This window comes from Gordonia sp. 852002-50395_SCH5434458, from assembly GCF_001665905.1.
GTDB lineage: Bacteria > Actinomycetota > Actinomycetes > Mycobacteriales > Mycobacteriaceae > Gordonia > Gordonia jacobaea.
The window spans coordinates 1-115343 of record NZ_LZTC01000011.1 but is presented as its reverse complement, the minus strand read 5'-3'; the positions used below and the strand labels follow the sequence as shown (position 1 = coordinate 115343).

Annotated in this window: 102 protein-coding genes and 1 tRNA gene (1 of these 103 running past the window's edge); 72 read left to right on the top strand and 31 right to left on the bottom strand. The window is 65.5% G+C overall.

Annotated elements, in window-relative coordinates; all coding sequences use genetic code 11:
• From A5785_RS01980 to A5785_RS01965, 4 genes are all read left to right on the top strand, one after another.
• Positions 1–423 carry the 3' end of a carbohydrate kinase family protein gene (locus tag A5785_RS01980; protein WP_049698071.1) on the top strand. Its footprint begins 522 nt before the window's first position, so 423 of the gene's 945 nt are visible here — the last part of the coding sequence; the start codon falls outside the window, past its left edge; the stop codon is at positions 421–423.
• 162 nt (positions 424–585) lie between these two features.
• Positions 586–1908 (top strand): citrate synthase, encoded by a 1323-nt coding sequence (locus tag A5785_RS01975; protein ID WP_082938088.1) that lies wholly within the window; start codon positions 586–588, stop codon positions 1906–1908.
• A 46-nt stretch (positions 1909–1954) separates the two neighbouring features.
• On the top strand, positions 1955–2323 hold the full coding sequence (locus A5785_RS01970; RefSeq protein ID WP_049697838.1) for an FKBP-type peptidyl-prolyl cis-trans isomerase: 369 nt from the start codon (positions 1955–1957) through the stop codon (positions 2321–2323).
• Between the two features lie 51 nt (positions 2324–2374).
• A complete protein-coding gene (locus A5785_RS01965; RefSeq protein ID WP_049697839.1) occupies positions 2375–3667 on the top strand; it encodes a cryptochrome/photolyase family protein in 1293 nt (430 codons plus the stop codon).
• Here the strand turns inward: A5785_RS01965 and A5785_RS01960 are convergent.
• A complete protein-coding gene (locus A5785_RS01960; RefSeq protein WP_064864347.1) occupies positions 3619–4719 on the bottom strand; it encodes an AsnC family transcriptional regulator in 1101 nt (366 codons plus the stop codon). The genes A5785_RS01965 and A5785_RS01960 overlap by 49 nt on opposite strands.
• A 127-nt stretch (positions 4720–4846) precedes the next feature.
• Between A5785_RS01960 and A5785_RS01955 the strand changes: the two genes are divergently transcribed.
• On the top strand, positions 4847–6307 hold the full coding sequence (locus A5785_RS01955; RefSeq protein WP_064864346.1) for an MFS transporter: 1461 nt from the start codon (positions 4847–4849) through the stop codon (positions 6305–6307).
• A 58-nt stretch (positions 6308–6365) separates the two neighbouring features.
• On the opposite strand, the gene A5785_RS01950 is transcribed toward A5785_RS01955, so the two are convergent.
• Genes A5785_RS01950 through A5785_RS01930 form a run of 5 tightly spaced genes read right to left on the bottom strand, consistent with a single transcriptional unit; the run spans position 6366 to position 10599 of the window.
• A complete protein-coding gene (locus tag A5785_RS01950; protein ID WP_049697842.1) occupies positions 6366–7595 on the bottom strand; it encodes an ABC transporter permease in 1230 nt (409 codons plus the stop codon).
• Positions 7592–8491 (bottom strand): ABC transporter ATP-binding protein, encoded by a 900-nt coding sequence (locus A5785_RS01945; protein ID WP_049697843.1) that lies wholly within the window; start codon positions 8489–8491, stop codon positions 7592–7594. Before A5785_RS01945 ends, A5785_RS01950 begins: the two co-directional genes overlap by 4 nt.
• Complete coding sequence (locus A5785_RS01940) at positions 8484–9071, bottom strand: hypothetical protein (RefSeq protein ID WP_049697844.1); 588 nt, start codon at positions 9069–9071, stop codon at positions 8484–8486. The genes A5785_RS01945 and A5785_RS01940 overlap by 8 nt, the downstream gene beginning before the upstream one ends.
• Positions 9068–9391: a helix-turn-helix transcriptional regulator gene (locus A5785_RS01935; RefSeq protein ID WP_049697845.1), complete on the bottom strand. Its 324-nt coding sequence runs from the start codon at positions 9389–9391 to the stop codon at positions 9068–9070. The genes A5785_RS01940 and A5785_RS01935 overlap by 4 nt, the downstream gene beginning before the upstream one ends.
• Positions 9392–9423: 32 nt before the next feature.
• Positions 9424–10599 (bottom strand): NAD(P)-binding domain-containing protein, encoded by a 1176-nt coding sequence (locus A5785_RS01930; protein WP_049697846.1) that lies wholly within the window; start codon positions 10597–10599, stop codon positions 9424–9426.
• 92 nt (positions 10600–10691) lie between these two features.
• Here A5785_RS01930 and A5785_RS01925 point away from each other — a divergent pair, with 92 nt between their 5' ends.
• Positions 10692–11423, top strand: coding sequence for an enoyl-CoA hydratase (locus tag A5785_RS01925; protein ID WP_049698073.1), 732 nt, complete (start codon positions 10692–10694; stop codon positions 11421–11423).
• A 164-nt stretch (positions 11424–11587) separates the two neighbouring features.
• Positions 11588–13414, top strand: a complete 1827-nt coding sequence (locus A5785_RS01920; RefSeq protein WP_049697847.1) for a purine-cytosine permease family protein — start codon at positions 11588–11590, stop codon at positions 13412–13414.
• Between the two features lie 52 nt (positions 13415–13466).
• On the opposite strand, the gene A5785_RS01915 is transcribed toward A5785_RS01920, so the two are convergent.
• Together A5785_RS01915 and A5785_RS01910 are read right to left on the bottom strand one after the other, a co-directional pair.
• On the bottom strand, positions 13467–14549 hold the full coding sequence (locus tag A5785_RS01915) for an XdhC family protein (RefSeq protein ID WP_049697848.1): 1083 nt from the start codon (positions 14547–14549) through the stop codon (positions 13467–13469).
• 50 nt (positions 14550–14599) lie between these two features.
• Complete coding sequence (locus tag A5785_RS01910) at positions 14600–15211, bottom strand: TetR/AcrR family transcriptional regulator (RefSeq protein WP_049698074.1); 612 nt, start codon at positions 15209–15211, stop codon at positions 14600–14602.
• 206 nt (positions 15212–15417) lie between these two features.
• Between A5785_RS01910 and A5785_RS01905 the strand changes: the two genes are divergently transcribed.
• From A5785_RS01905 to A5785_RS01895, 3 genes are all read left to right on the top strand, one after another.
• Positions 15418–16554, top strand: a complete 1137-nt coding sequence (locus A5785_RS01905; RefSeq protein ID WP_049698075.1) for an MBL fold metallo-hydrolase — start codon at positions 15418–15420, stop codon at positions 16552–16554.
• Positions 16551–19133: an HAD-IC family P-type ATPase gene (locus A5785_RS01900; RefSeq protein WP_049698076.1), complete on the top strand. Its 2583-nt coding sequence runs from the start codon at positions 16551–16553 to the stop codon at positions 19131–19133. Before A5785_RS01905 ends, A5785_RS01900 begins: the two co-directional genes overlap by 4 nt.
• A 118-nt stretch (positions 19134–19251) precedes the next feature.
• Positions 19252–19509: an antitoxin gene (locus tag A5785_RS01895; protein ID WP_049697849.1), complete on the top strand. Its 258-nt coding sequence runs from the start codon at positions 19252–19254 to the stop codon at positions 19507–19509.
• A 70-nt stretch (positions 19510–19579) separates the two neighbouring features.
• Here the strand turns inward: A5785_RS01895 and A5785_RS01890 are convergent, their stop codons facing one another.
• Complete coding sequence (locus A5785_RS01890; RefSeq protein WP_049697850.1) at positions 19580–20206, bottom strand: DNA-3-methyladenine glycosylase; 627 nt, start codon at positions 20204–20206, stop codon at positions 19580–19582.
• Here A5785_RS01890 and A5785_RS01885 point away from each other — a divergent pair.
• Together A5785_RS01885 and A5785_RS01875 are read left to right on the top strand one after the other, a co-directional pair.
• The gene (locus A5785_RS01885) at positions 20184–20621 is read left to right on the top strand and encodes a type II toxin-antitoxin system Rv0910 family toxin (protein ID WP_049698077.1); all 438 of its coding nucleotides are present in this window, start codon (positions 20184–20186) and stop codon (positions 20619–20621) included. The genes A5785_RS01890 and A5785_RS01885 overlap by 23 nt on opposite strands.
• A 481-nt stretch (positions 20622–21102) precedes the next feature.
• Positions 21103–22854, top strand: a complete 1752-nt coding sequence (locus A5785_RS01875) for a VWA domain-containing protein (RefSeq protein WP_420841300.1) — start codon at positions 21103–21105, stop codon at positions 22852–22854.
• Positions 22855–22860: 6 nt separating this feature from the next.
• Here A5785_RS01875 and A5785_RS01870 read toward each other — a convergent pair whose 3' ends face one another.
• Complete coding sequence (locus tag A5785_RS01870; RefSeq protein ID WP_049697852.1) at positions 22861–23766, bottom strand: LysR substrate-binding domain-containing protein; 906 nt, start codon at positions 23764–23766, stop codon at positions 22861–22863.
• A 92-nt stretch (positions 23767–23858) separates the two neighbouring features.
• Here A5785_RS01870 and A5785_RS01865 point away from each other — a divergent pair, with 92 nt between their 5' ends.
• The 10 genes from A5785_RS01865 to A5785_RS01820 all read left to right on the top strand — a co-directional run bounded on the left by A5785_RS01865 (position 23859) and on the right by A5785_RS01820 (position 33104).
• On the top strand, positions 23859–25082 hold the full coding sequence (locus tag A5785_RS01865) for an acetyl-CoA C-acetyltransferase (RefSeq protein WP_049697853.1): 1224 nt from the start codon (positions 23859–23861) through the stop codon (positions 25080–25082).
• Positions 25079–25855, top strand: coding sequence for a 3-oxoadipate enol-lactonase (gene pcaD / locus A5785_RS01860; RefSeq protein WP_049697854.1), 777 nt, complete (start codon positions 25079–25081; stop codon positions 25853–25855). Before A5785_RS01865 ends, pcaD begins: the two co-directional genes overlap by 4 nt.
• Positions 25852–26670: a CoA transferase subunit A gene (locus A5785_RS01855; protein ID WP_049697855.1), complete on the top strand. Its 819-nt coding sequence runs from the start codon at positions 25852–25854 to the stop codon at positions 26668–26670. The genes pcaD and A5785_RS01855 overlap by 4 nt, the downstream gene beginning before the upstream one ends.
• Positions 26667–27308: a 3-oxoacid CoA-transferase subunit B gene (locus A5785_RS01850; RefSeq protein ID WP_049697856.1), complete on the top strand. Its 642-nt coding sequence runs from the start codon at positions 26667–26669 to the stop codon at positions 27306–27308. The genes A5785_RS01855 and A5785_RS01850 overlap by 4 nt, the downstream gene beginning before the upstream one ends.
• A 258-nt stretch (positions 27309–27566) precedes the next feature.
• Positions 27567–28508 carry a LysR family transcriptional regulator gene (locus A5785_RS01845; protein ID WP_049697857.1) on the top strand — a complete coding sequence of 314 codons (942 nt, stop codon included), beginning with the start codon at positions 27567–27569 and terminating at the stop codon, positions 28506–28508.
• On the top strand, positions 28495–29598 hold the full coding sequence (locus tag A5785_RS01840) for a mandelate racemase/muconate lactonizing enzyme family protein (protein WP_049697858.1): 1104 nt from the start codon (positions 28495–28497) through the stop codon (positions 29596–29598). Before A5785_RS01845 ends, A5785_RS01840 begins: the two co-directional genes overlap by 14 nt.
• Positions 29599–29611: 13 nt before the next feature.
• Positions 29612–29896, top strand: coding sequence for a muconolactone Delta-isomerase (gene catC, locus A5785_RS01835; protein WP_049697859.1), 285 nt, complete (start codon positions 29612–29614; stop codon positions 29894–29896).
• An 85-nt stretch (positions 29897–29981) separates the two neighbouring features.
• Positions 29982–30860 (top strand): catechol 1,2-dioxygenase, encoded by an 879-nt coding sequence (gene catA / locus A5785_RS01830; RefSeq protein ID WP_049697860.1) that lies wholly within the window; start codon positions 29982–29984, stop codon positions 30858–30860.
• A 65-nt stretch (positions 30861–30925) separates the two neighbouring features.
• The gene (locus A5785_RS01825) at positions 30926–32521 is read left to right on the top strand and encodes an AAA family ATPase (protein ID WP_049697861.1); all 1596 of its coding nucleotides are present in this window, start codon (positions 30926–30928) and stop codon (positions 32519–32521) included.
• 31 nt (positions 32522–32552) lie between these two features.
• Positions 32553–33104, top strand: a complete 552-nt coding sequence (locus A5785_RS01820) for a molybdenum cofactor biosysynthesis protein (protein WP_049697862.1) — start codon at positions 32553–32555, stop codon at positions 33102–33104.
• A gap of 433 nt (positions 33105–33537) precedes the next feature.
• Here A5785_RS01820 and A5785_RS01815 read toward each other — a convergent pair whose 3' ends face one another.
• The 8 genes from A5785_RS01815 to A5785_RS01780 form a co-directional block, all read right to left on the bottom strand.
• Entirely contained in the window at positions 33538–34488 is a 951-nt protein-coding gene (locus A5785_RS01815; RefSeq protein ID WP_049697863.1) for a proline dehydrogenase family protein, read from the bottom strand.
• An 11-nt stretch (positions 34489–34499) separates the two neighbouring features.
• Entirely contained in the window at positions 34500–36149 is a 1650-nt protein-coding gene (gene pruA, locus A5785_RS01810) for an L-glutamate gamma-semialdehyde dehydrogenase (RefSeq protein ID WP_049697864.1), read from the bottom strand.
• Between the two features lie 141 nt (positions 36150–36290).
• On the bottom strand, positions 36291–37082 hold the full coding sequence (locus A5785_RS01805; protein ID WP_049697865.1) for an ABC transporter permease: 792 nt from the start codon (positions 37080–37082) through the stop codon (positions 36291–36293).
• Positions 37082–37963, bottom strand: a complete 882-nt coding sequence (locus A5785_RS01800) for a 2-aminoethylphosphonate ABC transporter permease subunit (RefSeq protein ID WP_049697866.1) — start codon at positions 37961–37963, stop codon at positions 37082–37084. Before A5785_RS01800 ends, A5785_RS01805 begins: the two co-directional genes overlap by 1 nt.
• Positions 37960–39138, bottom strand: a complete 1179-nt coding sequence (locus tag A5785_RS01795) for an ABC transporter ATP-binding protein (protein WP_049697867.1) — start codon at positions 39136–39138, stop codon at positions 37960–37962. Before A5785_RS01795 ends, A5785_RS01800 begins: the two co-directional genes overlap by 4 nt.
• Before the next feature lies 1 nt (position 39139).
• On the bottom strand, positions 39140–40189 hold the full coding sequence (locus A5785_RS01790) for a 2-aminoethylphosphonate ABC transporter substrate-binding protein (RefSeq protein ID WP_049697868.1): 1050 nt from the start codon (positions 40187–40189) through the stop codon (positions 39140–39142).
• A 114-nt stretch (positions 40190–40303) separates the two neighbouring features.
• Positions 40304–40987, bottom strand: coding sequence for a phosphonatase-like hydrolase (locus tag A5785_RS01785; protein ID WP_082946513.1), 684 nt, complete (start codon positions 40985–40987; stop codon positions 40304–40306).
• A gap of 28 nt (positions 40988–41015) precedes the next feature.
• Positions 41016–42170 carry a TIGR03364 family FAD-dependent oxidoreductase gene (locus tag A5785_RS01780; protein ID WP_049697869.1) on the bottom strand — a complete coding sequence of 385 codons (1155 nt, stop codon included), beginning with the start codon at positions 42168–42170 and terminating at the stop codon, positions 41016–41018.
• 98 nt (positions 42171–42268) lie between these two features.
• On the opposite strand from A5785_RS01780, the gene A5785_RS01775 reads away from it, so the two are divergent.
• Together A5785_RS01775 and A5785_RS01770 are read left to right on the top strand one after the other, a co-directional pair.
• The gene (locus A5785_RS01775; protein WP_049697870.1) at positions 42269–42802 is read left to right on the top strand and encodes an HD family phosphohydrolase; all 534 of its coding nucleotides are present in this window, start codon (positions 42269–42271) and stop codon (positions 42800–42802) included.
• Positions 42799–43506 carry a GntR family transcriptional regulator gene (locus A5785_RS01770; protein ID WP_442902831.1) on the top strand — a complete coding sequence of 236 codons (708 nt, stop codon included), beginning with the start codon at positions 42799–42801 and terminating at the stop codon, positions 43504–43506. The genes A5785_RS01775 and A5785_RS01770 overlap by 4 nt, the downstream gene beginning before the upstream one ends.
• Positions 43507–43659: 153 nt before the next feature.
• On the opposite strand, the gene A5785_RS01765 is transcribed toward A5785_RS01770, so the two are convergent.
• From A5785_RS01765 to A5785_RS01755, 3 genes are all read right to left on the bottom strand, one after another.
• Positions 43660–45285 carry a PucR family transcriptional regulator gene (locus A5785_RS01765; protein ID WP_049697872.1) on the bottom strand — a complete coding sequence of 542 codons (1626 nt, stop codon included), beginning with the start codon at positions 45283–45285 and terminating at the stop codon, positions 43660–43662.
• Between the two features lie 106 nt (positions 45286–45391).
• The gene (locus A5785_RS01760; RefSeq protein ID WP_049697873.1) at positions 45392–47563 is read right to left on the bottom strand and encodes a glutamine synthetase III family protein; all 2172 of its coding nucleotides are present in this window, start codon (positions 47561–47563) and stop codon (positions 45392–45394) included.
• Positions 47564–47748: 185 nt separating this feature from the next.
• Positions 47749–48978: an FUSC family protein gene (locus tag A5785_RS01755; protein ID WP_049697874.1), complete on the bottom strand. Its 1230-nt coding sequence runs from the start codon at positions 48976–48978 to the stop codon at positions 47749–47751.
• A 61-nt stretch (positions 48979–49039) separates the two neighbouring features.
• Here A5785_RS01755 and A5785_RS01750 point away from each other — a divergent pair, with 61 nt between their 5' ends.
• The 3 genes from A5785_RS01750 (at position 49040) to A5785_RS01740 (ending at position 51141) form a co-directional block, all read left to right on the top strand.
• Entirely contained in the window at positions 49040–49549 is a 510-nt protein-coding gene (locus tag A5785_RS01750; RefSeq protein ID WP_049697875.1) for a MarR family winged helix-turn-helix transcriptional regulator, read from the top strand.
• A gap of 95 nt (positions 49550–49644) precedes the next feature.
• Positions 49645–50076 (top strand): SRPBCC family protein, encoded by a 432-nt coding sequence (locus tag A5785_RS01745; RefSeq protein ID WP_049698080.1) that lies wholly within the window; start codon positions 49645–49647, stop codon positions 50074–50076.
• 120 nt (positions 50077–50196) lie between these two features.
• Positions 50197–51141 (top strand): type IV toxin-antitoxin system AbiEi family antitoxin domain-containing protein, encoded by a 945-nt coding sequence (locus A5785_RS01740; protein ID WP_049697876.1) that lies wholly within the window; start codon positions 50197–50199, stop codon positions 51139–51141.
• A gap of 142 nt (positions 51142–51283) precedes the next feature.
• Here A5785_RS01740 and A5785_RS01735 read toward each other — a convergent pair.
• Positions 51284–51356 (bottom strand) — tRNA-Arg (locus A5785_RS01735).
• A gap of 133 nt (positions 51357–51489) precedes the next feature.
• On the opposite strand from A5785_RS01735, the gene A5785_RS01730 reads away from it, so the two are divergent.
• Positions 51490–52305, top strand: coding sequence for an SDR family oxidoreductase (locus tag A5785_RS01730; protein ID WP_049697877.1), 816 nt, complete (start codon positions 51490–51492; stop codon positions 52303–52305).
• An 8-nt stretch (positions 52306–52313) separates the two neighbouring features.
• Complete coding sequence (cobF, locus tag A5785_RS01725) at positions 52314–53072, top strand: precorrin-6A synthase (deacetylating) (protein ID WP_049697878.1); 759 nt, start codon at positions 52314–52316, stop codon at positions 53070–53072.
• Between the two features lie 12 nt (positions 53073–53084).
• Here the strand turns inward: cobF and A5785_RS01720 are convergent, their stop codons facing one another.
• Complete coding sequence (locus tag A5785_RS01720) at positions 53085–53825, bottom strand: 3'(2'),5'-bisphosphate nucleotidase CysQ (protein WP_049697879.1); 741 nt, start codon at positions 53823–53825, stop codon at positions 53085–53087.
• A 25-nt stretch (positions 53826–53850) separates the two neighbouring features.
• Here A5785_RS01720 and A5785_RS01715 point away from each other — a divergent pair, with 25 nt between their 5' ends.
• From A5785_RS01715 to A5785_RS01705, 3 genes are read left to right on the top strand one after another with little or no spacing between them, the layout of a single operon-like run.
• Positions 53851–54741, top strand: coding sequence for a DNA-formamidopyrimidine glycosylase family protein (locus A5785_RS01715; RefSeq protein ID WP_049697880.1), 891 nt, complete (start codon positions 53851–53853; stop codon positions 54739–54741).
• Positions 54738–55598, top strand: coding sequence for a methyltransferase (locus A5785_RS01710; RefSeq protein ID WP_082946511.1), 861 nt, complete (start codon positions 54738–54740; stop codon positions 55596–55598). Before A5785_RS01715 ends, A5785_RS01710 begins: the two co-directional genes overlap by 4 nt.
• A gap of 10 nt (positions 55599–55608) precedes the next feature.
• Positions 55609–56352 (top strand): SDR family oxidoreductase, encoded by a 744-nt coding sequence (locus A5785_RS01705; RefSeq protein ID WP_049697881.1) that lies wholly within the window; start codon positions 55609–55611, stop codon positions 56350–56352.
• Here the strand turns inward: A5785_RS01705 and A5785_RS01700 are convergent.
• Together A5785_RS01700 and A5785_RS01695 are read right to left on the bottom strand one after the other, a co-directional pair.
• Entirely contained in the window at positions 56333–59038 is a 2706-nt protein-coding gene (locus A5785_RS01700; RefSeq protein ID WP_049697882.1) for an HAD-IC family P-type ATPase, read from the bottom strand. The genes A5785_RS01705 and A5785_RS01700 overlap by 20 nt on opposite strands.
• 82 nt (positions 59039–59120) lie before the next feature.
• Complete coding sequence (locus A5785_RS01695) at positions 59121–59786, bottom strand: hypothetical protein (protein WP_231895405.1); 666 nt, start codon at positions 59784–59786, stop codon at positions 59121–59123.
• An 18-nt stretch (positions 59787–59804) separates the two neighbouring features.
• On the opposite strand from A5785_RS01695, the gene A5785_RS01690 reads away from it, so the two are divergent.
• Positions 59805–60338, top strand: coding sequence for a hypothetical protein (locus tag A5785_RS01690; protein WP_049697884.1), 534 nt, complete (start codon positions 59805–59807; stop codon positions 60336–60338).
• A gap of 1 nt (position 60339) precedes the next feature.
• Here A5785_RS01690 and pgi read toward each other — a convergent pair whose 3' ends face one another.
• Together pgi and A5785_RS01680 are read right to left on the bottom strand one after the other, a co-directional pair.
• On the bottom strand, positions 60340–62016 hold the full coding sequence (pgi, locus tag A5785_RS01685; RefSeq protein WP_049697885.1) for a glucose-6-phosphate isomerase: 1677 nt from the start codon (positions 62014–62016) through the stop codon (positions 60340–60342).
• Positions 62017–62114: 98 nt separating this feature from the next.
• Positions 62115–62483: a chorismate mutase gene (locus A5785_RS01680; protein WP_049698082.1), complete on the bottom strand. Its 369-nt coding sequence runs from the start codon at positions 62481–62483 to the stop codon at positions 62115–62117.
• A gap of 47 nt (positions 62484–62530) precedes the next feature.
• On the opposite strand from A5785_RS01680, the gene A5785_RS01675 reads away from it, so the two are divergent.
• Complete coding sequence (locus A5785_RS01675; RefSeq protein ID WP_231895404.1) at positions 62531–64534, top strand: hypothetical protein; 2004 nt, start codon at positions 62531–62533, stop codon at positions 64532–64534.
• A gap of 36 nt (positions 64535–64570) precedes the next feature.
• Positions 64571–67087, top strand: a complete 2517-nt coding sequence (locus A5785_RS01670) for a UvrD-helicase domain-containing protein (protein WP_049697887.1) — start codon at positions 64571–64573, stop codon at positions 67085–67087.
• A gap of 82 nt (positions 67088–67169) precedes the next feature.
• On the opposite strand, the gene A5785_RS01665 is transcribed toward A5785_RS01670, so the two are convergent.
• Positions 67170–68342 (bottom strand): M23 family metallopeptidase, encoded by a 1173-nt coding sequence (locus A5785_RS01665; RefSeq protein WP_053117384.1) that lies wholly within the window; start codon positions 68340–68342, stop codon positions 67170–67172.
• Positions 68343–68801: 459 nt separating this feature from the next.
• Here A5785_RS01665 and sucC point away from each other — a divergent pair, with 459 nt between their 5' ends.
• From sucC to A5785_RS01610, 11 genes are all read left to right on the top strand, one after another.
• Entirely contained in the window at positions 68802–69965 is a 1164-nt protein-coding gene (gene sucC, locus A5785_RS01660; RefSeq protein WP_049697888.1) for an ADP-forming succinate--CoA ligase subunit beta, read from the top strand.
• A gap of 14 nt (positions 69966–69979) precedes the next feature.
• The gene (sucD, locus tag A5785_RS01655) at positions 69980–70882 is read left to right on the top strand and encodes a succinate--CoA ligase subunit alpha (RefSeq protein WP_005207310.1); all 903 of its coding nucleotides are present in this window, start codon (positions 69980–69982) and stop codon (positions 70880–70882) included.
• 95 nt (positions 70883–70977) lie between these two features.
• Positions 70978–71349, top strand: a complete 372-nt coding sequence (locus A5785_RS01650) for a PH domain-containing protein (protein ID WP_049697889.1) — start codon at positions 70978–70980, stop codon at positions 71347–71349.
• A 179-nt stretch (positions 71350–71528) separates the two neighbouring features.
• Positions 71529–72260 carry a hypothetical protein gene (locus A5785_RS01645; RefSeq protein ID WP_049697890.1) on the top strand — a complete coding sequence of 244 codons (732 nt, stop codon included), beginning with the start codon at positions 71529–71531 and terminating at the stop codon, positions 72258–72260.
• A gap of 136 nt (positions 72261–72396) precedes the next feature.
• Positions 72397–72822, top strand: a complete 426-nt coding sequence (locus A5785_RS01640) for an RDD family protein (RefSeq protein WP_414651984.1) — start codon at positions 72397–72399, stop codon at positions 72820–72822.
• Positions 72823–72896: 74 nt separating this feature from the next.
• Positions 72897–74819 (top strand): carboxyl transferase domain-containing protein, encoded by a 1923-nt coding sequence (locus A5785_RS01635; protein ID WP_064864351.1) that lies wholly within the window; start codon positions 72897–72899, stop codon positions 74817–74819.
• Positions 74820–74982: 163 nt separating this feature from the next.
• Entirely contained in the window at positions 74983–75855 is an 873-nt protein-coding gene (locus A5785_RS01630; RefSeq protein ID WP_049697892.1) for a MetQ/NlpA family ABC transporter substrate-binding protein, read from the top strand.
• A complete protein-coding gene (locus A5785_RS01625; RefSeq protein ID WP_152930004.1) occupies positions 75845–76939 on the top strand; it encodes a methionine ABC transporter ATP-binding protein in 1095 nt (364 codons plus the stop codon). The genes A5785_RS01630 and A5785_RS01625 overlap by 11 nt, the downstream gene beginning before the upstream one ends.
• A gap of 14 nt (positions 76940–76953) precedes the next feature.
• Positions 76954–77640: a methionine ABC transporter permease gene (locus A5785_RS01620; RefSeq protein ID WP_082946514.1), complete on the top strand. Its 687-nt coding sequence runs from the start codon at positions 76954–76956 to the stop codon at positions 77638–77640.
• Between the two features lie 13 nt (positions 77641–77653).
• Positions 77654–78274, top strand: a complete 621-nt coding sequence (locus A5785_RS01615) for a nitroreductase family protein (RefSeq protein ID WP_049697893.1) — start codon at positions 77654–77656, stop codon at positions 78272–78274.
• Between the two features lie 47 nt (positions 78275–78321).
• Positions 78322–78969, top strand: a complete 648-nt coding sequence (locus A5785_RS01610) for a TetR/AcrR family transcriptional regulator (protein WP_049697894.1) — start codon at positions 78322–78324, stop codon at positions 78967–78969.
• A gap of 209 nt (positions 78970–79178) precedes the next feature.
• On the opposite strand, the gene A5785_RS01605 is transcribed toward A5785_RS01610, so the two are convergent.
• Positions 79179–83009, bottom strand: coding sequence for an indolepyruvate ferredoxin oxidoreductase family protein (locus A5785_RS01605; protein ID WP_064864342.1), 3831 nt, complete (start codon positions 83007–83009; stop codon positions 79179–79181).
• A 402-nt stretch (positions 83010–83411) separates the two neighbouring features.
• Between A5785_RS01605 and A5785_RS01600 the strand changes: the two genes are divergently transcribed.
• The 23 genes from A5785_RS01600 to A5785_RS01490 all read left to right on the top strand — a co-directional run bounded on the left by A5785_RS01600 (position 83412) and on the right by A5785_RS01490 (position 110307).
• Positions 83412–84959, top strand: a complete 1548-nt coding sequence (locus A5785_RS01600) for a carboxyl transferase domain-containing protein (protein ID WP_231895407.1) — start codon at positions 83412–83414, stop codon at positions 84957–84959.
• Positions 84960–84993: 34 nt separating this feature from the next.
• On the top strand, positions 84994–87057 hold the full coding sequence (locus tag A5785_RS01595) for an acetyl/propionyl/methylcrotonyl-CoA carboxylase subunit alpha (RefSeq protein ID WP_049698088.1): 2064 nt from the start codon (positions 84994–84996) through the stop codon (positions 87055–87057).
• Positions 87057–88202, top strand: coding sequence for an acyl-CoA dehydrogenase family protein (locus tag A5785_RS01590; protein ID WP_049697896.1), 1146 nt, complete (start codon positions 87057–87059; stop codon positions 88200–88202). Before A5785_RS01595 ends, A5785_RS01590 begins: the two co-directional genes overlap by 1 nt.
• On the top strand, positions 88199–88708 hold the full coding sequence (locus tag A5785_RS01585) for a MaoC family dehydratase (RefSeq protein ID WP_049697897.1): 510 nt from the start codon (positions 88199–88201) through the stop codon (positions 88706–88708). The genes A5785_RS01590 and A5785_RS01585 overlap by 4 nt, the downstream gene beginning before the upstream one ends.
• 119 nt (positions 88709–88827) lie before the next feature.
• Positions 88828–89679, top strand: a complete 852-nt coding sequence (locus A5785_RS01580; RefSeq protein WP_049698089.1) for an HpcH/HpaI aldolase/citrate lyase family protein — start codon at positions 88828–88830, stop codon at positions 89677–89679.
• Between the two features lie 47 nt (positions 89680–89726).
• On the top strand, positions 89727–91370 hold the full coding sequence (locus tag A5785_RS01575; RefSeq protein ID WP_049697898.1) for an AMP-binding protein: 1644 nt from the start codon (positions 89727–89729) through the stop codon (positions 91368–91370).
• The gene (locus tag A5785_RS01570; protein ID WP_049697899.1) at positions 91370–93400 is read left to right on the top strand and encodes an acetoacetate--CoA ligase; all 2031 of its coding nucleotides are present in this window, start codon (positions 91370–91372) and stop codon (positions 93398–93400) included. The genes A5785_RS01575 and A5785_RS01570 overlap by 1 nt, the downstream gene beginning before the upstream one ends.
• A gap of 100 nt (positions 93401–93500) precedes the next feature.
• Positions 93501–94886 (top strand): hypothetical protein, encoded by a 1386-nt coding sequence (locus A5785_RS01565; RefSeq protein WP_049697900.1) that lies wholly within the window; start codon positions 93501–93503, stop codon positions 94884–94886.
• A 175-nt stretch (positions 94887–95061) separates the two neighbouring features.
• The gene (locus tag A5785_RS01560) at positions 95062–96672 is read left to right on the top strand and encodes a cell division protein PerM (protein WP_231895402.1); all 1611 of its coding nucleotides are present in this window, start codon (positions 95062–95064) and stop codon (positions 96670–96672) included.
• A 53-nt stretch (positions 96673–96725) separates the two neighbouring features.
• Positions 96726–97307, top strand: a complete 582-nt coding sequence (gene purN, locus A5785_RS01555) for a phosphoribosylglycinamide formyltransferase (RefSeq protein ID WP_049697901.1) — start codon at positions 96726–96728, stop codon at positions 97305–97307.
• A complete protein-coding gene (gene purH / locus A5785_RS01550; RefSeq protein WP_049697902.1) occupies positions 97304–98884 on the top strand; it encodes a bifunctional phosphoribosylaminoimidazolecarboxamide formyltransferase/IMP cyclohydrolase in 1581 nt (526 codons plus the stop codon). Before purN ends, purH begins: the two co-directional genes overlap by 4 nt.
• Positions 98885–99037: 153 nt before the next feature.
• The gene (locus A5785_RS01545) at positions 99038–99781 is read left to right on the top strand and encodes a sulfite exporter TauE/SafE family protein (RefSeq protein ID WP_049697903.1); all 744 of its coding nucleotides are present in this window, start codon (positions 99038–99040) and stop codon (positions 99779–99781) included.
• A gap of 163 nt (positions 99782–99944) precedes the next feature.
• Entirely contained in the window at positions 99945–100814 is an 870-nt protein-coding gene (locus A5785_RS01540) for an ABC transporter permease (RefSeq protein WP_049697904.1), read from the top strand.
• Between the two features lie 6 nt (positions 100815–100820).
• Complete coding sequence (locus tag A5785_RS01535; RefSeq protein WP_152930006.1) at positions 100821–101897, top strand: taurine ABC transporter substrate-binding protein; 1077 nt, start codon at positions 100821–100823, stop codon at positions 101895–101897.
• A gap of 37 nt (positions 101898–101934) precedes the next feature.
• On the top strand, positions 101935–102765 hold the full coding sequence (locus A5785_RS01530; protein WP_049698092.1) for an ABC transporter ATP-binding protein: 831 nt from the start codon (positions 101935–101937) through the stop codon (positions 102763–102765).
• Positions 102766–102833: 68 nt separating this feature from the next.
• The gene (locus A5785_RS23180) at positions 102834–103088 is read left to right on the top strand and encodes a hypothetical protein (protein ID WP_156527971.1); all 255 of its coding nucleotides are present in this window, start codon (positions 102834–102836) and stop codon (positions 103086–103088) included.
• Positions 103069–104007: a TauD/TfdA dioxygenase family protein gene (locus A5785_RS01525; RefSeq protein ID WP_049697905.1), complete on the top strand. Its 939-nt coding sequence runs from the start codon at positions 103069–103071 to the stop codon at positions 104005–104007. Before A5785_RS23180 ends, A5785_RS01525 begins: the two co-directional genes overlap by 20 nt.
• Before the next feature lie 408 nt (positions 104008–104415).
• Positions 104416–104796, top strand: a complete 381-nt coding sequence (locus tag A5785_RS01515; protein ID WP_049697907.1) for an ArsR/SmtB family transcription factor — start codon at positions 104416–104418, stop codon at positions 104794–104796.
• Entirely contained in the window at positions 104790–105278 is a 489-nt protein-coding gene (locus tag A5785_RS01510) for an SRPBCC domain-containing protein (protein ID WP_049698093.1), read from the top strand. The genes A5785_RS01515 and A5785_RS01510 overlap by 7 nt, the downstream gene beginning before the upstream one ends.
• Before the next feature lies 1 nt (position 105279).
• Positions 105280–105852 carry a maleylpyruvate isomerase family mycothiol-dependent enzyme gene (locus tag A5785_RS01505; RefSeq protein WP_049697908.1) on the top strand — a complete coding sequence of 191 codons (573 nt, stop codon included), beginning with the start codon at positions 105280–105282 and terminating at the stop codon, positions 105850–105852.
• 56 nt (positions 105853–105908) lie between these two features.
• Positions 105909–107354 (top strand): sigma 54-interacting transcriptional regulator, encoded by a 1446-nt coding sequence (locus A5785_RS01500; RefSeq protein ID WP_049697909.1) that lies wholly within the window; start codon positions 105909–105911, stop codon positions 107352–107354.
• Between the two features lie 35 nt (positions 107355–107389).
• Positions 107390–109390, top strand: coding sequence for a vWA domain-containing protein (locus A5785_RS01495; RefSeq protein ID WP_049697910.1), 2001 nt, complete (start codon positions 107390–107392; stop codon positions 109388–109390).
• A gap of 290 nt (positions 109391–109680) precedes the next feature.
• The gene (locus A5785_RS01490) at positions 109681–110307 is read left to right on the top strand and encodes a DUF1707 SHOCT-like domain-containing protein (protein ID WP_049698094.1); all 627 of its coding nucleotides are present in this window, start codon (positions 109681–109683) and stop codon (positions 110305–110307) included.
• A 42-nt stretch (positions 110308–110349) separates the two neighbouring features.
• On the opposite strand, the gene A5785_RS01485 is transcribed toward A5785_RS01490, so the two are convergent.
• Positions 110350–111036, bottom strand: a complete 687-nt coding sequence (locus tag A5785_RS01485; RefSeq protein WP_049698095.1) for a TetR/AcrR family transcriptional regulator — start codon at positions 111034–111036, stop codon at positions 110350–110352.
• A gap of 86 nt (positions 111037–111122) precedes the next feature.
• On the opposite strand from A5785_RS01485, the gene A5785_RS01480 reads away from it, so the two are divergent.
• A complete protein-coding gene (locus A5785_RS01480) occupies positions 111123–112643 on the top strand; it encodes an MFS transporter (RefSeq protein ID WP_049697911.1) in 1521 nt (506 codons plus the stop codon).
• 93 nt (positions 112644–112736) lie between these two features.
• Here A5785_RS01480 and A5785_RS01475 read toward each other — a convergent pair whose 3' ends face one another.
• A complete protein-coding gene (locus A5785_RS01475) occupies positions 112737–113675 on the bottom strand; it encodes an AEC family transporter (protein WP_049698096.1) in 939 nt (312 codons plus the stop codon).
• A 167-nt stretch (positions 113676–113842) separates the two neighbouring features.
• Between A5785_RS01475 and A5785_RS23870 the strand changes: the two genes are divergently transcribed.
• Together A5785_RS23870 and rpmF are read left to right on the top strand one after the other, a co-directional pair.
• Positions 113843–114766, top strand: coding sequence for a DUF4190 domain-containing protein (locus A5785_RS23870; protein WP_049697912.1), 924 nt, complete (start codon positions 113843–113845; stop codon positions 114764–114766).
• 274 nt (positions 114767–115040) lie between these two features.
• Positions 115041–115214 (top strand): 50S ribosomal protein L32, encoded by a 174-nt coding sequence (gene rpmF, locus A5785_RS01465; protein WP_005174583.1) that lies wholly within the window; start codon positions 115041–115043, stop codon positions 115212–115214.
• Positions 115215–115343 lie beyond the last annotated feature (129 nt).

Here is a 115343-nt window from a genome sequence, read left to right as displayed (position 1 = left end):
TACCGTCGACGATTCCTTGACTGGGTACCGATGGTCGACGTCCTCAAACTCTCCGACGAAGACGTGGACTGGCTCGGCGACGGAGCAGACGGCTCGTCGGTCGACGACTGGCTCCGGGAGGGCGCGGGGGCCGTCGTGATCACCCACGGAGCCGACGGAATCTCCGTTCGCACACGCGAATTCACCGTATTGGCACAGGCTCCCGAGACAACCGTCGTCGACACGATCGGGGCGGGCGACAGTGTGCTCGGAGGGTTGCTCCATTTCTTCGACGAGTCGGGCGATTTGTCCGCATCAGCACTGCGGTCGCGCGACGCCGACTATTGGCTACGTGCCGCGGACTACGCGGCACGAGTCGCCGCGGTGACCGTTTCGCGTCCCGGAGCCGACCCTCCGTGGGCGAGCGAGCTCGATGCCCCGTGATCGAGGCGCAGGTCAGACGGTATTCGGCTACGGTTGACCAACGTCAATGCACCCTCCGTGGGCGCGCATGTCGATAACCGACTACGTTTAGTAACGGAGAGTCCGACTCACAGTGCGTCACATGTACCTGTGGGTCTCATACCTGAGTAAAGGGGTTTTGGAGTGTCCGCTGAAACAGCTCCCGCCGACTCGGCATCGGATACCGCCTCGTCGACGTTCATCTACCCCGGTGGGCAGCTCGAGCTTCCCATTCTCAAGGCCACCGCGGGCAGTGATTCGGTTGCGCTGGGCAAGTTCCTCGCAGAAACGAATCTCACGACGTTCGACGGCGGCTTTGTCAACACCGCAGCCTGCAAATCCGCGATCACCTACATCGACGGAGAAGCAGGCATTCTGCGCTACCGGGGTATCCCGATCGACCAACTGGCAGAGAAGTCGACCTTCATCGAGGTCAGCTACCTGCTGATCTACGGCGAATTGCCGACTCCGAGCCAGCTCGAAGAGTTCAACAACAAGATCCAGCGGCACACCCTGCTGCATGAGGATCTCAAGCGATTCTTCGACGGCTTCCCGCGCAACGCACACCCGATGCCGGTGCTGTCTAGCGCAGTGAACGCACTGAGTGCTTACTACCAGGACTCGCTCGATCCCAAGGACCCCGAGCAGGTCGAACTGTCGACGATCCGTCTGCTTGCCAAGCTGCCGACGATCGCCGCCTACGCCTACAAGAAGTCGGCGGGCCAGCCGTTCCTCTACCCCGACAACTCGCTGTCGTTGGTCGAGAACTTCCTGCGCATGACCTTCGGCTTCCCGGCCGAGCCCTACGTGGTCAACCCCGAGGTCGCCAAGGCCCTCGACATGCTGTTCATCCTGCACGCCGACCACGAGCAGAACTGCTCGACGTCGACCGTGCGTTTGGTCGGATCGTCGCAGGCCAACCTCTTCACGTCCATCTCGGGTGGCATCAACGCTCTGTGGGGTCCGCTGCACGGTGGCGCCAACCAGGCCGTTCTCGAGATGCTCGAAGACATCAAGGCTTCCGGTGGCGACACCAAGGCGTTCATGACCAAGGTCAAGAACAAGGAAGACGGTGTGAAGCTCATGGGCTTCGGACACCGCGTCTACAAGAACTACGATCCGCGCGCAGCGATCGTGAAGAAGACCGCCGACACGATCCTCCAATCGCTCGGCGTCCAGGACGATCTGCTCGACATCGCCAAGGGACTCGAAGAAGTCGCCCTCAATGACGACTACTTCATCTCGCGCAAGCTCTACCCGAACGTCGACTTCTACACCGGCGTCATCTACCGGGCCATGGGCTTCCCGACCCGCATGTTCACGGTGCTCTTCGCACTCGGACGTCTGCCGGGCTGGATCGCGCACTGGCGTGAGATGAACACAGATCCCGCGACCAAGATCGGCCGACCGCGTCAGCTCTACACCGGCTACCCCGAGCGTGACTACGTCACGATGGGCGACCGCTGAGTTCGACGCTTCGACCTGTACACCCCACGACTCAAAGGAGAGTCCCGTGACCAGTACCGAGAAGCCAGAAGTCGAGTTCCAAGAAGGTCCCGCTCCCAGTGAGTTGGTGATCGCAGACATCATCGTCGGCGACGGCGACGAGGCAAAGCCGAGCGACGTCGTGGACGTGCATTACGTCGGCGTCGACTTCGAGTCGGGCGAAGAGTTCGATTCGTCGTGGGACCGTGGTCAGTCGGCCAACTTCCCGCTCGACCGGCTCATCCCCGGCTGGCAGCAGGGAATCCCGGGCATGAAGGTCGGCGGCCGCCGTCGCCTCACCGTGCCACCTGCGCTGGCGTACGGCCCCGAGGGTGCGGGCCACCGGTTGTCCGGACGGACACTGGTCTTCATCATCGACCTGCTGGGTGTGGGCTAGATCGCCTCGCAACGTAACAACGCCGGTGCATCGGATGTCGATGCACCGGCGTTGTGCTGGCTACGGCGTGATCTGCGACTAGGCGATCTCCCGGCGCTGGGTGAAGCGATCGGCGACGGCAATCGCGAGGTTCTGGTCTGCTTCGTGCTCGACCCGCGTCTCGAATCCTCTTCAGGCGAGCGACGACTCGCCTTTCTCTACGACTCGCTCCGCGAACTCGACGCCAAGCTCGACGGCAAGCTCCTCGTCGTGCGTGGACGTCCTGACGAGGAAATTCCGCGACTGGTCGACGCCGTCGGAGCGGGTTCGGTGCATGTGAGCGAGGACTTCTCGCCGTTCGGGCGACGTCGAGACGATGCCGTCGTCACTGCACTCGAAGAATCTGGCGCGACGTGGCAACCCGTCGGCTCGCCCTACCTTGTCTCGCCGGGCAGGGTGACGAAGTCCGACGGCACACCGTACAAGGTCTTCACGCCGTTCTTCCGTGCATGGCGCGACCACGGTTGGCGTGCGCCGGCGAAGACCGAAGCGCCGTCGAACATCCTGAATCCCAGCGACATTCACCCCTCTGGTCGTATCAGGATTCCGGCAGCACCCACGACGCTGGACCTGCCTGCCGGTGAAGACGCGGCACTCGAGCGATGGCGCACCTTTGTCGACGACGACCTGTCGGGCTACGAGTCCGACAGGGACAGGCCGGATCTCGACGCGTCGAGCAGGATGTCGGCGTATCTGAAGTTCGGCAATATCCACCCGCGCACGATGGCCGCCGACCTCGGCAGGTCGCAGTCGGCGCAGGCGTATCTGCGTGAGCTGGCGTTCCGTGACTTCTACGCCGACGTGCTCTACAACTGGCCAAAGAGCCTCTGGCACAACTGGAATGACCAGTTCGACGACATCGCACTCGACACCGGAAAGTCCGCCGAGAAGCACTTCGACGCGTGGCGTGAGGGGCGAACCGGCTTCCCACTCGTCGACGCGGGGATGCGTCAACTGAGCGAAACGGGATTCATGCACAACCGGGTGCGCATGATCGCCGCGTCGTTTCTGGTGAAAGACCTGCACCTGCCGTGGTGGTGGGGTGCGAAGTGGTTCCTCGACCAGCTCACCGACGGCGACATGGCGTCGAATCAGCACGGTTGGCAGTGGGCCGCGGGCACGGGAACCGATGCGGCACCGTACTTTCGGGTGTTCAACCCGGAGACGCAGGCCAAGAAGTTCGATCCAGACGGCGACTACATTCGACGCTGGATTCCCGAATTCGACACCGACGACTACCCGGAACCGATCGTCGATCACAAAGCCGAACGCGAAGAGGCACTTCGACGTTTCGGTGAGCTCTGAGACGGCGAGATCTGAGACGCCGAAACCCTCGGTGGCGCAAGGCGATCCCCACTCACGAGCGAACCCGCGTTCTTGACGCGCGAGAGTAGCGGGAGCAATTCGTACGAGGTGATCCCGTCGAGGGGTCCGAGGACATCGGTGACGAAGGAGTACAGCTCGTCGGTGTCGTGCACCATGACACTGGCCGTCATGTTGGCCGCCCCGGTGACGGCAACCGCGAACGGCACTGCGGGGTGGGCTGCGAGTGCCTCGCCGGTCGCTGCCAGATGTCGGGGGTGCACCGTCAGCCAGATCGCGATCGCGTCGCGTCCCAGCGCGGCAGTGGCGAGATCGACGTCGAAGTAGGCGATGCCCGACCACACGAGGTGCTCGACGCGTCGGGTCACCTTGCCCGGCGTCGAACCCACTGCGCGAGCGAGGTCGGTATACGACGTCCGACCGTCGCGGGTGAGGACATCGATGATCGCTCTGTCGGTGCGATCGATCGTCGTCGATGAGGGCCGACCGCCGTCGGGTCCGCTCGGAATGCGTGTTTTCGCAAGGGCATCCGCCTCCGTCTGGGTGAGCGCGTCATGCCAGCCCTCCCAATCCGTCGGTGCCCCGCCGACGAACGTGTGCAGCACCGCTGCCGGCCGGACGTCGAGGACCGGTGCCGCCTTGGGGAGTGTTCGGGTGAGGAGTTCCATTCCGCCGTGCGGATGGGCTGCGCGCAGGTTGAAGACGATCTCCCAGCCGGCCTCGTAGATGGATACCCACGAGACATCGTCTCGCGCTGCCAAGGCACCGGCGATACCGTCGGCTCCTTCCGGGCGACACCGCACCCGCACGACCCATGTCGAGTTTCCGAGCGCACGGGGGTCGGTGGCCATGGTGACGCGCAGGAGACCATCGCGTCGCAGGCGTCGATAGCGTCGGGCGATCGTCTGTTCGGCCACGCCGAGGACGTCGGCGATCTCATGAAACGACGCCCGTGGCGAGAGTTGGATGGCGCGAGCGATTCTCGTGTCCAGACCGTCGAGGATGGAGGATTCTGGCGAGGTTGTGGCTCCCATGTCCTGAAGTTAACGGAATCGGGGTCTCCTGGCGACGCCGAGCGATTGCGGGATCACACTTGGTTCATACCGCCTGAGGTGCGTTGACGCACCGGATTCGGGCGAAATCCTCGAAAGGTACACATTCATGGAACGCAAATGGTGGACGCTTGTCGTCGTCTGCGCAGCGACCTTCATGTTGCTGCTCGACGTCACGATCGTCGTCGTCGCACTTCCCGATATTCAACATGCACTCGGCGCCAGTTTCAGTCAGTTGCAGTGGGTCACCGACGCGTATGCGTTAGCGCTGGCGTCGTTGCTGCTGACATCCGGATCGATCGCCGACAAGTTCGGCAGACGTCGAATCTTCTCGATCGGCTTGGTGATCTTCACACTCGGCTCGCTGCTCTGCGGCGTCGCACAGGACCCGGTCATGCTGATCGTGTCCCGCGCACTGCAAGGCGTCGGCGGCGCGATGCTGTTCTCGACGTCGCTCGCGCTTCTCGCGTCGACGTTCCACGGCCGTGAACGCGGTGTCGCCTTCGGCGCCTGGGGTGCGGTCACCGGTATCTCGACGGCACTCGGCCCCATCCTCGGTGGCGTGCTGACGACCGGCGTGAGCTGGCGTGCGATCTTCCTCGTCAATCTGCCCATCGGTATCGCCGCCCTGTTCGTCACGTGGAAGATGGTCGACGAGTCGCGCTCGCCTCATGCTCGTCGAATCGACTGGCCCGGCGTCGTCACATTCACCGCGGGCCTCGTCGCTCTGGTCTACGGGCTCACCGAGGCCGGGCAGCGCTCGTGGGGTGACAGCCTCGTCGTCGGCTCGTTCATCGTCGCCGCGGTGTTGCTCGTGGCGTTCGTGATCATCGAACTGCGTGTCGACGAGCCGATGTTCGACCTCTCACTGCTGCGGATTCCCACCTTCACCGGCGGTCTGATCGCCGCCTTCGCGATGAACGGCTCGCTGTTCGCGATGCTGCTGTACGTGGTGCTCTACCTGCAGGAAGGGCTCGGCTACTCGGCGCTGCAAACCGGCGTCCGGCTGCTGGTGATGTCGGGCTGCACGATGGTGAGCGCCACGATCGCGGGCCGACTGTCGGAGAAGGTGCCGCTGCGCTGGCTCATCGGACCGGGCCTGCTCATCGTCGGCGTCGGACTGTTCTTGATGGCCGGTCTCGACGAGAACTCGTCGTGGACGCACCTCATCCCCGGCCTGATCATTGCGGGCATCGGCAGCGGCCTGGTCAACCCGCCGCTCGCCGCGACCGCCGTGGGCGTCGTCGACGTGCACCGCTCCGGCATGGCGTCGGGCATCAACACCACCTTCCGGCAGATCGGCATCGCCGTCGGCATCGCGGTCTACGGCACCGCCTTCAGCTCGAAGTTGAGTTCGTCGTTGCGCGAGAACCCCGCCGGTGGCAAACACGCCGCCTACGCCGAGGCCCTCAACGCGCTGTACTGGATCAGCGGCGCCGTGGCCGTCGTCGGCGGCCTCGCCGCCCTGCTGCTGATCCGCAGCCGCGACTTCGTGCCGCACGGGCCTGCCCCGACCACCGAGGGCGGCGACACGTCGAGCGAGGGCGCCGGGGTGCCTGCCACGGCCTGAGGTCGGGCGCCCGGGGCCCGGGGTGCACAGCCCCAGGCCCCGACCGCCCGCCCCGCCCCTAGCGCGCCATCGAGAGCACTTCGGACCACTTGACGCGGCTGCCGGTGCGCAGGATCGAGCGCTGGTAGATGCGCGCGGCGAACCAGGTGGCAGCGGCGCAGGCCAGGATCATCAGGATCAGCGAGATGACGATCTGCATGGCGTTGGTGTCGCCGGTGGCGATCCGAATCGGCATCAGCACGGCCGAGAACGGCGGAATCCACGTCAGCACTTCGATGAACGTCGACTGCAGCGACTGCACTCCGAAGATCCCCGCGTACATCACGGCCATCGACAGCACGGTGAGCGGCATGATCGTCGAGCCGAGCTCTTCCTGGCGCGAAACCAGTGCTCCCGCAGCGGCATACAGCGTCGCGAAGAACAGGTACCCGAGCAGGAACCACACCAGAACCGCGAAGAACATCCAGATGGCAGTACCGGCGATCGTCAACATCCCGGTGGCGATCCCGGCGATCAGAGCAGTCAGGCCGAGCACCACCACCTGCCCGAGTGCAACCGCTCCGATCCCGAGGATCTTGCCCCACATCAGGTGCAGCGGCTTGACCGTCGCCAACAGCAGTTCGACGATCCGCGACGTCTTCTCTTCGACAACTCCGACGGCAATCATGTTGCCGCCCAGCATGATTGCTGTGATGAGCAGAATCGCGCCGACGAGCGCGATCACGATCCGCTGCGCCTTGTCGGGCTTGTCCGGGGTGGTCTGAACAGTGGTGATCGTCGGTGTCGGCAGCGACGCCGCGTCGACACCGCGGGCAGTGAGACCCTGGGCCAACTCGTGCTGCTGGATCGAGCCGCGCAGCACACCCGACAGCGAGTCGGACAGCTCCGTCTTGCTGACGATCGCATACGACTCACCGGAACCCCGCACCACCGCGGCATCGAGATCACCGGATTCGACGCTGCTGCGTGCCTGCGACAACGCATCCGGACCAGAAGCGATTGATACGACGGTGATCGGCGTGCCGCTGGCCTCGCCCACCTGGCCGATCGTCGTCGACAGGGAACTGTCGCCCGCAACGCCGACACGCTCTGGGTCGGTTCCACCACCGGAGATCGCCTTCCAGACGATCAGGCCGACGACGATCACGAGCATCAACACCACGGTGCTGACGACGAACGATCGGGTCTTGGCACGTGTGGCGATCTCACGTTGTGCCACAAGGCGAATCGTCTGCAGCGCACTCGCGCCCTGTGAGGCTGTGTTGTCAGTGGAATTGTGGGAGGTCATGCCGTCACCACCTCTCGGAAGAGTTCGGTCAGGTCGGGTGTTGTCCGCGCGAAGCGATGTACCGGTCCTTGTGTCAATGCGCGATTGAGTACTGCCTGGTCGTCGAGCGTCGTCGGGTCGACGCGCAGCCGAGCACCGCCCGGTTGGTATTCGGCTTCCAGCACTCCGGGAAAGCCATCGGCCCAGCGGGTCGTCGAGTCAGGACCGTCGACCTCGAGGATCACGCCAGCACGTGTGCGGAGATCGTCGACGGTGCCGAGCGCACGCATTCTGCCCTTGACGACGATGCCGACTCGATCACACAGTCGCTGCACCAGATCGAGCTGATGCGACGAGAAGATGACCGGAATGCCCTCGGCTGCTTTCTCTTTCAGAACGTCGCTCATCACATCGACGGCCACCGGGTCGAGGCCCGAGAACGGTTCGTCGAGGACCAGTACGTCTGGATCGTGGACCAGCGCCGCGGCGAGCTGTACGCGTTGCTGGTTGCCGAGCGAGAGGTCGGCGACGTTGTCGTCGTACCGTTCGTCGACGCCGAGTCGCTGCGTCCAGCGCCGGGCACTCTCGGTGGCCTGGTCGGCACTCATTCCGTGGAGGCGCGCGAGGAACACCAGTTGCTCGCCGACCTTCATCTTGGGATAGAGCCCACGCTCCTCGGGCATGTACCCGATTCGACGCCGCGTGTTGAGATCGATCGGTGCGTCACCGAGCGTCACCCGACCCGAATCCGGTTCGAGCACACCGAGAATGATGCGCATCGTCGTCGACTTGCCTGCGCCGTTGCTACCGACGAAGCCGAAGATCTCTCCGGGGGCGACGGTGAAAGTCATGTCATCGAGTGCGACGACGTCGCCATACCGTTTGGATAGTCCGTCGACGGTGAGGGATTCAGGCATGATCGTTCTCCTCGTAGGTTGCGAAGTCTTCGGGGTCGGCGTCGTCGCTCCACCACGCGGTCAGCATGGTTGGCACGAGGGCGCCGGTCAGCACGAGGCTGATGAGCAAAATGCCGGTGCCGTACACCAGTTGGCCGTGTACCTGCTCTCGGGTGCCCAGGACGATCAGGATGATGTACGGGATGAACATCAGCGAGAAGAGGGCGATGAATCCCACTGATCGGGCCGAGTTACGTTGCGCGAGTTGGATTTCGTCGAGCGCGGTGACCGGGGTTTCGGCAATGGAGCCGGTCACGATCCGCAGCAGGTACTGCACGACGAACGCGCCGACGATGGCAATGATGAACGGGATGAAGAACGCGTAGGTGAAGAACGCCACCACCGCGCTGGCCAAGAGCACGACCAGCACCACGATCTCCGCAAGGACGATTCGTCGCGCGGCTCGACGATTGCGCCAGCTCATCAGCTTGCCTGCATGACGTTGGTTGAAGCGAACATGGCGTTGACCACGCCACTCGTCGTAGCGACGCCACAGCTCGGGCGTCGCTTCGGCCGGGATGGCCGAGTTGGGATCCCTCATTGTGCTTCCTCCGTGGTGGACGACGGTTGCGGTGAGTGTGTTTCGTCGACGCGGATGGCGCGTCGGGGGTAGAGCTCGGCCGACATCGCCGAGAACTCGGTGCGACTGAACACCGCTTCTACGGGGAGGTCGAAGACTTCGCAGATGCGAAACGCGAGGTCGAGGCTCGGGTAGTTGTCGCCGCGCTCGAGCGCACCGACGGACTGGACGTTGATGCCGACGAGTGCTGCCAGATCGGCACGCGACATCCTCCGCTCGGCGCGTAGAACTCCGATGCGGTTGTAGATGGGGAGCTTTTCTCCCCGCCGTACTGGACTCACACTACATAGTGTTGGGAAAACACAACAAATTGTCAAGGCTGGGCATCAAGAATCTCCGCGACGTTGCGTGCTGCCTCGCGACCCGCGCGGTTGGCACCGATCGTCGACGCCGACGGTCCGTAGCCGAGCAGTTGGACCCGCGGGTCGTCGGCGACGGTGGTTGCAAGGCGTCCGGTCATGACGATTCCGCCGCCGGGTCCGCGCAGGTGGAGAGGCGATAGATGATCGAGCGCGCTTCGGAAGCCGGTGTTCCAGAAGATGACGTCGACGTCGAGTTGCTCGCCCGCAGCGACCGCGCTGCTGCTCCCGCGTGCCGACCCGTTCCCGCCTGCCCCGCCCGTGCAGTCCCAACACACGCCGGTCTCGGTGATGCGGGTGAACATCGGTCGCCAGTTGTCGAGGATTCCGTCGCGCTGCGCGGCTTCGATGGTCGGTGTCACCGCGAGGCCGGTCACCGACACCACCGACGTCGGCGGTAGGCCGGCACGAACCCGGCGTTCGACGCGGGCCACGGCTTCGCGACCGAGGTCGGGTGAGAAGGGATTCGAATCGAAGCGCGGTTCGGTGCGCGAGCACCAGAATGTCTGCACGCCGGGAGCGCGTCGAGCGATCTCGATCAGTAGCTGAACTGCCGAGATGCCTGCGCCGACGACCAACACGCGCTGACCGGCGAAGTCCTCGGGTCCGGTGTAGTCGTGTGTGTGCAGTTGCCTGCCGCGAAAGTCCGCGGCTCCCGGAATGTGAGGGATGAACGGCCTTTCCCACGTTCCGGTGGCGTTGATGAGTGTGCGTGCGGAGATCTCACGCCCGCGGAGTCGGCCGCCGAGCGTCACTCGAAATCCGTCGCCGTCGCGTTCGACGGAACGTACGTCGACTGGTCGATGTACCCGCAGCCCAAACCTGTTCTCGTACTTCGCGAAATACTCGGGAACCACGGACGACGCCGGGAACTCGCCGCGGTCGATGCCCACCGCCTCGCCAAGCCCGTATCCCGGAAGATCGTGCACACGGTTGGTGCCCGACAACGTCAGCGTCGGCCATCGGAACTGCCATGCACCGCCGGGACGCGGGGAGTGGTCGAGCAACTGGTAGCGGTCACCGAGGCCGAAGCGTTGCAGAAAGTACGCCGCCGACAGTCCTGCCTGGCCGCCACCGATGACGAGGACATCGCTGAACGCGTCGGGCTCCTGCGCGACGGATTCGTGCACATCGGGGCTTGTGGACTCGGGCGACAGCGACGGACTCGACACCTCTCCAGTGTGCCCGCCGGAAAATGGCGGGGCTGGGTAGTCTCTCCTGCATGATCCACTCGCATGCAGAAGGTTCGGTGACGACGATCGAGCTCGATCGCCAGGACAAGCGCAACGCACTCAATGAGGACATGGTCGACGGTCTCGGGAAGGCTTTCGCCGACGCCGTCGACGCGGGCGCCAGGGCCATCGTGGTCACCGGCCGCGGCAGCGTATTCAGTGCGGGCGCCGACCTGTCCGGTCCCGTCTACGACCCCGCGTTCCTCGAAAAGCTCATCGCCACACTGCGCGAGATCGAGTCGGTGCCCGTCCCGGTGATCGCGGCACTCAACGGTTCGGCACTCGGCGCAGGCCTGCAACTGGCGATGGCGGCCGACCTTCGGGTGATGGCCCCCGACGCTCTTGCCGGTATTCCCGCAGCGAAAATCGGTGTCGCCGTTGACGAGTGGACAATTCGACGCCTCGTCTCACTGGTGGGTGCAGGCCAGGCGCGCGGCATGCTGATCGGCTGCGATCCGTTGTCGGCCGACCGCGCTCATGCTCTCGGATTCGCCAATCGCATCGGCGATCTCACCGACGCCCAGCATTGGGCGTCGACCATCGCCGATCTCGCCCCTCTGACGCTGCAGCATTACAAGTTGGTACTCAACGGCGACGGTGCGCGCGACGACGCACCCGCCGATCGTCAGGCCGCGATGCGTCGCGCGTGGGAAAGCGAAGATGTGGTCGAGGGGCGTGCCGCTCGCTCCGAGAAGAGAAAGCCTGAATTCACGGGAAAGTAGATCGGACAACGTGTTTCGTCGTCGACGGTGCGTCTACGGGCGCATCGTCGAACAGCCGTGGCCGTGATGCCTAGTTTTCCTGCGTGAAACATTCCGAGTAACTCGCCGAAACATGGCGTTCGTACGTTTGGCCGATCTGTAACTCGGATCACGCAGGAGGGCCGATGGCCACCGATAAGCATCACGAACACGTCGGCGAGGTGGCCGACGAGGTCGGCGAGATAGAAAACGCCGAACACAGCATCATCGCGACGGGTGCGCAGGCTGCTGCCATGCGCGAGACCCTCGAGGACTACACACTTCGTTTCGCGCCCCGCAGCTACCGCAAGTGGGGACCGGGCGTCGTCGCCGTCTCCGCCCTCGGTGGCATCGCCTACCTTGCCGACTTCGCGATCGGCGCGAACATCGGTATTGCCAACGGCACCGGAAATGCCTTGTGGGGCATCCTGTTCTTCTCGGTCGTCATCGTGATCACGGGCTATCCGCTCGCGTTCTACGCTGCTCGATACAACATCGACCTCGACCTCATCACGCGCGGAAGCGGTTTCGGTTACTACGGCTCGGTGCTGACCAACGTCATCTTCGCGTCGTTCACCTTCATCTTCTTCGCCCTCGAGGGCTCGATCATGGCGCAGGGCCTCGAACTCGGCCTACACATACCGCTGTGGATCGGCTACCTGGTCTCGTCGTTGTTGGTCATCCCGTTGGTCATCTACGGCATGAACACACTCGCCAAACTGCAGGTGTGGACCACGCCGCTGTGGCTGGTCATGATGGTCCTCCCGTTCATCTACCTGGTGATCAAGCATCCCTCGGCCATCGGTGACTTCTTCGCGTTCAGCGGTGTCGACGGCGACGGCAACCCAGCGGGCAAGGGTGTCAGCTTCGCAGGCACGATGCTCGCGGCCGGTGTCTGTCTGTCCCTGATCGCCCAGATCGCAGAGCAGGTCGACTACCTACGCTTCATGCCGCCCCGTACGCCTGAGAACAAGCGGAAGTGGTGGTCGGCAACCCTTATCGCCGGACCGGGGTGGGTGTTCTTCGGCGCCATCAAGCAGATCGTCGGTCTCTTCCTCGCCGTGTACCTGATCGGGATCAGCGTCGACAACGCGGGCATTGCGAACCAGCCCGTCCACCAGTTCGTCGAGATCTACCAGGACTTCCTGCCGCACTGGCTCGCTCTGACCCTCGCCGTGATCCTCGTCGTCATCAGCCAGGTGAAGATCAACGTCACCAACGCCTACTCGGGCTCGCTGGCGTGGACCAACGCTTTCACGCGTGTCACCAAGACCTACCCCGGACGCCTGGTGTTCCTGTTCTTCAACGTGATCATCGCGATCGTGCTGATGGAAGCCAACATGTTCAGCTTCCTGAACAACCTGCTGAACTTCTACGCGAACTGCGGTATCGCGTGGATCGCCGTCGTCGCGTCGGACATCGTGATCAACAAGTACATCTTGGGCATCTCGCCGAAGCAGCCGGAGTTCCGTCGCGGCATGATCTACAGCGTCAACCCGGTCGGATTCTGCTCGCTCCTGATCTCGGCGGGCGCGTCGATCCTGGTGTACTTCCACGTCTTTGGCGATGCCATCCAGCCGTACTCGCCGCTGGTGGCGCTCGTGCTCGCCATCGTCCTGCCGCCCATTTTCGCGATCGCGACGAAGGGCAAGTACTACCTGCGTCGCGTCGACGACGGTATCGATATCCCGATGTACGACGAGCACGGCAACCCCACCGACGTGAAGTTGCTGTGCTGCGTCACCAAGATCGAGTTCGAGCGACCCGACATGATCGCCTCGGCGGTGCCCGGTCCGAACGGCGAGAAGCAGTACATCAGCTCGCTTGCACTCTCCTGTGACAAGACCGGTGAGCATGTCCTGCCCGCGCAGGACGTGATGTCGATGACCTCCGACATCCCTGCCGCGACAACCGAAGCGGCGACGACGGCTACTCCGAGCTCGTCCTCGGAGTCGCCGAAGGAGGACGCATAGCCTCACGGGCAAGAATTGCACGACGTCGGGTTCGCTTCAGGTCGGGTTCGCTTCAGCGATGGAGCGGACCCGACGTCGTGTGTAGTGGGGCAGCCGAAGCGGCATGACGATCCGCGATCAACTGCGCGGCGATCGAGACGGCGACCTCGGCAGGCGTGTGTCCCCCGAGGTCGAGTCCGAGCGGCGATCGTATACGACTCAATTGTGCTGCGGTGACGCCGGATTCGACGAGGCGCTCGTTGCGATCGGCAACCGTCCGACGGGAGCCGAGTGCACCGACGAAACCCGCGGCGGAGTCGGCGAGCGCAACGCGAAGCGTCGGGACGTCGAACTTCGGGTCATGGGTCATCACGCAAATCGCGCTTGTGGCATCGACTGTGCCGGAACGTATCTCGGACTCGAGGTAGCGGTGCGGCCAGTCGACGACGACCTCGTCGGCGTCGGGAAAGCGTGCGCAGGTGGCGAATACGGGCCGCGCGTCGACCACGGTCACCCGATAGCCGAGCGAGCGTCCGATGCTGCTCGTGGCACGCACGAAGTCGTTGGCACCCACCAGGATCAACCGCGGGGGAGGGGCGAAGGTGTGTACGAACGTGCGCGGACGGTCGGCACCCGACTCCGCGGGCTCGTCGCAGTCGTCGACGCCGATGATGCCGCTGCGCCCCGACGCGAGGAGATCGGCGACGTCGCGGCCGAGCCGACGCCATGGCTCGCTCGTCGACGTCGTGATGTGCCACTCGGGGGAGTCACTCAGCGTGGTTGCCCAGGCGACTCGACGGTCCGCCGCGAGATGTCCGGTGAGGTCGTCCAACGCGCGTCGATGACCGGAGTCGATGCGCTCGACGAAGACCTCCAGAGATCCACCGCAGGTCAGGCCTACTTCGATGCCATCTGGATCGGCAATACCGAAATGCTCGACGACGGCACAACCGTCGTCGAGCACGGTCATGCAGGTGTGGACGAGCGCTGATTCGACGCAGCCACCCGAGACCGACCCGATGACCTCGCCGTCGGCCGTGACAGCCATCGCAGCGCCGACGCCGCGCGGGGTCGGGCCGCTCGTGCCGATGATGCGAGCGATGGCGACCGGCCCACGACTGAGGCGATCGATCACCACTGGCAGAACATCACGCATTGATCCAGTGTCGGCTCCGTGGCGTGGTTGCGCCACTCGGCGTCACCGTGTCAGCGCGGCGCGACGTGCGTCATGACGTCACGCACCATCGACTCCGTGATGGCGCCGAGAGCGCTGTCGTCGGCAGTCGACAGGTAGACCAGGGTGATCGCGATGATGTTGGCGATGAACACGGGAGCAATGCGAGCGACCGGTGTGAGCCAATCGATCTGCGCCTGCTCGCCCGCCGCGGCCAGCCCTTGTGCCGCAAGCGCATAGAGATGCTCGTACATCTGCTTGCCCGCCGGCTGCAATTCGGGATGGTTGTGCGCGTAGATGCCGAGCGAGATGGTCGCCTGGAGCCGCCCGGGGTCGGCTTTGAGCATCATGTAGAACGCGTCGAGTTGCTCGAACATCTTGGTACGCATCGCCTCGACGCCGACGGCAGACGATTCGCCCACCGGCAGCAGCGACTCGAGCATGAGCGAAACATCCTCGGGCACAGCCTTTTCCATCACTGCCCAGAGCAGTGCGGTACGGCTTTCGAATGCGTAGTGGAAGCTCGCGAGTGGCATTCCGGCATGCGCACAGATGCGCCGCGTGGTCGCGCCTTCGACGCCGTGATCGGCAATCACGCGATACGCGGATTCGACGAGCGCTGTGCGCCTGTCATCGACGGACATCCGAGCCAACGGACCGCTCACTCCCCAGTTGAAACGGATAGGTGTCGGAAGCGTATCAGGGTCGATGTCGCCACGAGAACGATTGTCCACCGATGCGACTCGACGCGCGTCCGATTGATCGTGGTGCAGAAGCGATAGTGTGGCGGAATGGTCGCAAGGAGTTCTCGCAGGACACCGAATTCCCCACAAGACAGGGAACCCCGCTCATGATCAGTCGTCTCGCCGACGTCGGGGTGCGAGTGGCCGATTCGGCAACCGGCGCATTGTCGGCAGCAGGACTGCCCGCGGCCCGCGCGCTCGGTGCCGACCGCGACGCGATCCGGCCGTACGTCGAATCGTCGGAGTATCTCGTCGACGGCGCGTTCGTCAATCCCGAACCGTCGGCATCCGGAGTGACTCCCGACTTCCAGGTTGCCCTCGACATGGCTCGCGGCCCCGGCAGGCCGAGCCGACCGGTCCTCGTCACCGTGCCGCAATTCGACGCAGAGCCCGGCAAGCTCACCGTCACCTGGCTCGGGCACGCGTCGGCACTCGTAGAGCTCGACGGTACCCGCATCCTCACCGACCCGGTGTTCAGCCAGCGGTGCTCCCCGTGGCAGCAGGTGGGGCCGGCCCGACTGCATCCGGTGCCCGTCACCGTTGCCGACCTCCCGCAGATCGACGTCGTGTTGCTCAGTCACGATCACTATGACCACCTCGACATGGACACGGTCGTCGCCTTGGCAGACGCATCGCCCGAGGCGGTGTTCATCGCGCCCGTCGGTGTCGCTGCGCACCTCGTGAGCTGGGGAATCCCCGCTGACCGTATCCGGCAGGCCGACGTCTGGCAGAGCGTCTCTGTCCTGTGCGGAGCGACCTCACTCGAGTTCTTCTGCGGACCGGCCCGCCACTTCTCCGGGCGCGGACTCACCCGCAACCTCACACAGTGGGCGAGTTGGGCCGTGGTGGGACCCGAGCACCGATTCTTCTTCTCCGGCGACACCGGCTACAGCGAGCGCTTCGAAGAACTCGGTGCACGACACGGACCGTTCGACCTGACGCTCATCGCCGTCGGCGCATACGACCCGTCGTGGCCGGAGGTGCACGTCGACCCGGAGGAAGCCGTCGCGATACATCGGATGCTGTCGCGCGAATCGGGCTCCGACTCGGTGTTCCTGCCCATTCACTGGGGAACGTTCAGTCTCGCGAGGCATGCGTGGGCCGATCCCATCACACGCCTGCTGCCCGCAGCCGAGCGAAACAACACGTCCGTCGTGGTGCCGCAGCCCGGCGGCACCATCGACATCACCGCGCGTATCGGGACCGGACTGCGCACACCCACGTGGTGGGAGACCTCGGCGTGAGCGAGCAGAGCACTGCGGCCCCCGAGCGGGGCCTCACGGCCGACGAGGTCGCACAGCGCGTCGCCGACGGCAAGGTCAACGACATGCCCGACCGCTCGGGGCGCTCGGTCGGCGACATCATCAAGGCCAACGTCTTCACCCGGATCAACGCGATCCTCGGGGTGCTGTTCGCGATCGTGGTCTTCACCGGCTCGCTCATCAACGGGCTGTTCGGTCTGCTGATCATCGCCAACAGCGGTATCGGCATCATCCAGGAGATCCGCGCCAAGAAGACCCTCGACAAACTCGCCATCGTCGGACAGGCCAAACCGCGTGTGCGACGCGACGGTGAGGTCACCGAGATCCCACCGAACGAGGTGGTGCTCGACGACATCATCGAGATCGGTGCGGGCGATCAGATCGTCGTCGACGGTGAGGTCGTCGAGTCGTATGTCCTCGACGTCGACGAGTCGCTGCTGACCGGCGAGGCCGATCCCATCGACAAATCCGCCGGAGACAAGGTGCTGTCCGGCAGCTTCGCGGTGTCCGGGGCGGGCGCCTACCGCGCGACAAAGGTGGGCGCCGACGCGTATGCCGCGCAGTTGGCCTCCGAGGCGTCGAAGTTCACGCTCGTGTCGTCGGAGCTGCGGTCCGGCATCAATCAGATCCTGCGGGTCATCACCTGGCTGTTGATTCCCGCCGGGCTGCTGACCATCGTCAACCAGCTTTTCATCAGCAACAACGGTCTTCGCGCATCGCTGCTCGGCATGGTCGCGGCGCTCGTGCCGATGGTTCCCGAAGGCCTCGTGCTGATGATGTCGATCGCATTCGCCGTCGGCGTCATCCGTCTCGGGCAGCGGCAGTGTCTGGTCAACGAACTACCAGCGATCGAAGGCCTCGCGCGCGTCAACATCGTGTGCGCCGACAAGACCGGCACACTCACCGAGAACGGCATGCGCGTCTCGGAGCTGCGGATCATCAGCGACGACGGAAAAGTTGATGACGGAAAAGTCGACGACGGAACGGCTGAGAACGGCAGCGGGGCAGGCGCGTCGTCGAATCGTCGTACGGAGGCCGAGCAGGCACTCGCCGCGCTGGCGAAGAACGATCGCAGTCCCAACGCGAGCATGCAGGCCGTCGGCGAGGTGTACGACGACGCGCCCGACTGGACGACTTCGGCCGTCGAGCCGTTCACCTCCGCCAAGAAGTGGAGCGGCATGTCGTTCGTCGATGCCGACGGCAACGACGCGGGCAACTGGGTCCTCGGAGCCCCCGATGTGCTGCTCGACGACGACTCCGAACCGGCGCGCGTCGCAAGCGATCTCGGGGCACAGGGCCTACGCATACTGCTCCTGGCACGGCTCGACGTCGCTGTCGACACCGAGCCGGACGCGGGGTCGGCGACGCCCGGGCGCCTGACCCCCGTCGCACTCGTCGTGCTCGAGCAGCGGGTCCGTTCGGATGCTCGTCCCACCCTCGACTACTTCGAGGAGCAGGACGTTGCCGTCAAGATCATCTCCGGCGACAACGCCCGCTCGGTGGGCGCGGTCGCGGAGTCGCTTGGCCTCGGCTCACCCGACACCTCCGTCGACGCGCGCGACTTGCCGACCGAGCCGAACCAACTCGCGCACGCCGTCGAAGACGGCGTCACGTTCGGGCGTGTACGGCCCGACCAGAAGCGTGCGATGGTGCGCGCATTGCAGTCCGATGGCAACAACGTCGCCATGACCGGAGACGGCGTCAACGACGTGCTCGCGCTCAAGGACGCAGACATCGGCGTCGCGATGGGGTCGGGGAGCTCTGCCGCTCGATCGGTGGCCCAGATCGTGTTGTTGGACAACAAGTTCGCGACGCTGCCCTATGTCGTCGGTGAGGGTCGTCGGGTTATCGGCAACATCGAGCGTGTCTCCAACCTGTTCCTCACCAAGACCGTCTACGCGGTGCTGCTGGCGCTGTTCGTGGGTATCGCAGGGCTCGGAGCAAAGCTGTTCGGCACACCGTCGATCAGCTATCCGTTCCAGCCGATCCACGTGACGATCGCCGCGTGGTTCACCATCGGCATTCCGGCTTTCATCCTGTCGCTCGCACCCAACAACGAGCGGGCTCGTCCCGGATTCGTGCGGCGTGTGCTGACACAGGCGGTGCCCAACGGAATCATCGTCGGGCTCTGCGCATTCGTCACCTATCTGATCGTCAATCCGGGCGGGTCCGGCAACTCGCTGGGCGGCGACTCGGTGGAGCTGTCGCCACATCAGACACAGGCCGCGACAGCAACTCTGATCACGCTGATCGCCATCGCGGTGTACGTCCTGGCTGTTGTCGCGCGCCCGTATACGTGGTGGAAGGTGCTGCTGATCGCGGTGTCCGCGGGCGCATACGTGCTGATCTTCTCGTGGCCGTTCACCCAGCACATGTTCAAACTCGACTCGTCGAACTGGCAGATGAACTCGGTTGCATTTATTTCAGCGGCCGTCGGCATCGTGGCCGTCGAGATCATGTCGCGGATCGGACCGCGCATCATCGCTCGTCACGAGCGTGAACGTGACGACGCTGAGCAGACGAGCCTTCGGGCCGAGAAGGAGCGGTCGGCTCAGTCCTGATTTCTGGTCCATTGGTCCGTGGTTCCGACCCGCCGATGGACATAGACTCGACTGCACGCGACGCTGCTCCCGCGGCGTCGACGTCGACCCAATCACCGAGTGTGACCAGGAGCAGACCATGGATCTCAAAGGACTCGTCGACAAGGCGAAGGAAGCACTCCGGGGCAACCCGAGTCTGATCGACAAGGGTGGCGACGCCATCGACAAGGCCACCGGCGGCAAGTACGCCGACCAGGTCGACAAGGCACAGGACGCGGCTCGCAAGGCGGTCGGTGCGGAAGACGCGCCCGCTGAGCAGAAGCCTGCCGAACAGCAGCCGGCGCAGCAGCCCGCAGCCGAGCAGAAGCCTGCCGGGGATCAGCAGCCACCGGCCTGAGCGAGTTCGAACCGAGTTGCGGTTGCTGTGGGGTGCGGAATCCGCGCCTCTCGGCAACCGCAACTGTTGTCTAGTGGGCCCGAGGGTGGCGACGGTACGCCGAGACCGTCGGATCGTCGGTGATCCAATATCGCCACGCGACGTCGGCGTTGCGTCGAACTCCGACACGGGGCCCGGAGCTGATCAGCACGGAGTTGATAGGCCCAGCGCCGGCGGGGTGGGGGTCGATCTCGTCGGGTGCGATGAATCGGACCCCGCGCGAGCGTGGAGCGTCGAGGTCGACGCCGAGATCGTCCATCGTGATACCCAGCGACTTGGCCAGATTTCCCGGCCCGCGGGCCAGGCGCGTCGGTGCGAGGTGTTCCCCGCGCCTCCGGAGCGCAACGTCGAGGCCGTCGACGACCTCGCCCGCACGCAGCAGTACCGCCGACGCTTCGCCGTCGGGTCCGGTGACGACGTTGGCGCAGAAGTGACCGTGGATGCGGTACACGTACAGCCTCGACGGCGGCCCGTACATGATCTCCGAACGGGGCGTCCGGGTGTACGCGTGCGAGGCCGGATCGAGCGGGCCCGCATACGCCTCGACCTCGGTGATCCGGATGGTCACATCGTGCCCGCGCAGAAATCGGCCCAGCATCGAACGTGCGGCAGTGGTGACGCTAGGCTGACGAACCATGGCTAAGACGAGCAGCTCCATCGAGGTCGATCTTTCTCCGGAAGATACCTGGTCAGCAGCGTCGGATCTCAGTCGGTACTCGGAGTGGCTGCTTCTGCACGACGGTTGGCGTTCACCGATACCCGGCCCCGGCGAACTCGAAAAGGGCACGAAGGTCTCCTCTGTCGTCAAGGTCAAAGGCACACGCATCCGGTTCGACTGGGTCGTTGAGACGTACGACCCGACGAGCCAGGTCCGTCTCAAGGGCAACGGCAAGGGTGGGATCAAGGCGAAACTCGATCTCGCCATATCGCCCACGGAGACCGGCTCGTCAGTAGTCTTCACTCTTGATCTGGGTGGGCTACCGCTGATCGGCCCCGCGGGGAAGGCCGCGGCAATGGCCGTCTCGGGCGACCTGAACAAGTCGCTGGACACCTTCGCCGAGGTCTTTGCGTAGGACTCTCCGGAGTCGACCGCAGACATACTTCTCGGCGCGCGCAGCGCCGATGACACCAGGGGGACGCACGACAATGGGGCGGCACTTTTCCGACTCCGATTCCGACGGCCAGGAGGTCGAGGGTCAGGGGTTCGATGGGCAGGGCTTCAGGGATCAGGGGTTACCCAACGACCCGACCCGTGCCGGCGCGCGTCCGACGCCGCCGCGACGGACCCCACCTCCTCCCGGTCCCCGGCAACAGACTCCTCCTCCGCAACAGACTCCTCCTCGGCAGCAGACTCCTCCTCGGCAGCAGACTCCTGGCCACCAAGCTCCTCGGCCCCAGACATCGCGCCCCCAAGCCGCGCAGCCCCAGGCCCCGCAGAGCCAGGCTCCGCAGCGCCGGGCGCCGCAAGGCCAGACGCCCGTGCAGCAGCGTCGACCGGACGGGTCGTCGAATACCGGGGCGTCAACAACTGCGGCGCCGAAGACACCGTCCTCGATGCCCCGACCCGCCTCGGGTCGCCAGGCTGCGCAACCCGCCTCGGGTCGCCAGGCTGCGGCGGCCGGGGTGGCGGCGTCGAGCGGCCAGACGTCACCGCGTGGAAGCAGATCGACGCGCAAGGGTGGCTCGGGCGACGGTTTCGGATTCGAGCATCGTGAGGCGCGCAGCGGTCGTCGAGGGATGTGGTTGTGGAGCGCAGCCGCACTGCTGCTGGTCGTCGCGATCGTCGGTGGCATAGCGATCTGGAAGTCCGGAATCGTCGGAGGCTGTGGCGACCGCACGTCGGTCAGCGTCGCGGCCGACCCGGCGATCCGGGACGCGGTCGCCGACGCCACGTCGAAGATGTCGTCGGATTCCTGCTACGACTACACCGTCACAGCGGTGGCAGGCGCAGACGTCCCGGGCCTGCTGACCAGCGGTGACAAAGCTCCAGATCTGTGGGTGCCCGATTCGTCGCAACAGGCGAGGCGGGTGACGACGCAGGTGCGTCGCCAATTCGACACCGTGTCACCGTCAATCGCCGCCACACCCGTCGTGGTGGCGGGTACGCAGGTCGGAAAGCTATCGAACTGGGTCGACGTGATGAAGCTCGACGGTCTGCGCGCGGGCAACCCGATCGACACCAGCACCGGGGATGCGCCGATCGTCGGAGCGCTCGCCGAGGTCGACGCGGGCAAGCTCACCAACGACGACCTGACCGAAGCGATGACCGTGCTCGCGGTCCAGCAGAACAACGCTCGTCTGGTCAACGACAACGAGGGCACGCGGCTCAATCTGGCCAACACGTCGACGACGCCGGTGGTCACCACCGAGCAGCAGCTCACCTTGTTCACGCGAACGCATCCCGGTTCGAAGCTCAAGTCGTCGATCCCCGAGGACGGCACAGTGATGCTCGACTATCCGCTCGTCAATACCGCGCCGGAGTCGCGCGCGGAGACGGCGACGGCAGCGGGCAAAGACCTCTCCACCGCGCTGACTTCTGGCGACGGCGCGTCGTCGATCACCGACGCGGGATTCCGAAAGCCCGGTGACACACAGGGTTTGACGGTATTGAAGCTCAGCGATCCGTCGCAGGTCGACAGGGCTCTACGGCAGTGGCAGGTTCTCGGCGTGCCGATTCGCTCGCTTGTCGTCGAGGACACGTCGGGGTCTATGGCCGAGAGTGACGGCGGCGAGACGCGTGCGCAGTTGACCATCGACGCGTCGCTGACCGGTTTGAAGCTGTTCCCGAACAACACCGAGATCGGTATGTGGTCGTTCGGTGTCAACAAGGGCGGACAGGGGCAGGACTGGAAGGAACTGTCGCCGATTCGTCGACTCGACGCTCCGGCGTCGGGTGGTGGCACGCACCTGGACGAGCTCACGGCAGCGGTGAAGGCGGGACTCGCGCCGTCGGAGCTGGGTGGTGGAACCGGACTCTACGACACCACTTTGGCAGCGTTCAAGAACGTCCAGGACAGCTACGACCCGAACTATTCCAACAGCGTCATCATCCTCACCGATGGCCGGAACGAGGACGCGAACAGCATCAGTCTCAGGCAACTGCTTTCGCAGCTCAAGCAGCTTGAGGATCCGGCGCGGCCCGTGCTCGTGCTCACCATCGGGATCTCCGACGACGCCGACACCGATGCTCTGAAGCAGATCGCCGAGGCGACCGGCGGGTCGTCGTACGTGGCGAAAAACGCAAGCGACATCCAGACGGTGTTCGTCGACGCGATCCGTGCTCGGGTGCAGGCTGCCGGCCGTTGACGTTGGTCAGCTCGGCAATGCTGACAGGTCGCGGGCGACGTCGCGGAGCACGTGTAGCGCTCGCTCGACGATCGGAGCGTCGGCGGTGACCAGACGTGCCGCGGCCAGATCGACGGGGTCGGCGTCGGGGGTCATCGGTAGGTAGCGGACCCCCGCGATTCCGAGCGCGGCGGTCGGCTCGGGCACGACGGCGACCCCGAGGCCCGCCGCGACAAGCGTGACGAGCGTCGAGGTCTCCTGTACCTCGTGTCGGATCTGCGGGACGAATCCGGCAGCCGCGCACAGGGTGGCCAGTTGGGTGTGCATCACCGAACGTCCTTGTCCCGCATGGGAGATGAAGTCGTCGTCGTGCAGATCGGCGAGGGCAACGTGGTGCTGACGCGCCCTGTTGTGACTGTCGGGAAGCGCCACCAGCAATCGGTCGCGCCGCACGGGCGTGACGATGACCTCGGGTGCCGTGATCGGTGGACGCAGCAGGGCGAGATCGATGTCGCCCGCCAACAGCGCCGCGATCTGTGCGGGTGCGAGCATCTCGCCGCGCACACTCACGTCGACGTCGGGGAGCTCTTCGCGGAGGGCCCGGACGAAACGGGGGAGCAGCGAATAGGTCGCGGATCCGACACACCCGATGGCGAGGCGGCCCTGTGTGCCCTCTGCGATCCGCTTGGCGTGCGTTCCGGCATGGTCGACGGCGTCGAGGATTGCGACGGTGCGTTCGAGATAAGCCTGACCCGCGGGCGTGAGTTCCACGGTGCGGGTGGTGCGGATGAGGAGTGGGAACCCGAGTTCGTTCTCGAGCTGGCGAATCTGTTGCGACAGCGGTGGTTGCGCGATGTGCAGTCGTTCGGCAGCACGTCCGAAGTGCAGTTCCTCCGCGACAGCGCGGAAGTAGCGAAGGTGGCGCAGCTCCATCAGGCGTCTCCTCGGTATTGATACTTCTGACATCTTAGTCGATCCCAAATGAATACTTCTCAATATCGCTCGCAGTTCCTAGTGTTGAAACCATGAACGCCCCCACAGATGTCGTGATCTGCTCGCCGCTGCGCACCCCGGTCGGACGAATGGGAGGTGTCTTCGCGTCGCTGTCGGTCGCCGACCTCGCGACCGGCTTGCTGCGCGAACTGACGACGAGGACAAGTCTGGGCGAGGGTGACATCGACGACGTGATCCTCGGGCAGGGGTACTCCAATGGCGAGGCGCCGGCGCTGGGCAGGATCGCCGCGCTCGACGCAGGGCTCGGGGTCGGGGTACCGGGTATGCAGGTCGACCGCCGCTGCGGCTCGGGACTGCAGGCGATCCTCAACGGTGCGGCGCAGGTCGCTACCGGAGGAGCGAATCTGGTGATCGCCGGTGGTGCGGAATCGATGTCGAATGTCGAGCACTACGCGCTCGGACTGCGCACCGGCGTACGCGCGGGCGGCGTCGAACTGATGGACCGGCTCGAACGCGGGCGTCTGACAGCGGGAGGCGAGTCGCATCCGGTGCCCGGCGGTATGATCGAGACCGCGGAGAACCTGCGTCGTGAGTACCGGATCGGACGCGACGAGCAGGACGAGTTGGCAGTCCGATCGCATCACCGTGCGGTCGCCGCGCAGCGCGAGGGACGCTTCGACGACGAGCTCGTTGCCGTCACCGTGCCCGGTCGACGCGGTAAGCCGGATACGGTCATCGATACCGACGAGCATCCCCGCGCCGACGCGAGTGTGGAATCGCTTGCGGGACTGCGCCCTGTACGCCAGCGCATCGACTCTGAGTCCACGGTCACCGCAGGCAACGCATCGGGTCAGAACGACGGCGCCGCGATGTGCATCGTCACGACACGGGCCGAAGCGGAACGTCGAGGTCTCGATCCAATGCTCACCCTGCGGTCGTGGGCGGTCAGCGGATGTGCCCCGGAGACAATGGGTCTCGGGCCCGTCGGTGCCACCGCGGCAGCGCTCGGCCGCGCCGACCTCACCCTCGACGACATCGACCTGATCGAACTGAACGAGGCCTTCGCCGCCCAGGTACTCGCAGTGCTCGCTGAGTGGAAGGTCGACGCCGAGGATGATCGCCTGAACCCCAACGGATCCGGCATCTCGCTCGGACATCCCATCGGTGCAACGGGAGGTCGCATCCTTGCCACTGCTGCGTACGAGGCGCGGCGTCGTGATGCCCGGTACGTTCTCGAGACGATGTGCATCGGTGGCGGACAGGGGATCGCGGCGATCTTCGAGGCAACCCGATGAGCGCCGTCGAGGTCAGTGCGCACGTAACGGGCCGAACCGATGCGCCGGTCGTCGTGCTGTCGAATTCGCTTGGCTCCACTCATCGAATGTGGGACGCGCAGCTCTCGGCACTCGAGCAACGTTTCCAGGTGGTGCGCTACGACACACGCGGACATGGTGATTCGCCGGTGCCGACGGGTCCGTACACGATCGACGACCTCGCCGACGACCTCGTCGGTGTGCTCGATCGATTCGACATCGCGTCGGCCCACGTCGTCGGACTCTCCCTCGGCGGACTGACCGCGATGCGGGTGGCGATTCGCAATCCCGAGCGGGTCGATGCCCTTGCGCTCCTGTGCACCGCAGCGTGTTTCGCGCCTGCGCAACCTTGGCTTGATCGTGCGGCGACCGTGCGCGCCGACGGCACAGGGGCGATCGCCGATGCGATTCTCACACGCTGGTTCACTGCGGAATACCTTGCCGACGAACGTAATACGGACACGGTCGCGTGGTATCGCGCGATGATCGCAGGCACCCCGGCGGAGGGATACGCAGCCTGCTGCGAGGCGCTCGCCACTGCGGATGTGCGCGCCGAACTCGGGGCCATTAAGGCGTCGACGCTCGCAATCGCAGGCGCCGATGATCCCGCGACGCCGCCCGATCGTCTCGCCGAGATCGTCGATGCGGTGCCCGACGGTCGGCTGGAAGTCGTCGGACACGCGGCCCACCTGGCCAATGCCCAACAGCCACAAGAGATCACACCTCTCCTTCTCGACCATCTGGAGCACCCATGACCAACGTCAATTCGCCTGCCCGGCACAGCAAAGTGGCCGACTCGGCCGCCAGCGCCGTCGCCGACATCCCCGACGGCGCGAGCCTCGCCGTCGGAGGTTTCGGACTCTCGGGCATTCCCAAGTTCCTCATCGACGCCCTGCTCGCGCAGGGAGCGAGTGGGCTGACCATCGTCTCCAACAACTGCGGTGTCGACGGTGCGGGATTGGGACTGCTGCTCGAAGCGCGGCGCATCGACAAGGTGATCGCGTCGTACATCGGCGAAAACAAGGAGTTCGGGCGCCAATTCCTCGCGGGCGAGGTGACCGTCGAACTCACGCCGCAGGGTACGCTCGCCGAGCGAATGCGGGCCGGCGGCAGCGGAATTGGTGCCTTCTACACGCCGACCGGGGTGGGCACTCCCGTCGAGGAGGGTGGTCTGCCGTGGCGATACAACTCCGACGGCTCGGTCGCACTCGCGTCGGCGCCGAAGGAGGTGCGGACCTTCCACGGGCGGCAGATGGTGCTCGAGGAATCGATCGTCACCGACTACGCACTGATCCGTGCCGCCGTCGTCGACACCGCGGGTAACTGTTGCTTCCACGCTGCCGCAAGGAATTTCAATCCGCCCGCCGCGATGGCCGGACGCATCACGATCGTCGAGGCAGAGCGCGTCGTCGAGGTCGGTGAACTAGACCCCGACGAGGTGCACCTGCCCGGAATCTTCGTGCAGCGCGTCGTCGAACTGACGCCGCAGCAGGCCGAAGACAAGGGAATCGAACATCGGACAACCCGGCCGCATCCCGTGGCAGTCGGCGCAGCAGAGGTGGCATCATGACCTGGACCCGTAACGAAATGGCCGCGCGCGCAGCACAAGAGCTGCGACCCGGCGACTACGTCAACCTCGGCATCGGACTTCCGACGCTGATTCCCGACCAGATGCCCGACGACTCGGGGATCACACTGCATGCCGAGAACGGCATCCTCGGCGTCGGCCCGTTTCCCTACGACGAGGACGTCGATCCGGATCTGATCAACGCGGGCAAACAGACCGTGTCGACGCTGCCCGGCGCGTCGTTCTTCGATTCGGCGACCAGCTTCGCGATGATCCGCGGCGGGCACGTCGACGTCGCCGTACTCGGCGGCATGCAGGTCGCGATGAACGGCGACCTTGCCAACTGGATGGTTCCCGGCGCGATGGTCAAGGGCATCGGCGGCGCGATGGACCTCGTCAACGGCGCAGGCCAGGTCATCGTGCTCATGGAGCACGTCACCAAGAAGGGCGACCCGAAGCTCGTCGCCGCATGCTCACTGCCGCTGACCGGGCGCTCCGTGGTGAGTCGGGTCATCACCGATCTGGGCGTATTCGACGTCGCGGCAGAGGGATTCGACGTCGTCGAGCTCGCGCCCGGCGTCGAATTCTCCGACGTCGAAGCGAAGACCGGCGCGCCGCTGCGGGCCTTGGCGTCGGCTTAGGCCGGCGGGTTCGGGGTCGCGCTCTTCCGTGGGTTTCGCGCTGTCCCGCCTCTATGACCGGTCACGCATAGGGCTGTCGCAGCCCTGACCCACGTTCTGATTGATCGATGTCATCGATCAATCACACGAATATGAGTCCTTGTCTTGTATGGATCGGGCTTCTACCGTGGATCTCGAAAGTGGTGACAGTCACATGGCGCCAGGGGAGTGACTCAGAATTCGCTCCTTCCGAGTAGTCGGCGTGAGAGGAGCGGTGACATGGAGCTACGACATCTGCGGTACTTCGTGGCCGTCGCCGACACATGTCACTTCGGGCAGGCCGCTGCCACGCTGCACGTCGCGCAGCCCGCGCTGTCGTACGCGATCAGGCAACTCGAAGCAGAACTCGACGTCACGTTGATGACCAGAACGACTCGCCAGGTCTCACTCACTCCCGCAGGCCTCTACCTGCAGGCGGAGGCCAGGCGCATCCTCGGTGACGTCGACGGATGCGTCGACGAGGTACGACGTATCGCCGCCGGACGCAGTGGATTGGTGCGACTCGGACTGACCGGCATCGGGGCCTTCTCGCATCTGCCCAGGATCGCCCGCGCCGTCAAACAACAGCTCCCGGGCGTCGAGCTCGCGATCTCCGCGGACATGCTGACTCCGACACAGCGCGACGCGCTGGTCGCCGGCGAGATCGACCTCGGACTACTGCGACCGCCGGTGGCCGGTGACGGCATCGAGGTACGCACCATCGACGTCGAGCCGTTGGTCCTCGCCGTGTCCAGTGATCACCGGCTTGCATCCGAACCTGTTGTGGCGCTGCAAGATCTGCGCACCGAACCATTCGTGATGTACGACAGTCGTGACTCTGCGGTCAACGACGCCGTGTTGCGGGCTTGCAGGAGTGCGGATTTCGTTCCGCAGCGGTCGCACGAGGCATCGGGAACGCCCGTCCTGCTCGCGCTGGTTGCCGCGGGACTCGGCGTTGCTGTACTTCCCGGCTCGGTGCGTGCACTGCAGTCGGCAGGCGTCGTCATCCGCGAACTGGCCGACGCCGGCTCCATCGAAGTAGCGCTCGCATGGCGCACGGATGACACCAATCCACTCGTCGCGACCGTGTCCGAGGTGATTGCGGACGCATTCGGCTTGGCCGGGGCGCTCCTGAGCTCGCCGAACTCTTCCCACAAGGACCACACTCATGAAAATCACTGAGATCGAAGCGATTCCGTTCGCGATCCCGTACACCAAACCACTGCGCTTCGCCTCCGGTGAGGTCCACGCGGCCGAGCACGTACTCGTGCGGGTCCACACCGACGAGGGCATCGTCGGCGTCGCAGAGGCGCCGCCACGACCGTTCACCTACGGCGAGACGCAGGACGGCATCGTCGCAGTCATCGACAAGGTATTTGCCCCGCAGCTCGTTGGTCTTACAGTGCTCGAACGCGAGGTCATCGGCGAACGGCTCGCACGCACCGTCGGCAATCCGACCGCGAAGTCGGCGATCGACATGGCCGTCTGGGACGCACTCGGCAAGATCCTCGGCTACCCGGTCGCCGACCTGCTCGGCGGCTACACCGACCGTATGCGCGTCAGTCACATGCTCGGATTCGACGAACCGTCGGTCATGGTCGCCGAGGCCGCGCGCATGCGCGACACCTACGGCATCAACACGTTCAAGGTGAAGGTCGGGCGGCGGCCGGCGTCGCTCGACACCGCGGTGGTCCGCGCACTAAGGGAGAGCTTCGGCGAGTCCATCGATCTCTACGTCGACGGCAATCGGGGGTGGTCGGCGTCGGAGTCGATGCGCGCCATGACCGAGATGGCTGACCTCGGCCTGCTCTTTGCCGAAGAGCTCTGTCCCGCAGACGATGTGCAGGGTCGACGCTGGCTCGTCGAACGTCTCGACGTCCCCTTCATCGCCGACGAATCGGTGCCAGAACCCGCGGACATCACACGCGAGGTGCTGGGTGGTTCGGCCACGGCGATCAGCATCAAAACGGCCCGAACGGGTTTCACCAGATCGCGCCGGGCGCACCACCTCGCAGAAGGCCTCGGCCTCGAGGTGGTGATGGGCAATCAGATTGACGGACAGATCGGCACCGCATGCACTCTCGCGTTCGGAACGGCCTTCGAGCTGACGTCGCGGCAGGCCGGTGAGCTCTCGAACTTCCTCGACATGAGCGACGACCTACTCGCCGAGCCGCTGCAGATCTCCGACGGCCTGCTGCATCGCTCCGAAGCGCCGGGTATCGGTGTCGAGATCGATCCCGAAAAACTCACCCACTATCGACTCGACCACTGAGAGAAGACCACCGATGCTCTTCCACGTACGCATGGACGTCAACATTCCCCACGACCTCGCTCCCGATGTCCGGGCCGAGACCGTCGCGCGCGAGAAGGCGTATTCGCAAGAGCTGCAACGCAAAGGCGCATGGCCACACATCTGGCGGATCGTCGGCGAGTACTCCAACTTCTCGATATTCGACGTCGCCGACAACGACGAACTGCACTCCATCCTGTCCGGACTTCCGCTGTTTCCGTACATGACGATCCACGTGACGCCCCTCGCCACCCACCCATCAGATATCGCCGCGGGCTGACCGACCCGCCCGCGGCCCACTTCTCGCTCAACTCGCAGCCCCTGGTCACCCAGCACACAGCCCGAAGTAACAAGGAGTATCCATCATGACGAACACCATCGACGCCAGCTTCAACGAAGAGGTCACCGCGAAGGCCGCCGAGTCGGGCGCCAATGCCTCGGCGCGCTTCCGTGAACGCATGGCCACCAGCGGATCTCGTGCAGGCGTCGTCGACGCCGAACGAGTCAACTACCTGGCGAGCAAGGCGGTGAAGGCGCTCAACGACATCGTCCTCGACGACCGCGTCACCTACGAGGAGTACAACGCCTTGAAGGCGTGGCTGATCAGGGTGGGTGAGGACGGCGAATGGCCGCTGTTCCTCGACGTCTGGCTCGAGCACTCGGTCGAAGAGGTTGCCAACGAGCATCGCGAGGGCAGCAAGGGCACCATCGAGGGACCGTACTACATCGAGGGCTCGCCCGAATTATCATGGAACGGAACCATTCCCATGCGCGACGACGAGCCGGGCACACCGATGGTGTTCTCCGGACAGGTGCGCGCTGTCGATGGCACACCGCTCTCGGGCGCCAAGCTCGAGCTCTGGCACGCAGACGATCTCGGCTTCTACTCGCAGTTCGCGCCGGGACTGCCGGAGTGGAATCTCCGCGGCACCTGGATCGCCGACGGCGAGGGGCACTTCGAGATTCACAGCCTGCAGCCCGCGCCGTATCAGATCCCCACAGACGGTGCATGCGGTCAGCTCATCGAGGCGGCGGGATGGCACGCCTGGCGACCCGCGCATCTGCACTTCAAGGTGAGCGCGCCGGGCTACGAGCTGATCACCACGCAGCTCTACTTCCCAGGTGATCCGCACAACGACGACGACATCGCCTCCGCCGTCAAGCCTGAACTGATGCTCGACCCGCAGCCGGTCGACGGCGGCGTCGCCGTGACGTACGACTTCGTCCTCGATCCCGAGGCCTGAGTCCAGCTTTCAGATCGGGCGTCCGCGTAATCGGACGCCCGATCGACGACCAGGGAAGGTCGATCATGTTGGTAGCACCGACAACACTCGTCGCGGGTACAACGTCGGACGACCTGGCGCGGGTTCGTGGTCAGGCGTCGTCGTGGCGTTCGCCCGAGATCGCCATCGCCGACCGGGATCTCACCGACGCGGCGCTGAGCGACCTGATCGCGACGGCGGATTCCCTTGGCGAGGACTCGTTCTCGCGTGTCGTCGGCGCGATTGTGTCGTCGCGGGCAGGCGACTTTGCGCCGATCCCACACCTCGACGCCGCCGTCGAGATCTTCCGGACCTTCTTACGACACGAGATGATCGACGGCTGGCTCTACGTCCGCGAGTCCGACGGTTACCTTCATCCGTATCTCGTCATGGACATCACGCTCGAGCACGGTGACCGAACACATGGTCCGCGAATCAAATTCACGATGGAAGCAGACAATGCCACCGTGAAGCGACCCTCACGTAAGCCTCGGGTTCTCTACTTCGAAGACACCGAGGTCGTCGGAAAGACACCCGCGGACGTGCTGTTGGCCGGCGGTGCGTACAAGGAGAGCAGCGACCTCAAGGCCGAGTACCAGGCGCGCCGTGACCGCTACCAGCACATCATCGACACCGGTTTCGGACAGCAATACACGTTCAGCGGCAGGGTGATTCGTAACGACGACTATCGCTCGCCCAACTCGCGAAACGATCGCAAGGTGGTGCACGACGTCGCACCCGACGAGATCGCACCACTGCGCATGGTCGCCGCCTCGGTACTGTTCGACAGCAACCGTTACGGCGGAGACGATTTCGGTCCCGTGCCGGTCACCACAGCGGTGCGGGTATTCGATCTCGGAGCGCAGGACTTCCTCGACGTCAACACCGCCGACCTCGCCGAGTACGTCTACGAGACACACCTGCAGGACAAACTCGTTCTACCCGACGATCAACGAGAACTGCTGAACATCCTCACGACAGACATTTCGGTGTTCACCGGCGACATCATCGGCGGTAAGTCGGCAGGCAACGTCATCCTCGCCAAGGGAAGGCCGGGCGTCGGGAAGACACTTACCGCCGAGGTCTATGCCGAGGTCACCGGACGTCCGCTCTACTCGATCCACTCCGGATCACTGGGCATCACAGCCGAATTGGTGCGCAAGAACCTCGAAGTGATCTTCGATCGCGCCAAGCGATGGGACGCGGTTCTCCTGCTCGACGAAGCCGACGTGTTCGTCATGGAGCGCGGACTCGATCTCGCGCAGAACGCCATCGTCGCCGAATTCCTGCGCACCCTCGAGTATTTCGACGGCTTGCTGTTCCTCACCACCAACCGCATCGACGGTGTCGACGAAGCGATCCTCGCCCGCTGTGCAGCGATCATCTCTTACGCGCCGCCCGGACCGAAGGACGCCCGACAGGTCTGGCAGATCCTGGCTGCCGGCAACGACGTCATCCTGGGGGAGGACCTGCTCGACGACCTCGTGGGCGGGTTCCCCGACATCACACCGCGCGACATCAAGATGCTCCTACGGCTCGCGCTGCGTATGGCGCGGCATCGTGACGTCGAACTCGACGCATCGGTGTTCGCGAGCAGCGCGGTGTTCCGAGGGCTGACGTACGTGCCGCGTTCGGAGAGATGACCGGTCGATGCGGGCTGCGTAGCCTGGGAGCATGGAGTTCAGGTACGACGTCGAGATCGTGACGTTCGTCGTCTCGCCTGCACACGCCTACTTCGGACGACCGAAGGACGGTCCGGCCGCAGACGTGCCGACCGAGACGCCGTCGAGCGTTGAGATAGTCGCCGACAAGGGGATTCGCGGTGACAGGTTCTTCGGCGTGCGCGCTCACACCGAAGCGGCCGTGACGTTCTTGGCGCTAGAAGCGTGGGAGGCGGCGGCCGGTGACGCCGACCCGGTTGTCGCCCGTCGCAACGTGGTGGTGCGTGGCCTCGAACTCGACCCGTTGCGCGGGAGGGAGTTCAGCGTCGACACCGGCGACGGTCCCGTGCGATTCCGCGGCGGACGTCCGGCGCACCCGTGCGCGTGGATGGACACGATGGCCGGCGAGGGTGCCCGTAAGGCGCTGATCGGTCGCGGCGGCCTGCGGGCGCAGCCGCTGACCTCGGGGACGCTGCGCGTGGGCCGGGCGTCGATCGTCACCGACATCGAACTCGACGCCGCCCGCGCCGCCGCACAGGTCAAGCGCGCGCAGCCGCTGGGGTGAGCCCCCGCTGGTCGAGCGAGCCCCCCGCTGGTCGAGCGGGCGCGAGCGTAGCGAGCACCCGAGTCGAGACCACCCCTCCCGCTGGTGATCTCGACAAGCTCGATCAGCGGTAGACGGTTCGCTCCGCGGGTGGCCCCCCGCTGGTCGAGCGGGCGCGAGCGAAGCGAGCACCCGAGTCGAGACCACCCCTCCCGCTGGTGATCTCGACAAGCTCGATCAGCGGTAGACGGCTCGCTCCGCGAGTGGCCCCCCGCTGGTCGAGCGGGCGCGAGCGTAGCGAGCACCCGAGTCGAGACCACTTTGGCTGGCGGTGATCTCGACAAGCTCGATCAGCGGGTAGAGCTCGATCAGCGAAAAACGGCTCGATCATTGGGCCCTACCGCTGGTCGAGCGGGCGCGAGCGTAGCGAGCACCCGAGTCGAGACCACCCCACTCAGCCGGACACCAGCGCGCGCAGGAAGAAGCCCAGGTTGGCGGGCTTCTCGGCGAGGCGTCGGACGAAGTAGCCGTACCACTCCTGGCCGTAGGGGATGTACACGCGGACGGCGTGGCCGGCGGTGGCCAGGCGCTGTTGCTCGTCGGCTCGGATGCCGTAGAGCATCTGGTGTTCCCAGCTGTGTGGCTCCCGGCCGAACTCGATCGCCATCAGCTCGGCCGCCTCGATCATCGTCGGATCATGGCTGGCGACCATCGGATATCCGGTGCCCTTCATCAGGATTCGTAGACATCTCAGATACGCCTCGTCGATCAGTGAGCGTTCGGGATAGGCGACCGACGCGGGCTCGGAGTAGGCGCCCTTGCACAGCCGGATGCGAGCGCCGGATGCCGCGAACTCTTGACAGTCGTCCTCGGTGCGACGCAGGTATGCCTGCAAAACCGTTCCCAATTCAGGGTATTCGCCGCGCAGAGTCCTGACGATGTCGAGTCGTTCGTCGACGGTGCCGTGGTCCTCGGCGTCGACCGTGACCAATACGCCTGCCGCGGCAGCGGCACCACAGATGGTGTGCGTGTTCTCCTCGGCAATCTTTCGACCATGCCGCGGCAGACACTGGCCCAGCGCAGTGAGCTTCAACGACACTTCCAGTGCCCCTGGCGGCGCCTCGAACTGCGACATCCCCTGCAGGAGACTCAGATACGCCGCGACCGTCGCCGACGCCTGAGTTTCGTCGGTGGTGTCCTCGCCGAGGTGGTCGATGGTCACCGACAGTCCGCTGCCGAGTGCGTCGGCGATTGCCGCGAGTGCGTCGGATTCCGACTCGCCCGCAACAAAGCGGTCGACGACGCGTTCGGTGACCGGAAGCCGCTGCGATGTCTGCTTGATGCGTTGGCTCCCCGCCGCGCGTGTGATCACCGGGCGCAGAACCGAATCGAAGAGTGCGCTCATGTCATGTCACCTCAGTCCTTCTCGGTGGCATCAGTTGCCATGTGCGGGTAGGCCGAATCTTTCGGCGGTACAAAGGTTTCCTTGATGGTCCGCGTCGACGTCCAGCGCATCAGGTTCGCTTTCGAACCTGCCTTGTCGTTGGTGCCCGATGCGCGCGCCCCACCGAACGGCTGCTGGCCGACGACGGCGCCGGTCGGTTTGTCGTTGATGTAGAAGTTGCCTGCCGCGTTGCGCAGCAGATTCGACGCCGTCGACACGGCGGCGAGGTCGGTGGCGATGATCGAGCCGGTCAGCGCGTACCGCGCGGTGGAATCGACCATGCGCAGCGTCGATGCGAAGTCGGCGTCGTCGTAGACGTGGACAGACAAGATGGGTCCGAAGTACTCGGTGGAGAAGGCTTCGTCGGTCGGGTCGTCGCCGAGCAGCACCGTCGGCCGGACGAAGTAACCCTCGGTGTCGTCGCACTGCCCGCCGACCGCGACGGTCGTCGAGGCGACGGTCTTCGCACGGTCGATCGCGGCGACCTGCTTGTCGAAGGCGCGTCGGTCGATCACGGCACCGCCGAAGTTGGACAGGTCCCGTACATCGCCGTAGGTCAATTCGGCTGCCTCGCTGAGGAAGTCGTCGCCCATGCGATCCCACACCGAGCGCGCGACATACGCGCGCGATGCGGCCGAGCACTTCTGCCCCTGATACTCGAAGGCGCCGCGAATCAGGGCGGTGCGCAACACATCCGGGTCCGCTGACGAATGCGCGACGATGAAGTCCTTGCCGCCCGTCTCGCCGACGACGCGCGGGTAGTTGCGATAGTCGTTGATGCGGTTGCCGACTTCGCGCCACAGATGCTGGAAGGTTGCGGTCGAGCCGGTGAAGTGGATGCCCGCGAGATTCTCGTCGGCGAGCGCGACGTCGGACATCGCGCGTCCGTCGCCGTTCACCAGATTGATGACGCCGGCCGGGAGTCCGGCCTCTTCGAGGAGCCTCATGGTGATGTGCGCGGCGTACGCCTGTGTCGGAGAGGGCTTCCACACCACGGTGTTGCCCATCAGCATGGGTGCGGTCGGGAGATTGCCGGCGATGGCGGTGAAGTTGAATGGTGTGATGGCGTAGACGAATCCGTCGAGCGGACGGTGATCGAGGCGATTCCACACACCCGGCGACGACATCGGCTGCTCGGCGAGGATCTCCCGCGCGAACTCGACGTTGAACCGCCAGAAATCGACGAGCTCGCACGGCGCGTCGATCTCGGCCTGCTGCACAGTCTTCGACTGCCCGAGCATCGTTGCGGCAGCTAGCTTTTCACGCCACGGTCCGCTGAGCAGGTCTGCCGCGCGCAGGAGTACGGCCGCTCGATCGTCGAAAGTGGTGTGCGCCCAGGACTCCTGCGCTGTCATCGCCGCGTCGACGGCGGCGCGGGCATCGTCGTGGGTGGCGTTGGTCATCGTGCCGAGCACCTCGTGATGAGAGTGTGGCTGCACGACGTCGAGTCGCTCACCGTCTCCGATGTGCGCCGCGCCACCGATGATGTGCGGCAGCTCCGCCGGTTCGGCCGACGACTGTCGCGAGAGTTCCTCGACGATCCGTCGACGTTCCGGGGTGCCGAGCGCGTAGGTGTGCACCGGCTCGTTGATTGGGCGTGGGGGAGTGGTGATCGCATCCATGGTCTCAGTCCATCGAGACGGAGACGATTCGGCTATGTCCAATCGGCCAACGTCGATGCAAACAGTTCAGCGGATTGCACAACGGAGATCGCGCAACGGCGCCCGATTGCACGGCAACCGGACGTCCGTCGTGCCAGCCGCCTACGCTGCTCGCGTGCGGATTCTGCCGAGAACAGTGAGCGCGACCAGCGTCGTCGCCAGCAGCACCGTCGTGCAGGCTGCCGCCGAGAAGACCTGACCGCGATCGGAGAGTCCGAAAATGGTCACCGGCAACGTCTTCCAGGTCGCGGGGTACACCATGACCGTCGCGCCGAGCTCACCCATCGAGAGTGCCACCGCGAGACCTGCGGCAGCCCCGAGTGCGGGCGTCAACAGAGGTAGCGTGACGCGGGTCAGCACGCGGAACGGGCTGGCGCCCAACGATTCCGCCGCCTGCTTGTAGGCGGGATCGAGTCGTTCCAACGCAGCGGTGACCGAACTGAACGCGAAGGCCAGGACGAGCACGGTGTGCGCCACGATCACGATCCAACGGGTGCCGCCCAAGAGCAACGGCTTCGAGTTGAAACTGATCAGCAAACCCAACCCGATGGCGACCGAAGGCACCGCGATCGGCAGGTGGAAGACCGCGTCGGTGAATCGGCGTATCGGCGCGGGCGCCTCCCTGGACGAGAGCGCGGCCCAGGTGCCGAGAACCAGCGCGATGGCGCCGGCGATGAAGGCCGTCTGAATGCTGACCGACAGCGATGCCAGGTTCTCGCCCGAGAGCGCATCCCCGAAATGGTTGAGACCCAGGTTCGACGGCAGTGGGCCCGTCCACGAGCCTGCGAACCCGGCGATGACGACGGTGGCAATCGGTGCGACGAAGACCACGAGTACGACGACCGCGAAGATCGTCCAGGTGATTACCCGGCTGGCGCGAGTCCAGAGCAACATCAGATCTTCTCCCTGCGAGTCGTGATGCGTGCGAACAACAATCGGTAGGCGCCGTACAGGGCAAGTGACAGTGCGACCTGGACAGTCGCGATCACCGCCGCCCCCGGCAGGTCGAACGTGACGATGCCACGGGTGTAGATCAGGACGGGCAGCGTCGTGACGTCTTTGGCGCCCGTGAAGGCGACGATGCCGAACTCGTTGAGCGTCAACAGCAGAACCAGGCTTCCGCCCGCTGCCAACGCGGGCCACGCTTCGGGAAGGATCACCGAGCGGAGCACCCGCAACGGCGAAGCGCCCAGCGATGCAGCCACATTCAGTTGATCCGTCGACATCATCGCGAACGCGGCCAACAGCGGTCGGACGACGAAAGGGGTGAAGAAGGTGATCTCGGCGAGGATCACGCCCCACGGCGTCGTGAGAAAGTGCAGTGGACGTTCTCCGGTCACCGCGGCGATCGCCGAGTTCACCGCTCCCGCAGAGCCATACAGAAATGTGAACGCCAGGGTGATGAGAAACGAGGGCAGTGCGAGCACTGTATCGATCATGCGCGCCACCAGGCCCGAACCTGGGAAGGGCACGAACGCCAGGACCACGGACAAAAACGTGCCGAGCACAACGCATCCGACCGTCGACGCGATCGCGATCCACGCGGTCGTGGTCAACGCCCGCACGAACGCCTCGCTGCTCAACACTGCGCCCCAGGTGCTTTGACCTTGACCGTCAGCGGATTCGGCCAGCATCCGGATCAGCGGATACACCGCGATGACGGCGATCACCACGAGAGGCGGCAACGCCCAGACGAGTGCTCCGAGGCGACGCGGTGCCTGATTCGACGGCGGTGGTGCGGACGTCGCCTGCTCCGCGAGGGTTGCCGACGTCATCGCGGACCTCCGGCTGTGTCGACCAATGTGCCTGCCGGGTCGGGCAACCGCACGCCGACGACCTCGTCGACCGGGTGGTCGGCGCGGCCCGCGACGTCGGCGTCGATCAGTTGATCGGGCAGACCGTCGACGGCGAGCGTCAAGCGTGTCGACGCCCCGCGCCAGACCGACGTCGTCACGCGGGCACGCAGTGATCGCTGTGCACCGACTGCGGTCACTTCGATTTCGTGTGGGCGGATGCACAGGTGCGCAGGCAATCCCGGCGTCCACCTCGACATCGGTTCCGGGGCGGTCGCCGACAGCATCTTCTCACCGACCTCGACCAAAGCCGTTGCGCCGGACACGCGTCCGACCTTGCAGGGGAGAAGATTGGCGCCACCGAGGAACGACGCCGTGAAGCCCGACGGTGGTCGAGACCACAGTTCATCGGTTGTGCCGATGTCGACGAGGCGAGCATCGCGCATGACGCCGATCCGATCTGCCAGCGCGAGGGCCTCGGTCTGATCGTGCGTCACATACAGCATGGTGGTGTCGGGCAATGCATCTCGCAGTCGTTGGAGCTCCCCGACCATGGTCTGGCGTAGGGCGGCGTCGAGCGCAGCGAGTGGTTCGTCGAGCAGTAGGACGTCGGGCTTGATGGCCAGTGCCCGGGCAATGGCCACGCGCTGCTGCTGTCCGCCGGAGAGTTCGCGGGGCAGGCGTGAACCGTACTCGGACATGCTGACCATGCCGAGTGCTTCCTCGACCCGCTCGCCGACCTCGCGCTTGGAGAGTTTGCGTGCTCGCAACCCGAAGGCGACGTTGTCACGCACCCGCATGTGTGGGAAGAGTGCGTACGACTGCACGACGACGCCGATCCCGCGACGTGCGGGCGGAAGGTCGGTGATGTCGTTGCCGGACAGTCGAACCCGACCGGCTGTCGGGCGCACGAACCCTGCGAGCGACTTGAGTGCCGTCGACTTTCCGGAACCACTCGGACCAAGCAGCGCGACGGTCTCACCACGGCTGACGCGCAACGTGAAGTCGCGCAACGCATCTGTGGAGTTCTTACCGCGTCCATAGGAGACGGTCACGCGATCGAAGGCGATCGCCGGTTGCTGTGGGGAGGCCCCCGAGGGGGTCGACGCCGAGAGCTCGGCGTCGACCTTCCTGCGAGTCAACGGATTCTGTGCCATGTCAGTTACCGGTTGCCTTCTGATATGCGGCGACGTCGGCGTCGAGCGTGGAGAGCACCGACTTCCAGTCCGGATGCCAGATCGTCACGCCTTGGATTGTCTGTGCGGGGCTCGGCGACGTGGTGGGCGCGGCGACGTCGGTGCGAACGGAGACGCCGAGAGCGTCGGTGCCGACCGTGTTCTGTACGTCCTTCGAGAGCAGGAACGTGAGCAGCTTCTTGGCGTCGTCGGCGTGCGGTGCTCCCTTGGTGATTCCCGCGAAGTACGGCAGCGACACCGTGGTTCGCGACCCGTCAGGCATCGCGGGGAAGAACAGGTCGAACTTCGAGCCGTCGTCGCGGATCGATGCGAGGTTCATCTGTACGTCACCGTTGGCGACGAGGAGTTCGCCGTTGCTCACCTTCGGCTGCAGCTTTCCGGTCGAGCTCGACGGCCCGACGTTGTTGGCCTGCAACTTGCCGAGGTAGTCGAGCGCACCCTGCTTGCCCATCAGATGTTGCAGGAGCAGGAGTACCGCGGTGCCGTCGCCTGCCTGGCCCGGCGTCGAATACTGGATCTTGCCCTTGAAACGAGAGTCGAGAAGGTCATTCCACGACGCGGGCGCAGGCTGTGCGGACGGGTTGCGGATGAATGACAGATAGTTGTCGACGATGCCGACGTAGTTGCCGCCGACGGCAGACGGATCGACGCCGGTGGTGTCGACGCCCGGTGCCGTGAGAAGTCCGTCGGCGTCGGCCTTCTGGATGAACGGGGGCAGCGTGACGAGCAGGTCGGCCTGCGGGTTGGACTGCTCTTTCTGCACGCGCGAGACGACCTCGCCCGAGCCTGCCTCGACGATATTGACCGAAATACCGGTCTGGTCTTTGAATTTGGCGAACTCGCTCTTGTACCAGGTACCGAGTCCGTCTGCGGTGTAGACGGTCAGTGTCTTGCCGCCGCCGGAATCGGACGATCCCGTACCGCCGCAGGCCGCAGTCAGTGTGACCGCTGCGACCGTCGCAGCAAGAGCGACGGCTCGCATCGAGGTGCGAGTGAGACGTGAAATGCGCATGAGAGAACCCCCTGTGGGTGATGAAGTGGGCGTGGCGGATGGCGCTGTGCTGCGCCGATGCAGCACAACGGATGTGGATGGATGGTGAAATTCTGGGTGGTGTCGACCGGGTGATCAGTTGCCGAACAATGCTGCGGCGGCACCGATGTCGGCGACGACATCGGTTGCGCCTGCCGCGCGAAGGGTGTCTTCGTCATGTGCGCCGGTCAGTACGCCCGCGACGATGCCCGCGCCGGCGCGCACGCCGCTGGTGATGTCATTGGCGGTGTCACCGACGACCGCAACCTGACGCACATCGTCGATGCGCAGCGTGATGAGGGCCGAGAGGATCATGTCGGGAAAGGGCCTGCCGCGCAGAGTGTCCGACGGCGCGATGACGAGGTCGGCGAGATCGTGCCAGCCGAGGGAGTCGATGAGTAGTTTCTGAGTGTTCGCGCTGAAGCCAGTGGTCAGCGCGACCTTGATTCCTGAGTCACGCAGCTGTGAAATGGACTGTGCCGCACCGTCGATAGGGGTGGCACCGCCGTCGGCGATCTGCGCGTCGTACGCCTTCTCGAAGGCCGCATTGGCCGCCTGGGCGCGTGCTTCGTCGCCATCGACGAGGTGCCGGAAGACGGTGATCTTGGATTGCCCCATCGTGTCGACGACGTATTGCCTCACCTCGTCGTGGCTGGGGCCGTCGGTGGGTAGGCCTGCGGCTGCTGCCGCGGCGTCGAACGCGGCGAGGACCGAGCCGCCGTCGGCGACCGTCGTGCCTGCCATGTCGAGGACTGCGAGTGTGATCGGGTTGTCGGACAAGGTATTTCCCTTCAGGTGTGGCGTGTGGTCAGAGGTTCATGAGGTCTGCGGTGTCTTCACCGATCGCGGGGCCGAGCGTCATTCCACGCCCACCCGGGCCGGTGACGACCCAGACGCCTGGCGAGACCTCGCTGCGGTAGACGAGTTCTGAGGAGTCGAGGCACTGCGAGTAGACACCTGCCCAGCGTCGTGCGATGGGCGGAAGGCGTCGCCCGAGCAGGTTCTCGACGACCGAAACCAGATGTTGGTAGGGGTCTTCGGTGACGTCGAAGCCGAAGATGTCGGCGTCGTCGCCGTCCGCGGTGCGGTCATAGGCGTGTGTGTCGCCGATCGTCAGGCCGCCGTCGAGGCGTTGCACGCACAGCAGTTGCATGTGGTGTTCGGCAGCGACCGGTGACTGCGACTGCACGCGGCCGAGGTGGTCGAGGGCCTCGCCTGCGAATGCGGGGTAGTAGCGGAAGCTGTCGCCGTCGGCGATCGCGGTGGTGAGCTTCTCATCGAACGGCGCGGTCTGCATCATCTGCAGCCTGACCCGGCGGACCGGTGGTTGCTCGCCGACCAGTTCGCGTAGCAGACCCGAGTGCGCGGCGCCGGTGCACACGACGACGGCGTCGCCGCGATGGGTGGCACCGGTGTCGTCGGTGACCTCGACCGTCCCCGACGTCGACGTCACCGACCGCACCTCACGCCCGCCGAGATACTCGAAACGCCCGGTGGTGGAGAGGAACCCACGCAATGCGGGGAGTGCGACACGAGATTCGACGGCTCCGTCGCGTGCGCAGTGCAGACCCGCGACATAGGTGCCCTGCAGTGCGGGATTGATCGCGCGCACGTCGGAGGGATCGAGGAGTGTGAACTCGCGTTGGGCGGAATCACTCTGTGCGAGAGTCTCTTCCGCGACGGCCAGCTCAGCAGCGGTGCGGACGAGTGTGATCGAGCCGCACGGCCGGAAGCCGATACCGGGAACGTCGGCTCCGATCTTCTCCCAGAGGTCACGTGAGCGCTGCACCGCGGGGAGTTCGTCCGCCGAACGTCCGGACACCCAGACGAGTCCGAAGTTTCGGACTGTAGCGCCGCGCGCCTCACGCTCTCGTTCGAGCAACAGCACCTCGTGTCCGCGCTCGATGGCGGCACGCGCATGCGACGTACCGAGGATTCCGCCTCCGATGATGATCACCTTCATGCGAACTAGTCTGCTGGTTTGGTCTAGACCAATAAAGGTCCTTTCGGAGAACTCTGGGTTAACTCTTGGTCTAGACCAGATTGGGTACAGTGAATCTCATGTGTGCGGATGTGGTTGCAGAGGTCGAGGACGTGCTGCGCTCGCTGCGCGGAGTCTGGGACGAAGAGGCCGTCGACGAGCTCGATCACGCGCTGCAGGCGGGCCGCAATGCCGTGGTGGCAGGCGCGGATGACGAACTGGTGCTCGCCGCTGTGCTCCACGACGTCGGGCACAGTCGCCTCGTCGAGTCCACTGCTCGCCACGACGACGATGCGCGGGCCTGGCTGACTCCTCGATTCGGCGAACGTGTCGGATGGCTTGCGGGTTCGCATGTCGCGGCGAAGAAGTGGCTGGCGGCTCACGATCCGGCCTACACGGATGGGCTGACCGCGACATCGGTCGCCTCGCTCGCGGAGCAGGGAGGCGCAGGCGATCTCGGTGCGGAGTGGACACGGCACCCGTGGTGGCCAGATGCCCTCGCATTGCGCCGATTCGACGACGCCGCGAAGATTCCCGGGGCTTCGGCACTCTCGATCGACGAGGTCGTGGTGGTGGCCCGGCGTGTGCTCGACGTCGAGCGGGGTGGCCACTGATGGCGCCCGAAACTCAGCCGAAGTACGTGCGGGTGCGGACTGAACTCGAGCACGTCCTCGCCGATCTCGAAGAGGGCGACTCGGTGCCATCCGAACGCGTGCTGTCCGAACGTTTTTCGGTTGCGCGCGAGACGGTGCGGCAGGCGTTGCAGGAACTACTCGTCGAGGGCCGGATCGAACGGCGCGGGCGCGGAACGGTCGTGTCGGCGCCAAAGATGGTGCAGCCGTTGTCGTTGAAGTCCTACACCGAGGGAGCGCGCCAGTTCGGCCGGGTACCCAGCCGTATCATGGTGACATTCGCCGACGCCGTACCCGAAGAATCCGTCTGCGCAGGTTTGGGTTTGGCGCCTGGTTCGACCGTGATGCACCTTGAACGCGTGCTGCTCGCCGACGGCCAGAAGCTCGGGCTGGAGAGTACGTTTCTCCCGAAAGAGCGATTCGGGCACTTCTACGAGACCTTCGATCCGGAGACCTCGTTGTACACCGCGATCCGTGCCGAGGGCGTCACGTTCGCCAGCGCCGAGGAGCGGATCGAGACGGCGCTGCCGAGCCCCCGGCAGGCCGGGCTGCTGGAGACGTCGACCGCCATGCCGATGTTGCTGCTGCGCAGGAGATCTCTCGACGCCGACGGCCAGCCCGTCGAGGTGGTGTGGTCGCTCTTCCGCGGCGACCGCATCGCCTTCGAGGCCACGCTGCGGGAGTGAGTCGCTGCGGGGGGAGTGGTTTCGACTCGGCTGCTCGCTGCGCTCGCGGCCGGCTCAACCAGCGGAACGGGCGCCGGCTCAACCAGCGGAAAGGGTCAAGCTGCATCCCGCTGGTCGAGCTTGTCGAGACCGCCTCTGCGGGACCAGCGCCGCTCAGCCGGCGGGCCGCGGGACCCGGAGCGTCAGCGCGACGACCAGGCGGGTGGTCGGGTCGTCGAGGTCAATGCCCGTCAGCTCCTGCACGCGACGAATGCGGTAGCGCAACGTGTTCGGATGGATGTGAAGCGCGGCGGAGGCCGCGCGGACGTCGCCGAAATGGTCGAGGTAGGCGCGCAGCGACGGTGTGAGTTCACTTCCCGACGTTTCGTCGCGCGCCGCGAGGTCGAGGACGCGCGCGTCGATCAGCTCCGGGTTTTCTTCGATCAGCGCGACGATCTCGCCGAGCAGCACTCCCGTCGTCGACGCCGCGACCGTCGTGACGGGCTCGATCAGATCCGATTCACGTTGTGCCGCATCGAGAACGCGATCAGTCTGAGTCCGCAATGTCGGTGCAGACCCGAGTCCCGCGGCGGGCCCAGCGACCACGGCCCGTGCGTCGACACCGAACTGTCGACGCGCCGCCGCAACCGCCGAGCGGGCCCACGCGACCGTTGTCGCCTGATTGGCAGCGGGAAGTACGACGTAGGCGCGTGGTCCGAGCGTCGACGTCACCGACAACGGGCTGAATGCGCTGGCGTGCAACGTCAATGCGGAGATCATCGCGGGTGTTGGCGCGGCCACCGATGCTCTCGACGGGTCGGTGAGCAGGCCGCCGAAAGCAACCACCATAAGGTCCGCGTCGGACGATATGCCCAGTTGGTTACCAAGGAACTCCGAGTCGATCGTCTCGCCGCGCGCTCCGAGAAGTCTGCGTACCAGTTCGTCGTGCCCGCTGCCCGCGCTGCGTCGTCGAGAAATGATGCGCGCTGCGACAGCGGCGGCGCCCGCGAGAATGTCGGAGGTGTTGTCGGCGAACCGATCTCGCCCTTCCTGCAACCAGATCGCGCCGAGGTAGTCGCCGACTCCCTGCTCGTGCGGAGAGCGGATCGAGATCGCCAGCCGCGGGCGCAACCCGAGTTCGCTGCGTTCCTCGACGGACACCAGTGTCTCGGTGGTGCGCAGCGCATCCAGCACGCCCCACTGGCGCAACCAGGCGAGCATCTCCGGTGGTCCCTCGCGCCCGAGGATCGACAATCGTCGAAGCTCGTCGGCTTCGTCGCCGGCGCTGCTGTAGGCGAGTACATGGGAACGCGCGTCCTCGATGCTGACGAGCCCACCGGTGCGGCGCGCGACCTCTGCGGCGAGTTCGAAGAGGTCGCCGATGCTGCCCGCCTGCATGGATTCGGCCCCGGGCGGTGCCGACGACGCATCCAGCACCCGCAGCACGAGTCGGTAGATGCGTTCCCACCGAGCATGCGGATCGACGTCGATGACCGCGACGGAATGCTCGGCGATGCGGGAGATGGCTTCGGCAGACGGCGATTTGAGCATGACGGCGACGGGCATCTGCGCTCCGAACCCGTCGAGCCAACCGACAACGTCGTCGGCGTCGACCCCGACCATCAGGAACAGGTCCGCGTCGCGCGCCGACGTGTGTAGCGGCAGGCGCAGGTCGTCGGGGTCGATGAGCGCGACCGAGTCGATCACGACGTCGAGGCCCCGCGGTGCGGCAGCCAGTGACGCCAGCGTCGCGTCGAGCGCGAGCAACAGCCGCCCCACACCGACACCGGATTCATCCATATCGACAAAGATACCGACCAGACCTGGCTGATCGTCCAAGAAAGTTCGTGAAATGCGACGTGCCCGCCGGGAGATATCCCGGCGGGCACGCTGCGTGGTGTTCGCGTCAGAGAATGGTCAGCATCTCGTTGTACGTCGGAAGCGGCCACAGATCGTCGGCGACGACTCCCTCGAGTGCGTCGGAGACGTCGCGCACGCCGTTCATCGCGGGGATCAGCGACTTCAGTGCGTACTCCGACTCCTCCTCGACGGTCTCTCCGTGGAAGCCCTCGATAGCGGACTCGAGCGTATCCATGGCGGCGTTGAGCTCGCTGACCTTGCCGGTCATGGTGCCCAGCGCCGGGGTCTCCATCTCGATGCCCGCAGCCTTGAGGCTGGCCGCGGTGCTCGCGAGTTCGCCCATGTAACGCGTTGCCGCGGGCAGGATCATCGTCTTGGCGATCTCGAGTGTCTCCTTGGCCTCAACCAGCAGGGCCAACGAATACTGTTCGAGCACAACGTCTTTACGCGCCTCGAGCTCGCGCTCGGACAGGATGCCGTACTTGCTGAACACCTCCTTGATCTCCGGGAGGTCGTACTGCTCCATCGCGTCGACGGTGGTGCGGAGGTTCAGCAGACCGCGCGACGCGGCCTCCTCCTGCCACTCGTCGGAGTAGCCGTTGCCGTTGAAGACCACCTTGCCGTGCTCGGTGATGATGCCCTCGAGCAGTTTCTGCACTGCGGCGTGGAACTCGGTTCCCGCAGCGATCTCCTTGTCGAGGAAGTCGGCGACGTACTCGAGCGAATCGGCGAGCATCGCGTTGATCGCGATCATCGGGTCGGCGATCGACTGGTTGGAGCCGGGCGCGCGGAACTCGAAACGGTTGCCGGTGAAGGCGAACGGGCTGGTGCGGTTGCGATCGCCGGCGTCGGCCTTGAACGGCGGCAGCGTGTCGACGCCGAGTTCGATGACGCCCGACGTCTTGCTCTCCTTGGCACCACCCTTCGCGATCTGGTCGAAGATGTCGGAGAGCTGCTCGCCGAGGAAGATCGAGATGATCGCGGGCGGCGCCTCGTTGGCGCCCAAGCGGTGATCGTTCGACGCCGAGGCGATCGAGGCACGCAGGAGGCCGCCGTACTTGTGCACGCCGCGGATGATCGCCGCGCAGAAGACGAGGAACTGCTCGTTCTCGTGCGGGGTGTCGCCGGGGTTGAGCAGGTTGCCCTGGTTGGAGTTGCCCATCGAGAAGTTGACGTGCTTGCCCGAGCCGTTGACTCCGGCGAACGGCTTCTCATGCAGCAACGCGATCATGCCGTAGCGCTCTGCGACCTTCTTGATGGTGGTCATCATGAGCTGCTGGTGATCGTGGGCGATGTTCGAGCGCTCGAAGACCGGGGCGATCTCGAACTGTCCCGGTGCGACCTCGTTGTGGCGGGTCTTGGCCGGGATGGCCTGCTTGAACAGTTCGCGGTCGAGCTCGATCATGAACGCGAGCACACGGTCGGGGATCGCCCCGAAGTAGTGGTCGTCGAACTCCTGACCCTTCGACGGCTTGGCGCCGAACAGCGTGCGGTTCGTCGTCATCAGGTCGGGGCGGGCGAAGTAGAAGTGGCGGTCGATCAGGAAGTACTCCTGCTCCGGGCCCGCGTACGAGACGACGGTGTCGACGTCCTCGTGGCCGAACAGTCGCAGCACGCGCATCGCCTGCTTGCTCATGGCCTGCTGGCTGCGCAGCAGCGGCACCTTCTTGTCGAGGGCCTCGCCGGTCCACGAGATGAAGATCGTGGGGATGCACAGCGTGTTGCCGTTGGGGTTCTCCAGGATGTACGCCGGGCTGGTGACGTCCCATCCGGTGTAACCGCGGGCCTCGAAGGTGCCGCGCAGGCCGCCGTTGGGGAAGCTCGACGCGTCGGGCTCGCCCTGCAGCAGCGTCTTACCTGCGAATTCGGCGAGCGAACCGTCGGCGCCGTCGGGTTCGAGGAAGGAGTCGTGCTTCTCGGCGGTGAATCCGGTCAGCGGGTAGAAGACGTGCGCGTAATGCGACGCACCCTTCTCGATGGCCCAGTCCTTCATCGCGGAAGCTACGTAGTCGGCGAGGGTCGGGTCGAGTGGAACGCCCTTGTCGATGGTTGCCGCGACAGCCTTGAAGACGTGCTTGGGCAGGCGGGTCTTCATCGCCGAGAGGGTGAAGACGTTGCGGCCGAAGGTGTCTGCCAGGGGCTCGGGGAAGCCGTCGCATTCCATCTCATACGTGGTCACGGCCTCGATGGCCTGACGGCGGGACATGCTGCCACTCATACATAAACTCCTGGGTCGGCTCTCCGGTTGCGACGCGTGTGCGCCTGTCGTGGCCGGGTGGCCCCGAAGAGTGAGTGTCGTTGGTTCAAGCAAAACGACGCTATGAGGACCAGGTACCCAGGTCATTGCCTCCATGTGACGCTCGTGAAAACACGCTTCACAATGGTGCGGAAGCCGTCAGGTTGCTAGCTGCGCGAACGATTCGACGCCGAGTTCGGTTGGGACAGCTCGGTGTCGGAGTTCTCCGGCGCAGGTGCGTTCGCGGCGTGTGCACGCAGCGCCGCAATATCGTGTCCGCGGACCGCCAGGGCGGCCACGACGATGCCGACCACGATTCCGATCGCGGTGTCGAGAACGCGATCGACGGCCGCCTCGGGACTCAAACCCGCGCTGAGGCCGGTGAGCAGGAGTGCCATGGGTGTCACCGCGAGTGAGCAGAGTGCGTAGTTGACGGTCGAGAGGATCTCGGCGAGCACCTGGAATATGACGATTCCCGCGACCGCGCCCCAGTATCCCAGCGGCACCGCGAGGAGTATTCCCGCGATCACCGCGCCGCCCAGATTGCCCAGCAGTCGCTGGACTCCGCGTCGAACAGTGAGGTGATACTCGACGCCCTGCATCGCCGCGACCGCACCCATCGCGGCCCACATCGGGTGATCGAGATGGACGGCGACGGCGATCGTCGCCGCGATCGCCGCAGCGATGGCGATGCGGATCGCGGTGACGGCGAGGTGCTTGCGATGCGCGGGGGCCTGTCCGCCCGCGAGGGTGACCCAGATCGATTCACGTTGCGCTGGAGCGGTTTTCGACGTGTTGTCGTGTGTTCTCGATTTCGGGAGTCGCGACCTGAGTAGCTCGACGAACCACGGAGCCAGCGCGATGAGAATGCCGATCACGGCGCCGATCGCCGAGGCGAGCGTCGCGCGGCCGATGTCGGCTGCACTGTGTGCGTACCCTGCTGCGCCGGTCGCGGCGAAGACGAAGATGACGGCGCCCGGTCCGACGATGCGCAGCGCCGACACGACATAGCACGCGATCCCGGCCAGCACGGCGGTCACGACGATCTCGGTGACGATGGAATTCGCGTAGGTGCCCATCGTCGCGCCGACCGCGATGACCGCGGTGACCCCGACGCCGAGCGCGATGAGTCGGGGAGCGCGGACGGGGTAGGGGTCGGGTCGGCAGAATGCCGAGACCAGCGCGCCGAGTGCAGCGAGTCCCGCGAGGTCGCGCAAGCCGAGCAGTGCACCGACGACGAGGACAACGCCCACGGCCACACCCACCCGCAGCGGGGCGGCAACGCTGGTGCGGCTGAAGTCGAGTCGCAGGGCGTCGCGCCAGGTGGTCGGGCTCACGACGTGCTGCAGGGCTGCGCCGCGGACACGGACGTGCGGGGTGATCAGGGAGCTCTGCATTCGACTAATTTATCACTGTTTTACTAGTGAAGTAAATGAAGGTGCTAGTTATGATCGTCACGTGACCGACATCCCCGACGCCCGAGCGAGCCGTGACCTGGTCGACCGGATCGAAGCGGAATGGGCACGGTCGTATCCGCACCTCGACATCGAGCCGATCGGCATCCTCGGTCGGATTCAGCGCATCGCGACGGTCTCCAACCACCGACTCGACCGCAAGCTGGAGGCGCACGGGATCGGACGGTCGGAGTTCGACGTCCTCAGCGCTCTGGCCAGGTCGGATCGCCCACTGCGCGCCAGTGAGGTGGTGTCGACGACCATGCTGAGCGGGGCGTCTATCACCAAGATCAGCGAGACGCTCTCGCGGCGCGGACTGCTTGCGCGACGAAAGTCCGAGCGCGACGGCAGGGTGGTGCTGCTGGAACTGACCGAGGCGGGACGGGCACTGGTCGACGCCGAACTCCCCAACAGACTCGCCGACGACGCCGATGTTCTCTCCCCGCTGAGCGCCGACGAGCGCGCACAACTCGTCGATCTTCTGCGACGGATCTCGGCGGACCTGGGCGAGTGAGGCGCGACCCGATTGTCGACGTCGACAACGGGTAATGGAACATTGTCCGTAGTTGCGTCCACCGCCGTCTTGGCGGAACAACACGAGGAGTGCAGATGCCAGGGGTGAGCCACAGCGCGGTGATCGATGTGCCACGTCAAAGGGTGTTCGACTACGTCAACGACTACAACAACGTGCCCGGCTACATGTTCGGGATCACTCGCTTCGATCCGACCACTGACCACACCTCAGGTCTCGGCGCGACGTTCAATGCCGAGATGAGCGTGGGGCCGAAGGTGCTCAAGTCCACTGTCGAGACCAAGGAATGGGTCGACGGTGAGCTGATCGCGCTGGTGTCGGTCGACGGCTTTCCCGCGAACACGACCTGGCGATTCGCCGACGCCGACGGTGGAACGAAGGTCGAGGTGGAGTTCCAGTACAAACTGCCCGGCGGACTCAGCGGGCGTGCGCTCGGTGCCATTCTCGAGCCGTTCGTCGGCCAGGCGATCAAGCAGACCGACAACAACCTGCGGTCGCAGCTCGTCTGACGCCTCGGGCTCCGAGTTGCGTGGTCCCCTCGGGGGCATTTTTGTACCCGTACGTCCCACACAACTTTGGCCTGTGGATAGATTTTCGGCGTCGCGTCGGATGTGCGACATCCTGAGCGGGTGCGATCCGACGAGGGGTGGCTGGCGCTCGCGCACCGGCAGGACAACATCGCGACACGTGCGCAGCTCGCTGAGGCAGGCGTCGACAAGCGAACCGTGCGGCGGCGAGTCAGCAGCGGCGAGTGGAAGGCGTTCGGCCCGCGAGTTCTGATGCTCGCTCCAGGTGCTCCGAGCGAGACTCAGCGCGTCTGGATCGGTGCGCTACACCCTTGTGGCACAACAGCTCTGGCAGGTCGCGCTGCTCTGTCGGCGCATGGGTTGAAGGGCTGGGAGGATGGGCCAGTCGTGTTCCTTGTCGGAGCAGACGATCGCAGCGCGCGGAGGGCGCCTGACGGAATCGACTACGTCCGTACCCGCCACGACCTGACCTCGCTCTCCGTGCAACGCGCGGGAATGGCGACGCTGCGGGTCGAGCCCGCGACCCTCACATTGGCTTCGGCGCTCAATGCTGGTGCGTGGGGTGAGCATGCGTCGGCACGGTCGGCGGGCGGTCTTCTCGCCGCCGTGGTGCAACAGCGACTGACAACGGCCGAGGCTCTGCTCTCCTGGTGCGACAAGCTGCCGCGGCTGCGCCATAAGCCTCTGCTGCGCGGATTCCTCGACGACATCGCGGGTGGCTCGGAGTCGATGGCCGAAATCGACCTGGTCACGATGTGCCGTGACTTCTCCCTGCAACCTCCCGTGCGTCAGCGTCCTCGCACCGACAGCGATGGTCGACGCCGCTACACCGATGGCGAATGGGATCTGCCCGACGGATCGACGGTGGTGCTCGAGGTCGACGGGTCGTTTCACAGGGACCACACGTCGTGGGAGGACGATCTACGTCGCCAGCGCCGATTGTCTACTCCCGGCCGCCGCCAGCTGCGTTGTACCGCCGTGGAATTGCGCACGGAGCCCGAAGAAGTGGTCAAAGATCTCCTGGCCGCCGGAGTGCCGCGGATCTGAGTCGAGGCGTCGAGTTGCGTGGGATCCTCGGGGGCATTTTTGTACCCGCGTGTCCCACGCAACTGTTTGGTGCGCCCGCGGGAATCTCTCTTTAGCCACACAGTGGGCGCACACCGGCCGGAGGCCGGCAAGGATGTCAGTGTGCCCCCGGCAGGAATCGAACCTGCGACACCCGCTTTAGGAGAGCGGTGCTCTATCCACTGAGCTACGAGGGCGGGTCGTGAAGACCGACGGAGGCAGTCTACGTGACGGGCCGATCCGCGATCGGAGCGGGAGCCGTTGCGCCAGGGCGGGCTCGGCTTAGGTGCTTCTGATCTCGCGGGCGCAGCGAGACGATACGGTGAAGCGGTGACACCATCTCAGCTCACCGTCCTCGTGACCGGCGCGACCAGTGGAATCGGCGAAGAGGTGGCGCGGCAGTTCGCCTCCGCGGGCCATCGAGTCTTCGGCACCAGTCGACACCCCGACAAGGTGGCCGATCCGATTCCCGGCGTGACCTACGTACGTCTCGACAACGCCGACTACGAGAGCGCGACGGAGTGCGCCCACGAGGTCGGCGCCGTCGACATCCTGATCAACAACGCGGGCGAGTCGCAGGCAGGCGCTCTCGAGGACACGCCGATCGGTGCTGTCGAAGATCTGTTCCGTATCAACGTGTTCGGGCCGATCGCGCTGACCAAGGCCGTGCTCCCGGGTATGCGTGAGCGGCGTCGGGGAACTGTCGTGATGGTCGGGTCGATGCTGTCGAGCTTCCCGGTCGCGTTCCGATCCAACTACGCCGCAACGAAGTCCGCGCTGAAGGCGTATGCGTTCGCGACCCGACGTGAGGTCGCGCCGTACGGGATCCGGATGATCAGCGTCGAACCGGGAACGATCGCCACCGGCATCGGCGATCGGCGCAGCATCTACATCGGTGAGAACTCGCCCTACCGTGACGAGTACGAAACCCTCGCGGCCGCAACGCGACATAACGAAGAAGAGGGCATCAGTGGGGCGGAGATGGCGGCGGTCATTGTCGACGCCGCACTCGCCGAGCATCCGAAGCCGTTCTACGCCAAGGGAAATTCTGCGGGACTCGTCTTCGCCTTGCGACGCCTCCTGCCGCGCCAGTTCATCCTCGACATGACCGCCCGCAAACACGGGCTGCGGCGCGTGAAGATCTGATTTCGACGATGCGAATAACGTTGCGGGTCATCGGGATCGGTCCCGGTGATCCACGGCAGATCACGCTCCAGGCGATCGAAGCGATGTCCGACGTCGAGGTATTCGTCGCGTTGGAAAAGGGGAGTGCGAAGACGAGGCTGCTCGACGCCCGCAAAGAGATCCTTGCGAGCCATGCCAATTCGTCGCACCGGCTCATCGAGATCGCTGACCCGCCGCGTGATCGCACGCCGGCCGACTACGACGCCGAGGTGCGGCGCTGGCACGCGGCACGAGCCGAGCTGATCGCTTCCGCGCTGCGTGACGAACTGCCCGGCGGGGGTGTCGCGGCGTTCCTGGTCTGGGGCGACCCGGCGCTGTACGACAGCACCCTGCGCATCGTCGACGATCTGTCCGACCGCCCCCACCTGACCCTCGACGTCGAGGTCATTCCGGGCGTGACGAGTGCGAGCGCGCTGACCGCCGCGCACGGAATCGTCGCCAACCGGATCGGCGAACCCATCCACATCACCACGGGGCGTCGGCTCGCCGACACACCGCCGGGCGTCGACTCCAACCAGATCGTGATGCTCGACGCCGACCTCGCGTTCCGGCAGACCGCAAACCCCGACGATCACATCTGGTGGGGCGCCTATCTGGGCACCTCGGACGAGATCCTCATCAGCGGCCGGGTGGGCGACGTGGGCGAGCGCATCGCCGCGGAGCGCGCGGCGGCCCGCGAGCGCGTGGGCTGGATCATGGACATCTACCTGCTGCGCAAACAGCGCTGAGCGGGCGGGTTGTCACCAGATCCGGGCGAGGACGCCGAGTAGGTCGTCGGCGATCTCGGATCGGCAGATGACGAAGTCGGGCATGTACGGGCGTGGGCGGTTGTAGACGATGGGCGAGCCGTCGAGGCGGCTGCAGTGCAGCCCCGCGGCGAGCGCGACGCCGACCGGGGCGCAGTTGTCCCATTCGTACTGGCCGCCCGAGTGCACGTATGCGTCGACATCGCCGCGGACCACGGCCATCGCCTTGGCGCCCGCCGACCCGATCTCGACCGGCGCCAGACCGAGTGCGCGCGATACCGCGGCCACTTCATACGTTCCGCCCCAACGGGATACGGCCATGCGATGTCGTAGCGGTTCGCTTGTGGGTTCGACGGTGTCGGTGCGGAACAACTCGCCGGTCGCGGGTAGCGAGACCGCCGCCGCTGTCACCACGCCGGACTCGGTGAGCGCGACGTGAACTGCCCAGTCGGCAGTGCCGGAAGCGAACTCGCGCGTGCCGTCGAGCGGGTCGATGATCCAGACGCGATCGGCTTTCGCGCGGTCGCCGACGTCGTCGGCTTCTTCCGAGAGCACAGCGTCGGAGCCGCGATGCCGGCGCAGCACGTTGCCGATCCACGCCTGGGCCATCGCGTCGCCGAGGTCGCCGAGTTGTCGACCACCCAGCAACTGCCCCGAGCGCACTCCGACGAGGATCTCGCCTGCGCCGTCCGCGATCCGAGCGGCGAGCTCGGCGTCGGAATGTGCGGAGATCATGCACTTACTAGAGCACACTGGAGGCATGCCTGAGCTGCCTGAGGTCGCCGCCATCGCCGATTACGTCGACGAGCACGCTGCCGGCTTCCCGATCCGACGCGTCGACGTCGCGTCGCTGTCGGTACTGAAAACAGCAGATCCGCCGTACACAGCGCTGATCGGGCGCATCGTCGACTCCGCGTCGCGGATCGGTAAATACCTCGTCATCACGACGATTCCCGGCAGCGCCGAACAGGTCGACGAACCGACGATCAGCCTGGTCATCCACCTGTCGCGCGCGGGGTGGCTGCGCTGGAGCGAGGATCTCTCGCCGCGCCCGCTGCGTCCCGGCGGCAAGAGTCCGATCGCGCTGCGCGTCCACTGCGGGCTACCCGGAGAGGGCTTCGACGTCACCGAGGCCGGCACCCAGAAGCGGCTGGCCGTGTGGGTGGTGCGGGATGTGTCCGACGTCGAGCGCATCGCCTCACTCGGACCCGACGCGATGGGTGTCACTCGCGACGAGCTCGCCGAGATCCTGCACGGCACGTCGGGCCGAATCAAGAACGTGCTGACCGATCAGCGGGTGATCGCCGGGATCGGAAATGCCTACTCCGACGAGATCCTGCACACCGCAAAGCTTTCGCCGTTCGCGTCGTCGAAAACACTGTCCGACGCCCAGATCGACACACTCTACGAGTCGATGCGGGGCGTACTCACCGATGCGACCGGGCGGCTCGAAGGTCTCGGCGTCGCAAAACTGAAGTCGGAGAAGCGAACCGGGCTGCGGGTGCATGCCCGCACCGGGATGCCGTGTCCGGTGTGTGGCGACACGATCCGGGAGGTCAGCTTCACCGACCGATCATTCCAGTACTGCCCGACGTGTCAGACCGGCGGAAAGGTGCTCGCGGACCGTCGAATGTCACGGCTGCTCAAGTGACGGACGCACAGTCGGCGCGAGGAGACGCCCAGTCGGCAGTAGGAGGCGCCCAGTCGGCAGTACGAGGCGCCCAGTCGGCAGCGCTGGCCGCGCGGCTGCGGGCGGCGGGCTGTGTGTTCGCGGCGGAGGAGGCGGCCATCCTCGTCGACGCCGCGCGCGACGTCGAGCAGCTGGAAGAGATGACCGCTCGGCGTTGTGCGGGTGAGCCGCTCGAGCATGTGGTGGGGAAGGTCCGGTTCGGGTCGATCGACCTGCATGTGGGGCCGGGGGTGTTCATCCCTCGACAGCGCTCGCTGTTGCTCGCGCAGGTCGCTGCGGAGGTGCTGCGCCAACGTCACGTCGAGCACCCCGTGGTCATCGAGGCGTTCTGCGGAGTCGCGCCGGTAGCGGCGGCGGTGGCAGAAGCGGCGAGCGGTGCGCGCATCCACGTCGTCGACGTCGACGCGACGGCTCTGGCTTACGCGCGCCGCAACCTGCCCGCCGGTGCGCACGCTCACCTCGGTGACGGACTGTCGACGTTGCCGCGGCGGTTGCTCGGCGCGGTCGACGTGATCGCGGCCGTATCGCCCTATATCCCCGACGGTGCCGTCGAGCTCCTACCGCACGAGACCGAATACGAACCACGGACTGCACTTCTCGGGGGCAGCGACGGACTCGACCACATTCGACGGCTGGTCGGTGCCGCCCCTGACTGGCTCGCCGACGGTGGCGCACTGCTGATGGAGATGAACACCGCGCAGGCAGGGCAGATCCTCGCCGAGCGCAGCGACGACTGGGCCGACGCCGACCGGATCGTCGGCGACGACGGTCAGACCGCGGTGGTACGTCTCGTTCGACGTCCCCGCGCGCAGGGGTAGGTTGTCCTGCGTGACGACCCGACAGAAGATCCTGATCACCGGCGCGAGCTCGGGGCTCGGCGAGGGGATGGCCCGTGAATTCGCCGCGCGCGGCCGTTCGCTGGCCCTGGCCGCCCGACGCCTCGACCGCCTCGAGACCCTCGCAGACGAACTCCGGCCGAGCGCGTCGCAGGTCGCCGTGAGCGCACTCGACGTCACCGACGTCGACGCCGTGCCCGTCGTCTTCGGCAAGCTGCGCGACGAACTCGGCGGTCTCGACCGCGTGATCGTGAATGCGGGGCTGGGCAAGGGCGCCCCGATCGGGACGGGCAAGGCGCACGCCAACATCGAGACCGTGCAGACCAACCTCGTCGGAGCGCTCGCACAGGCGGAGGCCGCGATGGAGATCTTCCGCGCGCAGAACCACGGCCATCTGGTGCTGGTCAGCTCGATCAGCGGAATCCGTGGACTTCCCAAGGCACAGACCGCGTACTCGGCGTCGAAGGCCGGTGTCACGGCAATCGGGCAGGGTTTGCAGGCAGAACTCGTCAACTCGCCGATCACGGTGTCGGTCGTCGCGCCCGGCTACATCGAGACCGACATCAACCGCGGGGTGAAGACCGCTCTGATGGCCGACACGGAGTCCGGAGTCGCGGCGATGGTCAAGGCCATCGAGGCCGAAAAGGGCTACTCGCCGGTGCCGCCGTGGCCGTGGACTCCGATCGCCGCGGCACTGAAGTATCTGCCCGCGTTTGTCACGCGTCGGATGATCTGACCGATTCGAATCGTCGCGCAACGGCTTTCGCGATTTCGATGATGAAGAAGATCGCGATGGCCAGACCGATGGTGACGCCCCATCCGACGCCGGTGAGGGGAGCGGACCCGAACCACGTGTGCATGAACGGCGCGTAGATGAACACCAACTGCAGCACGATGAGTGCTGCCGACGTGTACCAGACCATCGGATTGCCGCGCAGCGCACCGACTTTGAGGCTCGAACCACTGAGGTAGCGGCAGTTGAACAGGTAGGCCAGTTGGCCGAGCGCGAGCATGTTGACCGCGGCCGTCTGGGCAATGGCCAGGGAATGCCCGTCCGACTTCGCCACGAAGTACACCGAGATGGCAGCGGCGGCAACGAGGATGGAGACGAAGGTGATCATCGCGAGGTCGCCGCGTGCGATCAGCGGACCGTCGGTCGACCGTCTCGTTCGCGACATGATCCCCGGTTCGGCGGGCTCGAAAACCAATGCGAGCGAAAGGGTCACGGCAGTGATCATGTTGACCCACAGGATCTGGACGGGCGTCAACGGAAGCGAGAATCCGAACAGGATCGCGACAAGTATGACCAGCGATTGCGCGCCGTTGGTCGGCAACAGGAACAGGATTGATTTGCGGATGTTGTCGTAGATCCGACGACCCTCTTCGACCGCACGCTCGATGGTCGCGAAGTTGTCGTCGGCAAGGACGATGCCCGCGGCCTCCTTGGTGGCCTCGGTGCCCTTGATGCCCATCGCGACACCGATGTCGGCGCGCGTCAGTGCCGGCGCATCGTTCACGCCGTCGCCGGTCATCGCCACGATCTCACCCTGTGCCTGCAGTGCGGTGACGATCCGCAGCTTGTGCTCAGGGCTGGTGCGCGCGTAGATGTCGACCTCACCGGCCACCTCGCGCAGCCGTGTCTGACTCATCTTCTGCAGGTCGGCGCCGGTGAGCACCGGAGCGGCCGGATCGTCGATGATGCCCATTTCCGCCGCGATCGCGCGTGCGGTGCCCGCGTGGTCGCCGGTGATCATCTTGACCCGGATTCCTGCGCTGTGGCAGTTGGCGATCGCTGTGATCGCCTCGGGCCGTGGGGGATCGACGATGCCCGCAACGCCCAAGAATGTCAGTCCATGATCGACGTCGTCGAGCGTCAGCGAGTCGGCGTCGGGTGCGGGTCGTCGTGCCGCGGCGAGCACTCGCAGTCCCTGCGCGCTGAGCTCGTCGATGACGCTTTCCCAACGAGGTCGGTCGAGGGGCCGGAGTTCACCGTGCTCGTCCAATTCGAACTCGCTGCGGTCGAGCAGGCGGTCGGGAGCGCCCTTGACGAGAATGGTGCGCCCGCCGTCGGGTAGATCCGAGAGCGTGGCCATGAACTTGTTCTGCGACTCGAACGGGACTTCACCGAGCCGCGCGACGTCGGCGTCGAACCCGGCCTTGAGGGCCAGAGTCCGTAGCGCGCCCTCCGTCGGCTCGCCGATGAGTTGCCAGCGCCCGTCGACCTCGGCGACTCGTGCGTCGTTGCACAGCGCCATGGTCTCGACGAACAGTGCGAGATCGGGATCCGCGCTCAGCGATGCGACCTGTCCGTCCGCGGTGATCGATCCCCTCGGGTCGTAGCCGGTGCCGTCGACGGAATAGCGTTGTGCGCCTGTGACGACGGTGCGCACCGTCATCTCGTTCTGCGTCAGCGTGCCGGTCTTGTCGGAGCAGATCACGCTGACCGAGCCGAGTGCCTCCACCGCGGGGAGCTTGCGTGTGATCGCGTGTCGTCGCGCCATCTGCTGCACCCCGAGCGCCAGCGTGATCGTGACGACTGCGGGAAGTCCCTCGGGGATTGCTGCGACAGCGAAACCGATTGCGGCCGAGATCAACTCGTCGATGGTGAAGTTGTGGATGACCTTGCCGATCACCATGATCGCCGCGGCGAGGCCGAGGATGCCGAGCGAGAGTTGTGTTCCGAACTTCTCGAGGCGCTGGGTCAGCGGGGTATCGACCTGCTCGATGTCGGAGATCATCGACTGGATTCGGCCGATCTCTGTCGACGGTCCGGTCGCGGTGACCACGCCGACGCCGGTGCCCGCCGAGACGATGGTGGACGAGTACGCCATCGATTGTCGGTCGCCAATGCCTGCGTCGACGTCGACGGCAAGGGTGTCTTTGCTGGCGGGGACGGATTCGCCCGTCAGCGCCGACTCCTCGATACGCAGATTCGTCGCCTCGAGCAGCCGTATGTCGGCGGGCACTCGATCGCCCGACCTGATCGACACGACGTCGCCCGGAACGAGGTTCTCGGCGTCGACGTCGACCCACTCGCCATCGCGGCGGGCACGCGCGTGCAGCGACAGCATGTTCCGGATGCCCGCGAGTGCGCTCTCTGCCCTGCCCTCTTGGACGAACCCGACGACGGCGTTGATCACCGCGACCGCGACGATGACCGCGAAGTCGATCCAGTCGCCGAGGATCGCCTTCAGCACACCTGCGCCGATGAGGATGTAGATCAGGATGTTGTTGAACTGCGCGGCGAAGCGCAGCACCGCCGGTCGAGTCTTTGCGGCCGCGAGCCGATTGGGGCCGACGTGCTCGAGTCGTCGTGTCGCGTCGGCACTGGTCAGGCCCTGCGCGGAGGTATCAAGTGCTGCGAGGACCTCCGAGCGTCCCACGGCGTGCGAATCGGTCAGCACCGCATCTGTTGTCGTCAACGTGGAGACCTCTCAGACCGTCGTCGCACTCGCTGCCCCTTAGGCAGACTCTAATCCGAATAGGCGACGTCGGCTGTGCGGCTCAGCCTGCGGGTGGCGCGGGGGAACTGCTCGCGACGTCGGCCGGATTGCGCCACACGACGGGCGCCTGCTTGTAGTCGAGTGAGTCGTCGCCGGTGGTGTCGGCCCAGTAGATGACCTGAGTCAGCTTTTGCCCCTCATCGGCGTAGGCGACGAGGCAGGTGGCGTAGGACTCGCCGCGACGCATCGTCTCGGGGGGCTTCGGGTTGGCGCAGTCCTTCAGTGAGGTCGACGGCGGCAGCGTCAGCGCTGCGGTGCGCCCATCGGCCGAACCGGCGAGGCCGAGGACCTTGGGGGCGGGCGCCGGCCCTTGTGCCAGAGACGTCACTGTGACGTAGACGAAATATGCTGTGCCGCCGCGGGTTTGCGCGCTGGGTACGTCTTTGCCCTGTGTGATGCCGGTGACCGTGTACAGCGCCGTCGACCCGCCCGCACGATAGGCGTCGGCGGGCAGTGACGCCGAGGCGCCGAAGTCGAGCGTGGTTCCGGGTGCGGTGCGCGGATGCTGCTGCCCGGGTGCGACGGTCACGGCCGCTGATCGGGGCACCGACGTCGCGGATTCGGCGGTACCACCGGAGTCGGACGAGCATGCCGCGACGCCGAGCACGCCCGCGACACAGGCCAGCGACACCACGAGCAGTCGCGGCCGCAAAACGGTAGTCCTCACGTGCGTAAGGTAGCGGATGTGGGTTCCACACAGGGGCAAGTGGTCGCCAATGGCGCGTTCGCACTCTTCTCACGACGACGAGTCGACGACATGAGTGAACTACTCGAGTCGATCTTCGGCCGCGACGACATCACCGCGGTCGGCGCGGATTGGCGCGGGATCGTCTACTTCACCCTCGACGACGATGAGGAACTCGCACCCGATACCGTCGTCGGCTTCGACCCGTCGAGCGGAGCGTCGGGACCGCTGGCCACGCTCGATGAGGTACTCGCGGCGGTTCGCGACGGCGAGATCGCCGAGGCCGTCGACGTGTCCGGGTTCGACGCCTGGCGGGTTGCGACCGGCACCCGTGAACTCGCGATGGGCGACTGTGTGCCGCCGCTCGTACTCGAGTTCCTCGGCGGCGACCCGGCTGAACGCGCCGACGAGCCGCAGGACCTCATCACCTACGTTGCGGTCGCGGCCGCGCTCATGGGTCGGCTCGAGGCGCTCGGAGTACAACCGGGCGATGAGATCCCGCCCGAGGTGTTCGACGACGAGCGCTGGTCCTGACTCAGGCCTTACGTCCGCGCTCGGCGCGGTACCAGCGCACCAGTGCGTCGGTCGACGAATCAGCTTGCTGCGCAGGCGCTTCGGCGTCGGTGATGACGCCCAGAAGCTCCTTGGCCTGCGTCTTGCCCAATTCGACGCCCCACTGGTCGAACGAGTTGATGCCCCACAGCGTGCCCTCGACGAACACCTGATGCTCGTAGAGCGCGATCAACTGACCGATCACCGCCGGGGTCAGTTCGGACGCGAGTATCGACGTCGACGGTCGGTTGCCGGGCATCACCTTGTGCGGCACCACCTTCTCGTCGACGCCCTCGGCCCTGATCTCGTCCGCGGTCTTCCCGAACGCCAGCACCTTGGTCTGCGCGAAGTAGTTGCTCATCAGTAGATCGTGCATCGAGCCGGTGTCATCGGCGGTGGGCAAATCGTCGGTGGGGTTGGCGAAGCCGATGAAGTCGGCGGGCACCAGACGTGTTCCCTGGTGGAGCAGTTGGTAGAAGGCGTGCTGGCCGTTGGTACCCGGCTCGCCCCAGAAGATCTCGCCGGTGTCGGTGGTCACGTGCTCGCCGTCGGCCTTGACCGACTTGCCGTTGGACTCCATCGTCAACTGCTGCAGGTACGCGGCGAAGCGCGCCATGTCGTTCGAATAGGGGAGCACCACCCGCGACTGTGCGTCCCAGAAGTTCGAGTACCAGAATCCGATCAATGCCAGCAGTACGGGCGCGTTGCTCTCCAGCGGCTGCGTACGGAAATGAGTGTCGACGGTGTGGAATCCGCCGAGGAATTCGGCGAAGCGTTCCTTGCCGATCGCCGCCATCACCGAGAGGCCGATCGCGGAATCCACCGAATAGCGGCCGCCCACCCAGTCCCAGAAGCCGAACATGTTGACCGGGTCGATTCCGAAGTTCGACACCGCCTCCGCATTGGTGCTGACTGCGGCGAAGTGCTTGGCGACGGCGTCCTCACCCGCGCCGAGTTTGTCCAGCAGCCACCGCTTGGCGGCAGCCGCGTTGGTCAGCGTCTCCAGCGTCGTGAAGGTTTTCGACGCGACGATGAACAGCGTCTGCTCGGCGTCGAGGTCGGCGAGTGCCGCGACCATGTCGGCCGGGTCGACATTGGACACGAAGTGGCAGCGGATGTCGGTATCGACGTAGTGGCGCAGCGAGCCGTACACCATGACGGGCCCGAGGTCGGAGCCGCCGATGCCGATGTTGACGACGTCGGTGATGGGTTTTCCGGTGTGGCCCTTCCACTCTCCGCTGCGCAGCTTGTCGGTGAATGCGCCCATCGCGTCGAGCACTTCGTGGACGTCGTGCACGACGTCCTGGCCGTCGACGACGAGTTGCGCGTCGGCGGGGAGGCGGAGCGCGGTGTGCAGGACCGCGCGGTCTTCGGAGGTGTTGATGTGCACGCCTGCGAACATGTCGTCGCGGTGCTGTTCGAGATTTGCTTCACGCGCGAGCGAGAGGAGGAGCTCGATGGTCTCGGCGTCGATTCGGTGTTTGGAGTAGTCGATGTGCAGATCACCGACGTCGATGGTGAGCTCGCGCCCACGGGAGGGGTTGTCGGCGAACAACTCCCGGAGATGGCGTTCGGCGAGGATCGGCTTGTGAGCCTCCAACGCCTGCCAGGGTTGAGTAGTGGTGATGTCCTTGCCGCTGCGCGAGACGTCGGTGCCCATGAACCAACACTAGGTCTTCACGGCGTGGCGCGTACTCGATAAGAGGGCAGACAGACGTCTCGTAACCGATGGTTCACCAATCGCGAACCCGCGGGCGGTCAGCGGCCGAGGGGACCCCTGCCGAGACGCAGCAGCAGCATGGCCAGCGTGTGGCCCTCCTGGCCGAGCGCGGCGAACCGGTCGATGACCTTCACCTCGCGCGAATGCACCAGCCGCGGGCCACCCGACGCCATTCGGGTTGCGCCGACCTTCTTCGACACAGCGGTCCTGCGCTTGATCGCGGCGAGGATGATCGCGTCGAGGCGGTCGATCTCGACCCGCAGGTCGTCGATCTCGTCTGACAGGTCGTCGATGGAGGGGTCGAGGCGGTAGTACTCGAGATCGATCGTCTCCTCGAACGGCACCGGCACGTCCGACGCGGCGTCGGGTGTCGTCGCAGGGTTCTGATCGTTGCTCGCATCGCTCACCGGGGTGATTTTGCCACGCGCCACCCGCGGCGGTTCTACTAGATCCCATGCCGAGCAGCCCGACGGTGACGTCGCAGTCACACACATCCGACGAGCCGCATCGACCCCGATCCCTCGCGGGCCGGATCGGTTCGCTCACCGTGGTGGCGGCGATCGTGCTGATCGTTGCGCACCTGGTGGTCCGCGCGTGGCTGGTCGCGACCGGCAACTTCTACTGGGACGACCTCATCCTCATCGGACGTGCGTCGACCGTGCCCATCTGGTCGTGGGACTACCTGGGCCAGAGTCACGACGGCCACTTCATGGCCGCAGCCTTCCTGGTCGCTGGTCTCTCGACGCTGGCAGCGCCGGTCAACTGGGTCATCCCGGCTGTCACGTTGGTCGTGTTGCAGGCGCTCGCGTCGCTGTCGGTGTGGCGAATGATTCGCGTGGTGGGATCGGCTGCGGGAGGTGACCGTGCGGGTCGTCGACGGCCCGCGCTCGAGGTGGGCGCGCTGGCCGCCCTGGCGTTCTATCTGTTCACTCCGCTGACCGTGCCCGCGTACATCTGGTGGGCCGCCGGCCTGAACTCGCTGCCGATGCAGGCGGCGATGGCCTGGATCGTCGCCGACGCCGTGCTTCTGTGCACCGGTCGCGTCCCCGAGTCGTCGCGACGACTAGTCGTCATCCGGTCGACGGTGATCTTCGTCGTCGCGCTCGCCTTCTTCGAGAAGTCGCTGTTCATCCTGCCGGTGGCCTTCATCGCGGCCGTGCTGGTTGCGCGGTTCGACAGCACCGCAGAAACCTCGGACGACAGCGAGAAGTCTGCCGACCGCACTGCCTCGGCGCTCCCGCGCACCCCGCTCATCACCGCCTTCACGCGTGGGCGCGCTCTCTGGACGCCGCTGACCGTCGTCTTCGTGGTGTGGGTCATCGTCTACTTCTCGGTCTCCGACGCGACGGCGGGAACGCACTCGGTGTCGCAGACCGCGCAACTCGTGTGGCGCTCGATCAACAAGGCACTCGTGCCCTCCCTGGTCGGAGGTCCGTGGGACTGGGAACGCTGGGTGCCTTCTCCGCCCATGGGATTCCCGTCGATCTGGATGATCGTCCTCGGCTGGATCGTGGTTGCCGGTTTCGTCATCTGGGCGATCAGGACGCGCGTCGGTGCGATCGGCGTGCTTGTCGCCGTCGCGCTGTACGTGGTGGTCGTGCAGATCCCGCCCATGTGGAATCGGTCGAGCGCCAACACTGCTCTCGAACTCGCACAGACGATGCGCTATCTACCCGACGCCGCGCTCGTGCTGGCCCTGGCGTTCACTCTGCTCGTGGCCTCGCCGCTTCGTGCGTCCATCGGGGCGTCGGAGCCGGATGGCACCGATCGGGGTGCCGCGCGGCACGCGCGCGAGGCGGGGACGTCGCCGCTGCTGCTCGCCGGGGTCATGGCGGTGGCGTTCGCTGTCGCGTCGTCGATCATCTCCACCGCGGCCTACTCGGCGTCGTGGAATGACGATGCGACCGGCCCGTATCTCGCGAACGCGAAGCGAGCACTCGCCGCGAACAAGGACACGACGATGTTCGACCAGGCGCTACCCCTCGAAGTGCTGCTCCCAGTCGCCTACCCGGAGAACCAGATCAGCCATACCTTCGGCAAGCTGCGCGATCGGCCGACATTCGGCACTCACACCGACCGTCTCATCGTGCTCGACAATTCGGGCAACGCGGTCCCCGGTGCCGTGACGCCGCGGCGTGCGATCAAAGCCGGGCGCGGGTCGTGTGCGCGTCCCGAACTCGACGGCCCGAGTCGACTCCAACTCGACGGTCCGCTGATCCAGTGGCAATGGACCATCGCTCTGGGATACTGCGCCAATTCCGCTGGGCAGGTGCGTTTCTCGCTCGACGGTGGGGCACCGGTCACCGTGCCTGTGACGGCTGGTCTGCACGTCGTCTACGTGCAGTTGGGCGGTCGCGGCACCGAACTCGACGTTCAGCCGCTCACGCCCGGCCTCGCGCTGCACACCGGGGACGGGCGCGTGGGTGAGGTTGTGGACGCGCGCCTGCTCGGGGGCTGACTGTCTGTCGGTGGCGGCGAGTAACCTGAACTCTCGATGACCAGTTCCACCCGCACCTCCGCCACGCCCGCCGGCCGCGCCCCGGCAGCAAGCTCCGACGACGCGTCCGCGCGTCTGCTGGCAGGGCTCAATCCGCAGCAGCGCGAGGCCGTATTGCACTCCGGCTCGCCGCTGCTGATCGTTGCGGGCGCGGGGTCGGGCAAGACGGCGGTGCTGACGCGACGCATCGCGTACCTGCTCGCCGAGCGTGACGTATCGCCCGGGCAGGTGCTGGCGATCACCTTCACCAACAAGGCGGCCGCCGAGATGCGCGAACGCGTCATCGGCCTCGTCGGTCCGCGCGCCAACTTCATGTGGATCTCGACCTTCCACTCGACATGCGTGCGCATCCTGCGCGCACAGTCGGCGCTACTGGAGGGGCGTAACTCCAACTTCTCGATCTACGACGCCGACGACTCCAAGCGACTCCTCGGCATGATCATCCGAGATCTCGACCTCGACCCCAAGAAGTTCGCGCCGCGCGGGGTGTCGGTCATCATCTCGAACTACAAGAACGAACTGGTCAAGCCCGAAGAAGCCATCACCGCGACGGCCGAAGGCGACCCGACCGAGCAGGCGATCGCGCAGATCTACGCCGAATACCAGCGCAGGCTGCGCACGGCGAACGCCTTCGACTTCGACGACCTGATCGGCGAGACGGTCGGATTGCTGCAACGTCACCCCGAGGTCGCCGAGTACTACCGCAGACGCTTCCGCCACGTACTGGTCGACGAATACCAGGACACCAACCACGCGCAGTACGTCCTGGTCCGCGAGTTGGTGCTCGGCAGCACTTCAGACGACTCCGACGACGAGCCCGACGCTCGCGCCGTCGAGCCGTCGGAGCTGTGCGTCGTCGGCGACGCCGACCAGTCGATCTACGCATTCCGCGGTGCGACGATTCGCAACATCGAGGAGTTCGAGCGCGACTTCCCGAATGCGGAAACCATTCTGCTCGAACAGAATTACCGCTCCACCCAGACCATCCTGTCCGCCGCGAACGCGGTCATCGCGCGCAATCCGAATCGACGTGAGAAGCGGCTGTGGACGGATTCGGGCGACGGTGAACTGATCGTCGGATACGTGTCGGATTCCGACCGCGACGAGTCGATGTTCATCGGCACCGAGATCGAACGCCTCACCGACCACACCATCGGCGGAGTCTCGGAGTCATACAAGTACTCCGACATCGCCGTGTTCTACCGAACCAACACCGGCTCACGACCCATCGAAGAAGTCTTTGTGCGCCACGGCATTCCGTACAAGGTGGTCGGTGGCACCCGCTTCTACGAGCGCAAGGAGGTCCGCGACGTCGTGGCCTACCTGCGCACCGTCGCCAATCCCGACGACTCGGTGAGTCTGCGCCGAATCCTCAACACGCCACGCCGTGGCATCGGAGACCGCGCCGAGGCGTGCGTCGCGGTGCACGCAGAGAACGCGGGTGTCAGCTTCTATCAAGCACTGCTCGACGGCGCCGAAGGCAAAGTGGCGCTGCTGAATTCGCGTGCGGTCAAGCAGATCGGCACATTTGTCGACCTGATCGAGGGATTGCGTCGCGACTTTTTGACCACCTTCGGACAGGCCGACGACGCGGGCGCCGACGTGGCGACCGTGTCGGATGCCACGGAGGAGGGCGCCGACATCGGCGAGTTGGTCGCCGCGATCGTCGATCGCAGCGGGTATCGGGCGGAGCTGGAGGGATCGAGCGATCCGCAAGACGCCGCGCGCCTCGACAATCTCAACGAACTGATCTCCGTCGCGGCCGAATTCAGTACGGAGGCAGCCGAACTCGATGTCGACTTCGACGACGAAGCGGTTGGCGACGAAGACCTGGGCGGAACCGACGGCGAACCTGAACCCGGCTCACTGGCCGCCTTCCTCGAGAAGGTCGCGCTCGTCGCCGACGCCGATCAGGTGCCCGACGAGGGCGATGGCGTCGTCACACTGATGACCCTGCACACCGCGAAGGGTCTCGAGTTTCCGGTCGTGTTCGTCACCGGCTGGGAGGACGGCCATTTCCCGCATATGCGTGCCCTCGGCGACCCGGCCGAGTTGAGCGAGGAGCGCCGACTCGCCTACGTCGGTATCACCCGCGCCAAGGAACGGCTCTACCTGACCCGTTCGGTGACCCGCGCATCGTGGGGACAACCCGTCTCGAATCCGGAATCGCGCTTCCTGCAGGAGATCCCGCAGCATCTCATCGATTGGCGACGCACCGAGCCCAGGCGGGGTGCGCGTGGATTCGGTTCCACCGGAGGCGTTTTCGGGCGATCCGACGGCGGATCGTCGCGCACGCTCGGTCGCTCGCAATACTCGACCGACCCCAATCGCGGCCGGAACAAGCAGATCCACCTCGACGTCGGCGATCGACACAACCATCCCAAGTACGGCATGGGGAAGGTCGTGGGCAAAGAGGGGAGCGGTGCCACCGAGCGAGTGGTCATCGACTACGGCGGCAAGACCGGTCGCATCACCCTGCTGACCGCGGGCGGAATCCCGGGCGACAAGCTCTGACACGCGCGCTGCGTCGTCACCGCAAGGGGAGACTCAGGCGGCAGGCGGTGTGGCCCTCAGATCAAAGGCCGGGCGAGGTGAATCAGCCCGTGTAGGCCGACATCCGGACGCCGTGCTCGGCGAGCCACGGGGCCGGGTCGATCTTGGTGGTGCCGTTCTTCCAGACCTCGAAGTGGCAGTGCGGGCCGGTCGACTGACCGTCGGACCCGACGAGGCCGATCACGTCGCCTGCCCTGACGGTCTGACCCTTCTGAACCAGCACGCCGGACGAGTACATGTGGCCGTACACGGTGACGGTGCCGTCCGCGGCTTGCACCTGAATCCAGTTGCCGAAGCCCGAGGCCGGTCCCGCTTCTTTGATGACGCCGTCGGTTGCCGCGTGGATCGGGGTGCCGAGCGGGGCGGCGAAGTCGACGCCGCCATGCATGCTGCCCCAACGCATCGCGAAGCCGGAGGTGAACTGGTAGAGCCCCATCGGGAGCGGTGACTCGTAGTACGGGCGGCTCGCTGCTGCCTTGCGCGCTGCCTCGTCCTTGACGAGCTGCTCACCCTCTGCGAGCTGCGAGGTGAAGACGCTCATGTCCTGCGAGGAGTTGTCGGGTGCTGCGATGCCAGGTCCCAGGTCGGGGACAGGAGCTGCGTTGCCGACGTTCGCGGTGTTGGTGGGAGCCGTCGCGGGTGCCGGTGCCTTCTCGGTGGTGCCGGCGTGGGCCGCCGCGGCCACTGCTGCGCCTGCGGCCATCGCGACGAGGGCGGCACGACCGCCGCGCAGGGCGGTCGGAGGTGCAGCAAGGCGGTGCTTGCCGCGGGTCCGGGTACGGCCGGGCTCAGGAATCTGGCGGAAAGGCTTCTCGGCGGGCCGTAGGTCGATCTCTCCGCTGTGCGTGAGGTCGAGGTCGGCGTCGGAGGGGAACGAATCGAGCTGCGCGCCCTCGCTCTCGAAGGGGTCGTCGGCATACGCCTCGAATCCGCCCTCGGGGATGAGGATGTCCTGCGTCAGTTCGGAGCGGGTTGGCCGGTAGTAGGGGTCCCACGTGGAAGGCGACCAGGTGGTCTGGTCGAAGCCGTCCGTCGCGTACTCGTGTTCGGCGGTATCAGTGGCCCAGGGATCGTACGAGTCGAGCTCGTCGATCGGGATGATCGCGGTCATCTCCTCGGCTGGGATGTCGTCGTAGGTACTGCCGCGTCGTGATGTCACGGTGCCGACCGTCGACGTCGACCTGCTCGGAGCTCCGCGTTCCGCCAAGTCGCCCACCTCAATTCCTGTTGCTTCGTTCCCGATATCGATCTTGTTACCGTTCGTGACCGATTCGTGATCCGTACTGCTCGACTGACGGTAACGAAACGATTGCGGCAAGTCCAACGATCGACCGTAAGAACCCGCCCAAATGTGAGCTGGGTCACGAGTCAGAGCCGTGCATGGACCCATCGCAAAGACGGTGTTCTAGATGTCGAACATCGCCCAAAACCGTTGCGCTACGCCCTTCTTCCCGACTTCGTGCCCGCGTGCGGCGAGCCGAGGGCAGACTCTATACGAGGAGCGTGGTGCGCTGATCGATGGCCGGTGTCCTGCGATGGGGACGCCGACCGAACGAGTGATCTGCCGCACAAGCCACGCAGGCCCCCAACAGGGCTGTGTCCGGCAGGTTTAGAGTCCGATATGGCCCGTGTTACACCCAACATCAGCGGGCACAACGACGAAATGGTGAGCTGAATGGATCTCTTCGAATACCAGGCGAAGGAACTGTTCGCCAAGCATGGGGTTCCCACCACACCCGGTCGGGTCACCGACTCCGCCACCGATGCACGAGCGATCGCCGAGGAAATCGGCAAGCCCGTGATGATCAAGGCGCAGGTCAAGACCGGCGGGCGTGGCAAGGCAGGCGGCGTGAAGTACGCCGCGACCCCTGACGACGCGCAGACCAACGCAGAAAACATCCTGGGCCTCGACATCAAGGGGCACATCGTCAAGAAACTCCTCGTGGCAGAAGCCAGCGACATTGCCGAGGAGTACTACATCTCATTCCTTCTCGATCGCGCCAACCGCACCTACCTGGCGATGTGCTCGGTCGAGGGCGGCATGGAGATCGAAGAAGTCGCAGCGACCAAGCCGGAACGGCTGGCCAAGGTGCCCGTCGACGCCGTCAAGGGTGTCGACATCGCCACCGCGCGATCGATCGCCGAGCAGGGCCATCTGCCCGCTGAGGTGCTCGACGCCGCTGCCGTGACCATCGCCAAGCTGTGGGAGGTCTTCGTCGCAGAAGACGCCACGCTGGTCGAGGTCAACCCGCTGGTCCGCACGCCCGACGACCAGATCCTCGCCCTCGACGGCAAGGTGACACTCGACGAGAACGCCGACTTCCGTCACCCCGACCACGTCGAGTTCGAGGACAAGGACGCCACCGATCCGCTCGAGCAGAAGGCCAAGGAGAACGACCTCAACTACGTCAAGCTCGACGGCCAGGTCGGAATCATCGGCAACGGCGCGGGACTGGTGATGAGCACGCTCGACGTCGTCGCGTACGCGGGTGAGAACCACAACGGCGTCAAGCCTGCCAACTTCCTCGACATCGGTGGCGGCGCGTCGGCCGAGGTCATGGCCGCCGGTCTCGACGTCATCCTCGGAGACGAGCAGGTCAAGAGCGTGTTCGTCAACGTCTTCGGCGGCATCACCGCGTGTGACGCGGTCGCCAACGGCATCGTCGGTGCGCTCAACAAGCTCGGCGACGAGGCCAACAAGCCTCTGGTGGTCCGCCTCGACGGCAACAAGGTCGAAGAAGGCCGCAAGATCCTGGCCGATGCGAATCACCCCCTGGTGACGCTCGCCGAAACGATGGACTCAGGCGCCGACAAGGCTGCCGAACTGGCGAGCAAGTAAGAGGCGGAGAATCAATGTCGATCTTTTTGAACAAGGACAACAAGGTCATCGTCCAGGGCATCACCGGCGGTGAGGGCACCAAGCACACCGCGCTGATGCTCAAGGCGGGCACCAACGTCGTCGGCGGCGTCAACGCGCGCAAGGCCGGAACCACCGTCACCCACAAGGACAAGGACGGCAACGACATCGAGTTGCCGGTCTTCGGATCTGTCGCCGAGGCGATCGAGAAGACCGGTGCCGACACGTCGATCGCGTTCGTGCCGCCGAAGTTCTCGAAGGACGCCATCATCGAGGCGATCGACGCGGAGATCCCGCTGCTCGTCGTCATCACTGAGGGCGTTCCGGTGCAGGACACCGCGTACGCGTGGGCCTACAACGTGGACAAGGGTGCCAAGACCCGCATCATCGGACCGAACTGTCCGGGCATCATCACGCCGGAGGAGTCGTTGGTCGGCATCACGCCCGCCAACATCACCGGCAAGGGTCCGATCGGTCTCGTCTCCAAGTCGGGAACCCTGACCTACCAGATGATGTACGAGCTGCGCGACCTCGGCTTCTCGACCGCCATCGGCATCGGCGGCGACCCGGTCATCGGTACCACGCACATCGACGCCATCGAGGCCTTCGAGAAGGACCCCGACACCAAGGTCATCGTGATGATCGGTGAGATCGGCGGCGACGCCGAGGAGCGTGCGGCCGACTACATCAAGGCCAACGTCTCCAAGCCGGTCGTCGGCTACGTCGCGGGCTTCACCGCCCCCGAGGGCAAGACGATGGGTCACGCCGGCGCGATCGTGTCGGGCAGCTCCGGCACCGCTCAGGCGAAGAAGGAAGCGCTCGAGGCTGCGGGCGTGAAGGTCGGCAAGACGCCGAGCGAGACCGCCAAGCTGGCCCGCGAGCTCTACGAGAATCTGTGATCGCGTAGCTTTCGCATAAACCACAATCGGGTACGACGCCGCAACCGCGGCGTCGTACCCGATGTGTATTTGTCGCCTTATCGATTGGATCCAACTTGGAAACCGCAGCTATCACCGCATGGACATTCGTCAGTGAGTGTCCGATTCCCGGAGATATCGGTCCACTATTGGTGCAAGGTGAGCAACCCTGGGCCGCGTACAAGACGTTCCGAGACTCGGCGATTTTCACCAACAAGCGGTTGATCGTTCGCGATGCTCAGGGACTAACCGGTAAGAAGGTTGAGATCTACTCGCTGCCGTACTCGTCGATCACGATGTGGTCGAGCGAGAACGCCGGGCGCATGCTCGATTTCAACGCTGAGATGGAACTGTGGACCCGGGCCGGGCATATCAAGGTCAAGCTCGGCAAAGGCGTGGATATTCGCAAGATTGACCATCTGATCTCCAGCGCGGTGCTCCTCGGCTGACAATCCGCGCATCGCCGACGGCTTTCGTACCGTCTAACGTGCGAAAGCGATCGCAATCGAGGGTTCGGAACCGATCGCATCAGTGTTTCAGGTGCGATAATCAGGCAGTGAACAGTGACGCTCGCGCGCGACAAAATCGTGGCTATGGGACGAGTGTCGACGGCGTATCGCTCGCCGGCATGGTGAAACTCCCGTTCCGCGCCGCGTCGGCGGTGTTCGACGCCGCTGAGCATGTCCCCGTGGCGGGTTCGGTTGTTCGTGATGTGCGACGGTCCGCGCACAACGTTGTCGATTCGGCGAGCGGATTGGCAACGGCGGGTGTGCAGACCGGCATGGGCGCGCTGATCCGCGAGATCGTCGACGTGTTCACGTCCGAGATCGACCTCACCGCGCTGGTGCTCGACAACGTCGACCTCGACAAGATCATCGCGTCGGTCGACATGAACGCGATCGTCGACCTTCTCGACCTCGACGCCATTGTCGCGCGCGTCGACCTCGATGCTGCGGTTGCGCGGGTGGACCTGGACGCGGCCGTCGCGCGGGTGGACCTGGACGCTGCGGTTGCGCGGGTGGATCTGGACGCGGCGGTCGCGCGCGTCGACATAGAGGCGGTCATCGCGACCGTCGACCTCGACGCGATCATCGACACCGTCGACCTCGACCGTGCCGTCTCGCATGTGGACGTCGACGCGGTGATCAATCGCGTCGACCTCATCGGACTCGCCGACGTCATCATCGACGGCGTCGACCTTCCCGGGATCATCCGCGAGGCGAGTACGTCGGTGACCGCGGACGTGATGACTGATGTGCGCAGCACCAGCGAGCGTGCCGACGACGCCGTCGCCGACATGGTCGGCCGACTGTTGCGCCGACGAGTGGTTGCGGAGGTGGAGACACGTGAGCGTGACTGAATCCCAGCCCGATTCGTCCCAGCCTGATTCTTCTGAGCCCGAGTCGCACAACGAGTCCGTCGGCAGCAACCCCTCCGATACCGCAGCCGACGAGCACGCAGCCCGCGCAGAGGCCAGGAAGAGCAAGGCCCACGCGGTGCACGACACCTCGAAGACAGCGGGCATCGTGAGTCGCGGAGCGGGTGCGGTGATCGACCTGATCGTCGTGCTGGTCATCATGAGTGCCATCTACCTGGGCGTCGTGATGGCCCGACTGCTCTACAACGTTCACGACTTTTCGATGCCGAGCACCAACGGGTTCTTCACTGTCGGTGCGTTCATAGTCGTGTCGATCGTCTACCTGGCCACGTGTTGGGCGGTGTCGGGCCGCACGCTGGGTAGCGTCGTGATGGGTATTCGGGTGGTGAACCGCAAGGGTGATCGTCTGCGCCCATCCGTGGCTGCGATTCGGGCTGCGATCTGCGTGCTCTTCGCCATCGGATTGCTGTGGGCCGGAGTCGATAGGAAACGACGATCCGTCGCCGACCTGGTGCTGCGGACGCGGGTCGTGTACTCGCGCTGAGGTTCCTCACCCGCCGGGTTTCTTCACCCGCCGAGGCGTCGTCGGCGACTAGCGTTGGTGAAGTGGTCGAGCGAATGACGACAGACGAACTGGTAGCCGCGCTCGTCGATGATGGCACCTGGCAGTCCTGGGACGAGGCGCCCAGCTACGTTGCTCTCGACCTGGACTATGCCGAAGCGTTGGGGCGGGCACGCAAGCGAACCGGCGTCGACGAGTCGGTGATCACCGGTGTCGGAGAGATCTCCGGCGCTCCGATTGTGTTGGTTGTCAGCGAATTCGGATTCCTGGGCGGATCTATCGGGCGTGCGGCAGGCGAACGCGTGGTCGGCGCTGTTCGACGCGCGACACGCGAGAGACTACCCGTGCTGGCTCTGCCCGCGTCCGGCGGCACCCGAATGCAAGAGGGCACGGCGGCGTTCCTGCAGATGGCATCCATCGCCGAGGCGGTCGGAAGTCACCGACGGGCGGGGTTGCCGTACCTCGTGTATCTGCGCCACCCGACCACCGGCGGTGTATTCGCGTCGTGGGGTTCCATGGGACACATCACCTGGGCCGAACCCGGTGCACTCGTCGGATTCCTGGGACCACGAGTCTATGAAGGCCTGCACCGCAAGCCTTTTCCCGACGGCGTGCAGGTGTCAGAGAATCTGGCCGCCCACGGGATCGTCGATGCCATCGTGCCGGTGGACGAACTCGCCGGCCGCGTAGCCCGGGTCGTCGAATTGCTCGCCGAGCCGGTTGACCCGCCGGCGTCACCTCCGGTCGTCGCTCCTTCTCGGTCGGTCGTCGCTCCTTCCCCGCCGGTCGACGCTCCATCCCCGTCGGTCGACGCTCCATCCCCGTCGGTCGAGCCGCCACCGCCGCCGGTCGAGCTTGTCGAGACCTGGGATCGCGTGCTCGCGACGCGCGCTGCGGATCGTCCCGGTCTGCGCGCGCTGCTGCTCGCTTCCGATGCCGCCATGATTCACGACACCGGACCAATTGTCCTGGCGCTGAGCCGTTTCGGGCGAACGACGGCCGTGGTGATCGGGCAGGACAGAACCGTGCAGGCCGACGGTCGGCTGATCGGACCGGCGGATCTGCGGGTCGCGCGGCGGGGCCTGGCGTTGGCAACCGAACTGCGCCTGCCCGTCGTCACGGTGATCGATACACCGGGCGCCGACCTGTCCGTCGACGCAGAGGAGGGTGGCCTCGCGCGTGAGATCGCGCTCTGCCTGGCTGACCTCATCGCGGTGCCGCGGCCGACGGTGTCGGTGTTGCTCGGTGAGGGGGCGGGTGGAGCGGCGCTCGCGTTGTTCCCAGCGGATCGTCGACTTGCCGTGGACGACGCATGGCTGTCGCCGCTGCCGCCGGAGGGGGCGAGCGTGATCGTGCATCGCGATACAGCACACGCACCCGAACTCGCCGCGGCGCAGGGCATCGCGGCCACCGACCTCGCCGAACACGGTGAGATCGACGAGATCGTGCACTGGGGAGCCGACGGTCTCCGCGCGAGCATCGGGCGGGTGTTGGCGGGACTCGTGCCCGATCATGCACGGCGCGTGCGTCATTCGGCCGACCGGGGCGGGCGTCGGACACTCGCCGTCGGCGCGATCGTCCGCGACGTCGACGGGCGCTTTCTCCTCGTGCAACGACTTCGCGATCCCCAGGCAGGCCGGTGGACGGTGCCCGGCGGCAAGGTCGATCCGGTCGACGCTGTCGGCCCCGATGGAATCCGTGACGACGAAGGCACACTCGTCGCCGCGGTGATCCGCGAGATCGCCGAGGAGACCGGACTCGACATCGAGGTCGGCGCCAAGGCGTGGGTGGTCGACATACCCGACGGCAGGGGCGGGACCTTCGAGATCCACGATTTCGTCGCGGTCCCCGTCGGTGGCACAGTGCGCGCAGCCGACGACGCCGCTGACGCCGGATGGTTCACGGTCGACGAGATGCGGGCATTGCCACTCACCGACGGCTTGCTCGAGCACCTGACAGCGGGCGGGTTCGTCGAATGAGCCAATTCGGTTCATCGTGAACACAATTCGACGACGCGTCGAATCCGCAGGTCCGCACGTTGGGTGATGATCGTGACATCGGCGTGTGGTCGGAGGCCCGGTTTGTGGGCATTAGCGTCTTGCAGAGTCAGATCAGTGTCGATTGTGATTCGCGGAGGTCGTCGTGCGCTCGAAGGTTCTCGCCGTCTTGTTGTTGCTCGTGTTCGGTGGGGCGGTACTGACGGCCTGTGGTGGCGACGACGACTCGTCGAAGGTCAAGATCGGCGTCGCCGATGCGTCCGAGGAATACTGGAATGTGTTCAAGCAGAAGGCTTCTGCGCAGGACATCGACGTCGAGCTGGTGAACTTCACCGACTACAACCAGCCCAATCCTGCGCTCGCAGAGGGCGAACTCGACCTCAACGAATTCCAGCACCTGCTCTACCTCGCCACCTACAACGCGAAGAACAAGCAGAACCTGGTGCCGATCGGTGCGACGGCCGTCTACCCGTTGCCGCTGTACTCGACCAAGCACAAGTCGGTGTCGGAGATCCCGCAGGGTGGGCAGGTCGCGATCCCGAATGATCCGACGAACCAGGCGCGTGGACTGCTGGTCCTCGAGCAGGCGGGCCTGATCACCCTCACCAAGCCGGGCAATGCGTTCTCGACCCTCGCCGACATCGACCAGGGCAAGTCAAAGGTGAAGGTCATCGCCGTCGACGCCGGTCAGACTGCGGCCAACCTGGATTCGGTCGATGCCGCGATCGTCAACAACAACTACGCGACGTCGGCAAAGCTGACCAAGGACCAGATCATCGCGTCCGACGATCCCAACTCGCCCGGGGCCAAGCCATACATCAACGCGTTCGTCGCCCGCAACGACGACAAGGACAACCCCACTTACGCGAAGCTCGTGAAGATCTACCACGACCCCGAGGTGATCGCCGCCGTCAAGCGTTCGCTCGGTGACAGCGGTGTGATCAAGGACAATTCGGCTTCCGAGCTCCAACAGACGACGAAGGACCTGCAGGCGTCCGTCAACACCAATGGCTCCTGACGTCGACGCGGCGTCGGACATCGGTTCACCCGCCGGGTCCGACACCGCGATTGACTTCGTCGGCGTCTCAAAGCGTTTCGACAAGTCGGGGCCGGCAGTTCTCGACGGAATCGATCTGAGTGTCCGCTCGGGGGAAATCGTCGGGATCATCGGTCCGTCCGGTGCGGGAAAGTCGACGCTCGCCAGGCTCATCAACGGTCTCGAACGGCCAACCGGCGGGCAGGTATTCGTGCACGGTGCAGAACACAGTCGGGCGTCGGAACGTGAGCTCAACCGGCTGCGTACCGACATCGGCATGATCTTCCAGCAGTTCAACCTGTTCAACTCGCGGACCGTCGCGGGAAACGTCGACTTCGCATTGAAGGTCGCTCACTTTCCGAAGGCCAAGCGGCGCAGTCGAATCGACGAGCTTCTCGACTTCGTGGGCATCGCCGACAAAGCCGATCAATGGCCGGCGGCGCTCTCGGGCGGACAGAAGCAGCGCGTCGGAATCGCGCGAGCACTCGCCACCTCACCGTCGACCCTCATCGCCGACGAGGCGACGAGCGCGCTCGATCCGCAGACGACGTCGGACACCCTGAAGTTGTTGCGCCGCATCAACTCCGATCTCGGTACGACGATCGTCGTGATCACCCACGAGATGGACGTCATACGTGACGTGTGCGAGTCGGTCGCTGTCCTCGACCACGGTCGGCTCGTCGATCACGGAGATGTGTACTCCGTCTTCGAGCGTCCCACGTCCGACGTCACACGGGGACTGCTCCGGCATGCCGTTGCGGGGGTTCCAGACGCCGACGCACTGGCGACCTTGCGCGCGCGGCACCCCGGACTGCTCGCGACAGTGTCGGTACGCGACGACGGTGCGGTTCGCGGTCACCAGGACGCCACGTTCGACCTGCCCGCGGCCGTTGCGGAGCGCGGCGCTCGATCGACGGTGATCGCGGGCGGCATCAGCGACATCGCGGGCCGACCGTTCGGCGCATTGACCTACGAGATCACCGGCGACGCAACGTCGGTCGACGCTGCGCGTGCGCAACTGGTGCGCATCGACGGCGTCGTCGTACACGAGGAGACGAAGCAGTGACCGCCCAGACGTTCGTGCTCGCCGACGGCGAGAGCTTCACGCGGGTCTTCGGGCCGGAGCTGCGGCCGTTGTTGATCCAATCCATCTGGGAAACCTTCGAACTCGTCGGCGTGACGCTGCTGATCGGAGGTTTGCTGGGGCTGGTCATCGGAGTGATCCTGTACGCGACGAGTCCCGGAAATCTCTGGTCCAACGCGTGGATCTTCAACGGGTTCAACGTCGTTGTGAATATCGTCCGTCCGATCCCGTTCATCATTTTCATCACCGCGATCGCCCCGCTCACCAAAGCTGTGATGGGCACGCGCATCGGTACCGAGGCGGCGATCTTCCCGATGACGCTGATGGCGATGGTGGTCATCGGGCGCGTCGTCGAACAGAGTCTTGTGTCGGTTGACCCGGGCGTCGTCGAAGCGGCACGGGCGTCGGGTGCCAGTCGGCTGCGTACGTTGCTGACCGTCGTGGTTCCCGAGGGCTTCGCGCCGCTGGTCCTCGGATACACGTTCATCTTTGTCGCCATCGTCGACATGTCGGCGATGGCCGGGTACGTCGGCGGTGGCGGTCTCGGCGATTTCGCCTTCCAGTACGGCTATCAGCAGTTCGACTGGAAGCTGACCGTCGTGGTGATCGCCCTGCTGGTCATCCTGGTGCAAGCGGGCCAGTACTTTGGGAACTGGCTGGCACGCCGCGCACGGCACAGATGACCCGAGGAGCACGATGACCGACCTTCTGCCGCTGAACCCCGACGAGTTGTTGACGACGACCCGTTCGGTTCGCAAGCGCCTTGACCTGGAGCGACCTGTTCCGATCGAGGTCGTCCGTGAAGCGCTCGAGGTTGCGATTCAGGCCCCGACGGGGTCGAACGCGCAGGGCTGGCATTGGATCGTCATCACCGACGCCGACCTCAAGCGCAAGGTGGCCGATTACTACGCGCGCTCGTTCGCCGACTACTCGGCGCAGCGCACATTGTCGACCGAGTCCGCCCGCCGCGTCGCCGCCAGCGCCCAGTACCTTGCCGACGTGATGGGCGAGGTGCCCGTGTTGATATTGGGTGCGATCAAAACGGGAGCTGACCTGCCGACGGGCAACCAGGCCGGGGTGTGGGGGTCGTTGCTTCCGGGGGCTTGGAATCTGATGCTCGCCCTGCGCGCACGCGGGTTGGGTTCGGCGTGGACCACCTTGCACCTCGTGTACGAGCAGGAAGTGGCCGACCTGCTCGGGATTCCCGACGGCGTGCACCAGGGAGTGCTGCTGCCGGTCGCCTACACGCAGGGCACCGACTTCACCCCGGCACAACGCAAGCCGCTCGACGACGTCCTACACATCAACGGTTGGTGAATTAACGGCGCGAGCACCGCCGTACCGGCGGTAGATTCGATGACACCATGACCCCAGCAGACCCCGTTGAGACCGCGACGTTCGCCGCGTCTGTCACGCCGCCGCTCACTAAGCGAGGCGAGGCGAAAGCCGCTCGACGTCGAGAAATGCTCGACGCCGCCGCCCGGCAAATGGCCGCACGGGGATTCGCGGGCGTACGCCTCGAGGACATTGGCGGCGCCGTCGGCGTGAGTGGCCCCGCGATGTATCGACACTTCGCGTCGAAGACCGACCTGCTCGATCAGATGCTGCTCGACATCAGCCGCCGACTCCGCGACGGCGGTGCCGAGGTCGTCGACCGCGGCCTCGCGCCAGCGGAGACCCTCGAGGCGCTGATCCACTTCCACATCGACGTGCTCGTCACCAAGCCGGACCTGATCGTCGTGCAGGATCGCGATCTGCACAACCTGACACCCGAGGCCAACCACGAGGTGCGCTCGCTGCAGCGCCGATACGTCGAGCAGTGGGTCGACGTGCTGCTCGCGCTGATGACCGAACGCGGCGCGACCCTCGCGCGACCGGAAGCCCGCGTCCGTGTGCACGCGATGTTCGGCCTGCTCAACTCCTCGCCGCGACTGCCTTCACTCGACAGCTCCCGCCTCCGCACCGTCCTGACCGCCATGGCCACCGCCGCGCTGGAGTGCGCGGGGGAGTGAGCGGGGCCTTCGGCGGCGTCGGGCCGTGCAGAAACTAGGGGAAGGGTTGTTTTCTCGGGTTGTGTGCGTTTCCGCGGGTTGTTTCGCGGGGAACGGTCAGAACCACGGGGAAGAGTTCGGCCGGCCTGGTGCGGGGTGGTCGGAGCGCTACGCAGAAAGTGGGGGAAGAACCCTTCCCCCACTTTCCGCGCACCCAGTCTGGACGGCCGTCAGATCCCGAGCTCGGCGCGGCGGCGTGCGACCTCGGCGCGATACCGTGCGACGTTGTCCATCTTGATCTGCTCGTAGCCGCGGACCATGTCGGGCAGGGCCGCCAACTCGGCCAGCGCCGACAGACGTCCAGGATCGTGAGCGCCCGGATCGGTAGACCCTGAGCCGACGGCGCCGAGGATCGCGTCGACGAGTTCCCGATACTCGACGATGAGCTCGCGCTCGGTGCGTCGAATCTCGGTGTAGCCGAACGGATCGAGGCGCGTGCCGCGCAACTTCTTCATCTTCGCGAGGCCGGCGAGCATCGGGGCTGTCCGCGCACCGAACGACATCTTCTCCTTGCGGCCAAGTGCGCGCAGCAGCGGGGGATGCAGTCGCACAGCGACTTTGGCGTCGTCGCCGTACTCGCCGGTGATCTGCGCGGCGAAGGTCGGATCGGCGGTGAGGCGCGCAACCTCGTACTCGTCCTTGTACGCCATGAGCTTGTACAGGTTGCGTGCCACCGCGTCGACGAGTTCGGGGCTGTCCGATTCGCGCGACACACGGTCGACGACGTCCAGATACTCAGCGGCATAACGCTCGTCGGCGTAGGCGACCAGTTCGTCGACGCGGATGCCGACGCTGTGCGCGAGGTCGTCGTCGAGGTGTAGTCGTGCGACCCGCTCACGAGCGTACGAACTCGGCTCCACCGCAACCGATTCGACGCCGGTCAGCTCTCGCGACACGGCATCCGGATCCGCGATCACCTGACGACCACGCCGGAACGCCTGCAGGTTTGCCGACACCGCAACGCCGTTGAGTTCGACGGCGCGCTCGATCGACTCGGCCGAGATCGGTAGTGCTCCGGTCTGATATGCCGCGCCGACCATCAGCATGTTGGCGAACTGCTCGTCGTCGAACAACTCTGTCGCGAGCGCGCCCGCGTCGAGGTATGCGGCTCGTGCGACCCGCGCGTCGATCGAGTCATGGACGGCGGTGTCGGCGGGGAAGCCGACCGAGGTGTCGATGACCATGGCGCCGGTGGGAATCCGGGTCGTCGACACCACCGCGACGGTCCGATCCGGCGCGGTGACCTTCAGGTTCACCGGGTCGGTGCCGACGAGGGAGTCGCACGCGAGGTACAGGTCGCACGTGTCGGCCGCAGCCTTGGCGGCCTGCTCGACGGGGCTGGGGAGGTGGTCTCGACAAGCTCGACCAGCGGAGTCAGCTCGACCAGCGGGGTAATCAGCTCGACCAGGGGAGGGGGCTCGACCAGCGGTGGGATCGGTTCGACCAGCGGGATCGGCTTGACCAGCGGTGGGATCGGTTCGACCAGCGGAATCAGCTCGACCATCGTTCGGGGTTCGACCAGCGGAATCAGCTTGACCAGCGGCGTCGGCGGAGTGCAGGGCCGAGACCTTGATGTCGCTGACCACGGCGCCGCCCTTTTGGGCGAGGCCGGTCATGTCGACCGTGCGGGCCGCGTGGCCGTCCAGAAACGCTGCGGTGGCGAGGATCTGGGAGACGGTGACGACGCCGGTCCCGCCGATGCCCGTGATGCGCATCGTGAAGTCGGTGTCGGCTGTGACGGGTCGAGTGGTCGGGGGAGCGGGGACGGTGGCGGCGTCGATCTCGGTTGCACGTCGCGTCGCGGGTGTGTGGCCCGGCGTGACGGTGACGAACGACGGACAATCGCCCTTCAGGCACGAGAAGTCGAGGTTGCACGAGCTCTGGTCGATACGTGTCTTGCGGCCGAACTCGGTCGAGACCGGGTGCACCGAAAGGCAATTGGACTTCTCGCCGCAGTCACCGCAGCCCTCGCAGATGCGTTCGTTGATCACGACGCGCTGTGTGGGAGTTGGCATCTGGCCGCGCTTGCGCTTGCGGCGCTTCTCCGCGGCACAGTGCTGATCGTGGATGAGGACCGTGACCCCGGGGATCTCGGCGAGTTCACGTTGTACCTCCGCGAGGTCGCCGCGATCGCGCACGACGACGCCGTCGGCGAGGTCGGCGGAACGTGTGCGCGACGGGTCGTCGGAGGTGACGACGATGCGCGAGACCCCTTCCGCGGCAAGCAGACGCGTCAACTGAGCGAGACTGAACTCGCCGACGGGGTCCTGTCCGCCGGTCATCGCGACGGTGCCGTTGTAGAGCAGCTTGTAGGTGATGTTCTCGCCCGAGGCGACCGCAGCGCGGAGGGCGAGAGATCCCGAATGCGTGAACGTGCCGTCGCCGATGTTCTGCACGAAGTGGTCCGCGGGTACGAACGGTGCCATACCGAGCCACTGCGCGCCCTCGCCGCCCATCTGGGTGACCCCGGCGATGTCGCCGACCTGATCCGGATCCATCAGCAACACCATTGCGTGACAGCCGATTCCGCCGCCAACGAGCGTGCCGGGGCTCACCTTGGTCGAGCTGTTGTGCGGACATCCCGAACAGAAATACGGCGTGCGCACCGCGAGGGGAAGGTCGATCCGGGTACTCGACCGGCGCGCGTTGTGCTCGTCGAGCCATGCCTGCGCGGCGTCGAGGTGATGGTGTCTTGCCAGGCGTGTTGCCAGGCCGAGAGTGACTGCGTCGACGTCGAGTTCGCCGAAACGCGAGAACAACGTCGAACCGTCTTCGTGGACCTTTCCGACGATGCGCGGGGCGCGCGGATGGCGATACAGCATGTCGCGCATCATGGTTTCGATGAAGTCGCGCTTCTCCTCGACGACGATCACCTCGTCGAGTCGACCGGCGGCGGTGTCGGTGATGAAGCGTTCGAGGATCTCGCGGTCCAGCGGGTAGACCATGCCGAGTTTGAGGATGCGAATACCGGCCCGTTGCAGATCGGCGTCGTCGAGCCCCATGAGCCGCAACGCATTCCGCAGATCGAGGTAGGTCTTTCCCGCGGCGACCAGCCCGATCCTGTCGTCGCCACTGCGTACCGCGATTCGGTTGATGCCGTTGTGTCGTGCATATGCCAGCGCGCGGGGGATGCGCGTCGTCAACTGATTCTGTTCGAGCTCCATGAGATTGGCGCCGAGCAGTTTGCCGCTGGGTACGTGCGGGCTGCGCCCCAGATCGCCGTAGACGGGCACGACGCGATCGGGATGCACCACCGCGGTCGACGATCCGTCTGCCACGTGTGCGGAGATCTTGAGCGAGGTCCACAGGCCGCTGACCCGGCTCATCACCGCGGCATGGACGCCGAGGTCGAGGATGTCCTGGGAATCGGCCGGGTAGAGCGTCGGAATGTAGAGGTCGGCGAGCGCCATCTCCGACGTGCAGGGGACGGTCGAACTCTTGGCTGCGGGATCGTCGCCGACGAGCGCCACGGCACCGCCGTCGGGATGCGTGCCGATCAGGTTGGCGTGCCGTATGGCGTCGGATGCGCGGTCGAGACCGGGTGCCTTGCCGTACCAGTAGCCGACGACGCCGTTGCGCTGCTGCCCGTCGTCGTCAGCCGCGAGCGGGCCGAGTGTCGGGGCGAGTTGCGATCCCATGACCGACGTCGCGGCGAGTTCTTCATTGAGACCTGGGCGGTGTACGACGTCGAAGGGTGCGAGGAGCGACTGACGTCGCATGAGTTCGAGGTCGAAGCCTGCGAGCGGCGAGCCCTCGTAGCCGGAGATGAACGACGCCGTGCGCAGATTCTGTCTCCGATCGACGCGGGCGCGATCGGCGATCATCCGGACGAGCGCTGTGATGCCGCCGAGGAAGATCGGACCTTCTTCGCGGGTGTATCGGTCGTCGAGTGTGAAATCGGCGGGGCGTGTCGTCGCACGCGCTCCTGCCTGCGTCGATGCTGAATTCTTCGCGGTTGCGTCGCGCCGGAATCGGTCGGCTCGATCATCTGCGAGGGTCACGGGTTCACCTGGCCTTCGTGGTGTGTCGGCGTCGGCACGGGGTACGGCCGACGACGTGTGGGCTGGGTCCGGGGGTGGTGGACCTCATCACCCACACTACGAAATTGCGTGACGCCCGTCACGTCAGGGACAACAATGACAAGTAGATGACAGCCGCGCCGCGATCCGCTAGAGTCGCTTTCAGTTAATTGCAGCTAACTGAAAGCGCGTGGCTGCACGCATTCCAGCCAAGCGAAAGGTCTGCCTGTGACGAGGGTGGTCTCGACAAGCTCGACCAGCGATGACGGCTCGACCAGGGTGGTCTCGACAAGCTCGACCAGCGATGACGGCTTGACCGGCGGTAAGGGCTCGACCATCGGGAAGGGCTCTACCGGCGGGAAGGGCTCGACCAGCGGTCGGGCGGTGCACGAGTCCAACGTCGCGACGCTGAGGGAGCGCCTTGCGCGGGTCGCGGTCGGCGGCGGCGAGCGGGCTCGGGAACGGCACATCTCGCGCGGCAAGCTGCTCCCTCGCGATCGCGTCGACGGCTTGCTCGACGTCGGGTCGCCGTTCCTCGAGGTCGGATCGCTTGCGGCGTTCGGGATGTACGACGACAAGGCGCCGTCGGCCGGTGTGATCGCCGGTGTCGGACGGGTGGCCGGGCGCGAGTGCATGATCGTCGCCAACGACGCCACGGTGTCGGGTGGCACCTACTACCCGATGACGGTCAAGAAGCATCTGCGCGCGCAGGAGATCGCCGCCGCCAACCGGCTGCCCTGCATCTACCTCGTCGATTCCGGTGGCGCGATGCTCCTCGCGCAGGACGAGGTCTTCCCCGACCGCGAACACTTCGGACGCATCTTCTACAACCAGGCGACGATGAGCGCGGCAGGTATCCCGCAGATCGCGGCGGTGCTGGGATCGTCGACGGCAGGCGGCGCCTATGTGCCGGCGATGAGCGACGAGACCGTCATCGTCCGCAATCAGGGCACCATCTTCCTCGCGGGACCCCCGCTGGTGAAGGCGGCGACCGGCGAGGACGTCAGTGCGGAGGACCTCGGCGGCGGTGCCATGCACTCGTCGGTCTCCGGGGTCACCGACCACCTCGTCGACAACGACCAGCAGGCGCTCGCCAAGGTGCGCGAAATCGTCGCGACCCTCGGACCGCGCGAACAACCGCAGTGGGACACGATCGCCCCGCGTGAACCCGCGCGCAGCCAGATCGACATCTACGACGTCGTGCCCACCGATCCGCGTACCCCGTACGACGTTCGACAGGTCATCGAGATCATCAGCGACGCAGGAGAATTCACCGAGTTCAAGGCTAACTACGGCACCACGCTGGTCACGGCGTTCGCGCACGTGCACGGCCATCCCGTCGGCTTCATCGCCAACAATGGTGTGCTGTTCAGCGAATCAGCGCTCAAGGGAGCGCACTTCATCGAACTGTGCGACCAGCGTCGAATTCCATTGGTGTTCTTGCAGAACATCACCGGATTCATGGTCGGGCGTGCCTACGAGGAAGGCGGTATCGCCAAGAACGGCGCCAAGATGGTCAATGCCGTTGCGTGCGCGCGTGTTCCGAAGTTCACCGTGATGATCGGCGGCTCGTTCGGCGCGGGCAATTATTCGATGTGCGGCCGCGCGTACTCGCCGCGGTTCCTGTGGTCGTGGCCCAACGCGCGCATCTCCGTGATGGGTGGACCACAGGCCGCCGACACTCTTGCGACGGTGCGCCGCAACCAGATCGAACGATCCGGCAAGGAGTGGTGTGCCGACGACGAGGAGGCGTTCAAGACGCCGATTCGAGAGCAGTTCGACGAACAGTCCGATGCGTATTACTCGACGGCGCGCCTCTGGGACGACGGCATCGTCGATCCGGCACACACCCGCACGTTGCTCGGGCTCGCGCTCGAAACCGCCCGTTACGCACCGCTGGCCGATCAGCGCTACGGCGTCTTCCGGATGTGACCGACCGATGCGACACGAGATGGATGAGAACGTCATGACGACACCGACAGCCCGCCCGATCCGCAGCGTGCTCGTGGCCAACCGAGGCGAGATCGCGTGCCGCGTCATTGAGACATTGCGCCGCATGGGGATTCGGAGCATCGCCGTCTACTCCGACGCCGATGCCGACGCTCTGCATGTGCGGATGGCCGACGTGGCGGTACGACTGGGACCCGCGTCGGCCGCACGCAGCTACCTCGACATCGACGCGGTGGTGCGCGCCGCGCAGCAGACCGGCGCCGACGCGGTGCACCCCGGCTACGGATTCCTCTCGGAGAACCAGAAATTCGCGGTCGCGCTCGACGCCGCGGGGATTGCCTTCATCGGACCTCCGGCGGACGCGATCGCGACGATGGGCGACAAGATCACCGCGCGGGCCGCCGTCGTCGAACGTGACGTCCCGGTGGTGCCCGGTCTGTCGCGGCCTGGGCTGACCGACGAGGATCTGATCGCGGCTGCGCCCGAGATCGGATTCCCGGTGCTGATCAAGCCGAGCGCCGGTGGCGGCGGCAAGGGTATGCATCGCGTCGAGAACGCCGACGAACTCCCGGCAGCGCTCCAGCGTGCACGACGAGAGGCCGGATCGGCATTCGGCGACGACTCGCTGTTCCTCGAGCACTTCGTCGACACCCCCCGCCATATCGAGGTGCAGGTCCTAGCCGACCAGTACGGCAACGTGATTCATCTCGGCGAGCGCGAGTGCTCGCTGCAACGTCGACACCAGAAGGTCATCGAGGAGGCGCCCTCGGCGCTCCTCGACGAGGCGACGCGCGCACGTATCGGTGAGGCCGCCTGCGACGCTGCACGCAGTGTCGGCTACACCGGTGCGGGCACCGTCGAATTCATCGTCTCCGCCAAGCGACCCGACCAGTTCTTCTTCATGGAGATGAACACCCGGCTGCAGGTCGAGCATCCCGTCACCGAACTGGTCACCGGAGTCGACCTCGTCGAGCAGCAGATCCGGGTTGCGCGCGGTGAGAAGCTCGCGCTCACCCAGTCCGACATCGTCTTGTCGGGCCACGCGATCGAGGCGCGGGTATACGCAGAAGATCCGGCACGAGGATTCCTGCCGACCGGCGGCACGATAGTCGCGCTCGAACAGCCGGGTGGACACGGAGAGAATGCCGAATACAGCGGCATCCGTGTCGATTCCGCGATGTTCGAGGGCATGGTCGTCGGGAGTGACTACGACCCGATGCTCGCCAAGGTCATCGCGTACGGCAGCGACCGCGACGAGGCGATCGAACGCCTCGACCAGGCTCTCGCGCACACCAGAGTGCTCGGTGTGGTGACCAACATCGACTTCTGTCGCTTCGTGTTGGCGCAGGACCGCGTACGCGACGCCGAACTCGACACCGAACTGCTCGACAGGCTCGTCGTCGACTACGCTGCGCCGCAACCGGTTCCGGAAGCATTGGTGCTCCTGGGTGCTGCCCGCACCGGGTTTCGGCAGCCCGGCGACGTCTGGAATACCGAAGTCGGTTGGCGCATCGGCGTACCCGCACCGGTGGTGACCCGCATCGTCGACGGCGACAACAGGCACTGGACGGTCTCGTTTTATGTCGACGCCGCCACCGACGATATTCTGCGTGGACATGCGACGGTCTCCGGCGACGACGTCGACTCCTGGGAAGCCGACGTCGAGTACCGTCGAATCGACCAGGGCGGCAACGGAGATCACGTCGACCGCTTGATCGTCGACGGCGTCAGTCAGTCGTGGTCTCACTCCGAGATCGACGGATCGTGGTGGGTCGCGGGTCCCACGGGATCGTGGACCCTCGAACTCGCGCGACCGATCCTCGACGAGGCCGCAGACGAGAAGGCCGGAGAGATCACCTCGCCCATGCCCGGGACCATCGTTGCCGTGTCGGTCGATGACGGCGACGCCGTCGAGGCAGGCGCACCCGTGATCGTCGTCGAGGCGATGAAGATGGAGCACACGCTGACGGCGCCGACTGCAGGCGTCGTTGCGCTCGCGGCACAGGTCGGCGACAAGGTCGCGGCCGGTCAGACACTTGCACACGTAACCGACGAGAATTCGATGGAGCAGGCCAACTGATGGAATTGACACAGGACTACACCGACCTGATCGACACCGTGCGCGACTTCGCGCAGTCGGTGGTGGCGCCGGTCGCTGCGAAACACGATGCGGAACACAGCTTTCCGTACGAGGTTGTCTCGCAGATGGGAAAGATGGGCCTCTTCGGGCTTCCGTTCTCCGAAGAGTACGGCGGCATGGGTGGCGACTACTTCGCACTGTCGCTCGCGCTCGAGGAACTCGGCAAGGTCGACCAGTCGGTCGCGATCACGCTCGAGGCGGGTGTGTCGCTTGGAGCGATGCCCATCTACAAGTTCGGCACCGAGGAGCAGAAGCAGCGCTACCTGCCCGACCTGACATCTGGTGTCGCACTGGCCGGATTCGGCCTCACCGAGCCGGGAGCCGGCTCCGATGCCGGGGCAACCGCCACAACTGCGCGCGACGACGGCGACAGCTGGATCATCAACGGCGCCAAGCAGTTCATCACCAACTCGGGAACCGACATCACGTCGCTGGTGACGGTGACCGCGGTGACCGGTGTCAAAGACAATGGGCGCAAGGAGATCTCGACCATCATCGTGCCGTCGGACACGGTCGGGTTCACCGCGGAGCCGGCGTACAACAAGGTCGGCTGGAATGCGTCGGACACCCATCCGCTGACCTTCACCGACGCGCGGGTGCCGACCGAGAATCTGCTGGGGGAGCGTGGCCGCGGCTACGCGAACTTCCTGTCCATCCTCGACGAGGGACGTATCGCCATCGCGGCACTCGCGACGGGCGTGGCGCAGGGGTGCGTCGACGAGAGCGTGAAGTACGCCAAGGAGCGGCAGTCCTTCGGTCAGCCCATCGGCAACTATCAATCGGTGTCGTTCTCAATCGCCCGCATGGAGGCGCGAGCACACGTCGCCCGCACCGCATACTACGACGCCGCGGCGAAGATGTTGGCGGGCAAGCCCTTCAAGAAGGAGGCGTCGATCGCCAAGATGATCGCCAGCGAAGCCGCGATGGACAACGCGCGGATGGCCACACAGATCCACGGCGGCTACGGGTTCATGAACGAGTACCCGGTGGCACGCCACTACCGGGACTCGAAGATCCTCGAGATCGGGGAGGGCACCACCGAGGTGCAACTCATGCTCATCGCGCGAGAGCTGGGGTTCTCATGAGTGATGGAGCCCAATCGCCCACATCGACTGCTCGGAGGGTGATACAACGCGGGTTGTGGTTCGAGGAGTTCGTCGAGGGCACGGTGTACGAGCACCGGCCGGGACGCACCGTGACCGAGGCCGACAACGTGCTGTTCACCACGCTCACCATGAACACCCAGGCACTGCATCTCGACGCTGCGTGGTCGGCGCAGCAACCCGGCTTCGGCGGTCAGCGACTCATCAATTCGATGTTCACGCTGTCGACCATCGTCGGATTGTCGGTGTCGCAACTGACCCAGGGGACGCTCGTCGCAAACCTCGGTTTCAGCGAGGTCTCCTTTCCCGCACCGTTGTTCGCGGGCGACACGCTGTACGCGGAGACGGAGTGCACCGGCATCCGCGAGTCCCGGTCGCGGCCCGGCGAAGGGGTTGTCAATCTGCTCCACGTCGGTCGCAATCAGGACGGGGTGGTTGTCGCCCGAGCCGCGAGGGCCACACTGGTACGGAAGCGACCCGACGACTGACACCGCCGGAGACAACTCCGGCGACGTCTGAACGAACAGGAGTGAGAATCGTGACCACCGGCCCGATCGTGCCGCCCAATCAGTTCGGTATTTCCAGCCAGATCGGCAATGAACCGCAGATGTTGGTCAACGCCTGGCTGCCCTCGGGGCCGGCGATGCTGTTCTGTCCGGCGGACCGTCCCGATCGCTACCAGAAGGCGCTCGAGCGAGCCGACGTCGTCATCCTCGACCTCGAGGACGCCGTCGCACCGGAGAATCGCGTGGCAGCGCGGGAAGCGTTGATCGCCAACCCGATCGACCCCGACCGAACCGTCGTGCGTATCAACCCGGCAGGTACCGGCGACTATCGGCGTGATCTCGCAGCCCTGAGTGACACCAACTATCGGGTGGTCATGCAGGCGAAGGCCGAAACCGCGACGTCGATCATCGAGACGGCGTTTCAGACGATCGCACTCATCGAGACACCACTCGGGGTCGTCAACGTCAACGAGATCGCTCAAGCCGTCAACTGCATCGGATTGATGTGGGGTGCAGAGGATCTCGTTGCCGGTCTCGGCGGCAAGTCGAGCAGATTCGGTCAGGGCGAGCGAGGAGCGGGTACCTATCGTGACGTTGCCCGCTACGCACGCGCGATGGTGCGGATCTCCTCGGCAGCCGCCGGGATCTTTGCCGTCGACTCGGTGCACATCGACATCCCCGACACCGACGGCCTTGTTGCGGAGGTCCGCGACGCCGTCGCACTCGGATACGCCGCGACAGCATGTATCCACCCCTCGCAGGTGGAGATCATCCGCGCTGGCTACAGCCCGGATGCCGACGAGATCGACTGGGCCAAGCAGGTTCTCGAGAAGTCGGAGGAGTATCACGGTGGCGTCTTCAGCCTCGACGGGCAGATGATCGACGGCCCCGTGCTTCGTCAGGCCGAGGCTGTGCTGGCGCGTGCCGCCGCAGCCGAGAACCTCGACACCTAAATGACCGCATGATCAGGATATGAGTCCACGAGAAGAGAGTGATCCGAATGGCCGAGCCGACGGTCGAATTGGCCTATGCCCGTGGTGAAGACAACCCGCCGCTGCTGACGGAGACGATCGGGCAAACGCTCGCGCGAACAACCGAGGCGTACGGGGAGAACCTCGCACTGGTCGACGCGCCGAGCGGGCGCACCTGGACGTACCGAGAGTTCCGCACCGAGGTCCTCGCGCTCGCCGCCGGACTGCTGCGGCACGGCGTTCAGACAGGCGATCGGGTCGGGCTGTGGGCGCCCAACCGACCCGAATGGGTGATGGTGCAATACGCGACCGCCGAGATCGGTGCCATTCTCGTCAATCTCAATCCCGCCTATCGCCAGAACGAACTCGACTACGCGCTCACGCAGTCGGGTACGAGCGTCGTGCTCGCCGCCGACCGCTACAAGGACTCCGACTACCGGGGAATGCTCGACGCCGCTCGGCCTTCGACGCCGGAACTGCGTGAGGTCATCCTGTTCGAGACGCCCGAGTGGGATGAACTGCTCACCCGGCCGTCGGACGACGAGTTGGCTGCGGTGGCGCAACGCGCGTCGACGCTGCGGCCGGACGACTCGATCAATATCCAATACACCTCGGGTACAACGGGTTTCCCGAAGGGGGCGACACTCACACACGCCAATATCAGCAACAACGGTTATCTCGTCGGCGAACTCCTCGCCTATACCGACGCCGACCGCATCTGCATCCCGGTGCCGTTCTACCACTGCTTCGGCATGGTGATGGGAAACCTGGCCGCGACGAGTCATGGTGCGGCCATGGTCATTCCGTCGCCGACATTCGATCCCGAAGCCGCGCTCCGCGCCGTCGCGGACTATCGCTGCACGAGCCTCTACGGTGTGCCGACGATGTTCATCGCCGAGCTGGCGCTCCTCGATCACGTCGAGCCCGGCCAGATCGATCTGTCGAGTCTGCGGACCGGGATCATGGCGGGTTCGCCGTGCCCCGAACACGTGATGCGGCAGGTCGTTGATCGCATGCACATGGGCGAGGTCTCGATCTGTTACGGGATGACCGAAACATCGCCGGTGTCGTGTCAGACGAGAGTCGACGATCCGCTGGAACTGCGGGTCGGCACAGTCGGGCGCGTCGGCCCGCATCTGGAGATCAAGGTGATCGACCCGATCACGGGAGAGACACTGCCGCGCGGCGAGACCGGCGAATTCTGTACCCGCGGCTACAGCGTGATGAGTGGGTACTGGAACGAACCCGAGAAGACCGATGAGGCGCTCGACGCCGACGGCTGGATGCACACCGGCGATCTGGCCGTCATGGATCCGAACTCGTACGTACGGATCACGGGGCGCATCAAGGACATGGTGATCCGCGGGGGAGAGAACATCTATCCGCGTGAGATCGAGGAGTTCCTCTACACCCACCCAGATATCCTCGACGCACAGGTGATCGGAGTGCCCGACGAGCGCTACGGCGAAGAGCTGATGGCGTGGATTCAGTTGCGCGACGGCGTCGCCGACCTCACGGCCGACGACGTGCGCGAGTTCGCGACGGGCAAGATCGCGCGCCACAAGATCCCGAGATACGTCCACGTGGTCAAGGAATTCCCGATGACCGTCACCGGCAAGGTGCGCAAGGTGGCGATGCGCGCTGAGTCCGTCGACCTTCTCGGGTTGGCGTAATGGCGTCGTCGACCGTCCCCAGATCTTCGGAGCGAGGCGAAATAACTACGCGCATCGACGACTTCGCGCGACAGGTCGCCGAGCGCTACGGCGTCGACACGTCGTCGTACGAGACGCTGTGGTCGTGGTCGGTGGACAGTCCGGCGCAGTTCTGGCGTGCGGTGTGGGACTTCTACGATCTCGACGCCATTGCCGGTCCGCTCGCCGAGGGAGACGACGCCGTCCTCGCGTCGACGGAAATGCCGGGCGCGCAATGGTTTTCCGACGTCACCCTGAACTACGTGGATCAGGTCTTCCGGCATGCCGACGATCCCGACGCCGCTGCGCGGACCGCGATCGTCGGAGTCGACGAGAGCGGTACCCTTGTGTCGCTGACCTGGGCACAATTGCGTGAACAGTCGTTGTCGTTCGCGCGCACGCTTCGCCGGCTCGGGGTCGGTGTCGGCGATGTGGTCGCTGCTTACCTGCCCGACATTCCCGAGGCGTTGGTGGCGTTCCTCGGAACCGCGGCGGTCGGCGCGATCTGGTCGGGTTGCGGGCAGGACTACGCACCCTCAGGTGCCGCGGGCCGCCTCGCCCAACTCGAGCCCAAGGTGCTGGTCACCGCCGACGGCTACCGATACAACGGCAAAGACATGGACAAGGCGGCCGACAGCGCGGAACTGGCAGGCCTTCTCGAAGGGCTGGGCTCCCACATCGTCGTCGGCGATCCGTCGCGCCAGCCCGCACGCGGAATCGAAGTTCTGAGCTACGAGAGCGCCATTGCGTCGAATTCGCAGGCGCAGTCCGACGTTCGCGACGCCGACATCCCGGTGCGGGTCGGGTTCGATCATCCGCTGTGGGTGCTGTTCAGCTCGGGAACAACGGGGCGCCCCAAGGGAATTGTGCACGGGCACGGCGGCGTCGTCGTCGAACATCTGAAAGCCGCTGGGCTGCATGCCGATCTGTCGCGTGACGACGTCTTCTTCTGGCACACCGCACTGAGTTGGATGATGTGGAACTTTCAGGCAGCGGGATTGCTGGTCGGTGCCGAGATCGTCTGTTACAGCGGCTCACCGCTCTACCCCGACGCCGATCGGCTCTGGGCACTCGTCGCCGACGAACGCGTCACCTACTTCGGCACCAGTCCCGGACAGTTGCAGGCAAGCCGCAAGGCAGGTCTGCGACCTGGCCGCGACCACGACCTGGCGGCGCTGCGGGGAATCGGGAGTACCGGTTCGGCGTTGTCGGCAGACCTGTTCGACTGGATCGACGAAAACGTGCGCCCCGGAATCCCGGTGTCGTCGATCAGTGGCGGTACCGACGTGGTGACCGCGTTCGCGGGCGGATCGTCGGGGCAGCCGGTGGTGCCCGGTGAATTGTCGGTGCGGTACCTCGGTGTGGCGCTTGCCAGTTGGGCTCCGGACACCACGCCGCTGATCGGTGAGGTCGGCGAGATGGTCGTCACCGCACCGATGCCCTCGATGCCGGTGAGCTTTTGGAACGACCCGGACGGTGCTCGCTATCGGGCGGCATACTTTGCGCACGAGTGGTCGGGCACCGAGACCGACTCGGAACCCGTATGGCGACACGGCGATTGGGTCACGGTCACCGATCGGGGTTCACTCATCATCCACGGCCGCAGCGACGCGACGCTCAACAAGCAGGGCGTGCGGATGGGCTCGGCCGACATCTATGAGGTCGTCGAAAGCCTCCCCGAGATCGCAGAGGCATTCGTGCTCGGCGTCGACGGTCCCGACGGCAAGTACTGGATGCCGCTGTTTGTGACCCTGGTGCCCGGCGCCACGCTCGACGATGATCTGCGCTCGACGATCGCGTCGTCGATCCGCACACGACTGTCGCCACGACATGTGCCGGACGAGGTGATCGAGGCGCCCGGCATCCCGCACACCCGCACGGGCAAGAAGCTCGAGGTGCCGGTGACGGCGATCCTCGCTGGCCGCAGCGGCGTCGACGTCGACCCTCGATCGATAGACGATCCGGGCCTCATCGACTGGTACTCGGAGCGCGGTCGCGAACATCAGTGGTGAGGGATGCGTCTCACACCGATGTACTAGCGTGGTCGGGGAACTGCCGTGCCATGTGTGCATGTGGGTGCGGCTCGCACGCTTCGACCAGGAGATATGACGTATGAGCTATCAGCCGGGAAGCTCCGGTTACGGCGCTTCCGACTCGGGCCAGGGTTATGGACAACAGGCCGGATATCCGCAGGCCGGGAGCGGGCAGCGCAGCTCTGACCAGCAGGGATCGTCGCAGCAGGGATCGTCCCAACAAGGATCGTCACAGCAGGGCTACGGACAGCAGGCGCCCGGTCAGTACGGCTACGGACAGCCTTCCGGCTATGGCCAGCAGGGTGCCGGGGGCTACGGACAAGCTCAGGGCTACGGGCAGCAGGGATATGGGCAACAGTCCGGATATCCCCAGTCCGGGTACTCGCAGCCGGGATACGGTCAGTCCGATTACAACCAATACGGGCAGGGGCAATACGGCTACGGTGCCGCGCCGAAGCCTGCGAGCCAGGGGCTTCCGGCGAACATTTCGTTCATCCTCGCCATCGCTCTGTGCGCGCTCGCGGCGCTGAACCTGTTCATCGGCTTCTGGAGCTATGGCTCCGGGCTGTCGTCCGGCATCATCGTGATCGCTCTGTCGCTGCTCGCGGCTTTGTTCCCGAACAAAGTCGCTGTCAACGCGCTCGTTCCGGTCTTGGCGGCTTGGACCAGCGCCGACGCGGTGACTCGGATCTACTCGATCATTCGCTCCGCAGTGTCGGACGCTCAGAACTACGCGAACTACGGCGGCTACGTGCCCGCCTCCACCTCGTGGCAGGACTACGTGCAGTTGGTCCTGGCGTTGCTGATCGCGGGACTCGCGATCCTCTGGCTGCTCGTCGTGCTCGATGCGGTCAAGGTGGCACCAGCGCCGGGCGCTGCCGCAACGACAGGTTCGGTGCCCACCGGCGCGACCGTGACGGCCGTCGAGCAGACGACCATCGTGGCCGAGTCGACGCCCGCTACGCAGGCATACGGTCAGGCGACAACGACCGGCTACGGCGATGCACAGGCATCGGGCAAGGCGCAGGCGCCTGTCGCTTCGAGTCCCGCTGGCTCTCATTCCCCAGCGTCAGGTTCCTCTGCCGGTAGCTACGGACAGTCGGCGTACACCTACGGCCAGTCGCCCTCTCATCAGGCGGGCAGCTCAACTGCGTACGGCGCGGGCGCAGCGTCGGCACCGGAGTCGTCGCCCCAGGAGTCGTCGCCCCACTCATCGTCGTACTCGCCCTACTCGGCTTCGTCGTATTCGCAGTCGCAGCCGTCGGCGAGTCCGTCCGCTCAGCCCGGATACCCGGGCGGCACCGGAGCGTCAGAGTCGACAGGGCCGGGTTCGAAGGGCTCGAAGGGAGGTGCGGGGTCCTCGCCGACCGCCGCGCCGTCGGCCGAGAGCGGATACGGGGAGCGCGGGGAGCGCACCACGGCGTTCCACCGGCCCGAAGATCAGTCGGGCAGGGGCGGTTCGTAGTCGAGCTGACGACGCGGCCGACACCCCTGGGTTGTGAATCCCCCGGGGGAGCCATCCAGATAATTCGATACGCGCAGGGCCCCGCCACGTTGCGGGGCCCTGCGCGTATGCCGTGAGCGTCGTCTCTCGGCGCGTCTCCGACTCAACTGCAGTCACTCGTGTCACGCTCGTAACGATGTCGTCGATCAGGTCTGTGCCCAGAGAGAATCTTTCCGCGCGTCTGCGTCAGGTGCGGCGGGCGACCCGTGCCCAGCGTCTCGGCACCGAGGGCAGCGCGCGCGAGTTGATCCTCGTCGCATTCGGGGTTCCGGTCATCACGCTGATGGTCCTCGTGGTCTGTGTGCTGGCAGTGCTCCTCATGTCCGGCGGAGATATGTCGGGCATCGCGAACGTGATCTCGGCGTGCTGGCTCGCGATCCACCAGGTGCCGCTGACGATGAACGGCGTCACGCTCGGCGTACTTCCCATGCTTCCGACCCTCCTCGTCGCAGCGGGAACCGCCGGATTCGCATCGTCGGCGAGCCGCGTTGGACGGTCTCCGTCTGAGCTCGCGGCGATCGCGGCCGCTGCGATCGGCGGACCACTCGTGATCACCGCGATGGCATTGGCTGTCCTCATGGACGGATCGTCGGATATGCCCGTTGCTGCGCCAAATGCCTTGTTGGCCTTCGGCTGCACGATCGCACTGCACGGGCTGGCGACAGCCGCAGGTGTGGTCTGGAGACGACGTCGCGACCTCGCAGCACTGACCTCGGTGACCCCCGCCGACCGTCGAGGGTTTCGCTTCGGTCTCCTTGCCGCGGTTGCGCTCCTCGCGGCCGGGTCGGTGCTCGTTCTGGTGCGACTCTTACTGAGCTTCTCCGACGTCGGGCAGCTCCTCGGCGGCGGCTACCGCTTCGACGGTTACCTGGGGCTGACAGTGCTGTCGATCCTTTACCTTCCCAACGTGATCGTGGGCGCGACGGCAGTTCTCGTGGGCGCCGACGTCCACGTCGGGGCGATGTCGGTGGACCTCTTGTCCGTACGCAGCGGCCCGCTGCCGCCCGTGCCACTGCTCGCGGCGCTCCCCGATGCCGATTACGGCACGCTCGGCGTCGTCGGATTCGTTGTGCCCGCTGCCGTCGCCGGCTACGTCGGTTGGCGATGCCGATCGCTCGACCCGATCGCGCACGTCCGCGCTGTCGGCGTGGCCGGAGCGGTCGCGGCGTCGATCATCGTGCTGCTTGCCTGGCCCGCGGGCGGCCAACTCGGCGAGATCGGCGCGACGGGCATCAATGTCGCGGCTGCGGGAGTGTTCACGCTCGGTTGGGTTGTCGTCGTCGGCCTGATCGTCGCGCTCATTTACGGCTGCCTGCCATCGACTCGGCGCGCCAGGCTGCAGATCGAGTCCGGCGGTGAGGATTCCGACGATCTCGACACCTGGCTCGACGACTCCGGATACGACGACGACTACGTCGTCGACTCCCGGGACGAGGACGGCTCGTGGGACGAGGATGGCTCCTGGGATGAGAACGACGACGCCGACGGCGTCGTGGACTTGGACAGTGCTTCGGAGTACGAGGACAGCGGCGTCGACGTCAGCGACGACGCGAGTGACGAGCCCGATGGTGGCGCGGATGACAGCGTCACCGTGTTCGACGACGCCACAGTGTTCGACGACGCCACAGTGCTGGACGACGGCACCGGGTTTGACGATGACGGAAGCGGCGTCGACTCCGTCAGCACCGCGGACGCAGCGACTCGCTCACGGGGCGCGAACAGCGATCCACTAGGCTCGCAGATGTGAACAGAACCCCCGTAGACGCTGCCGGTAGCCCGGTACGCGTCCCGATCGTCGTGATGGCGTCGGGTACGGGAACACTGCTCGAGTCACTCATCGACCGTGCCGACGGCCCCGATGCCGCCTTCGAGGTGATGGCAGTAGTCGTCGACCGTGATTGCCGCGCAGCGTCGATCGCGCAACGCCACGAGATCCCCGTCATCGTGTGTCGTGTCTCCGACCACGCCGACCGCGCCCGCTGGGACGAAGCGCTGGCCGAGCAGGTGGCAGCAGTCGCGCCCGCGTGGGTGGTGACCGCAGGTTTCATGAAGATCCTGGGCCCGGCGTTCCTGTCGCGTTTCGGTGGCCGCATCGTCAACTCTCACCCGGCGTTGTTGCCGTCGTTTCCCGGCGCGCACGGCGTCGCCGACGCTCTCGAGCACGGCGTCAAGGTGACGGGCGCGACGATCCACCTCGTCGACGACGGTGTCGATACCGGCCCGATCCTCGCGCAGGCGCCGGTGATGATCTCACCGAGCGACACCGAGGAGACCCTGCACGAACGCATCAAGTCGGTCGAGCGATTCCTGCTCGCCGACGTTGTGGCGAAACTCGTCACCCGAGGAGTTGTCATCGACGGACGAAAGGCCCGGATTCCGTGAACGCAGCCACCCCCGCAGACACAGGTCGACGCCCCATCAAGCGCGCGTTGGTCAGTGTGTACGACAAGACCGACCTCGCCGATCTCGCGTCGTCGTTGCACGAGGCGGGCGTCGAACTGGTCTCGACCGGGTCGACTGCGAAAACCATTGCGGCAGCAGGTATTCCGGTGACCGAGGTGTCGGAGGTTACGGGATTCCCGGAATGCCTCGACGGACGAGTCAAGACGCTCCATCCCAAGGTGCACGCGGGCATCCTCGCCGATAGTCGCAAGGAGTCGCACGTCGCGCAGCTCGAGGAATTGGGTGTCGCACCTTTCGATCTCGTAGTGGTCAACCTGTACCCCTTCACCGAGACCGTCGCGTCGGGTGCCACGCCCGACGAGTGCATCGAGCAGATCGACATCGGCGGACCGTCGATGGTGCGCGGCGCGGCCAAGAACCATCCCACCGTTGCCGTCGTCGTCGACCCTATGGACTACGAGCAGGTCTCCGCTGCCGTTGCCGAGGGCGGATTCACGCTGACGCAGCGACGTGAGTTGGCCGCCAAGGCATTTCGGCACACCGCTGACTACGACGTCGCCGTCGCCTCCTGGATGTCGCAGGAGGTTGCGCCGGCAGCGGACGGATCGACGTTCCCCGAATGGTCCGGATTCACCTGGGAGCGTTCCGCTGTGCTGCGCTACGGCGAGAATCCCCACCAGGCCGCTGCGCTCTATCTCTCCACTGCGGCGCCCGAGGGCCTCGCGTCGGCAGAACAGTTGCACGGCAAGGAGATGAGCTACAACAACTACACCGACTCCGACGCCGCTTGGCGCAGCGCCCATGACTTCGACGCACCCGCCGTCGCAATCATCAAGCACGCCAACCCCTGTGGCATCGCCATCGGTGAGACGATCGGCGAGGCGCACCGCCTAGCCCACGCGTGCGACCCCGTCAGTGCATACGGCGGCGTGATCGCGGCCAACCGTGAGATCACCGTCGAGATGGCCGAGCAGGTCGCCGAGATCTTCACCGAGGTGATCATCGCCCCGGGCTTCGCCGACGGCGCGCTCTCGGTGTTGCAGCGCAAGAAGAACATCCGCATCCTGCGAGCCGTCCCGCCCGTGCGCGCAGGACTCGAGTTCCGTCCGGTGTCCGGTGGCCTGCTCATGCAGGATCGCGACATCCTCGACGCCGAGGGCGACAACCCGAAGAACTGGACACTCGTCGCAGGACCTCCCGCCGACCCCGACACCCTCGCCGACCTCGAATTCGCCTGGCGCGCATGCCGCTCGGTGAAGTCCAACGCCATCCTGCTCGCCAAGGACGGCGCCTCTGTCGGCGTCGGCATGGGGCAGGTCAACCGGGTCGACTCGGCGCACCTCGCCGTCACCCGCGCAGGCGAGCGGGCCAGTGGCAGCGTCGGAGCGTCGGACGCCTTCTTCCCGTTCCCCGACGGGCTGCAGGTGCTGATCAACGGTGGAGTATCGGCCGTCGTGCAGCCGGGCGGGTCGATCCGCGACAAAGAGGTCATCGAGGCCGCCGCCGAGGCCGGCATCACCCTGTACCTCACCGGTGCACGGCACTTCGCGCACTGACCTGATCTCGTCGACTGTGCGCTCCGTCGGGCCGAGTGGGCGCTCCGTCGGGCCGAGTGGGCGCTCCGTCGAGCCGACTGGGCGTCGCGTTCTGCCGACTGGGCGCTCCGTATTGCCGAGTGGGCGCTCTGTCGCGCCGAGTGGGCGTGACCGATGAGCGTGCTCGACCTCGTGCTGCTGTTCGTCGCGGGGTTCGGCGCCGGGCTGATCGGATACGTCACCGGCTTGGCGTCGGTGGTCAGCTATCCCGCCCTTCTGGCAGTGGGACTCAGCCCGATCGCGGCGAACGTCACCAACACGGTGTCGCTCGTCGCGGTGGGGGCGGGGAGTCTCGGCCAGTCCGGCAAAGTACTGCTCGCGGGTGATCGTCGGCCGCTGTACGCCGGTGTGGTCGCGTCGCTGATCGGCGGCACGATCGGCGCGATCATTCTCTTGATCACGCCCCCCGACAGCTTCAAGGTGATCGTGCCGTACCTCGTCGGTTTTGCGGCGATCGCTCTGCTCGTTCAACCACAGCTTCGACGACTCGCCTCACGTCATGCCGACCGTCCGTGGCTCTTCGTCGTCGGACTCGGCCTGATCTCCATCTACGGCGGCTACTTCGGTGCGGGCGCGGGCATCGTGCTACTCGCCCTGACTCTCGTCGTGACGAGCGAACCACTCTGGCGCGCAACGCTGTTGAAGTCTCTGTTTCTGGGCGTCGCCAATCTTGTTGCGGCCGTGGGGTTCATCATCTGGGGCCCGGTTCACTGGCCCGCGGCGATCGCGATGGCGATCGGTTGCTTGATCGGCGGTTGGTGCGGTCCACCTGTGGTCAAGCGACTGCCCGCCGGGCCCCTGCGTATCGCGGTGGGACTCGGCGGGCTCGGTCTTGCTGTGTGGTTGGCGTTCAGCTGATACCAGTCGTCGAGTCGAGATCCCTTGCGCGAACGTACGCTTGGCGCACATAATCGTCGACGTCCCCATAGAAGCGACTACCCACCACGCTACTTCGGCGGGCCTTTTTCTCACGCTGAGGAAAAAGATGGTCGCGCGCTGCCCGGACCGGTACACATAGCCGGTGACTTTGTTCGTCGACATCTCGCCCGAAGAGCAGCAGGGCGGGCAACCAGGGGTCGAGAAGACCTCGACCGGCAGTAGGCTTCGTTCTGTTGCACTGCAATTCGGTCTCCCCGTGCTCTCCGTGGTTCTGTTCCTCGCTGTCTACCAAGCCGTCGCCGTCAGCGGCGTCTGGAGCGAGACCTTCGTGCCGCGTCTCGGCACCGTATGGCACGCCTTCGTCGAAATGTCGACGACGCACAACGGCGTCGTCGGATATGCCGGTTATTACTGGTGGGAACACCTCTACATGACGCTGCGTCGTGTCTGCGTCGGTGTTGTGATCGGCGTCGCGGCGGGTGTTGTCCTCGGGCTGATCATGGGGTCGATCCCGTGGGTCCGACGACTTCTCGAGCCGTGGCTGACATTCCTGCGCGCCCTGCCTCCGCTGGCGTACTTCTTCCTCCTGGTCATCTGGCTGGGAATCGACGAGGCGCCGAAGATCACGCTTCTCGCGTTGGCCGCTTTGCCGCCGGCGGCGGTGGCGACCACCACGGCCGTCAGCGCCACGCCGGTCTCGCTGATCGAGGCTGCACGCGCGCTGGGAGCAAGCAGGCGTGAGGTGATCTCCGACGTCGTGATTCCGGCCGCACTGCCCGAAACATTCACGGGCATCAGGCTTTCGGTCGGCATCGCCTATTCGTCGGTGGTCGCGGCGGAGCTCTTCAACGGAATTCCCGGCATCGGAGGCGTCGTGAAGGACGCCAGTAACTACAACAACACTCCCGTCGTGCTTGTCGGCATTGTCCTCATCGGACTGTCGGGTCTTGTCATTGACGGAATACTTCGGATGATCGAGCACCGCCTGGTGCCGTGGCGCGGAAAGGCCTGAACAACAATGACATTCCTGACATCGAGCAAGGCTCGTCGATCGCGGCTGCGCTCGCTGGGGGTGACGGTCGGTGCTCTCGTCGGTTCGGCTGCGGTCGTGCTCACCGGTTGCTCTGTCGACAAGTCCGGCGGCGACAGCGACAAGCCGACGATTCGCCTTGCCTACCAGTCCTTCCCGAGCGGCGATCTGATCGTGAAGAACAACAAGTGGCTCGAGGACGCGCTACCGAACTACAACGTCAAGTGGACCAAGTTCGATTCAGGCGCCGACATCAACACGGCGTTCGTGGCGAAGCAGATCGACTTCGGCGCAATCGGTTCGAGTCCCGTGGCGCGCGGACTCTCCGCGCCGTTGAACATCGCCTACCAGGTCGCGTTCATCCTCGACGTCGCGGGCGACAACGAGGCGCTGGTGGCGCGCAACGGAACCGGGATCAATTCGATCGCCGACCTCAAGGGCAAGCGCGTGGCGACGGCGTTCGCATCGACCTCGCACTACAGTCTGCTCGCCGCACTCAACCACGCCGGTGTGAATCCCAAAGATGTCAATCTGATCGATCTTCAGCCGCAGGCATCGCTGGCCGCGTGGCAGCGCGGAGACGTCGACGCCGTCTACACCTGGCTGCCGACACTCGACGAGTTGCGCAAGTCCGGTAAGACCATCGTGACCAGCCGTGAGGTGGCCACCTGGGGCAAGCCGACGCTCGACCTCGGCGTCGTGTCGTCGAGCTTCGCGAAGGATCACCCCGACGTCGTCGACACCTGGCGCAAGGTCGAAGCACGCGCTCTCAAGCAGATCCACGACGATCCGCAGGCGGCGTCCAAGGCTATTGCCGCACAGTTGAATACGACACCCGAGGACGCGGCCAACCAGCTCAAGCAGGGTATCTACCTGACGAACGACGAGCTGACCTCGCCGCAGTGGCTCGGCACCGACGGTAAGCCGGGCAACGTCGCCGACAACCTGCACAGCGCCGCGGAATTCCTTGCGGAACAACAGCAGATCCCGTCGGCGCCCCCGCTGTCGACGTTCCAGAACGCGATCTACACCAAGGGGCTTCCCGGTGTCCTCACAGCACAGTGATACCAAGGTTGACGCTGGTAAGAAGGTCGACGTTGCGGTGACCGAAGGCGAAGCGTCGTCGACTCCCATTGCAGCGCAAGGCGAAGGCAGCATCAGCCTGCGCGCGGTGACCCAGCAGTACGGCAAAGGCAATGACACTGTGACGGCCGTCGGGCCCGTCGACCTCGAGGTCGACCCCGGTGAAGTACTCGTACTCGTCGGTCCGTCGGGTTGTGGCAAGTCGACGCTCCTGAGGCTGATCGCCGGATTCGAGGACCCCGCGTCGGGCGTCGTAGAGGTTTCTGGGAGCAAACCGGTGCCCGGCACCTCATCCGGTGTGGTCTTCCAGCAGCCGAGGCTGTTTCCGTGGCGCACCGTCGGAGGCAACGTCGACCTCGCTCTGAAGTACGCGGGCGTGCCGCGTTCGGACCGGCCGGTACGACGGGAGGAACTCCTCGCACGAGTCGGTCTGTCCGACACGGCGAATCGTCGAATCTGGGAGATCTCGGGTGGTCAGCAGCAGCGCGTCGCCATCGCGCGTGCGTTGGCGGGCGACACGTCGCTGCTCCTGCTCGACGAGCCGTTCGCGGCTCTCGACGCGCTGACGCGGGAGACGCTTCAGGAAGACGTCAGGACCGTTAGTGCCGAGCTGGGCCGCACGAATGTCTTTGTGACGCACAGCGCGGAGGAAGCGGCGTTCCTCGGATCGCGGATCGTCGTGTTGACGAGCCGTCCCGGTCGTGTGGCCCTCGACATCTCGTCGCCGATTCCGCGTACCGGTATCAGCGCCGACGACATCAGAGACTCCGCTGAGTACACCGTCCTGCGCACCGAGATCGCGAGCGCGGTCAAGAGTGCGGCGCGCGGCGAATCTGCTGGGAAGAAGTGAGCGTCGGGGTTTTTATCGCGCTGCGGTAAACCCTGTTCCGGCTGCTCGTCGGTGACTAAACAGGTGGTGTGAGCACAACCTCCCACCTCATCGCACCCGTCGGCACGCTTCGCGCTGCCGATCGGTGTCGACTGTGGGACTCTGTTGTCGACGGTGGGTCGGCGCGGACCACGGCCTTTCAGGAGCAGCAGGGGTACGCGCAGATGATTCACCGGATGACATGGGCAGACGGCAGCCACCACGGCTCGCCGCCGGTCTCTCTCGGACTCGCAACCACTTACGACTCCCCGAGAAGGACCCACCATGACCATTTCACTCCCTGATTCCTCACGTACCGGCGCACAAGCCCCACTCGATTCGACGCCTATTGATTCGGCGACGGTCGCGTCGGGCGTCGAGTTCGACATCGACGAATTCGGCCCTCGATTCGGCGCCGAGATCCGCGGCGTCGACGTCGCTTCGGCATCCGACGACGAGATCCGCGCCATCCGGGCCGCACTGATCGAGTACAAGGTGATCGTGCTGCGCGACCAGCACCTCGACGACGCGTCGCACGTCGAATTCGGCCGTCGCGTAGGCGATCTCACCGCAGGACATCCCGTGTGGAACAGCGGCGACGTGCCTGCCGAGGTGTACTCGCTCGACAGCACCGACAACGGTTTCGCCGACGTCTGGCACACCGACGTCACGTTCATGCCGAGACCGCCGATGGGCTCGATCCTGCGCCCGGTTGTGTTGCCGCGCAACGGAGGCGACACAAACTGGGCCGACGCCGAGCTCGCGTACGAGTCGTTGTCGGCTCCGGTACAGCGGCTCGTCGAAGATCTTTCTGCCGTGCACGACGGTAATCGAGAGTTTGGCTACTACCTCAAGCAGCGTCGGGGTGGTCGCGGAAACGTCTGGGACGGAAAGGAAGTCACCGAGTTGGTACCGGTGACCCATCCCGTCGTGCGAGTACATCCGGAGACCGGGCGCAAGTCGTTGTTCGTCAACCCGGGCTTCACATCGCATATCGAGGGCGTGTCCGATGCCGAGAGCCGGGGCATTCTCGATCTGCTGTACGCGCACCTGACAAAGCCGGAACACATTGTGCGACACCGCTGGCGCCTCGGCGACCTGGTGCTGTGGGACAACCGCAACACCCTGCACTACGCCAACCGCGACTACGGCGACAACCGCCGGGTGATGCACCGCATTACGCTCCGCGGCGACGAGCCGGTGGGCCCGCCTTCCGCTGGCTGAGCGGGCGCGGCTGTAGCGAGGATACGGGTCAGTTCGACCAGCGGGCTGGGCCCGTTTTCCGCTGGTTGAGCGGGCGCGAGCGTAGCGAGCACCCGAGTCGAAACCACCTTGGCGGGGGCAACTCGGCCAGCGGGTGGTCTCGACAGGCTCGACCAGCGGTGGCGGCTCGACCGGCGACGGGGTGGTCTCGACAAGCTCGACCAGCGGCGCGCGGCTCGACCAGCGGTGTCGGCTCGACCGGCGGCGCGCGGCTCGACCGGCGGGTGGTCTCGACAGGCTCGACCAGCGGGTTCAGCTCGACCAGCGGGTCTAGCCCCAGCACCAGCGCGCGGCGTATTCAACCAAAGGGTTGACAACCAGGCGGCGGCGTCGCACACTCGTATTCAACCAAACGGTTGAGGAGGGCGAGTGGCAGACGAGTTGTCCAAGGTGTTCGCCGCGCTGGCGGACCCGACCCGGCGTGACATGGTCGCGCGGCTCGCGGTCTCGGATGCGACGGTCGGTCAGCTCGCCGAGCCGTATGACGTCAGCATCCAGGCGGTGTCGAAGCACTTGAAAGTGCTCGAAGACGCAGGCCTGGTGACCCGCACCCGGGAGGCGCAGACACGCCCTGTCCACCTGGAAGCCGAGGTGTTCGACCTCATGACCAAGTGGATCGAGTGGTACCGCCGCGCGGCCGAGGAGCGCTATCAGCGTCTGGACGTCGTACTGGCAGAGATGAACAACGCAGAGATGCACGACGCGGTTCACCGCGACGAGTCACCGACGAAGAAAGGCAAGGCATCATGAGCACGCAGACGCGCTATCCGGAAGCCACCATCGAGGCCGACAAGGAGGTGCCGATCATTCGCATCACACGCGACTTCCGCGGCACCCCAGCACAATTGATGAGAGCGCACACCGATCCCGAGCTGTTCGTACGCTGGGTTGGCCCAGACGTGATCTCCAGTCGAATCATCGAGTGGGACGCGCGAAACGGTGGAAGTTGGCGCTACGCCGCGACACATGGCGATCAAGACCACTACTTCCGCGGTTGCTTCCACACCGTTTCCGACGACACGATCGTGCAGACCTTCACCTGGGAGGGCATGCCCGATCAGGTGGCGCTGGAGACGCTGCACTTCGAGGATCTCGGCGACGGCACGACGCGCCTGCACGCCCAATCCCTTTGTGACAGCTTCGAAGCCCGCGATGGCTGGTTGTCGTCGGGCATGGAGGTCGGGGTCAACGAGGGCTACGCCAAACTCGACGGACTGCTCGGAGAGGTCTGACATGACGACGTCGCTCACCGAGGTCAGCGCTGCCGACCGTCATCGCATCATCGCGGACGGATTCGCGGAAGAGGTTGCAGCAGTACAAGACTGGGATGCTCCGACGCCGGTCGACGGATGGGTGGCGCGCGACGTCGTCGCTCATCTCATCGACTGGTTCGCGAGCTTCCTCGACGCCGGGGGAGTGCAGCTTCCCAACGCGCCGTCTGTCGCCGACGACCCGCTCGCCGCCTGGCAGGCGCGCAGTGCCGCGATCGGCGAACTGCTCGACGGCCCGTCGTCGAATTCGGCTTTCGTGCACCCGATGGTCGGTGAGCATCGTCTCGCCGACGCGGTCGATCAGTTCTATACAGCCGACGTCTTCATGCACACCTGGGATCTCGCGGCGGCCGGGGGCAGGACCCCCGACCTCGACCCCGTCTTCGCGCAGCGCCTGCTCGACGGCATGACCGGTATCGAGGAGCTGCTGCGATCGTCGGGTCAGTACGGACCGGCGGTGCCTGTTGACGACGACGCCGATCCGGTCGCGAGGCTCGTCGGATTCATCGGGCGCGATCCCGCCTGGCGCCCTTGAGCCCTGGCGGCGAACGCAGTCGCGAACCCGGCGCCCGCACGCTCGACGGGAGTACCGTGGAGAAGGTGCCAGAGGAGAACTTCACCACATCCAACTCCCAAACCACCGAAAGTCGCCCACCCTCACCAAGAACCGTCGGCGAGTTGCGTGCCAGCGGCCATGTGCAGCGCAGTGTGCGTGACGAGATCCGCCACAACCTGCTCACCGCGCTTCGCGAGGGCGACGACCCGTGGCCGGGAATCGTCGGGTTCGAGGCGACGGTCATACCGCAACTCGAGCGTGCGCTGATCGCGGGCCACGACGTGGTCATGCTCGGCGAACGCGGCCAGGGCAAAACGCGCATTCTGCGCACACTGGTCGGCCTGCTCGACGAGTGGACGCCGGTCATCGAGGGTTCCGAACTCGGCGAGCATCCGTACGAGCCGATCACGCCGGCGTCGGTTCGACGCGCAGCCGCACTTCTCGACGAGCTCCCGATCGAATGGCGTCATCGCAGCCGGCGCTACAGCGAGAAGCTCGCGACACCCGACACGTCCGTGGCCGATCTCGTCGGCGACATCGACCCGATGAAGGTGGCCGAGGGCCGCAGCCTCGGCGATCCGGAGACCATTCACTTCGGACTCATTCCCCGTGCGCACCGCGGCATCGTCGCCATCAACGAGCTGCCCGACCTTGCCGAACGCATCCAGGTCTCCATGCTCAACGTGATGGAGGAGCGCGACATTCAGGTGCGCGGCTACACACTGCGACTCCCGCTCGACGTCCTGGTCATGGCGAGCGCGAACCCCGAGGACTACACCAACCGCGGCCGCATCATCACACCGCTCAAAGACCGCTTCGGCGCCGAGATCCGGACGCATTACCCACTAGAACTCGACGACGAGATCTCCGTCATCGAGCAGGAAGCCGACCTCACGGCGACGGTTCCGACTTTCATCACCGAGATCCTCGCCCGCTTCACCCGCTATGCGCGCGACCATCCGTCGATCGATCAGCGGTCGGGCGTCTCGGCGCGGTTCTCGATCGCGGCCGCAGAGACCGTGGCCGCCGCAGCGTTGCATCGCGCCACCGTGACCGGGGAGGACGTGCCCGTTGCGCGCGTCGTCGATCTCGAATCGGTGATCGAGGTGTTGCGCGGCAAGATCGAGTTCGAGTCGGGTGAAGAGGGGCGCGAGCTCGAGATCCTCGAGCACCTGCTCCGTAAGTCCGTCGCCGACACCGTTCGCGCACACCTCGGTGGCATCGACATGGCGCCGCTCGTCGACGCCCTGGAGAACGGAGAACCCGTTGTCACCGGCGACAGGGTCACGGCGTCGGACTTCTTGGCGTCGATCCCCTCACCCGAGACGACGGCCGGCGTCCTCGACGGCATCGCCGAGCGACTCGACGCCGAGGCGGACGGCGAGCGTGCGAGCGCACTCGAACTAGCGCTCGAGGGACTATTTCTGGCCCGTCGCATCGGCAAGGAAGCCGACGACGAGGGGCAGACCATCTACGGCTGATCTACGCCGTTCGACATCGGGCTGGACGTATACACATGGCTCAGAAGAACTTTCACCGTTCGCGCTACCAGCGGTACACCGGTGGCCCCGACCCGCTCGCGCCGCCGGTCGATCTACGCGAAGCGCTCGAGGAGATCGGCGACGACGTGATGGCGGGAGCGTCGCCGCAGCGCGCGCTCCGCGAATTCCTGCGCCGCGGAACGTCGGACATGCGCGGCCTGGACAAGCTGCGTGAGGAAGTCAACCGTCGGCGGCAGGAGCTGTTGAAGCAACGAAACCTCGACGGAACGTTCAATGAGATCCGCGAGCTCCTCGACCGTGCGGTACTCGAGGAGCGCAAACAACTCGCACGCGACCTCGACGACGACGCGCGTTTCGCCGAGATGCAGATCGGGAGTCTGCCGCCCTCGACTGCTCAGGCCGTCGAGGAACTGTCGGAGTACAACTGGCGGAGCCCGCAGGCGCGCGAGGACTTCGAGAAGATCAAGGATCTGCTGGGCCGGGAACTGCTCGACCAGCGTTTCGCGGGGATGAAGGAAGCGCTCGAGGGTGCCTCCGACCAGGACCGTGAGGCCATCTCCGAGATGCTCACAGACCTCAACAAGCTTCTCGACGCCCACAATCGTGGCGAGGACACCACTGAGCAATTCGACGACTTCATGCGTAAGCACGGTGAGTACTTCCCCGAAAACCCGCGCAACACAGAGGAACTCATCGATTCGCTCGCACAACGTGCCGCAGCGGCGCAGCAGTTTTATAACTCGTTGACGCCCGAACAACGAGCAGAACTCGATCAGCTCGCGCAGCAGGCGTTCGGCTCACCCGATCTGATGAATCAACTCGCGCAAATGGATTCGGCGTTGCGGGAGGCCAGACCGGGTCTCGATTGGGACGGCGGCGAGTCGTTCTCGGGCGATCAGCAGATGGGACTGGGGCAGGGTGCGGCGGCGCTGCACGACATCTCCGAACTCGACGCACTCTCCGAGCAACTCTCGCAGCAGTACGCCGGTGCGCGCATGGACGACATCGACCTCGACGCCCTCGCACGACAACTCGGCGACCAGGCGGCCGTCGACGCCAGAACACTCGCCGAGCTCGAGAAGGCGTTGACCGAGCAGGGATTCTTCGACCGTACGTCCGACGGCACTCTGCGCCTGAGCCCCAAGGCGATGAGGCAGTTGGGGCAGACCATCTTTCGTGACATCGCCGACCAGATGTCGGGGCGTCGGGGTGACCGACAGACCCGCAAATCGGGATTGCTCGGCGAGCCGACCGGGGCGACGCGCGAGTGGGAGTTCGGCGACACCGACCCGTGGGATGTTACGCGCACTGTCTCGAATGCGGTGCTGCGCACCATCACCGAGAGCTCCGACCCCGCGCACGCGCCGTCGGCGATGGCCCGCGACGGTGTGCACATCTCCGTGCGCGACGTCGAGGTCGCCGACACAGAGGCCCGGACACAGGCCGCCGTGGTGCTGCTCGTCGACACGTCGTTCTCGATGGAGATGGAGGGTCGCTGGACGCCGATGAAGCGGACCGCGATCGCGTTGAATCACCTGATCTCCACCAGGTTTCGCAGCGACGAGCTCGAAGTGATCGCCTTCGGACGGTATGCCCGGAGCATCGACATCGCCGAACTCACCGGGCTACAGCCGCGGATGGAGCAGGGGACCAACCTGCATCACGCACTACTGCTCGCACAGCGGCACCTGCGCAGATTTCCCAACGCGCAGCCGGTTGTCCTGGTTGTCACCGACGGCGAGCCCACCGCGCACCTCGACCCGAGCGGCGAGCCGTTCTTCTTCTATCCGCCGCACCCGCAGACCATCGCGCTCACCGTGCGCGAACTCGACCACGTCGCACGAATGGGAGCGCAGGTCACGTTCTTCCGACTGGGGGAGGACCCCGGCCTCGCGCACTTCATGGACCAGATCGCCCGCAGGATCGGTGGTCGGGTGGTTGCTCCCGACGTCGACGGACTCGGTGCCGCGGTGGTCGGAGACTACCTGCGGTCACGACGTCCGCGCCGCGGCTGATCGCGGCCCGGGGCTGATCCAGGAGAAATCAGGGGACTAGTCAGGGTGTTTCAGGGTGTTGGGCGCCGGACGCGATCACTAACGTCGACGGTATGAGCGTTCCCGCCGAACTGCCAGAGCCTGAACTGCCAGAACCCGATTCGACCGGGCATGACCCGGCAGCTCTTGAATCGACCGGGCCGGATCTGACAAAGCCTGAGCCGGCCAACGCTGAGCCCGCCAAACCTGATCTGACCAAGCCTGATCTGACCAAGCCCGGTCCCGCCCCGTACGAGACCGCCCGGTCCGAGATCGCGGCCACCGGCGACACACCCGCGCCGGATCACCGACTCAGAGCAGCCGACGCCGACCGCGAACTCGTCCACCAAATCCTCTCCGCGGCGATGACGAGTGGCGCACTGACGCCGAGTGAGTACGAGGAGCGGGCGCTGAAGGCTTCTACCGCAAAGACTTTCGGCGATCTCGATGCCTTGACCGACGATCTTCCCGTCGGGCAACTCGGCGTGCCCCTGCCGCGGCCAGGCGATCCGTACCCGACAGGTGTGACGCGTCCCGGCACGGGATCGGGACGTAAGCCGGTGCGGCATCGCCTCGCCATCATGTCCGGCTCAGAGCTGAAAGGCCATGCATCGGTTGCAGATCAGCTCGAGGCGACAGCGATCATGGGCGGTGTCGAGATCGACCTACGCGAAGTCGAGTTCACCGAACCGGTCTTGACTGTCCAGTGTGTGGCGATCATGGGTGGCGTCGACGTCATCGTGCCGCCGGATGTGACCCTCGAAGTCGGTGGTCTCGCCATCATGGGCGGATTCGAGAGCAAGGCCGATGGGCCCGGGCGTCCGGGGGCCCCGACGGTCCGTGTGACCGGATTCGCGTTGATGGGTGGCGTGGACGTGAAGCGCAAGGAGCGTCGTTGATCGCGCCCGCGCGGCGTCGCTGATCGCGCCCGCGCGGCGTCGTCAGTCGATGCGACCGTAGATCATCCGCAGGATCGCAATGGTGAGTGTGTCCAGCGCGGCGTCGTCGTCGGCAGTGGTGGCGGTTGAACTTTGTCCGTCGCCCGCCGGCGTAGTGGCCGTAGACGATGTCAGTTCACTCAGGCCCGCGTCGCGCATCACGGCCACGAGAAGTGCCAAGTCTGCTGCGGGCGGACCGTCGGGTGCCAGTCCTGCTGATCGATCGCGCTCGATCTTGGCCGCGAGTCGCTCGACGAATCGGGCGCGCGCTCTCGCGAGGAAGTCCTGGAGCGGCGCGTAACCGGAGGTGTATCCGGTCTGGGCTGCGCACGCCATGATCGATCCGTTCGTTTTCCAGATCGCGGCGACGGCGCCGAGTTGCTCGCGCAGGCCGTCGGCGTCGGGTCCGTCGGCGTCGAACCAGTCGTGAGTGCTGGCGAAGTCGTCCCAGATCCGTTCCATGAGCGTCGTGAGAACGGCCTGCTTCGACGGAAAGTAGAAGTAGAAGCTGGTTCGCGAAATGCCCGCCGCGGAAGAGATGTCGTCGATGGTGACGTCGTCGATCGGATGATCGGCGAGAAGCGAACGCATCGCGCTCAGTATCTGGTCTTCACGCTCGTCGCCTTTGGTGCGAGCACCTCTACGGCGGGCCGGGTGGGCCTGCGGTTCGTCGGGCGCCTTGGTCGTCATACATCCCATAGTAGGAAATCCGGACAATTTCGACTAGTCGTCGATAAAAATCGACGCAGCGTCGATTCTGTTCTAGATTGGCTCCTATGACACAAGCGGCAGCTCAGGAGCAGGCACCCTCGAAGGTGCGCTCGTCGACATCACTGATCGTCGTTGCCGCGGCGGCGTCCGTGCTGTTGCTCTCGATGATTCAGACCCTCGCGGTGCCCGCCCTGCCGCAGATCGGTCAGCAACTCGGCGTATCGCTGACGACGGTCGGGTGGGTGACGACGGCGACGATGCTTGCGGCGTCGGCATTCACTCCGCTGTTCGGTCGTCTCGGCGACGTCTACGGGCACAAGCGCGTGATCGTCGCGGTGCTGGTGATCACGCTGGTGGGCAGTCTCATTGCAGCACTGGCGGATTCGATCGAGTGGCTGATCGTCGGTCGAGTGTTGCAGGGTGCGAGCTTCGGGCTCTTCCCGCTCGCGATCAGCGTGTTGCGGCAAGAATTGCCCCGCGAACGTCTCACCGGCGCGATGGCGATCACCGCGTCGTCGTTGGGAGTGGGCAGCGGGCTGGCGCTTGTGGCAACAGGTCTGCTCACACAGGGAAATGCCGACTACCGTCGCATCTTCTGGCTGTGCGTCGCGATGGCGGTCGTCGTGCTGGCGCTGGTCATCTTCGCGATTCCGTCTCGACCGGGAGCGGGCGGACGCGTCGACTACTTCGGCGCGCTGGTGCTCGCGGTCGGCCTGGTGTGTCTGTTGCTGCCGACGTCGCAGGGTCATACCTGGGGCTGGGGGTCGGCGCGAGTGATCGGGTTCTATGTCGCCGCCGTCGTCGTGCTCATCGGTTTCTGGGCACTGCAGAGTCGACGCGGCGAGCCGCTGGTGTCCGTCGACTTGCTCAAGCAACGAGCGGTTCTCGCCACGAACGTTGCGTCGTTGTGTGTCGGGTTCGCGATGTTCAGCGTGTTCCTCGGCGCGACCTACTTTGTGCAGACGCCGGATGCGTTGGCGGGCTACGGGTTCGGTGCCTCGGTCCTACGGACGAGCGTCGCGTTCATGCTTCCCGGCGCGATCGTGTCGATCCTCGTCGGGCCGGTGGCGGGAGGGCTGGTCGGACGGGTGGGTCCTCGAGTCGTGCTGCTTGGCGCGACCGTGATCGGTGTCGTCGGGATGCTCATGCTGACCTTCTTGCACGAGAACACCGGTGAGATGATCGCGGGACTCATCGTTGCGAATGTGGCTGTGGCCGCGGCATATTCGGCCATGCCTGCGCTCTTGGTGGAGAACGTCGAACCGCACGAGACCGGCATCGCCAACTCGATCAACTCCATCATGCGCACCGTCGGTGGCGCGATCGGCAGTGCGGTCATCATCACTGTGCTCGCTGCCGAGGTCGCGATTCACTTCGTCGGAGGCACCGCGGTCTCGCTTCCGACGGAGAATGCCTACCGCGTGGCGTTCCTACTCGGCGCGGGTGCGTTCGCGCTCGCTGCCCTGCTTGCGCTCTTCGGGATTCCACGTCGAAGCCGGCACCACCTCACGGCACATCAGCGTGAGGAAGAGATCGCGCTCGGTGCTGCGGGCGAGTTCGCGACCGGGTCGGTCGACGTCGACTGAGCTGGTCGCGGCCCGGTTGCGCGGGACCGGCCTCAGTTGTGTGGGACGTAGAGGTACAAAAGTGCCCCCGAGGATCCCACGCAACCAGAATGGTCAGGCCAGCAACCAGGCGATTACCGCGATAACAGGGATCGACACCAGGGTGGTGAGTAGCGCGGTGTCGCGTGCGAGTACCTGCCCTCGCCGGTAGCGCGTCGCGTAGACCAGCACGTTCTGGGCGGTCGGCAATGCTGCGATCACGACCTGCGCGAACAATGTGTGTCCCGACTCGCCGAAGCCCCATCGCGCGACCACGTACACCAGCGCGGGCATGAACAGCATCTTGAGCACGGTCGCAAGCGCGACCTCGCGCCGTGGACTCTGCCCCTTCTTGAACAGAGGCACGCCAGTCAGCGACATTCCGAAGGCCAGGAGCGCTGCGGGCACCGACGCACTGCCGAGCATTTTCATCGGTTCGAGGATCGCGGTCGGCGGGTGCCACCCGATCAGCGAGACGACCACTCCGATCAGCCCTCCGATGACGATCGGGTTGGTCAGCGGGAGTCGCACGGTGTCGCGCAGCACCGACTTTCCCGCGGTGCGGTCGAGCGCCGTGACGTCGAGTACGCCCAACGCCAGCGGCGAATAGATCAGGATCTGAAACAGCAGCAGCGGTGCGATGAACGAGGCGTCGTCGAGAACGAAGATCGCTATCGGCAGACCGAGATTGACGCTGTTGACGTACGACGACGAGAGTGCGCCGATGGTCAGCTCGGGTATGTCGCGACGCCGCAGCAGCCCGCGCGCGAGCACAATATAGAGCGTTCCGGTGGCAAACGCCGAGACTCCCGCGATGACGAGCGTCGATGAGAAGATGACCGAGAGATCGGAAGTCGCCAACGACGTGAACAGCAGTGCTGGCGTGCAGACGAAGAACACCAGTCGTGACAGCACGTCATGTGCGTGTTCACCGAGGACCTGCGTGCGCCCAAGGGCGAATCCGATGGCCACCAGGATGAAGATGACGGTGAAACCGGAGACGACGCCTGACACTCGGATGAGTGTATGCAGCCGCACTTTGTGTGCTTTCACTAAGCTGGCGTCAGGTTTGGAGTGGCCTGGCCCTTTTGGGTGTGCACGGTCCCTCTAGCAGTACGGTCGGCGCGGCGATGACGCCGACGGCGAATCCCACAGAGACGAACCCAGAGAGGTGAACGCAGATGTCCACTCCGCACGGAGGTTCGAACGCATCGGATCCAGAGCGTCCCGACAAGACCCCGACCGGCTCCGACGGCACCGGTTCACCAAGTGCTGACGCACCACGGGCGACGCCGAGCGACGATGCCACCTCGCTGATCAAGCGGCCCAACCCCGCCGACTCTTCGGGATCAGGTTCGGCGGCATCGGGTTCAGCAGGATCGGGTTCGACGCCGAGCGCAGGTGCGCCTGAGTCTCCGACAACCAAGTTCGACCCGTCTGCTTACGGCCAGCCCTCACAGGGCGAGCCGACCTATCAGCCGCCCCAGTACGGTTCGACGCCGGACTATGGCTCGGGCTCGCAGGCTCCTCAGTACGGTCAGACACCCGACTACGGCCAGGCTCCCCAGTACGGTCAGACACCCGACTACGGCCAGGCTCCCCAGTACGGCCAGCCCTCGGCGCAGCCCGACTATGGCACCCCGCAGGGTTTTGGTCAGCCGTCCGCCGAGCAATCCCCGTACGGTCAGCCGGGCTACGGCCAGTCCCCGTACGGTCAGCCCGGCTACGGTCAGCAGGCGTATGGCCAGCCCGCCTATGGTCAGCCCGGCTACGGTCAGCAGGCGTACGGGCAACCCGCGTACGGTCAGCCGGGCTACCCGGCAGCGGGACAGACGACGAACGGCATGGCGATCGCGTCGCTGATCGTGTCGGTCGTCGGAACCCTTGCGTGTTGCTTCACCATCGTCGTTCCGGCAGTCGGCCTCGTGCTGGGCTTTGTCGCTCGTAAACAGATCAGTGACTCCAACGGAACCCAGACGGGTGACGGCATGGCGCTGGCGGGCATCATCGTCGGCGCGATCGGCGTGATCATCGGCGTGCTCTACTGGATTCTCGTCGGCGTGAACGCGATCAACCTGGATCTGAGCGACACCTCGACGTACTGACGGTGACAGTTCGCACCCGACGTCGGCGCCGGTCAGCTCGGTCGTTTTGGAGGTTGACCGCGCGACCGGTAGTCTAGAGAGGTTGCGTGCTGCGCCCGAGGGTTGCGTGGCACGTCCACCACGCCGGTCGACGCTCCACTCTGTGGAGAACGGACGACCTGAGGGCACGGTCCGCGAGGGCCACGGTTGCAGGTCTGCGAGGACCACAGTGACCTGTCCGCGAGGACCACAGTGACACACAGTCCGTAAGGACACAGTAGAGAAGGGCACAACCATGGCTGTACCGAAGCGCCGGATGTCGCGGGCCAACACCCGCAGCCGTCGTTCGCAGTGGAAAGCGGACAACCCCGCGCTGCAGGAGGTCAAGGTGAACGGTGTCGCTCAGCGCATCCCGCGTCGTCTGGTCAAGGCTGCGCGCGCTGGCATCATCGATCTCGACCGCCGCTGATCGCGACATAACCTCAGCGACTTAAATCCAGCACAACTGCCGCAACGTCCCAGACGTTGCGGCAGTTGTGCTGTTCTGTGAAGTACGCCGCTAGAGAAGTACGACGTGAAGGCGAGGTGCCGATGCTGC

What these genes read in the sequence shown, in the direction of transcription:
- A5785_RS01795 (WP_049697867.1), bottom strand. Translation starts at nt 39,138, where the DNA reads ATGGCACAGAATCCGTTGACTCGCAGGAAGGTCGACGCCGAGCTCTCG.
- A5785_RS01585 (WP_049697897.1), top strand. Translation starts at nt 88,199, where the DNA reads ATGAGTGATGGAGCCCAATCGCCCACATCGACTGCTCGGAGGGTGATA.
- A5785_RS01800 (WP_049697866.1), bottom strand. Translation starts at nt 37,963, where the DNA reads ATGACGTCGGCAACCCTCGCGGAGCAGGCGACGTCCGCACCACCGCCG.
- A5785_RS01645 (WP_049697890.1), top strand. Translation starts at nt 71,529, where the DNA reads ATGGTGAAACTCCCGTTCCGCGCCGCGTCGGCGGTGTTCGACGCCGCT.
- A5785_RS01580 (WP_049698089.1), top strand. Translation starts at nt 88,828, where the DNA reads ATGTTGGTCAACGCCTGGCTGCCCTCGGGGCCGGCGATGCTGTTCTGT.
- A5785_RS01670 (WP_049697887.1), top strand. Translation starts at nt 64,571, where the DNA reads ATGACCAGTTCCACCCGCACCTCCGCCACGCCCGCCGGCCGCGCCCCG.
- A5785_RS01565 (WP_049697900.1), top strand. Translation starts at nt 93,501, where the DNA reads ATGAGCTATCAGCCGGGAAGCTCCGGTTACGGCGCTTCCGACTCGGGC.
- A5785_RS01790 (WP_049697868.1), bottom strand. Translation starts at nt 40,189, where the DNA reads ATGCGCATTTCACGTCTCACTCGCACCTCGATGCGAGCCGTCGCTCTT.
- A5785_RS01875 (WP_420841300.1), top strand. Translation starts at nt 21,103, where the DNA reads ATGCCCCGACCCGCCTCGGGTCGCCAGGCTGCGCAACCCGCCTCGGGT.
- A5785_RS01570 (WP_049697899.1), top strand. Translation starts at nt 91,370, where the DNA reads ATGGCGTCGTCGACCGTCCCCAGATCTTCGGAGCGAGGCGAAATAACT.
- A5785_RS01910 (WP_049698074.1), bottom strand. Translation starts at nt 15,211, where the DNA reads ATGTCCGTCGATGACAGGCGCACAGCGCTCGTCGAATCCGCGTATCGC.
- A5785_RS01890 (WP_049697850.1), bottom strand. Translation starts at nt 20,206, where the DNA reads ATGGAGCTGCTCGTCTTAGCCATGGTTCGTCAGCCTAGCGTCACCACT.
- A5785_RS01895 (WP_049697849.1), top strand. Translation starts at nt 19,252, where the DNA reads ATGGATCTCAAAGGACTCGTCGACAAGGCGAAGGAAGCACTCCGGGGC.
- catC (WP_049697859.1), top strand. Translation starts at nt 29,612, where the DNA reads ATGCTCTTCCACGTACGCATGGACGTCAACATTCCCCACGACCTCGCT.
- A5785_RS01805 (WP_049697865.1), bottom strand. Translation starts at nt 37,082, where the DNA reads ATGTTGCTCTGGACTCGCGCCAGCCGGGTAATCACCTGGACGATCTTC.
- A5785_RS01610 (WP_049697894.1), top strand. Translation starts at nt 78,322, where the DNA reads ATGACCCCAGCAGACCCCGTTGAGACCGCGACGTTCGCCGCGTCTGTC.
- A5785_RS01865 (WP_049697853.1), top strand. Translation starts at nt 23,859, where the DNA reads ATGAACGCCCCCACAGATGTCGTGATCTGCTCGCCGCTGCGCACCCCG.
- A5785_RS01720 (WP_049697879.1), bottom strand. Translation starts at nt 53,825, where the DNA reads ATGATCTCCGCACATTCCGACGCCGAGCTCGCCGCTCGGATCGCGGAC.
- A5785_RS01635 (WP_064864351.1), top strand. Translation starts at nt 72,897, where the DNA reads ATGACGACAGACGAACTGGTAGCCGCGCTCGTCGATGATGGCACCTGG.
- pgi (WP_049697885.1), bottom strand. Translation starts at nt 62,016, where the DNA reads ATGGGCACCGACGTCTCGCGCAGCGGCAAGGACATCACCACTACTCAA.
- sucC (WP_049697888.1), top strand. Translation starts at nt 68,802, where the DNA reads ATGGATCTCTTCGAATACCAGGCGAAGGAACTGTTCGCCAAGCATGGG.
- A5785_RS01545 (WP_049697903.1), top strand. Translation starts at nt 99,038, where the DNA reads ATGAGCGTGCTCGACCTCGTGCTGCTGTTCGTCGCGGGGTTCGGCGCC.
- rpmF (WP_005174583.1), top strand. Translation starts at nt 115,041, where the DNA reads ATGGCTGTACCGAAGCGCCGGATGTCGCGGGCCAACACCCGCAGCCGT.
- pcaD (WP_049697854.1), top strand. Translation starts at nt 25,079, where the DNA reads ATGAGCGCCGTCGAGGTCAGTGCGCACGTAACGGGCCGAACCGATGCG.
- A5785_RS01495 (WP_049697910.1), top strand. Translation starts at nt 107,390, where the DNA reads ATGGCTCAGAAGAACTTTCACCGTTCGCGCTACCAGCGGTACACCGGT.
- A5785_RS01820 (WP_049697862.1), top strand. Translation starts at nt 32,553, where the DNA reads ATGGAGTTCAGGTACGACGTCGAGATCGTGACGTTCGTCGTCTCGCCT.
- A5785_RS01960 (WP_064864347.1), bottom strand. Translation starts at nt 4,719, where the DNA reads ATGGGAGCCACAACCTCGCCAGAATCCTCCATCCTCGACGGTCTGGAC.
- A5785_RS01535 (WP_152930006.1), top strand. Translation starts at nt 100,821, where the DNA reads ATGACATTCCTGACATCGAGCAAGGCTCGTCGATCGCGGCTGCGCTCG.
- sucD (WP_005207310.1), top strand. Translation starts at nt 69,980, where the DNA reads ATGTCGATCTTTTTGAACAAGGACAACAAGGTCATCGTCCAGGGCATC.
- A5785_RS01575 (WP_049697898.1), top strand. Translation starts at nt 89,727, where the DNA reads ATGGCCGAGCCGACGGTCGAATTGGCCTATGCCCGTGGTGAAGACAAC.
- A5785_RS01945 (WP_049697843.1), bottom strand. Translation starts at nt 8,491, where the DNA reads ATGCCTGAATCCCTCACCGTCGACGGACTATCCAAACGGTATGGCGAC.
- A5785_RS01675 (WP_231895404.1), top strand. Translation starts at nt 62,531, where the DNA reads ATGCCGAGCAGCCCGACGGTGACGTCGCAGTCACACACATCCGACGAG.
- A5785_RS01845 (WP_049697857.1), top strand. Translation starts at nt 27,567, where the DNA reads ATGGAGCTACGACATCTGCGGTACTTCGTGGCCGTCGCCGACACATGT.
- A5785_RS01855 (WP_049697855.1), top strand. Translation starts at nt 25,852, where the DNA reads ATGACCAACGTCAATTCGCCTGCCCGGCACAGCAAAGTGGCCGACTCG.
- A5785_RS01870 (WP_049697852.1), bottom strand. Translation starts at nt 23,766, where the DNA reads ATGGAGCTGCGCCACCTTCGCTACTTCCGCGCTGTCGCGGAGGAACTG.
- A5785_RS01625 (WP_152930004.1), top strand. Translation starts at nt 75,845, where the DNA reads ATGGCTCCTGACGTCGACGCGGCGTCGGACATCGGTTCACCCGCCGGG.
- A5785_RS01755 (WP_049697874.1), bottom strand. Translation starts at nt 48,978, where the DNA reads ATGCAGAGCTCCCTGATCACCCCGCACGTCCGTGTCCGCGGCGCAGCC.
- A5785_RS01955 (WP_064864346.1), top strand. Translation starts at nt 4,847, where the DNA reads ATGGAACGCAAATGGTGGACGCTTGTCGTCGTCTGCGCAGCGACCTTC.
- A5785_RS01840 (WP_049697858.1), top strand. Translation starts at nt 28,495, where the DNA reads ATGAAAATCACTGAGATCGAAGCGATTCCGTTCGCGATCCCGTACACC.
- A5785_RS01915 (WP_049697848.1), bottom strand. Translation starts at nt 14,549, where the DNA reads ATGCGTGATGTTCTGCCAGTGGTGATCGATCGCCTCAGTCGTGGGCCG.
- A5785_RS01765 (WP_049697872.1), bottom strand. Translation starts at nt 45,285, where the DNA reads ATGGATGAATCCGGTGTCGGTGTGGGGCGGCTGTTGCTCGCGCTCGAC.
- A5785_RS01850 (WP_049697856.1), top strand. Translation starts at nt 26,667, where the DNA reads ATGACCTGGACCCGTAACGAAATGGCCGCGCGCGCAGCACAAGAGCTG.
- A5785_RS01950 (WP_049697842.1), bottom strand. Translation starts at nt 7,595, where the DNA reads ATGACCTCCCACAATTCCACTGACAACACAGCCTCACAGGGCGCGAGT.
- A5785_RS23870 (WP_049697912.1), top strand. Translation starts at nt 113,843, where the DNA reads ATGTCCACTCCGCACGGAGGTTCGAACGCATCGGATCCAGAGCGTCCC.
- A5785_RS01775 (WP_049697870.1), top strand. Translation starts at nt 42,269, where the DNA reads ATGTGTGCGGATGTGGTTGCAGAGGTCGAGGACGTGCTGCGCTCGCTG.
- A5785_RS01485 (WP_049698095.1), bottom strand. Translation starts at nt 111,036, where the DNA reads ATGACGACCAAGGCGCCCGACGAACCGCAGGCCCACCCGGCCCGCCGT.
- A5785_RS01745 (WP_049698080.1), top strand. Translation starts at nt 49,645, where the DNA reads ATGCCAGGGGTGAGCCACAGCGCGGTGATCGATGTGCCACGTCAAAGG.
- A5785_RS01595 (WP_049698088.1), top strand. Translation starts at nt 84,994, where the DNA reads ATGACGACACCGACAGCCCGCCCGATCCGCAGCGTGCTCGTGGCCAAC.
- A5785_RS01480 (WP_049697911.1), top strand. Translation starts at nt 111,123, where the DNA reads ATGACACAAGCGGCAGCTCAGGAGCAGGCACCCTCGAAGGTGCGCTCG.
- A5785_RS01715 (WP_049697880.1), top strand. Translation starts at nt 53,851, where the DNA reads ATGCCTGAGCTGCCTGAGGTCGCCGCCATCGCCGATTACGTCGACGAG.
- A5785_RS01525 (WP_049697905.1), top strand. Translation starts at nt 103,069, where the DNA reads ATGACCATTTCACTCCCTGATTCCTCACGTACCGGCGCACAAGCCCCA.
- A5785_RS01885 (WP_049698077.1), top strand. Translation starts at nt 20,184, where the DNA reads ATGGCTAAGACGAGCAGCTCCATCGAGGTCGATCTTTCTCCGGAAGAT.
- pruA (WP_049697864.1), bottom strand. Translation starts at nt 36,149, where the DNA reads ATGGATGCGATCACCACTCCCCCACGCCCAATCAACGAGCCGGTGCAC.
- catA (WP_049697860.1), top strand. Translation starts at nt 29,982, where the DNA reads ATGACGAACACCATCGACGCCAGCTTCAACGAAGAGGTCACCGCGAAG.
- purN (WP_049697901.1), top strand. Translation starts at nt 96,726, where the DNA reads ATGGCGTCGGGTACGGGAACACTGCTCGAGTCACTCATCGACCGTGCC.
- A5785_RS01825 (WP_049697861.1), top strand. Translation starts at nt 30,926, where the DNA reads ATGTTGGTAGCACCGACAACACTCGTCGCGGGTACAACGTCGGACGAC.
- A5785_RS01815 (WP_049697863.1), bottom strand. Translation starts at nt 34,488, where the DNA reads ATGAGCGCACTCTTCGATTCGGTTCTGCGCCCGGTGATCACACGCGCG.
- A5785_RS01760 (WP_049697873.1), bottom strand. Translation starts at nt 47,563, where the DNA reads ATGAGTGGCAGCATGTCCCGCCGTCAGGCCATCGAGGCCGTGACCACG.
- A5785_RS01505 (WP_049697908.1), top strand. Translation starts at nt 105,280, where the DNA reads ATGACGACGTCGCTCACCGAGGTCAGCGCTGCCGACCGTCATCGCATC.
- A5785_RS01920 (WP_049697847.1), top strand. Translation starts at nt 11,588, where the DNA reads ATGGCCACCGATAAGCATCACGAACACGTCGGCGAGGTGGCCGACGAG.
- A5785_RS01780 (WP_049697869.1), bottom strand. Translation starts at nt 42,170, where the DNA reads ATGAAGGTGATCATCATCGGAGGCGGAATCCTCGGTACGTCGCATGCG.
- A5785_RS01615 (WP_049697893.1), top strand. Translation starts at nt 77,654, where the DNA reads ATGACCGACCTTCTGCCGCTGAACCCCGACGAGTTGTTGACGACGACC.
- A5785_RS01940 (WP_049697844.1), bottom strand. Translation starts at nt 9,071, where the DNA reads ATGAGGGATCCCAACTCGGCCATCCCGGCCGAAGCGACGCCCGAGCTG.
- cobF (WP_049697878.1), top strand. Translation starts at nt 52,314, where the DNA reads ATGCGAATAACGTTGCGGGTCATCGGGATCGGTCCCGGTGATCCACGG.
- A5785_RS01925 (WP_049698073.1), top strand. Translation starts at nt 10,692, where the DNA reads ATGATCCACTCGCATGCAGAAGGTTCGGTGACGACGATCGAGCTCGAT.
- A5785_RS01590 (WP_049697896.1), top strand. Translation starts at nt 87,057, where the DNA reads ATGGAATTGACACAGGACTACACCGACCTGATCGACACCGTGCGCGAC.
- A5785_RS01905 (WP_049698075.1), top strand. Translation starts at nt 15,418, where the DNA reads ATGATCAGTCGTCTCGCCGACGTCGGGGTGCGAGTGGCCGATTCGGCA.
- A5785_RS01560 (WP_231895402.1), top strand. Translation starts at nt 95,062, where the DNA reads ATGTCGTCGATCAGGTCTGTGCCCAGAGAGAATCTTTCCGCGCGTCTG.